Genomic DNA, 115,343 nt, shown 5'->3' on the forward strand with positions numbered 1-115,343 from the left:
AACCAATGCAACATGTCCCGGCGTATGCCCCGGACAATGCAATATTTCCAGCGTCAAATTACCCATCGTGATGGTGTCGTCTTCGGTTAACCACTGATCCGGGCTAAATGGCTTGGCGGGCGGAAAGCCAAACATCTGACTTTGTTGCATTAATGCGTCGAGCCAGAATTTGTCGCCAATATGAGGGCCAATGACCGGCACATTATAATGTGCCGCAACTTCAACTGTGGCACCAACATGATCGAGGTGACCATGGGTTAAAATAACTTTTTCGATATCTACGTTGTGTTGCCGGACCGCGGCGTGCAGTTTGTCGGCATCGCCACCGGGATCAACCAGTGCGCCTTTCATGGTGGCGGGATCCCAAATGAGCGAGCAGTTTTGGGCAAAGGGGGTCACCGGAATAACAATAATCTTCACAGGCATTCTCAGTTGCGGGTTTAGCCTTAGTTTAACAACAAATACCGGCCCAACCCAACTGTGCATAGCTTAGTCGCCGGACGCAGTGGGATCCGTTGCGGCGCCTGACAGCGCGTCCGGAAAGTGTTTACTCAGCAAGGCATTAACGACCTCAAGGTTTTGCCCGAGCTTGCGCAATGCCAGTAGCCGCGCACGATTGAATTTAGCGTCTTTGGGGACCAGACGCAAAATATACACCGAGCGGGTTTGTGACACTACAGGCTCCGACTTATGAAAAAAAGCATTGCAAAATAACAGCGCATCGCCGGCATCCAGTGACGGGGTAAATTTGCTGCTTTCTAAATAACGCTGTTCCTCCCAGCTTAGTTCAAACGGTGCATGGGCAGGAATCGACGAATCAACCACGCGCAGCAGGCTATGTAGTTGATGCGCCTCACGAATGAGCGATAATCGTACCGCGCCTTCCGCCATCACAACAGAAAGTTGCCCTGAGCCTTCTGTATTCACCGGTACCAGTGGTATCCATACGGTTAACATTTCTTCCGGACGTTCCATAAATCCAATGGAGTCGAAATCAGTGTGAAAGGGAAAGCCCTGATCGCTGGCGGCTTTCTCCAGATAAAGATCGGCCAGAATTTGGTACTCAGGCAACACTTTTGCAATGATATTGGTTATATCAAAGGCGTTGTCGCGATAAAGCATCGGGCCATAAATTGCTTTGCTGTAAATATCGGCGTACCAGGTATCACCGCCAGGCATAGCCGATAACTTTTTGGCCAGTTTTTCGCGTGTGTTGCTGTCGATGAGATTAGTCAGAACCTTGCCATGATGGGGAGATAGACTGTCTAAAAACGGTGGGCGGGACTGCATGTCTGTATCCCTTATTTTGTTGCTCAAAAAAAAGTGGCTACGACTATAAGTATAGCGCAGCTGCGCCAACTTGCCTGCCGGATTTCAGAATGGCAATCTCAATATGAAAAGCGAAGCGTTATCGGGCATGACCAGCCAACCAGATTATTCAAAGCAGTTTTTAAGGCTTTCCTGAGTCATTAAACATCCGCTTGGCTTAAGCTTAGCCGGTTCGGGCGTGATTGAGTTGTTCTGTTTTACGAGTCACAGGTTCGATGATGGGTTATTCACAGTAGGCTAATCTGCCAATTTATAACCAAATTGTTTCGCTAAGTTAGTCAAAATCACTAAATTATAAATCGATGCTCATCAAGCTGTTGATAAAAATAAAGTTTTTATTTGGCCTCATATTTGCAAATTTTTGGCAAAGGTATTTACACACTCACCGTGCAACCAGCTTACAGGAATTAGCCATGTACTCAGATGAAGATCTCAACACAGCGGTCCAGCGCAATATATTTACCGCCGAAGCCGTGCATCATTTTCGCCAGCACATTAATGAAGTACGTAAAAGTCAGTCAGTGGATGAAGAAAACTTTCGATTGATCAATGGCTTTAACGATATATTTGTGGTGATAGCCAGTACGCTACTGTTGGCATCACTGGCCTGGTTGGGCTATTCGTTAAGCGCGCCCATGGCGGGACTTGCAGTGGCCGCTGGCTCCTGGGGCCTGGCCGAATATTTTGTTAACCGTCGACGCATGGCGCTCCCGGCGATTGCCTTGTTGTTATCCTTTCTGGGCGGTTTATTCGCCACACCATTTTTGTTTATGCAACCGGATATTAACGCCAATGCATTCATCGCGGCAGGGTTGTTAACCACTTTGGGTGCTGTAGGCCATTGGGCTCGTTTTCGGGTACCGATCACAGTGGCTGCTGGCGCCGCAACCTTAAGTGCAGGTATTGCAGCCAGCATTGTTTACCTGTTTCCACCCCTGTTAACCTTTATTGATAACCTTGTATTGTTATTTGGCTTGCTTATTTTTGGTTTGGCAATGTACTGGGATAGTAAAGATACGGTCAGGCAAACCCGCGCGTCTGACGTTGCATTCTGGTTGCACCTGATTGCTGCGCCAATGATTGTACATCCGGTGTTTAATAACCTGGGCGTGCTCGATGGGAACGGCGGCGTATTGATCTCGCTGGTGGTGCTGGGACTGTATATTTTGTTAGCGCTTATTTCGCTTGCTGTAGACCGCCGTGCAATTATGGTGTCAGCGCTGGTGTATGTGATTTATACCTTTTCGTCACTGATGGAAAGTTATGGCATGGTGACCTATGGCTTTGCCCTTACCGGTCTGTGCATCGGCTCATCGCTGTTGCTGTTGTCAGCCTTTTGGCATGGCTGCCGTAAGCGCGTGCTGCAGTTAATTCCACAGCCTGTTCAAATGAAGCTGCCTGTGGTTAAAATTTAGCGTAAGTGCGCATCAAACTCGCAATAAAACAGACGAGCTCAGGCTCGTCTGTATGCGTTTTACAAGAGTTGTTAACGGATTAGGCGCGATGGAGCATTAAGTTAACTCGCTGTGGCCGCGCCAAACCTGTTGAGTAACCTGACCTCTATTCGGGGAGTTTTAACACAATCTGATTATCTCCACCTTGCTCAAGTGTAAAGGTGAGCGTGTGATCACTGCCTTCATGGGTGAAACTCACGCTGTATTGCCCGTAAAAGCCACGTTCGCTGAATTGCCCGTTGGCATCGGTCTGGCCGTCAAATTCACTGTGCCATTGATTAAATAGCAGGTCTTTCCAAACCAGGGCATTGGGTTTTTCACGCCAGTCTTCATCATACATCGCCGCTTCCGGGAACCAGTGTTGCTGTGCCCAGAAACCCCAAAGCTGGATCCCCACTGTGGCAGGGTGACTAAAGAAAAGCGTCATAAAATCGCGGGTGTAATCAGCCTGCAACTGTTCGTCGTTTGTTCTGATATCAAACTCAGTTGAACGGAATACCGCATCAGGGAACGTCTGATGAAAACGTTCTAAAATAGCGTACACCGAGGGGATGTCCGTTAAGATATCGCTAAAGTGACTTTGAAAACCAATGCCGTCCAGCGGCGCGCCCTGCTCAAGCAGATACGCAATGGTATCCTGGTAATGCTGTTGATGCGCCACATCCAGACCGGCAGACGACAGTATGCTGTAGTCATTAATATAGAGCTTATGGTCGGGCAGGTTCTCGCGGGCTTGCTCAAACCAATCAACCATAATTTCATCGCCAAAGGCATCCATGAGGTAATGATTATCAAAAGGCTCGTTAAGGACATCCCACTCAGACAGCAAATCAGCGGTTGCCAGGGTAATATCGTCAATGTGATTCTCAACCTCAACCAGTGCCTGGGGATCGGCTTCGTCGGTGTTGTCTGGTAAGTATTGCTGCATCATGTTGGGCAAATTACGTTTAGACGGCCATACCAGTACATGTCCCCGGGCATAAATGTCATGGTCCTTCAACCATTGTAAGCCGGCCAGGGTGGTTTGTTGCGAGAAAGCCTCTCCCCACTCACCAATCCAGGGCGCCCATTTTAAATCGTTTTCAGGACCGGCCTGATTAAACAGTTCTAGTACTTTTTGCTGGTACGTCAGGCTATCTTCATCGGTGCCAATCAGTCGGCTGGAAACAATAGCAGAACCAAAGTGATAAGCATGTTTGGTCAGGGTAACGTTAATGTCCGTGGCTGGGATGTTATTGCCATTGGCATCTTGCAGCGTTAGCGTAAAGTCGCCTTTGCGATGGGTTTCAATACGTTGCTGGGCTTCTGCTCGCCAGGCAGCATCAGGGGCCCGACCCGCATAGGTAGGGGAAGTGACCGGCAAATCTTCCAGCGACTTATTAGTTTGATAGTTATACAGCTCAATACCACCAATTTGATATGACTGTGGGCGGTCTCCCGCACCCAGGCCAAATTTAATGGCCAGTTCACCGACATCAAAGTCCTGGGTGATTTCAGCAGGAATAAAATACTCCACCCATTCACTGGCACTATCAACACGGCGGTTTACAAACTGGACGAAATCAGGAGAAGGGCCTTCCAGTACGGCAGTGGTAAAACCGGTGCCTGTTTCATACTGGCTGGAAAGTGAACGGAAGTAAAAGTGCAATAATACGACATCGCCATTTTGCACACCCGCGTTGGTGAAAACTTGCGCTTGTCCGTTCCAGCTGGTGCCGCTTGGGTTGGTAATATCAAGTTCTAACGCTTTACTGAACTGCTCATGGTCAACATCTACCACCGTCATGGTGCCAACAGGTTCACTGCCGCTGCCCGCCCAAAAAGCGGCTGAGCTTTCTGCATCATCCGGAATGATCAGTATGCCGCCTTCGGGGACTTGCATATTTTGTGGTGGCTCTGTCGGTGGTGGTGGAGTAGGCGTGATATCTATGACTGTAATATCTACGACATCTGTACCGGTATCGCCATCGTCATCGGTAACGGTTAGTTGAAACGTCAGCACTTCATCTGCTGACACATCCGGCGCATTAAAGCTGGCTGACTGCGTGTCGGCATCGTTCAGGGTGACTGTTGTACCTGCGGTTTGTGACCAGGCGTAACTGCTAATGCTGCCGTCACTGTCTGTACCTGAGCCTGATAGCGTCACCAGGGTGAGTTCATCAACGCTCTGATCTGCACCCGCATCGGCAACCGGAGCGGTATTTGCCGGTGGCGGGTTATTGGCTGGTGGCGGCGTTGGAGAACTTTCGCCTCCGCCTCCACCACCACAGGCGCTCAATAGCGCAATCAAAGAAACTATTGTCAGCCGTCTACCGGACCTATACATCGTTACCGCCTTGTTAACAAACTGTAAAAATATTAATCTGTCATTGCCAGGTGTTGGATGCAATACTCAAAAATGAAAATGGCGTTATGTTTATAACTATTTGATATGTGAATTGAACCAAAGCGTTGTCAGCGAATTTAGCCCGCTTTAAGTGTACTGATGTCGACACGTGATTTACCTGGGTGCATTAATCAGATTTTAACCGGTAAGCGTATTATCGGCGCTAGTACGCTAAATAAACCAGGTAAGTTCGTGAAGGTTTGCAAGCTGCACAGTGGGTAACACGCTGACCGGTTCGCGCTGTAAATTCATAGGGCGGTTTGCGGCATACCAGGCGCTTTGCAAACCCGCACGGTGGGCGCCGAGTATGTCTTTTTCGAGGTTATCACCCACATGAAGCACATTCTCAGGCGGCAGCTTTAGCATTGCCACTGCCTCATCAAACATATGACGGTGGGGTTTGCTTGGACGGCCGACGCTGGCATGCAAGCTAGCCGTAAAGTATTCGCTTAAACCGGTTTTAACCGTGTCCACATTGCCGTTGGTAATGGCGATTAAAGGCATTTTTTCGGCCAGCGTTGCCAGCACCTGCTTTATACCGTTGTCGACACTGAAATTACTGCGGGCATCGTAAAACGCATCAAATAATGATTGCGCAGCGGCTTTACGTTGCTCGTCGGCGAGCTTTTCGACCGCCAGTGCGGCATAAAGACTCTCGTAACGCAAACGCCCCATATCAGAGGCAAGTCCGGGATTAGCTTTTATCAGATCCCGTTTAATGGTCGTCCACTGTGTTGCCGGTAAGGCGGCGGTAGCCGGGTACAGTCTGGCGATGTCGTCATTCAAGCTCGCCGTTGCGCTGGCAATGACGGGGCCGTTATCGTAAAGGGTATCGTCGAGATCGAAGGTCATGGCTTTTACCGGCTGTACCGGGCGGTAACACTGCATTGCAAAGATTCCTGATGATTAACGTGGTCTACTTCTTACGGGCGCGGGGGTGAGCGGTATCATATACCTTAGCTAAATGTTGAAAATCCAGATGAGTGTAGACCTGAGTGGTCGATAAATTTGCATGCCCAAGTAGTTCCTGAACGGCGCGTAAATCGCTGCTTGATTCAAGTACATGGGTGGCAAAGGAGTGGCGCAGCTTGTGCGGATTTACCCGCTGACCCAGGCTTTGACGCAGTGCCATTGCGTCGAGGCGGTTGGCAACCTGGCGGTTAGAAATGCGCCTTTTACGTTTACTGATAAATAACGCCGGCTCAGTAGTGGCTCCCCAATTGCTACGCACGGTCAGCCAGCGCTGCAGTGCCGCGTGTGCCTTGCGACCAATGGGCAGCATGCGCTGTTTATTGCCTTTACCGGTTACCCGTATTTGGCGATCGTTGGTAATGTTAAAAACGTCGAGGCTGGTTAACTCATTTAACCGCAAACCACAGCCGTACATGAGTTCAAACATGGCCTGATCACGTATCACAATTTCTTCGTCGTCGGTCTCATCAAGCAGGGCTGACATGGCTTCCACTGACATTTGTTTGGGCAGGGGTTTATCGGCCTTAGGGGCCTGAACGCCTTCAACCGGATCGCTACTGAGCACATTGTTGGTGATTAAATACTGGCAGAACGTGCGCAGTGCTGACAGTCGCAATGCAATGCTGCGTGCCTTCATGTGCTGTTTACGGGCGATTGCCATAGCGCGCTTAACGCTGGATTGGGTAAGCTCGTCCCAGCGATTCAGTTCAAGGTTGAGTGCAATCTGCGTGAGTTGGCGCTGATAATTCTTAATGGTATGGTCTGACAGGCCCCGTTCATAACGAAGGTGATCAGAAAACTTATTCAGCCAGCGCTCGCACTGCGGTGCCAGTGGTGGCAATTCAGCTGCGGCGGTGGCGCTCATCAGTAGCGCAGTTTCTCTGGCAGCACCACATTTAACACTTCGCGCAGCTGATTGAGCAGCAAGGTGTCCATGTCGGGTGTAAAGTGATCGGCGCTGTGGCTACCTACCGCAAGTATACCTAAATCGTTATTGTCGCCAAGCAATATAAGGGCGGTTGATTCAGCCGTTTGATCGCCAAACATCAGCTGTTTTTCGTGTTGACTTAAGCGGCCAAAAAAGTAGGGCGTTTGTTTAAAGCGCTTTTCCATGAACAAGCGTTTTTGTAGCTCGGGCAACGCATTGGCGCCTTTAAACATTTTTAATTCCACCGAGGCCAGGCTGAGCTCTTCCTGCAGGGTTTCCTGCAGTAGTAACAGTATGTCACTGATATCCTTACATTTGAGCAGGCGGAGATTGAGTTCGGCATAGGCGCGGTAGATTTTTTCGTTTTGCTTGGCAATGCTGATAAGCTGGCTGAGTTTGTAGTTTAGCAGGCGTACTTTTTTACGCATTTGTTCACTTTGTAGCTCAACCAGTGACACGCTGCCTTTTTGCGCGTGAGGAATTTGCAGGCTTTGCAGTATACTCGGGTGTTGAATGAAAAAATCAGGGTTTTCTACTAAAAACTGACCAACTTGCTCAGCGGTGACATCACCCACCTCGGGAAAGTCGGTACTAAACTGCAGTGAGGTGTTGCCGTGACCTGATACATCATTCATATATTTATGGTTCCATCGTATACATGCTCTGCCGATCCGGTCATTTTTAGAGGGCTACCCTGCCCCTGCCAGCGGATCCGTAATCGACCGCCGGGCAAATCTACCCGAACGTCCTTACCTAATTTACCTTGTATTTGGCCTATTGCAACCGCTGCGCACGCGCCGCTGCCACACGCCAGTGTTTCACCTGCGCCACGTTCAAAGACCCGCAGGCGAATATGGTCGCTGGCGAGGATTTGCATAAAACCGACATTCACCCCTTCAGGAAAGCGTTCATGGCTCTCCAGCAGCGGGCCTGTGGTGGCAACGTCGGCAGTGTCCACGTCGTCGACTTCCAGTACGCAGTGAGGATTACCCATCGACACCGCGCCACAAAAAAACGTGTTGTCATCGGCGCGTATTAAATAGGTTTTTTCTTCTTTATTGGCACGCAGGGGGATCTCTGCCGGCGTAAAGTTGGGTACGCCCATGTTGACCGTCACCAGGCCATCTTTTTCAAGATACAGAATCATTTTACCGGCTTTGGTGCTGACTAAAATTTTATGGCGGTTAATTAACCCTTTTAGCTTGACGAAACGGGCAAAACACCGGGCACCATTGCCACACTGAGCCACTTCTGAGCCGTCGGCATTAAAAATGCGATAATGAAAATCCTGATCAGGATCGTAAGGCGGTTCGACCATTAACAGCTGATCGAACCCGATACCAAAGTTACGGTCGGCAAGCTTTTGTATTTTCTCTGGCGAGAAAAAGACATTCTGGGTCACGTTATCAACAACCATAAAGTCATTGCCAAGACCCTGCATTTTAGAAAAGTTTACCTGCATTGATGCGCAACAATATTTATTAGAATGCCCCTAGTTTACGTAAGTTTATGCTCTCCTTTCCAGAGATCTTTTAGAATTTCTCGTTCTCGCACTACGTGCACGGTATTTTTGTCGACCATAATTTCTGCCGGGCGGCAGCGGGTGTTGTAGTTAGATGCCATCACAAAGCCATAAGCACCGGCGCTTCGCACTGCCAGGAGGTCGCCGCTGGCGATCGCTAATTCGCGGTCTTTACCAATAAAATCACCGGTTTCGCAAATTGGTCCTACCACGTCATAAGTGTGGGTTTCGCGGTCAGGGTGCTCGGTTACCGGAATAATGGCCTGCCAGGCTGAGTACAAAGAGGGGCGGATCAAGTCGTTCATGGCGGCATCGACAATGGCAAAGTTCTTTTCTTCGCCGGATTTTACAAACTCAACTTTGGTTAACATGATACCGGCGTTGGCCGCGATTGCCCGGCCCGGCTCCATTATTAACGTCAGATGCTCGCGACCTTTCATTTTGGCGGCGATAGCCTGGGCATATTCACGGGGGTGAGGTGGCGTTTCGTCTTTATAGGTAACGCCAAGACCGCCGCCCACGTCAAGATGACTAATTTCAATGCCTTTACCGGCCAGCTCATCTACCAGGGCTAACAGGCGATCAAGCGCATCAACAAATGGCCCGGTGTCGGTAAGTTGTGAGCCAATATGACAATCCATGCCAATGACGTTCAGATTGGGCAGGCTATGCGCCAGGGTATACACCTCAATAGCACGCTCACGGGCAATACCAAATTTGTTGGCTTTTAAGCCGGTGGAAATATACGGATGGGTTTTGGCATCAACATCCGGGTTAATGCGCAGCGAGATGGGCGCAACTTTACCTAACCTGCCAGCAACGTCGTTAATACGTTCCAGTTCGGGCTCAGACTCAACATTAAAGCAATGAATATTCTGATTTAGCGCAAACTCGATTTCTTCAGGCGTTTTACCCACGCCGGAGAAAACCACTTTACTCATATCGCCGCCGGCTTCGATAACTCTGGCCAGTTCACCGCCAGAGACAATATCGAAACCAGAGCCTAATTTAGCCAGAACGCTTAACACGCCGATATTCGAATTGGCTTTTACGGCGTAACAAATAAGGTGTGGGTGGTCAGCTAAGGCATCGTTAAAGGCGTGCCAATGGCGCTCTAATGTAGCGCGTGAATACACGTAAAGTGGCGTACCATATTGGTTGGCAAGGTCGTTTACATTTACATCTTCAGCATGCAGCGTATGGTGTTTGTAACTGAAGTAATCCACTAGCGAGAATCTCCGGATGGTTCGGAAGACGGGTTTTCGTCTGGCTTGCTATCGCTTGCTGGTGGTGTCTCCGGCAGGTATAACGCTCCCCGGTAGCCACAGGCTGACACACTTGATAATAACAACAGCACTATTGCAATACGCTTAGCCACACACCCTCTCCCAATACAAAAAGTGCCGATATCATCGCAGAGCGAAATTAAAATGCAAGTGACATCAATCGTTCGCGGGTTTTTGGGCCAAATTTAACCTGTTTCCATAATGCATCGCACAGTGGTTGGGTGTCAGACCAATTGCCGGCGATTATCCAGTCAAGCATTGGCGTAGGGTCGTCGGGAAATTCCAGCCCCTCACTGGCAGGCTCACTCAGCCAGTCTTCTACGGTATCGGTGTCGAGTTGATAGAGCGGCAGGCATAACCCCAGCGTCATCAGGGTTTTTAAGTTCGATATTTGTTCAAATTGGCCGCGTAGCGGTTTAACCAGTAGCTTTTTCTTTAACTGTAAGGATTCGCTGGCCAGCTCAAAGCCGCCGTTGCTGATTACGCCAGAGCAGTGCTGAAGTGCACTGCGAAAGCCGGGCTTTGACGGTCGAAACCAACTGATATGGCCCTGTTTATGCTCGGTGGTCACCCTGGGGTGAAAACAGACAAATTTTTGTTCGGTTAACGGCTCGAGCATCTCCCTGACTTCGTCGATGTCTTCAAAGGGTAAATAGACCAAAACATGGCTGTTGGTTGGCTCGCTGGCTGGTTTGTCGTTAATAAAAGGCGGCACAATAGGCTGATCAAAGTGAAACCAGTGCACGCCGAGCTGCACATCGGTGGGGGCAAAGCAGCGCATAATCAATTTGTCGCTGAGCTGTTCGTCATGGCGTGGCACATCATAGGTAAAGGCGGCCTGATGACTCACCGAAATAGATGGCAGCCCACGGCGGCGCGCAGCCCAGGCGGTGACCGGTTCAAAGTCATTGAGCAACAGGTCGTACCCTGAGACATCGAGCTGATGGATATCGCGCAAAAGTTGCAGCGGTTTGGCTTGTTTTACGGTCTGCCACTGGCTAACCTGCCCTTTATGGGTTTGGAAGGTCAGGCCGTTGAAGGTGCGGTAGTCTCCGAAGCATTCCATATCGAAGTAAGCATCGGGGGCGCGCCCGGAAAATACAAAGTCCACCTCGATGTCATTACGCTTGGCCATGGCGGTGGCCATAATACGGGCTCTGGCAATGTGTCCGTTGCCAGTGCCCTGCACGCCATACAGTATTTTCATATTAAACCAGCAGAGTCAGACTTAACTGCGCGATGGTGATGCCAAGCAATACGCCGGCTATCACGTCAGTCGGGTAGTGCACGCCCAGTAATATCCGTGACAGGCCAATGAGTGTGGCCCAGGTATATGCAACGAATGCAAACGAGGGATAATAAAATGCGATGATGGTCGCCATTAACCATGCGGCTGCAGTGTGTCCTGAGGGCAGGCTGAATTTATCAGAGGGCGTGACATGAGCCTGGAAGTTATTAAAAAAGTCACACGGTCGGGTGCGTTTAAAGGCTTTTTTGAGCACCACATAAATAGGGAGTTCCAGCCCGTAGGCCATGAGCGCAGTATACAAGAATATTTCACCGTGCTCCGGCTCGAATGCCATAAGCAGTAAACCAATGAAAAAATACAGGTAGCCATCGCCGGTTTTCGACAGCCAGACAATGGCGCGACAATCACGGTGTCTGGTTAAATCATACAGCCAGTGAAAAATCACAGTATCGTATTTTGTTACGCTTTTGAGGCTCATCGGACGCGACTCCTTTTAATCGACACTGACAGATTAAAAAGCGCGCATGAAATCAAGGTTACAGTTTTACGAAAGGTTTGTGACAATTTCAGCTTTCGTTTTTGCTAATACCAGTGATACGTCGATTAATCAGCGATTATCACAACTGATGCTAGGTGTTATTAGGTGTAGAGTGCTATGCTTATGCGCGATAAGCTTGTTGACCAGTAAGGTACTACCATCATGGACTATAACACTTCTGAGTTATGTGATTTATTTGCCGATAACGTGGATGTGGTCGAACCCATTTTCACCAGTTATGGGGGCCGTTATTCTTTTGGTGGTGAAGTCACCACTGTGAAGTGTTTTGAGGATCGGGAATTAATCGACCGTATACTCACTGAACCCGGTGAGGGCAAGGTGTTGTTGATCGATGGTGGCGGTTCATTGCGCCGCGCACTATTTGACGTGGAATCAGCGCAACTGGCAGTAGAGAATAACTGGGAAGGCATAGTGTGTTATGGCTGCGTGCGCGAAGTCGACAGTCTGTCAGATTTCGATCTTGGTATTTTAGCTGTTAACGCCATACCGGTAAACGCCGACAGTAAAGGGATTGGTGATATCGATGTACCGGTTAACTTTGGCGGTGTGACCTTTTTACCCGAGGATCACCTGTATGCTGACAGCACCGGCGTTATTTTGTCTGCCGAGCCTTTAGATCTCGATTAATCCGGTCGACAGCGCTCCATCTTCTGAAAAGCCAGATTGTGATTAATCTGGCTTTTTTTGTTACCCCCCACAGCAAGGCGCACCGCGCAGAGCGTGAAAGCGTCAAACGATGGCAGCACATCAAGGTAACTGGTAAAATCCGCGGTACTATCTATCTGCTACACTATAGTGTTTAGCGCAGTGGTCTGTATCTTCTGCGAACAGTGTAAACGTGATTTTCACAATGCTGGGTTGACCCTGAGCACAGGCCACAACGGGTTGGTATAAAAAGAAATACTCAACGCTACGTGCAATTATGGTACAACATACGCTGGACACATGTGCGTCAAATTCGTTGAGCGCACTTTAGAAGCCGCAAACAGAAGACAAAGGTACACAGTGAGTAAGATTGAACTTCCCGACAATAACTATACCGTACAAGTCAAACAACTCATTGAAGATGTCTACCCTAAAAATAACCAGATAGCGTCTGTTTACGGCGATGCTAAAACTTACTTTTCAACGGCGGGAACTCAGCGTGCTCAAATTGCCCAATTGCAGGAGCAACTAAAGAACGCGGCAAAGCCCAAAAAGAAAAAGGCATCCGGTGGAGAAGATGCGTTAAAAAGGCAGATAAAGCTCGCCAAAGCCGAATATGACAACGAGCGCCAGGCGCGCATCGACCGCCTGGTTACGGTGGCGCAAAAAATTATCAGTTTATGTGAAGCTGACAGTTTCGATGAGACACAGTTACTCAGTTCTAAATTTCTCGGCACCTTAATGCTCATCACGCGTGGGCCAGAGCGAAATTTCGCTAAACTCCATCAGCGTTTAAAGCCCCTTTATAAAGCTGTGCTTGTGCTGCGGCTAACCGACAAAATCCTGGCTAATGATTTGTCTGATCATGCTTATTTACGCGATGTAAAAGACGCGCTGTTGCGCTTTAAAGGCAATAAAGAATGGCAGGAAAAGTGGCAGGTGGAAGTGGCGATTCCGATGATCTGTTGTGCTTTACTGCAGGATATTGGCCTTCAATCCCCCGAGGCCGAATCGATTTTAGTTGGTCCGGATAATGACTTAAATGAGTTTCGGGTCCTGGATGATGCGACCCGTACGCAACTGATAAAAATTAACTTTACCGGCACCATGGATTACCTTAAAAATGGCTTAGGCGTGCCGGGCTATGTTGGTAATGATAAGGCGGAGAGAACGCAATTCATTCATCGGCATACTGCCATCAACGAATTTATGCTCGCGCTAATGAAAGATGCATACCTGTCGAAGAAGGGCGTGGGAGAAATCCTCAAAATCCCGCAGGTTTACACGTCGATTATCTTGTCAACCAAGCCTGATTTTACCAAAAAGAACCTGCCCAAAGGCTATATCCTGATTGAGCAACTGGCGAAGAAAGGAGCGATTAATGTCGAGTTAGCCAAGGCATTTGTGCAAATTGTCGGTTATTTTCCACTTGGTTTTGGTGTGACATACATTCCTCGCGATGAGCGGGGCATCGACAGGGATCGTTATGAGTGTGCAATTGTTACACGGTTGAACCCTTCTCATCCGGCAGAGCCTGTTTGCCGACCCGTGACCAGAAACCTCACGTATATTAGCTCGGGCTCTGATGAGGTGGTTAAAAAATCCAGTAATTTGTTTTTTCCGGCTAACCGCAAAAAGCTTATGCGCATCGGTCGTGAGCGCCTGATGGAAATTATGAGTTTGTTGTCTGGCAACTTTTCCCCGGATGCTGTCGATGACTTGATCCCCAGTCACTGGGAGCCTGCTGATTATTTTTCATTTAAGAAAAACCAGAACCTGTGGAATAAATCGCGTTAATTACGCCAATCCTCGTTGTTCCATCTCTCACTAAGCCTCCCGTCTGCCGGCATTATACAAGTTTAACGCCCGCGCTGAACCATAGGGAAAGCGCAGCCTGACGGACCTGTTGTGTTGATTATGTCAAGACACAGACATCATTTGTATTGATCTGAATCATGTTTCGATCTAAACTTTCAGAAATTACTGAAACTTTAGAATTTTGCACAATGAAAATGTCACCGCTTGTTACCTCCGCCGTTATTCACTTTGGTGAAATGGGCAGTCGCTGGGGCTTTAATCGCACGGTTGGCCAAATGCTTGCATTAATCGTATTGCATGAAGAGCCGTTATCGGCACAAGAAATTGCCGATGCGCTGAGTATTTCCAGAGGCAATACCAGTATGGGGTTAAAAGAGTTGCAAGCCTGGCAGTTAGTTAAGCAGCATCATATACCCGGCGAACGCAAAGAGTTTTTTGTACCAGCGGGATCAATTTGGGTACTCGCAAACCGGGTATTTGAAGAGCGCCGTAAGCGTGAAATTGACCCCACCATGTCGCTGCTGCGGGATTTAATGATGGACTCACCAACCGGTGATCAGGACGTAAATGTACAGGCGCGTCTGAACGAAATTCATGATCTGTTGGAGTCCGTCACGGCCTGGTCTCAGGAGTTGCAGAACCTGGGCCCGGAAAAACTTGATACGTTAATGAAACTCGGCTCCGGTGTGGGGCGTATTCTAGAGTTCAAAGACAAACTTCTTCCTGCAAAATCAAAGTAATCAGGAGCTTATAGTGGATGTATTCATATTATCCAGACTTCAGTTTGCGCTGAATATTAGTTTTCACATCTTATTTCCGACAATAACCATGGCCCTGGGCTGGTTCTTGTTCTATTTTAAATTTCGCTCCAACGTAAGCGGGAATCCGATATGGATGCGTATCTATCGGTTTTGGGTACGGGTTTTCGCCCTGACCTTTGCTTTAGGTGTGGTGTCTGGTGTCACTATGTCGTTCCAGTTCGGTACCAACTGGCCGGGCTTTATGGAAAAAGCCGGTAATGTGGCCGGGCCGCTGCTCGGCTATGAAGTGCTGACCGCGTTTTTTCTGGAGGCCACCTTCTTAGGCATTATGTTGTTTGGCATGCGGCGCGTACCAAACTGGCTGCATACGCTGGCTACACTAGTGGTTGCGGTGGGCACAACTTTGTCAGCGTTTTGGATTTTATCGCTCAATAGCTGGATGCATACGCCACAGGGCCACGAAGTCATCGATGGCGTTGTGTATGCCAAAGACTGGTCAGCGATTATTTTTAATCCGTCGTTTCCCTATCGTTTTACCCACATGATGTTAGCGTCGGGGTTAACCGCCAGTTTTCTGATTGCCGGATTATCGGCCTATCGTTTAGCCATTGGCGACGATAAAGTTGCGCCTAAACTGGCCCTTAAAACCGCTACTTATACGGCTGCGGTATTAATTCCCCTGCAGATTTTCGCCGGTGACTTACACGGTTTGAACACGCTTGAACATCAGCCACAAAAAGTAGCGGCAATGGAAGGCGTATGGGAGACCGAGCGGGGCGCCCCCTTGCTGTTGTTCGCCATTCCGGATGAGTCGAGCAGAAGCAATCACTTTGAAATTGGCATTCCTAACCTGGCGAGCGTTATTCTCACTCATGATCCGAATGGCGAAATTAAAGGCCTAAATGAGTTTAAGGGCGAGCACCCGCCTGTGGCTCCGGTATTTTATTCATTCCGGGTGATGGTAGGAATGGGCATGTTGATGCTTTTAACTGCCTGGCTTGGTGCGTTTTATCTGTATCGACAAGGTGCGCTGCCTGACTGGCTGAGCAAAGTCTTTATCGCAATGACCTTTAGCGGCTGGGTGGCAACCCTGGCTGGCTGGTACGTGACCGAAGTGGGTCGTCAGCCTTATCTGGTCAGTGGTGTACTGGCTACCAAAGACGCCGTAACTTCCTTACCGTCAACCAATGTAGCGCTGTCTTTCAGTTTGTACGTGGTGATTTATGCAGTGCTGCTGGTGGCCTACATTCGCACTCTTACGTTGATGTGCCGTAAGTCAGTTGGCGTAGAGGAAATGACCGAGGCAGACCCGGCCAGTCGCTCACGTAACAAACTTGATGTAGCCCAAAGTCACAGGGTCTGTTGACATTTGGTGTACAAATTTTGGTCTAAATGAAAGCATTTTAATCGCGAAACAGTCCTGCCGACCTAGTGGTTCTAAGTCAAAGGGCTGTGACAAAGAGTAAAATGCTTTCATAACGACCCCTTCGGGCAGCGCCCGGTAACCGGCTAGTGTGTGCCATTTATACTGCGTTGACTGTTTTTGATTTAGACCCACTAGACCTGCAAACAGCCGCCTGGTCTAAATGGCACACACTTGCCAGCTATGGACCGCTGCAAAAATGCACAACAAACGTCAACAGACCCTAGGAGAAAAACATGCCTTTCGAATCACTATCTGCTGAAACTTTGGGTAATATTTACATAGGTTTATTAGGGCTCGCTGTACTGTTGTATGCCGTGCTTGACGGTTATGATCTGGGGGTGGGGGTGTTATTCCCGCCCCACAACGAACAGTTTAAAGATGACATGATCGCTTCAATCGGCCCCTACTGGGACGCCAATGAAACCTGGCTGGTACTGGCAGTTGGCATTCTGCTGATTGCCTTTCCACAAGCCCACAGTGATATACTGCAAACCTTGTATATTCCGGCAACGTTTATGTTGCTGGGGCTTATTTTGCGCGGCGTGTCTTTCGACTTTCGGGCCAAAGTGGCGCAAACCAATAAACCTAAGTGGGACACTTGCTTTAAATACGGCTCACTGCTTACCACGCTATCGCAGGGCTACATGCTGGGTATTTGGGTCACGGGATTACGTACCGATATTTACGCTCAGGGCTTTGCCTTACTTGCGGCGCTGGGAGTCACAGCAGCCTATGCGTTTATTGGTGCCTGCTGGTTAATCCTTAAAACTGAAGGCGATCTGCAAACCAAGGCATTCACCTGGGCCAGGCGTTGCCTGTTGGTCCTTGCCGGAGGCATAGGGGCTGTGAGTGTGCTTAATTTGTTGCTTCATAATGAGGTGCGTGCACTGTGGCTTGATAGCCCCCTTGGTCTGGTATTAATGACGATTCCGGTGACCTGTTTTGGCTTGTTGATACTGTGTGCACTGGTGCTCAAAAAGCTGCCTAAAGCAGAAGGCAAAGGCGAGTGGCTGCCCTTTGCGATTGCCTTGCTGGTGTTTGTGTTATGTTTTGGTGCCTTTGGTGTGAGTTATTATCCTTATGTGGTGCCGGGTAAACTCACCATTATGGATGCCCTCAGTGATGCCAACTCTTTACGCTTTTTATTAGTAGGCACAGTGGTTGTGGTGCCTTGCATTCTGGCCTATACCGTACTGGTATATCGAATTTTTGCCGGGAAGTCACAAAAACTGTCTTATTACTAAGGAATGTATTGGGCCAGCAGCGTCTCTTTTGAAGGCGGCGCGAGGCGGCTAACAATAGATGTGTAACATCCCATGTAGTGCCCGGCTCTCTTCAGATCCGGGCACTCTGTCGTTACGTTCTTCGCCTGGTGTCCGGTGCTTGCAAAGGCCAGGTGTTAACCGGCGCGACCCTGTGGCCGGAAAACTAAGGTACTTTACTCACAAATACTCTTTTACAGTGTTTTTTAACTGCTCACGTCTTTTTGTGGTTTAAATAATTCAGGTATGGCAGTATTTATCAGGAATAACAGTGCAAAGAATGCGCTGAATTTGTAGTGATATTTGATTAAGGACTTTCAAAATGCAAGTGTCAAAATGGTCTCCCATGCTAACAGTCGCGTTAGCAGTTTCTTTTTTAACGGCCTGCGGTGGCGGAGGTGGCGGGGGTTCTACAACGCCTCGAGTTAATAATCCACCACCAGCAAACGTCGCACCTGTTGCCAATGCGGGTTCAGATCAGAGCGTTGATGAACTCACCCTCGTTACCCTATCAGGTTCAGGGACAGACAGTGACGGAAGCATTAGCAGTTACGCCTGGTCACAACTGGCTGGTACGGCAGTCACCTTAAGTGATGTTAACACTCAATCAGTCAGCTTTGATGCCCCAGATGTGTCAGCAGATGAAGTCCTGACTTTTCAATTGACCGTTACCGATAACGATGGCGATAGTGGCACCGATGTCGTGGCTATAACAGTCAGAGATATCACTCCTCCTTCAGGGCCTGTTGAACCAACCTGGGTAGCCGGCGTTTACGAACCTCAGGCCGACTATATTGCCAGGTGTGAAGTACCCCGCACCGGTATTGACCCGTTTTCAGGTCAGCCTTACCCCGATGAGGAAGGCACAGCAATGGACGAAAAGCTGTGGCTGCGGTCCTGGACCAATGATACCTATCTTTGGTACGACGAAGTAGACGACAACGACCCGGCTAATTATTCGGTGCTGGGTTATTTTGATCAACTCAAAACCAACGCGTTAACCCCGACGGGCACGCCCAAAGACAATTTTCATTTTTCTCAGGCCACCGACGAATACAACGAACTCACGCAAACCGGGGTATCATCAGGATACGGTATTAAATGGGAATTTGTACGCTCTGCGCCTCCTCGTGAACTCATTGTTCGTTATACCGAGCCTGACTCACCAGCCAGTCTCGCTGGGATCCCCCGTGGCGCCAGTGTTAAACGGGTAAACGGTGTAGACTTTGTGGATGGCGGTACTCAGGCGCAGGTTGACATACTCAATGACGGTTTGTTTCCGGCTGAAAATGGCACCACAGCAAGTTTTGTTTTTGAGCGGGTGGATGGCACGGAACTCGCCGTCGATCTCACCTCTGCGGATGTGGCCGTTGTGCCGGTACAAAATGTGCGGGTGTTTGACACGGCGGCAGGAAAAACCGGCTATTTTCAGTTTAATACCTTTATCAGAACCGCGCAGGATGGCCTAATTAACACCGTTGAGCAGTTTGTCGATGAAAACGTGACTGAGCTGGTGATTGACCTGCGTTACAACGGCGGCGGATTGCTGGCTCTCGCCTCACAGCTGTCTTATATGGTGGCGGGACCGAGTCAGACCAACAACGCTATTTTTGAAACCCTGCAGTTCAACGATAAAAATCCCGACTACGATCCGGTAACGGGTCGCGCTATCCGGCCTACGCCTTTTTACGGTAATGTCATTGACTACAACGCTGGTGTTCTTACCAGTGAGGTTTTACCCAGTTTGTCGTTAACCCGCATTTACGTGCTAACTACCGATAATACCTGCTCTGCAAGTGAGGCGGTTATGAACTCGTTGCGCGGTATTGATGTAGAAGTGGTGCAGATTGGTGGTTCAACGTGTGGTAAGCCCTATGGCTTTTATCCCACCGATAACTGCGGCACGACGTATTTCACTATTCAGTTTCAGGGGGTAAACAATAAAGGTTTTGGCGATTACGCTGATGGTTTTATACCGACATCCAGCCCCAATTTCGATTTTGAATTACCCGGGTGCGATGTTGCGGATGACTTTAGTGCCCCGCTGGGTGATCCCAACGAAGGGATGTTGTCAGCGGCACTGGCGTACGCCGAAACGGGAGCCTGTCCGGTTACTGCCTCATCGTCAACAACCTCAACGAACGCGGTGGCGGCAAGTCAGTATGCTGAATCGAATCTCTCCATAAAAAGGCCGGAAGCGCTTCGCAATGCATTGATTCTGCATAACAAAATCAATGAGCCTATTATTCGGGAAACGCAGCAATGAGAGTGCGTAATTGGCTTATTTCACTTTTTGCCATGCCGTTTGCCTTAGCAAGCGGTTGTGCAGCAACCTCGGTGGAGTCGCCTCAGGAGGCGCGCTTGGCATCGTTAACGGCGGCGCAAAAAGCACAGCTGGAAGCCCATATCAGTCAATGGTTTGGTGGCATTGCCATTAAGTTGGCAGACAATGCGTTTACGCAGTCATCAACGCTGACAATTGAGCGGCGCGCCCACACTGACAGCAGAGGCTTACCCATTGAGGGGCGACACGACAATCCCGCGTTTGCGTTTACTCTGTTAAAACAAGGCGAAGCGTGTTTACTCAACAACGACAACTCTGGTGAGCAGGTTGAACTGACTGACGTTGAGTGCATTGTTGTTGACAAATAGGGGGGGCTGACAAATAGGGCGGCTATGTGGTGTCGCCTGGGCGTATCAGGCTATTAACCTACAACTGCTTATCCTCGATAACGAACACCACAGTATAGTCGGCTAACGCCGGCTATACTGCTTTTACAGGCCCTGGTTATGCAAATGCTTTGGCAGGGTGTTTAGCCATCGGGGATAGTCTTTTGTTAATAAGGCGGCTGGCCAGCGGCCATACCAGTCGTAACCAGTGCGCCGCTCACGGGATATGTCAGCGAGCGTTGCCACCCGTTTACCTTCGCGATTGGCAAGTAATGGCTGATTGGTATCAATGTCGTAAAACCGGGCCCAGATGGGCTCAGCCGCGGGAGCGTCAACGATAATTCGATCCCAGTCTGAACTGTGGTACTTATACCGCACAGGCTCAGCATCGACTCTGATCATATCGATACCGGTTAACTTTGCTTGCTCAAACCATTGCACCGCTGCTTTGATAGCGGCGATTTTTTCGGCTGTGGGGTTGTCATCCTGCATGAGATACCTGACCACATCAACACTTTCACGGCTTACCACGCTGGCCAGTTCAAAGGCTCTGCCCTGGGTAGGTTGCAGTGTTTCAGCATCGTACTGACCGGCCCAGATAGTCGGGGTGTGACCGATACGAACCTGAAGCTTAAGCAATAGCTCATCCCCTTTTCGGTGGGCAATGCGAATGCGTTGACGTAGCGCATCGGGAATAAAATCAAACCGGGCACTGCCTTGTTTAATCTCCAGCAGTAAGCCTAATACGCCAGCCATAACATCATCCATAATGGTAATGTGTCCGCGGTAGCCATTGTTAAGCGGGGGCGAGTGGGTGAAGCCACCGTTGTCTAACTGTGCAGTTAAGATAAAGTTGAGGCCAGCAATTGCTGCCTGTTTATACTTTACGATGCCTGTTTGTTGATACACGTCTGCCAGATAGCGAATTTGTGGGTAGACATTGCGATTATCAAAGCTGGTATCGGTGGCGTTTTTGAGCGTTGCCTGCTGCACCAGCTCGGCCTGGGTCAAGATACGCAGCGGATTTTTATTTTCGGGCCAGCCACCGTTAGCGCGCTGATAAACTAAAATGTTATCGGCGATTTGGGTAATCTGGTGTGGCTGATAGCGTCCTTGCTGGTCGTCATGGTGCTGATCGTTCCAGTGTTTAATGACATCGTTAAATGCCGATATTTCAATTGTACTGTATGACGGGGATTGGGGTGACTGACAGCCAACGGCAGCCAAACCTGATAACAGCAGGGCGACGTGTCTGAACACAGTGGAAGCTTTTATCCTCATCACAACACCCCTCCGTCTTACCTCATAAAAGCTTATTTTTTGGCGTTTGCATTATCAGTAAAAACCTCATTTAAGTACAAGGCTATACGGATCCCCGCCATTTGTAAGCGGCGTTTTACCGTAGGCATATGGTCGTAAAGGTAGTCATAGGCCATTCGGTTAGCATCTTTTGGGTAAATGGTATCGCGTATCTCAGTGCTTTCGGTAATCCACACCGCAGGATCGGTTGCGTGCCAGTCGGCAATGTTCTGCGCGGTAATTTTTTTATTCAGCCAGTTGCTCCATTCTGAGTAAGACAGCTCTTTTTGTTCGAGCATTTGGGTATCCCACACGCGGTGCAGGTTGGAGTCCTGCCAGAAAAACCGCACTTTGACGTCGTTACCACCACGGTCGGTGCCATTACCGGCGTGCAGCGGTTGATGCAAATCGCCGATCAGATGTACTAAAAACCGCAGCGCCAGTTGTTTGTCCGCCAGCGATGCAGCGGGATTTTTTAAGGTGGTGGTGAACTGCTCAATAGCCGTGTAAGCATCGCCTTCATCAGGCGCATCCACGTCATGGTAGTGTTTGCCTTCTGGTACGGTGACATAGTGCCAGGGCGACGCTGTACGCTGCCAGAATTCAGAAGGGTTTGAGCGCATATCGTCGGCATAGGTGGCTGCTTCGGCCAGGGATTCAAGTGGTAACAGCACCTCAATCTGACCTTGTGCGGCCGGACTTAAATATTGTTCAGCGATAGCGCCGGTAATACGGTGGCCATTCTGGCCCCAGCCCAAGGCCGGTAAACTGACCAGTGATGAAGCGATTATCAGCAGTGCAACAGGTGCGGTTATAACACGTTTTAGCATTTATGATTCCTTGGCGGTAATGATGAGACTGTTTGCGACCAGGCAACGCCCTCAATTATTTATTTTGGTATCCCCAGCGGGCCATCAATGTTTGGTCGACACCCAGGTGGTCCAGCACGCGAGCCACCACAAAGTCGACCAGGTCCTCGATAGTTTTGGGCTGATGATAAAACCCCGGGGAGGCGGGCATAATGGTAGCGCCGGTTTGTGACAGTTTTAGCATATTTTCCAAATGGATGCTCGACAGTGGCATCTCCCGTGTCACCAGTATAAGCTGCCCGCGCTCTTTTAGCACTACATCGGCAGCGCGCTCAATCAGATTATCACAGGCCCCCACCGCGATGGATGACAAGGTGCCGGTGGAGCAAGGACAAACCACCATTTGCCGGGGTGCCGCGGAGCCTGATGCCACCGGCGAAAACCATTCTTCTTTGCCACATACGCGAATCTGACCGGGGCTGGCGTTAAACCGCTCGGTAAAAAATGCACTGGCGGCCTCGGGTTGAGCCGGTATTTTAAGATCTTCTTCGGTGGCAAAAACCACGCGTGCCGCTGAGGAGATCAGCACAAACACCTGGTATTCAGCTGCCACTAACTGCTGTAACAAGCGCAGTGCATAAGGCGCGCCTGATGCGCCGGTAATGCCTAAGGTAATAGATTTGTTCATTGACGTTCTCATGATGCTTTACCGGCTAATACATCAAGTAGCTTATTATGGATCCCGCCAAAGCCACCATTACTCATGATTAGCACGTGGTCGCCAGGCTGCAGCAAGGTAGATAGCTGGTGGATAATGGCATCAACACTGCGAAATACCTGAGTGGGGGTGTTGCTGTGTTTAGCCAGCTTTGCCATAGACCACCCCAGATTATCCGGTTCAAACAGTAGCACTTCGTCGGCTTCCTGCCAGGAATCGACCAGTACATCTTTGTGAATGCCCATTTTCATGGTGTTGGAGCGCGGCTCCAGTACACCAATAATGCGCGCATCGCCGACCTTTTTACGCAGGCCATCCAAGGTGGTTTTGATTGCGGTCGGGTGATGGGCAAAGTCATCGTACACCGTAATGTCTTTAATGCAGCCGCGCACTTCCATGCGCCTTTTTACATTTTCAAACTCACTGAGCGCCGCCAGTGCATCGGGTAATGTGACCCCTGCATGGTGCGCCGCAGCAATGGCCATCAGGGCGTTATCAACATTGTGCTGACCAAGTAAGTGCCAGTGCACCTGACCCACTAATTCATTTTGATACAGGACATTAAAGGCCGAACCGTCGGTATTAATAAGCTCAGCGTGCCAGTGACGGCCAAGAAATTGCTGTTCGCTCCAACAGCCTTTATCTAACACGGCTTCAAGGTTGACATCGGTATCGGGCGACAGGACTAACCCGGTAGCGGGCACGGTGCGTACTAAATGATGGAATTGCGTTTGGATAGCGGCTAAATCGGCGAAGATGTCGGCATGATCAAACTCTAAATTGTTCATTACCAGTGTTCGTGGGCGATAATGGACAAACTTAGAGCGCTTGTCGAAAAAGGCACTGTCATATTCGTCGGCCTCAATCACAAAAAACGGGCTGTCACCGATCCGGGCTGAAATCCCGAAGTTTTGCGGGATACCGCCAATTAAAAACCCCGGTGTAAGCCCAGCATATTCTAAGATCCATGCCACCATTGACGATGTTGTGGTTTTGCCATGCGTACCAGCAACGCCAATCACCCAGCGGTCTGTGAGCAGATTGTCCAGCAACCACTGGGGACCGCTGGTGTAAGGAAGATTACGATCCAGAACATACTCAACAGCCGGATTACCGCGTGACATGGCGTTACCAATAATCACCATATCCGGAGTGGGTTTAAACTGGGACGGATCATAACCTTCGGTTAAGGTTATGCCCAGCGCTTCAAGTTGGGTGCTCATCGGTGGATAAACGTTGCGATCGGAGCCGGTAACCGTGTGCCCCAGGGATTTCGCAATTGCCGCAATGCCGCCCATAAAACTGCCACAAATTCCTAAAATGTGAACGTGCATTAACTTTCCTGCATTAATTTCATATCCGGATACTTTACCAGATGCATACAGTGATGCCTAAACTGAAAATGTGGGCCGGTGAACGGGGTATCCTCTACCCGATTAATCCAAAGCAGGTGCCATTGCCGACAGGATGGACAAAAAACTGACCACCGCCGTGCTCGACGTAGCAATTAAAAAGATGAACGCACCACCGGTGCGATCTGTCGAAATGGTCATGGTTCAGATTTCCGTGTTCCGCGCGTTATGATACAACAGTTTATATTGATGATAATTGTGGAAGCACATTAGCCTCGGTAGTCGGGGCAGTGTTATTAAGGAACCATTAAAATGAATCGATTGATAATTGGATTGGCTGCTCTGGCTTTAGCAGGGTGTGAGGCTAATGATGTTAACGCCAGCGACGCCGCCGCGACCGAAAACGCCTGTGCTGCCCTGGCCGGGCTTGATATAACGAACACCAACATTATCAGCGCGGCAGAAAAACCGGCCGGTCCATTTAACGTTGGTGCAGGCCCTGCCAGCACATCGGTAGCGTTGCCCGCGCATTGCTATGTTGAGGGCATTAGCAATCAACGCACCGGTGCAGATGGTAAAACTTACGGCCTGGGCTTTGCGCTGGCCATGCCCGCAGACTGGAACGGTCGCTTCCTGTTTCAGGGTGGTGGTGGCCTCAATGGTACTGTACATCCACCATTGGGAGGCAATGCTGCGGGTGATACGCCGGCTTTGGCACGCGGTTTTGCGGTGATCTCCACCGATGGTGGACATAAAGGGCAGGGTGGGTTCGATGCTTCCTTTATGGCCGATCAGCAAGCAGCGCTCGACTTTACCGGGCAGTCTGTGGCCAAAGTGACCGAACTGGGCAAGGAGATTGTAAAGACCTACTACGGGCAGGCGGCGCATCACACTTATATTTCCGGCTGTTCCACCGGTGGGCGTGAGAGTATGCTGGCTGCACAGCGCTACCCCATGCTGTTTGACGGTGCCGTGGTTGGCGCGCCAGCAATGCGAACGGGGAACTCAAATTTCGCTCTGCGCAAGGCCGTAGTTGCCTTTAACCAGGTTGCGCCACTCGATGATGAGGGCAATCCGCAGGTGAGCCGCGCTTTCTCACCGGCAGAACGTCGCGCGGTGCATGATGGGCTATTGGCGCAGTGCGACGCACTTGATGGTCTGGCAGACGGAGTGGTTGCCAATGTACGTGGCTGCGATTTCGATCCCAACTTGCTGGTCTGCGACGACAATGACACTGATTCCTGTCTCTCGCAGGCCCAGGCAAACGCCATCGATGAGGCGTTTGCACCGCTCGTAAACAGTGCCGGCTTCGAGATCTATCCGGCCTTTCCCGTTGATACCGGCATGATTGAAGGTGGGATGACTTATATTCCGGGTGACAACTTCTTCTCGCCTGGGGCGAGCGCCAAACAGATTGAAATCGACATTGATGCCGAAGACGCACAGCTGCGCAATGATCCCATGCAGGCACGCACTGACAGTTACCGCTGGACCAACTTTTCTACCTTCCTTAATCGTGGTGGTAAGATCGTGTTTTACCATGGGGTCAGCGACGCCTGGTTTTCGGCCTACGATACGCTCGGGTTTTATCAGCGTGCCAGCGACGCCAATGAAGGCTGGAGCGATGCCAGTCGTTACTATCATGTACCCGGAATGGGTCATTGCGCGGGTGGAGCCAATACCTATGATTCCTTTGACTTGCTGAGCGCAGTGGTCGACTGGGTGGAAAATGGCCAGGCGCCCCGTGATGTTATAGCCTCGCGGACCAAGCCAGAGCCTGCCAGCCGCAAGCTGTGCGCCTATCCTGAGCATCCGCACTATACCGGCGGTGACGCCACTTCTGCCGATAGCTATGAGTGTCGATAACATCGCGTCATGCCCGGTCACTGCATGTTGCCTGTAAAATGGGTTGGTAAAGGTTCGTAGTTGCAAGGTGCTGAGAGTGTGGCCTTTAAACCAACGGGCGAGCGGCTGGTCATTCTTCATGCCATAGAGCATGAATAATCGACTTGTCGCGCGCCGTGACTACGTCCCTGCTCATTGGCACTACATCAACAAGCGCAGCGACGTGCTTGTTGAATAGTCGGCCTGCTCCGGAGAATAGCTGAAGCATAGCGCTGCGCAGACCTGGCCCATGCCCGGTATATTCTGAATACCAAAACATCTGATTTCCTTTCCACCCATTGTCAGTTTACAATCTGAACAGGCTCGATTGCTGCTATGCGGCAAAGGAAGCAGCCTGTTACTACCCTACAAATAAAAAAGGCTTACATAAACCATGAAAAGACTTAATTCACAATTGCAACAAGATGGCGCGCCACTTGAGCTCATTTTGCTTATCCGTACACTTTTGGCTGGTTGTAAGGAAATTTCTTTCCGCGTCAGTCAGGGCGCACTTGCGGGGGTGTTGGGATCAACCCTGAGTGAGAATGTTCAGGGCGAAACTCAGAAAAAGCTGGACGTGATCTCCAATCAGATTTTAAAGGATATATTAAAAGAATCCGGTTATGTAAAAGCCATTTCTTCGGAAGAGGAAGATGACGTGGTGCCCTGCCATCCGGAGGGTAACTACCTGGTGAGTTTCGATCCGCTGGATGGTTCCTCAAACACTGAAATCAACAGTCTTATCGGCACGATATTCTCCATCGCCCACGCGCCGCAATGGATGGCACCTAACGATCCGGCGGCGTTTTTACAGCCCGGCTCGCAGATGGTCGCGGCGGGTTATGTGCTGTACGGCCCGTCCACGATGCTGGCCATGACCACGGGTAAAGGCACCCATATTTACACGCTGGATAAAACCCATGGTGGTTTCCTGCTGACGCATCCGAATGTGCAGGTGCCTGAACAAACCGCCGAGTTTTCGATTAATGCGTCCAACCAACGTCACTGGGAAGCGCCCATGCAACAGTATGTAAATGACTTGCTGGCCGGCGAAGAAGGGCCTATGGGTAAAAACTATAATATGCGCTGGGTCGCGGCAATGGTGGGCGACGTGCACCGTTTGTTGTGTCGCGGCGGTATCTTTATGTACCCCTATGACAAGCGCGACCCCACTAAAGCCGGTAAGTTGCGTTTATTGTACGAAGCCAACCCTATGGCCTTTTTAATTGAGCAGGCGGGCGGTTCGGCGTCGACTGGCGCAGGGCGCATTATGGAAGTGATGCCCGAAGAAATACATCAGCGCGTACCGGTTATTCTTGGCTCCAAAGACGAAGTTGAGGCCTGTCTGAGCTATTACGACTAATTGGTTAAGCAAAATAGCCTCTTTGTAGCTTGTTAGCGCGGGCTACAGGTTTTTATTTTGCGTCGATAGCCTTATACTAAAGGCCACATGATCTAATTAATAATTAACTTAAAGGACAACCCCGTATGAGCTTAAACGCCGTACCTGCAGGCAAAAATCTGCCTGACGAAGTGAATGTAATTATCGAGATCCCGGCCCATGCTGATCCGGTAAAATACGAAGTAGACAAAGATACCGGCGCGCTATTTGTTGATCGCTTTATGGCGACTTGCATGCACTATCCAACCAACTACGGTTATGTGAATAACACACTGTCAGAAGACGGCGATCCGGTTGACGTGTTAGTGATTTCTCCTTTCCCTCTGCTGGCGGGCTCTGTGATCAAGTGTCGTCCTATTGGTGTACTGAACATGACCGATGAGTCGGGCAAAGATGCCAAGGTTCTGGCTGTGCCAATCGACAAGTTGTCGGTACTGTACCGCGAAGTGTTTGAAACGTCAGATGTACAGCCGCTGCTGCTTAAGCAAATTGAACACTTCTTTGAGCATTACAAAGACTTAGAAAAAGGCAAGTGGGTTAAAATTGACGGTTGGGCAGACGCTGCCGCCGCCAAAGCTGAAATCGTATCCAGCGTAGAGCGTTACGAAGCCAGCAAATAAGTGCAGTTTAATTGCTTAGAAGGCTCGACTTGTCGGGCCTTTTTTAATTGGACGGGCGTTTTTATTATCATGGCGCGGGAGGTACTACAGTGCTCAAAATAAACTGGCTGAGTTGCTTAGCAGCCGCTTTACTATTAATGACAGCCGCATTGGTCAATGCACAGGAAGCTCAGGAGATTTACTGGGAAGATCTTGTGCCGCCTGACTTTAACGAACTTGCACCGCAATCTACCAATCACGATAACAAAATGGCTCAGTTACAGCCGAATGCCCCCGTGGTGGAGATTTACAACGGTAAACGGGTAAAGGTGCCAGGCTTTATTGTACCGCTTGAAGGTACCGCTGAATTAACCACTGAATTTCTGTTAGTGCCATTTTTTGGCGCATGTATTCATGTGCCACCGCCGCCGTCTAACCAGATTGTCTACGTTAAAATGAACGAGGGCGTGCCGGTGGAAAATCTGTACGACGCGGTGTGGGTCGAAGGGCTGTTTTCAACCACTCAGTTCAGCAGTGATATTGCATCTGCCGGTTACACGATGCAGGGAGAGGCGGTCACGGCCTACTAGTCTCCTGGTGTGTCAGGGCTGTAGCAGGCGCTTCTGCCAGCTCGTTCCGTCCCAGCTAAAATGTTCTCGCTGGTGTACACGGTTGGACATAAATGTCAGAAATTCAACGGCCTGGGGTTTGATGGTATAGCCACCCCAGAACGCCGGTCGCTGCACCGGACATTCTGCGTTGGCGAGTGCTTGCTCGAAATGCGTTAGGGGCGCTGAGTCTGCCGTCCATTCCCGGCTTTGCGCAAAGGTGGTAGTACTCATTTGCGCTTCGAAAGACCGCGTATTCCAGTACTCATCGGCGAGCTCGTTGGTAATGCGTGCAGCAGTGCCCACTACCCTGACCTGATAGCCGATATGATCCCACCAGGCAACCAAAGACACTTTAGGGTTCATTTCAATCTGCCGACCTTTTGCTGAGTTATAGGCGGTACAAAAAGTAAATCCAACGGTGCTGACAGCCTTAAGATCAACAAAGCGTGATTCAGGATAGCCTGATTGATTAATTGTCGAGATGCACACCGCGCTTTGTTGCTTTAGCGGTGAGGATTCTTTGGCCTGCTGCCATATACGTTGAAACTTATTAGTGATTAATGCATTCATGGGGTAACTCACTGGGTTGGTCAGATCGCGGTATTGTGGTGACTGCTATCTTTATTTACGTGCTACAGGGTTAATCAAACAGACCGGTATTAACCAGGGATTATTCCATAAGTGCATCAGACCGTGCAGGATAGGGCCGTGACATTTCCTGACCTGTCCGGTTTTCTCTCATGACTATTTGTTGCCATTTTGTATAAAAAATGCACTAATATTCGGCAGGGAATCCTGACATGGAGTGAACTGTAATGAATAATCCCATTAGTTGGTTTGAAATATACGTTAACGACATCGCACGGGCAAAAACGTTTTATGAAACGGTTTTAGCCATTGAACTGAGTGATTTAACCGACCCAACCAACGATACTGTGCAAATGAAAGCCTTTCCGGCCAATATGGAAAAGTATGGTGCGTCGGGGGCGCTGGTGAAAATGAGTGGTGTTGAAGCCGGCAATAACAGTGTGCTGGTGTATTTTGCCTGTGATGATACAGCTGTTGAAGAGGCCCGAATTGAAGCCGCCGGTGGTAAAATTCAACGGGCTAAATTTTCTATTGGCGATTATGGCTTCATTACCCTGGCGGTAGATACAGAAGGCGATATGTTTGGCCTGCACTCGCTGGCCTGAGCAAGGCTTGCCGATGGCCTGCGCACATATTGGTTATTAGCCGCAAAAAAAGAAAGGAGCTATGCTCCTTTCCTCATGATCGTCACTACAAGTTTTGCGCAATGGCAGAAATTACCCGGCAGAAACACGAACCACTGTCGTCTCTGCGTTGTTGTTTGTCATCGCAAGATCGTTAATCGTGACAGTCGATTTAACTCTGTTTGCAGGGCTGCTACGCGTATTTAAGTATCTAAAGGTATCTTCAGCCTGATACTTGAACGCAAACTGTGCCAATGGCAGGCCATTGCAAGTTAAGGTGTTGATGTTCCTTCTCAGGGCATCACCTAATCCCATTCGAAACAGCTGCCCCTTCATGCTCTCAACGTTGTTATTGCCTATACTGACACAAAACTGTGTTTCGAGTGATTTATCGATAGCTGTAAATTGAAAATCTTGTGCACTGATTTGACTGGTGAAAGATAAGGCGAGTGCCGCACCAGCTAATTTTAAATATTTCATATTGAACCTCCAACGAAACAATAATCCTTTAACGATAGTGGCCATCGCATTAAGTTTATTTTTGTACATCAGCAGGCGTGTCTAATGCGTATGGCCCTTACTAAAGCAAGTCCATTTAGCTTACAAACACTATAGCGGTGAAAGTGATGTATGTCAGGTTTGTTAATATGAAGTAAACAAAATATGCGATGAACGTCACATATTGTTTACAATTTGAGCGGCTGGAGTCATATATTACTGGCTTACATGGGGTACGCGTTAGCGCAGGGCCTCTATTGCCAATTAAGCATGCATAGAAAAATTCGCTTCGAAATAATAAAGTAAAATGCTCGGCGAATACCATGTCACCGCTACGTCGTGAGGTATGTCTATTACGCAGGGTGGATGGGTTAACCTGGATCTGGCGTTTGAATATTACCCAAAGCAGACTAACCGGCTTTGAAAAAAGCCTGTATCCGGATGCTTGCCGGCATATCAATTATCGGATAGCCGGGAGGTACGAATGGCGGTGACAAATTTAACCAATGGGCAGGAAATGCAGTATTCCGACTTCAGTCGTTGCCCTTACAATACGACGGTAAGCGGCCGCAATGAAGACCTGGGCCTCACTTACCGTTATTAATGCTCAGACTAGTGCTTTAATCGTCGCGGGTTAGCACTTCGAGCAGTTCAATTTCGAAGGTTAAATTACTGTTTGGCGGTATCATGGCGCCAATCTGGCGTTCACCATAGGCAAGTGCTGCAGGCACCCACAGTTTGCGCTTCCCGCCAACTTTCATGCCTTGTAATCCGAGAAACCAGCCCTGAATCACCTTATTTTTAGATAGCACCGTCTGAAAAGGGCGACCTTTTGCATAGGATGAGTCAAATTCAGTACCGTCTGCGAGCCAGCCGCGGTAGTGTGCTGTAATTAGCGCGCCTTTTTCCGCGGCTTTACCATCACCTTCAAACAAGTCTTCAACTTTCAGTTCGTCAGTCATAACAGTACTGTTAGTGCTTATCGGCGCGGCTTTGGAACTTGCGCTCTTCGGTGTTGATTTTAATCCTCTCACCGGTACTAATATATTCCGGCACCTGAACGACCAGGCCGGTAGATAAGGTCGCAGGCTTGGTGCGAGACGTAGCAGAAGCGCCCTTGATAGACGGGTCTGTTTCAACTATTTCCAGTTCCACGCTCATGGGTAAATCGAGCGCAACGGGCGTGTCACTAACGATTACTACCGAAATGCCGTCGGTGTCTTCGTTAATAAACAGTACTTCATCGGCAATGCTGTCTTTATTGAGGTGATACGGCGTGTAATCTTCTTTGTCGAGAAACACATACTCGTCACCGTCTACATAGGAAAACATCGACGGGCGACGGACCAAATCAGCCATTTCCAACATGTCTGAGTCTTTAAACGTTTCATCAAACTTTGCACCACTCACCACATCGTACATCCGCATACGATAAATACTGCCACCGGCCCTGCCTTGTGGTACTGAGCGTTCTATATCCCTGACAATACAGGTTTTACCGTTAAAAACGATGGTGTTGTTCTTTTTTATTTCGCTTGCCTTTGGCATGATAATTCCCATTTTTCACTGGCCACAACCCACGCGTGTTTGCTGGATTGCAAAACCGTATTTTCCGTGAATTTCACCACGGTGAAAAGTCTTAATCCGCGATTATTCTTATTCAGGCTGCAAATCAGTTCGACGCTCATCACAGGCGATAACAAGCGCATGGGCACGTCGCATATTAAGCATAGCTTTTTCTTCGTCGTTGTTAATGAATGATAAGGGGAGTGAAAATGGATACCAAAGCTCTCAGAGACAAAGCCTTTTTCTGCATTGGCTCAATACTTACCGCCGATGTTAAAGGCCATAAAGACCCCAAACAGGGTAGCCAGAATAAACAGCGTGGTGTGAATATGATGGGTGTACCCCAGGCCCCAAAATATAAAGTAGCCGGTAGACATAGCCAGTAATCGGGCAAACGCGATATTTATTTTTGAAGAATTAGCCAATTTTTGCCTTGTGACAGAATCTTAAGCAAAGATATCTACCTAAAACTACCAGGCTTTTAAGACATAAATTTGATAGGACCGGTATTGGTGGCTGGGGAAAGGCATTTCAACACTCACTAGCAGCGTGACGATAGAGAAGCTCTGCGAGCTGGAGCCACCAGACGTATGTCTGAAGTAAAACAAACGCATCAGTAAAGGGAGATGCTAAAGGCAGCATTGGGCAGCTTTATTATTGCTGCCCACCAACGATCTTAATTATTTTTCTGTTCGCTTTGGCTGCTATTGGCTTCCCCTTCAGCGGGTAACAAGTGGGCCGCTAACGCTTCTTTAATAGCATCTGGGATCGGGCCGGTTTTTTGTGCTTTGTAATCAAAGTACACCATGGTAGTGGTACCAGACGCGCAGCACTTACCACTTTGCCAGGCTTCCTGATAGGTTTCAAAAGAGCTGTTACCAATCCGCTTTACCCAGGTTTTTATGGTGACGCCGGGGCCATAAAAGATCTGCGCGCGAAAGTCCACCCGGTAACTGGCCAGAATGAGTGGCCAGTTTTCAATGTCCATGGTCGGGGCAAATACTTTAAACAGTGGGCCGCGGGCTTCTTCAAACCAAACCACCATAACCGTATTGCCAACATGACCGGCCCCATCGGTTTCGCTAAAGCGAACAGATAACTCCATTTCAAACATAGCAATCCTACTTCAACATGGATTTAAGGAAGTGCCCGGTATGCGACACCGTGCTTTGCGCGATCTCTTCCGGCGTACCTTCAGCAATAATCTGGCCGCCGCCCGAGCCGCCCTCAGGACCCAGATCCACCAGGTAATCAGCGGTTTTAATCACATCAAGGTTGTGCTCAATGACGACCACCGTGTTGCCATGATCCCGCAGTCTGTGCAGTACCGCCAGCAGCTGTTTAATGTCGTGGAAGTGCAAACCGGTGGTCGGCTCATCCAGTATATACAGGGTTTGGCCGGTATCGCGTTTAGACAGCTCCTTGGCCAGTTTAACGCGCTGCGCTTCACCGCCGGACAGTGTGGTTGCAGATTGACCTAAGCGTACGTAGGACAAACCAACGTCCATAAGCGTTTGCAGTTTGCGGGCTATGGCCGGGATAGGATCAAAGAAGGTACGGGCGTCCTCGATGGTCATTTCCAGCACTTCGTGAATGTTCTTATCTTTGTACTTAATTTCCAGGGTTTCACGGTTGTAACGCTTGCCCTTACAAACGTCGCAAGGCACGTAAACGTCGGGTAAAAAGTGCATTTCGACTTTAATGACGCCGTCACCCTGACACGCCTCACAGCGCCCGCCTTTGACGTTAAAACTGAAGCGACCTGGTTTGTAACCGCGTGAACGCGCTTCTTGCGTGCCGGAAAATATTTCCCGTATCGGCGTAAAGATACCGGCATAGGTGGCCGGGTTAGAGCGCGGTGTACGGCCAATGGGGCTCTGATCGATATCGACCACTTTATCGAGTAGTTCAAGCCCTTTCATAGACTTATACGGCGCCGGTTCGCTGGTGGTGGCGCCATTGAGTTCACGGTGAGCAATACGGTAAAAGGTATCGTTAATCAGGGTTGATTTACCCGAGCCTGATACGCCCGTTATGCAGGTCATTACGCCTACCGGCACCCGCAACGTGACATCCTGCAGGTTATTACCGGTAGCACCGCTAAGCTCCAGCCACTGACCATCCCTGGCCGGGTTCCTTACCGCAGGAATATCGATTTTCTCTACACCTGACAGGTATTTCCCTGTAAGTGAGTGTTCGCTATCTATGATGTCCTGTAACGATCCCTGGGCGATAATTTCACCGCCGTGTACGCCGGCGCCGGGGCCAATATCAATTACATAGTCGGCTTCGCGAATGGCATCTTCATCGTGTTCGACCACCAGTACCGTGTTACCTAAATCACGCAGGTGAGTCAGGGTTTTAAGCAGCCGCTCGTTGTCGCGCTGATGCAAACCAATAGAGGGTTCATCGAGCACATACATAACGCCGACCAACCCCGCGCCAATCTGACTGGCCAGACGAATACGCTGGGCCTCGCCACCGGAGAGCGTATCGGCACTGCGCGACAGCGACAGGTAGTTAAGCCCCACATTCACCAAAAAGCGCAGACGATCGAGGATCTCTTTTAAGATCTTGTCGGCAATCTGGGCACGTTGCCCGGCCAGCTGTAAATTTTCGAAAAAATCGAACGCGCCGGCAATCGACATATCCGCCACGGTTGGCAGGTTAGTCTGGCCGATGAATACATGGCGTGCTTCGGTACGCAAACGTGTGCCACCGCAGCTGTTACACGGCTGCTGGCTTAAAAATTTAGACAGTTCATCGCGCACGGTGTTGGATTCAGTCTCGCGATAGCGCCGCTCCATATTGGGAATAATGCCCTCAAAGGGGTGCTTGCGCTCCATGATGTCGCCGCGATCGTTAATATAACGGAAGTTAATTGACTTGCCTTTTGAGCCAAACAGCACGATGTCGCGGTGTTTATCACTGAGCTCGCCAAATGGCGCTGTTAAACTGAACTCGTAGTGATCGGCCACAGCCTGCAGCATCTGAAAGTAATAATAGCTGCGCTTGTCCCAGCCACGAATAGCGCCACCAGATAAGCTCAACTCGTCATTCACCACTACTTTGAAAGGGTCAAAGAACTGTTTTGTTCCCAGGCCGTCACAGGTGCCACAGGCACCGGCCGGATTATTAAACGAAAACATCCGCGGTTCCAGTTCGCTAATGCTGTAACCGCAGTGGGGGCAGGCAAAATTGGCGGAAAAAACGATTTCTGCTTCGTCCGGGGCGTCCATGTAAGCGACTTTGGCATTGCCTGATGACAGCTGTAATGCTGTTTCGAAAGATTCAGCTAAGCGTAACTGTAAGTCATCGCGAACCTTGAAGCGGTCAATCACCACTTCGATAGTGTGCTTTTTATGCAGATCCAGATCTGGTGGATCCGACAGGTCGCATACCTCGCCGTCAATCCGGGCGCGGATATAGCCCTGGGCTGCCAGGCCCTGGAGGGTTTTAACGTGTTCACCTTTGCGGTCTTGCACAATGGGAGCAAGCAGCATTAATTTGGTGCCTTCCGGCATTGCCAGTACCCGGTCAACCATTTGCGAGATGGTTTGTGCATCAAGGGGTACGTCATGATCAGGGCAACGTGGTGTACCCACACGGGCAAACATTAAACGCAGGTAATCGTAGATTTCGGTAATCGTACCCACCGTCGAACGCGGGTTGTGAGAGGTGGATTTTTGTTCAATGGAAATAGCCGGTGATAAGCCTTCGATGTGATCCACATCGGGCTTTTCCATCATCGATAAAAACTGGCGTGCGTAGGCCGACAGCGACTCGACATAGCGGCGCTGACCTTCGGCGTAGAGCGTATCGAATGCCAGAGACGATTTCCCCGAACCCGACAAACCGGTGATCACCACCAGTTTGTCGCGGGGAATGGTGATATCAATATTTTTCAGGTTGTGCGTACGCGCACCACGAACTTCTATATTTTCCATTCGATCCAGTTCAGAAGACAAAAGAAACAGTATGCCATAGACGGCGGTCTGTTGAATATGGTGAGTGACTAATAATAGATCAGTCACGGGTGACAGGTGTTAGCCAAAGTGCACAGAAGATAGCAGGGTTTGTGAGTGGTTGCGGGGTCTCGACGGGCCGCTTTGACGGCAACCGGAGGTTAATTAAACCGTGCGCCGGGTTGCTGACTTAACGCCTTTAGGCCGGCAGTTAACAGGCTTGTCTGCAAGACATACAGAGGGTTGCAAAAATGCACTGCATTGATAAACAGAGCCTAGGTACAAAAATCAAAATATGCTACACTTCGCGCCCATTTTAACCCCATAACAGAGAAGATAGCACCTTGAATGCCACAGAAGTCCGTGCCGCGTTAACGTTAGCCATTGTATACGTTTTAAGAATGCTGGGGTTATTTATGGTCATGCCGGTACTGGCTGTGGCAGCGACCGGCTTTGACGACTATTCTGTGCTGCTGGTAGGCGTGGCCATTGGTGGCTATGGTTTAACTCAGGCGGCGCTGCAAATTCCTATGGGGATGCTGTCGGATAAATGGGGCCGAAAACCGGTTATCCTGCTGGGCTTGTCGGTGTTTGCCCTGGGCAGCATTGTGGCGGCGCTGGCCGACTCCATGTGGTGGTTGGTAGCAGGGCGAATTCTGCAGGGCGCTGGCGCCATTGCCGGTGCCATTATGGCGCTTGCCACCGACGTTAGCCGCGAACAACAGCGGGCCAAAGTCATGGCTATTATTGGCATTGCCATTGGCTTTTCATTTTACATTGCGGTGGTACTTGGCCCGCTCATAGCCAATGCCTGGGGGTTAGCCGGCATTTTTTGGGTGACCGGTATTCTGGCTGTTACCTGCCTGCCACTGGTGAAGTGGGCAGTTCCTGATAGCCCGCAGCGCGTAAATGCCGATACGCTGCCACGTTTGGAGCAGGTCTGGCAGCTGTTTACGTCAGCTGATTTATGGCGTTTAAACGTAAGCGTAATGCTATTGCACATGATGATCACGCTGCTATTTGTGCAACTGCCGGTTACACTGGTTGCACTTGATATACCGCTGAGCAGCCATTGGACGCTCTATCTCCCGGTGTTACTCATTTCGGTGGCCTTGTTGGCGCTTATGATGCGCAGCAGCCGTGGCCGGACACCCCGGGCTATGCTACTGGCTGCGGTGGTAATGCTGGGCACGGCGTTTGCTGTGTTTCCTGTTGCCACCAACAATTGGTGGCTACTGGCCGCTGGTGTACTTATCTTTTTTACCGGTTTTAATTATCTGGAAGCAAATTTTCCGGCGCTATTGTCGAGTATTGCCCCGGCCGGTCAAAAAGGCACGGCAATGGGCATTTATGCCAGTTTTCAGTTCTTTGGCGCCTTTCTTGGTGGCGTGCTTTCGGGGGCAGTGACAAAGCAAATGGGGCCAGCCGCCGCCTACTACAGTGGGGTTGTGATTGCGCTGTTGTGGTGTCTCATTGTGGCCGGCATTCGCTGTGACATTAAGTTAAAGCGGGTGGTGCTCAATGTGGCCGAAATTGATGAGCCCGATAGCGGGCAATTAGACCAGGTGGCTCAACAAAAAGGCGTGGTGGAACTTGCATACGATGCACAGCAAGGTCAGCTCTACCTGAAAGTAAACAGTGAGTTTGACGAGCTGCAAACCCGCGCCCTGATAAAGCACTGGTAGGGCTTAAAAGCGGCATTAAAAAGCCCGCACAACAGCGCATTGTGCGAGCGATATCACTTAGCTTACCGACACAGGCTCGACATGAAAGGTGCCCACCTCGGCATTAACCACTTCAACCTCGGCACCCGCTTCGATGCGTTGATTGCTGAGGACATTCCAGGTGATCCCCGAATGTTTATATTTACCCGGCGCCGCCGGTCCAACGCTTTCAGCCAGGCGAAAGCGCAGTCCGGTGAAGTCACCGGCTACTGACTTTTTTTCTACCTGTTGTTGCATGGTTTTGAGTGGTTTATATAACACCAACGCCGCGAGAGCGGTAAACAGCGCACAGCTATAAAACGCATTCAGATAGGTAGGTTCCAACAGGTTGAGGTAAAACACCAACGCCGTAACCAATGCCGCAATACCAACAAAAAACAGAACAAAAGTGGCAAAGCCAAGCACCGCAACTTCAATGATTAATAACAGCAACCCGGTCACGACTAAAGCGGTGGTGATATTGTCGTTAATCCATTCCATATGCGTTACTCTTTGTTCATTTTATTGATGATTGCCATGGCTTGTGTCACCAGGCTGGCCGCGTCGGTGGCGTTATCGGGTAACAACACAATAGACGACTCTTTGGCAATGGCTTGCTTGGCTTCGATAGCTTTAGTAGCCAAATCCAGCTGAATGGCTTTTTGACCTTTTTCGGTATCGGCTGCTTCACCAATTTTGCGCAGCGCTTCAGCCTGCGCTTCGGCGACAGCCAGAATAGCCTTTGCCTCACCCTCGGCGCGCAGCACCTGCTCTTCTTTATCGGCCTGAGCAGCCAGTACCACTGACTGCTTGGCACCCTCGGCACGGTTAATAGCCGCCTGACGGTCGCCTTCGGATTCGAGGATTTGCGCCCGCTTAACCCGCTCCGCCTTCATCTGTGCTTCCATGGCCTCCATGACCGAGTTAGGCGGCACGATGTCTTTTATTTCGTAGCGCAATACCTGAATACCCCAGGGGCCACTGGCATCATTAATCGAAGTAACAATATTGGTATTTAACTGATCGCGTTCTTCAAAGGTTTTATCCAGCTCCATTTTACCCAGTTCTGAACGCATGGTCGTCTGGGCCAGCTGGGTGACAGCGAATACGTAGTTGTCTACACCGTATGTGGCCTTATAAGGATCAAGTACCCGAAAATACAAGACACCGTCGACATGCAATGAAATATTATCTTTGGTAATCGCGCTTTGTTCAGGCACATCCACGGCTTGCTCTTTTAAGGAGCGATCGGCGGCAACCCGATCAATAAAGGGCACAATAAAATTTAGGCCGGCTTCTTTCGTTGACTGAAACTTTCCAAACCGCTCTATGAGGTAAGCGCGGTTCTGCGGTACAAATTTGATTGAAGATTTGATTATTATCACCACCAAAATCAGAATAAATAACTCTGGGGTGAGGATATAGTCGAACAGTATTTCCATGGCTAAGGCCCTCTTATTGTTGTGGCGGCGTCACAACGAAATCAATCACCGCTTCAAAAGTATACCCCTGATTTTTAATAAAGGAACAGATTTCAGCATACTGGCAACCGCCGCGGTACATCGCGTTATTTAAAGTGTAAACAGGTGGGGGTAGCCACAGTGTCGCATGGCTCATTGCGAGTAGATTCGATATACTCAACGATAATCGATTGTGGATGCAGATATGCAGCAGCGTTATCAGCACATCACCGGCTTGTTTACCCAAGGCGATAACGTGTGATTTGCTGCCAGCCGGACCAGGCAATATACCGGTAACGGATGAGTCGCCGGGCACCTGAGTCCCGCCGGGGCTGGCCATTTTGTTGCACTTCATTTGCAATAAGGTCAAAATTTAACGGGTCAGTAAAAAAAGTAATTGCGTCGTCATATTCTTTAACGAATACTCCTTTAGCATTTAGACTTTGCATTCGTGGTGTTACCGACAAGCGCTCCTGATGAGAATATGAAGCTTTTAAGTGGATGCATAGTGTCGCGTTTACCCCGGCAAAAAAGGGGAACATGTCCCAATGCATCACTGACGGTGACAGTTATCGACGGTTGTAACCAGTATTTATGACCCAATAACTCATAAAAGTGGCGGTTTATTGCCGCCAAATGAAAGGGTTGTTAAATATTGGTTTACAAAATTGGTTTTTTTTAACTTTCCGGTTGTGTTTCACTGCCGCTTCGCCGTATCATTTATATTATAATAGTAACAAAGGGTCTTAACACTCATGTCAGCAACAACAAAAGTCTCAGCCAACGCCATCCGCATGTTAGCGGTAGAAGCTGTACAAAAAGCCAAATCAGGCCACCCAGGTGCGCCAATGGGTATGGCTGATATTGCTACAGTACTGTGGCAACAATTCCTGCAACATAATCCGGCCAACCCTGACTGGGCAAACCGCGACCGCTTCGTGCTGTCTAACGGACACGGATCCATGCTGCAGTATGCACTCTTGCACCTAAGTGGTTACGACCTGCCAATTGAAGAACTAAAGCAGTTCCGTCAGTTGCACTCTAAAACTCCGGGTCACCCGGAATACGGTTATACACCGGGCGTTGAAACCACGACCGGCCCTCTGGGCGCTGGTATCGCGAATGCAGTGGGTATGGCAATTGCCGAGAAAACGCTGGCCGCCCAGTTTAACCGCGACAACTTTGATATTGTTGATCACTTTACTTACTGCTTCCTGGGTGATGGCTGTCTGATGGAAGGCATCTCGCATGAAGCCTGTTCATTAGCCGGTACACTGAAACTGGGCAAACTGATCGCGTTCTGGGATGACAATGGCATTTCTATCGATGGCGAAGTAGAAGGCTGGTTTACCGATAACACGCCAGCGCGCTTTGAGGCGTATAACTGGCACGTGATCAAAGACGTTGACGGTCACGACGAAGCCGCTCTGCAAGCCGCTATCAAAGAAGCGCAGTCAGTCACTGACAAGCCTACCCTGATTTGCTGTAAAACCATTATTGGGTTTGGTTCGCCAAATAAATCGGGCAGCCACGACTGCCACGGTGCGCCGCTTGGTGATGATGAAATCGCTGAAGTACGTAAAGAACTGGGTTGGTCTCATGCAGCCTTTGAAATTCCTGATGAGGTTTATGCACAATGGGATGCCAAAGAAAAAGGCACTGCGGCGCAAACCCAGTGGGAAGCTAAGTTCGCTGAATATGCGGCGGCGTACCCTGAGTTGGCAAAAGAGTTTGAACGTCGGGTCATTAAGCAGGAACTGCCTGCTGATCTGAACGAAAAGGCCGATACCTTTATTCGCCAGTGTCAGGCGGATATGGCTGACATCGCGACGCGTAAAGCATCACAAAATGCCATTGGCTTCTTTGCCGGGCAGTTACCTGAAATTATTGGTGGCTCGGCAGATCTCGCCGGTTCAAACCTGACTTTATGGCCAGATGCCAAAGGTATTCAGGAAGATGCTGCCGGTAACTACGTATTCTACGGCGTGCGTGAGTTTGGTATGAGCGCCATTATGAACGGTATTGCGCTGCATGGCGGTTTTGTACCCTTTGGTGCCACCTTCCTGATGTTTATGGAATACGCCCGTAACGCGGTACGCATGTCGGCGCTGATGAAAGCCAAATCAATCTTTGTCTATACCCATGACTCGATTGGTCAGGGTGAAGACGGCCCGACTCACCAACCTATTGAGCAACTTGCTAACCTGCGTTTAACGCCTAATCTGACTACATGGCGCCCTTGCGACGCGGTAGAGGCAGCCGAGGCATGGCGTCAGGCATTAATTAAGCAAGAAGGCCCAACGGCGCTGGTATTTACCCGTCAGGGCACTAAAGCCCAGGCGCGTAGCGAAAGCCAGGTGGCCGACGTGGCAAAAGGCGGCTATGTATTAAAAGATTGTGCTGGTACACCAAGCATCATCCTTATTGCTACCGGTTCTGAAGTTGGCCTGGCCATGGATGCAGCAGCCAAGATGGCGGATGCCGGAACTGCGGTTCGTGTTGTTTCTATGCCAAGTACTGAGCAGTTTGACGCCCAAGAGGTATCTTACAAGCAATCAGTATTGCCTGCCGGTGTGCCAAAACTGGCTATCGAAGCGGCGCACACTGACTTCTGGTACAAGTATGTAGGTCTTGAAGGTGATGTTGTAGGTATGCAAACCTTTGGTGAATCTGCACCAGGTGGCGTATTGCTTGATCACTTCGGCTTTAATGTTGATAACGTGGTTGCTAAGGCATCAGCGTTACTGGCATAAATTAATGCAAGGGCAGGTTTAACCTGCTTATTGTTTATAAAAAACGGTGCTCTTCAGCACCGTTTTTTGTTTTCCGGATTAACATTTGTCAATCGTGCCGTGACGATCCGGCAACATTCACTCACCGGCCATTCCGGCCACACTGCCTCATCCTGATAGGGATAAACAACCAATCGGGTTTTGTAAAAGCTTCATGGCGTTTGCAAATGTCACCTGTACACTGCTTTCCTACGCTGGCATTGAATTCAAATAAAGCATATAAAAACAATACTTTACGCATTTTTTGATGATGGTTTGGTAATTGCAGTATCTCCCGGGTACGAGATGCAAGTGTGCGTGAGTAAATGCTTGTCACGCATTCAGAAAAGGAGATGTCACTATGACTAACACGCAAAACCTTAACAACAAAAGAATCGCTATTCTGGCCACTAACGGCTTTGAGCAAAGTGAATTAGTCCAACCAAAAAAAATGCTCACCGCACAGGGCGCTGAGGTTGATATTTTGTCTATCGACGATCAAGGTGAAATCACTGGTTGGGACACCGATAACTGGGGTGACAAAGTCAAAGTTGATGCGCAGGTGTCAACGGCTGAGCCGGGCGATTACGATGCTTTAGTGTTGCCGGGCGGGCAAATTAATCCGGATATTCTGCGCGCTAATAAAGAGGCGGTAAGCTTTATTCAGCAGGCGCATGCTGCGCCGCGAATCAAAGCAATCGGGGCCATTTGCCACGGCCCCTGGTTGTTCGTTGAGTCGGGGCTGGCCAATGACAGCCGTGTTACCTCTTACCCCAGCATTAAAACTGATCTGACAAACGCAGGTGCCCACTGGCAGGATAAAGAAGTGGTGCAGGATGGCAAGCTTGTGACCAGCCGCAATCCGGATGATATTCCTGCCTTTGTTGCGAAAATCAGCGAACTCGTGGCGTAGTATTAACCACACAGAATCAGGAGTACCAATGAGCAAACAACAAACCAACGACGCAAAAGTCATTGTGATCACCGGCGCATCCAGTGGTATTGGTAAAGCAACGGCTGAGCGCTTAGTAAAAGAGGGTTACAAGGTAGCCCTGCTGGCCCGCAGTGAGGACAAACTGACCGAGCTGGTTGGACAGCTTGGTGATGACAGAGCTTACGCCGTTACAACCGATGTGAGCGACTATGACGGGCTTAGCGACGCGTTTAAGAAAATCGCTGACCATTACGGTCGCGTTGATGGCGTATTTGCTAATGCGGGGACAGGCGCTAAAAAGGCTGGCATCGAAAATGGTGACGTCGACGACTGGCAGAACATGCTTGGTGCGAACGTGAATGGCCTGCTGTACACGGCGAAAGCGAGTCTGCCGCTACTCAAAGAGCGTCAGGGTCACTTTCTGCTGACCAGTTCGGTAGCTGGCCGGATAGCGCTGAAAGGTTCGGTATACGGTGCCAGTAAGTGGTTTGCCTATGGATTTGGCCAGAACCTCGCGGAAGAAATGCGTGAGTGGGGCGGCAAATGCACGACCATTTGCCCGGGCATGGTCAATACGCCTTTTTTTGACGAACCCAAAGAGGACAAACTTGCCCCTGAAGACATTGCTGACGCCGTACTTTATGCGCTGTCGAGTAGCAAGACCGCCTGCGTCAGGGAAGTCTATGTGATGCCAAATGATTGAATGCATGGGAATAGAATCGACGAGCCAGATCACTGCTATTCAGCGCCAAAGGGTTACTGGTAAAAGTAAGCAGTAATAGTAAGGTGCTTTTTTATTTGCAGTGACTTTTTGTATAACGCTGAAGTCAGACTTATTGTGCAGTGGAGATGATATGACAAGAAAGAGTGACGGGCATCTACAGGTACGTGGTGCCCGCGTGCACAATCTCAAAGATTTAAGTGTTGATATCCCCAGAAATAAAATAGTGGCGTTTACCGGAGTGTCTGGCTCCGGCAAATCATCGTTGGCATTTGCCACCCTTTACGCTGAAGCCCAGCATCGCTACTTAGATTCCGTTTCACCTTATGCCCGCCGGTTAATCGATCAAATCGAAAAGCCTGACGTAGACAGCATTGAAGGCTTGCCGCCAGCAGTTGGACTCCATCAGCATCGGGGCGCTCCTTCCATTCGGTCGACAGTGGGGAGCATTACCACCATTTTTAACAGTTTACGTATGCTTTATTCCCGAGCTGGCGATTACCCCCCAGGGCAAAGCATTATTTACGCAGATGGCTTTTCAACCAACACGGTAGAAGGGGCCTGTGAGCAATGCCATGGTATTGGTTCTGTATTCGATGTTACCGAAGACAAACTAGTGCCCGATACCCGACTGACTATCAGAGAGGGAGCCGTTTCTGCATGGCCGGGAGCCTGGCAAGGTAAAAATTTAGTCAGAGTATTATTGTCACTAGACATCGACGTAGACATACCCTGGCAGGATTTGACTCAATCCACTCGCGAATGGATTTTGTTCACAGATGACACACCACAAGTACCGGTTTACAGAAATTACAATCTGGCTCAAACGCGAAAAGCCAAAGAGGAAGAAGAGCCCGGAAGTTATAAAGGCAAATTTGTAAGTGCGAGGCGCCATGTGCTGGAGACGTTCAAAACGTCTCAAAAAGAAAAGGCAAAACAACGGGTAGCTCAGTATCTTAATGTTACAGTGTGCCCAGAGTGTGAGGGTAAAAAGCTCAAAAAGAATGCACTTTCCGTTAAGCTCTGCGGACTAGATATCAGCGCTTTTTCCCGCCTGTCATTAACAGATGTTGTTGCGCGACTTAACGTATTACTTGATTCGGTCGCGCAGCAAACTGACGAACGTGCGGTTGTTATTCGCAACATTGCCAATGATATCGTTACCCGTATTGCACCTATCATTGCGCTCGGACTCGGCTATCTTTCACTGGAGCGAAGCACTACTACACTTTCGGCTGGTGAATTACAGCGGTTGCGACTGGCTACCCAGCTAAAATCAAAATTATTTGGTGTCGTGTATATTATGGACGAGCCGTCGGCCGGCCTTCACCCTCATGATATTAATGCGCTGCTCACCGCCTTTGATAATCTTGTTGAAGCGGGTAATACCGTTTTTGTTGTAGAGCATAATTTGCGCGTTATACGGCATGCTGACTGGGTTGTAGATATAGGTCCGGATGCTGGAACAAAGGGTGGCGAATTAGTTTTTAGCGGGCCTGCAGAGCAGTTGCAAGAAGCTTCGGGGTCCATCACCTCCCGCTATCTTTTCGAGCAAACCCCGCCACTTAAGCAGCACAATCGCGCTCCTCAGGGATGGCTTTCTCTCAAAGCGATACATAAAAACAATCTAGATGGTCTCGACTGCGATTTTCCAATGGGCACGATTACTACCGTTACCGGCATATCCGGGTCCGGCAAGTCCAGTTTAGTAAGTCATGCACTGGTGGAATTAGTCAAAGATGCGATTGGTACAAGCAAAGAAGATAAAACCGATATCACCGAAGCGACGTTATTAGAAAGTAACGAAGAAAAGCCCGTAGGTGGCTATATTGCCAGTGGTATGGAAAGGATAAAGCGTTTGGTCGTGGTCAATCAGGCGCCGATTGGTCGAACACCGCGCTCAAATTTAGCGACCTACACGGGGCTGTTTGACCATGTTCGAAAACTATTTGCCTCCACATCACGAGCCCGGCAGCGAGGTTACGATGCGGGGCGCTTTTCGTTTAATGTCGCAAAAGGAAGATGCGCTAACTGCGAAGGAATGGGATTTGTATCGGTAGAGCTGTTGTTTATGCCCAGTGTTTATTCCCCTTGCTCTGTATGCCAGACGAAGCGATACAACGAAGAGACGCTGGCGGTAAAATGGCAGGGGCTTTCCATTGCTGATGTTTTAGCACTGAGCGTTGACCAAGCCCGTGAAGTTTTTGCCAACGAAGCGGCTGTGTGTCGGGCGCTGGATGTGCTGATAAAAGTGGGGTTGGGCTATTTACGGCTAGGGCAACCGGCGACCGAGTTGTCTGGTGGAGAAGCGCAACGAATAAAGCTGGCTACCGAACTAAAGCGCGCCGAAAAAAAGAACACGCTTTATGTACTGGATGAACCCACCACCGGCCTGCATCCTGCAGATATCAGTTTACTGATGGAGCACCTTAATACGCTGGTGGAAGAGGGATCCAGTGTGGTTATGGTAGAACATAATATGCAGGTTGCAGCGGCCAGCGATTATATTATTGATATAGGCCCCGATGCTGGTGAAGCAGGCGGAAAAATAGTTGCTCAAGGCACGCCAGCTCAGGTGGCACGTTGCGTGAACAGTAAAACTGCTCCCTTCATTGCTTGAGGCGACTAAGACTAGCGGCTCTCTGTGTTAACAAACCCTGCACGCCACAAAGTTGCTTAAGGCATGACCACTCTTGCGGTACGTTTTACAAATCTGTATTGAACAACCTGCTATAAAATGTGAGCGCTTTACAGCGCTGGTGGGCGCACCAACGCTGAATTATACACAGGCTAACCGCCAGCTAAATTGGGCTGGCCGTTTGAGGCGCTTAAGCCACCGTCAACCGGAATAATCGCACCATTGACAAAGCGTGCGTCGTCGCTGGCTAAAAAGGCAATGACCGATGCCACCTCGCTCGGCCTGGCAGCACGGCCCATCGGCAGACGCTGCTTAAACGCCGCCATTACGTCGGGGTTGTTGATGACGTCGGCGGCCATGTCGGTATCGGTGAGGCTGGGCGCGACAGCGTTAATACGCACGCCTTGTGGCCCTAAGTCCAGCGCCATCGCGCGGGTGAAATTAGATACGGCACCCTTGGAAGCGTTGTAACAAAAGCCATTCCAGTCACCGCCAATGCCGGAAACAGAAGAAATATTGACGATGCTACCTTTGGATTCGCGCAAATAAGGCAGCGCGGCTTTGGTCATTAAAAACACGCTGCGAACATTAATGTTCATTTGTTGATCCCAATCTTCAACGCTAAAGCCGTCGATGGGCTCAAATGCTGCAATGGCCGCATTGTTAACTAATAAATCAAGTTGCCCGAACTGTGTTATGGTATGTTCTATCAGTGCGGCAACGTCATTTTCTTTTGACACATCGCCGGTCTTAACTGACGCCGTGCCACTGGCCATTTGGCTGGCAGTGTGTTCGAGTTTATTTTCGGTTCTGCCATTGAGTACCACCCGATATCCACGCTGACTGAGTAATAGTGCGGTGGCCGCACCAATCCCAGAGCCTGCGCCGGTAACGATGGCAACTTTTTGCTGTTCAGACATAGTGACTCCTGTAAGTTCGTTGTACCGGTTACTAAACCCGGTATAGATTGATTCCTGCCCGGATAGTTACGTCTCGTTATGATACCCGGTTCATGTAAAGTGTTGAAAGTACGACAGGTTGCAATGCGCTACGTGCGCTGGTCATTGTTGTCTTGCACGTTGATGAAAGTAAAAGGCATCCGGGTTATGTATGATTTACCTGTTCGGCGGGTAGCTGTCAGGACAGGCAACGCCAGGCATAATTCATGCGCGTTGTGCCACCATAACTAACCTGCGTTCATAACGAAAGGTGCCTGTATTATAAACCGGCCCTGGCGTAATACCTATTGAGGTTTTATTGCTTAACTGCTGTATTCAGGACGCAAACCACAGCCTTCTGGCGCGCGATTGCGACCCCTACACTGATGCACATCAATATAATGTATGTGTAAACAGGGTAGAGTTGTCGCATAAACTGAGCTTAATTGCGGATAGTTTGTGGTCAAATTCAACACAGTACACCCTCAGGGCCAGGCTGAATCGATATTGTCTGAGTCTACTTCAATTGCGCGTTCACGGAGGAAAGATCATGTCCATTTCTGTTGAAACACTTGCTAAGTACGGTATTACTGATGTTACCGACATTGTTTATAACCCCAGTTACCAACAGCTGTTTTTAGAGGAGACACGCGGCGACCTGCGTGGCTTTGAACGCGGTGTGGTTACCGAATCGGGGGCCGTGGCGGTGAGTACCGGCGTGTTTACCGGCCGTTCCCCTAAAGACAAGTACATCGTGTTCGATGACGTAAGTAAAGAGCACCTGTGGTGGGATAGTAGCGCCGCCCATAACGACAATAAGCCTGTGTCGCCAGAGGTATGGCAGGATCTAAAAGCCTTGGTGAGCAAGCAGTTATCGGCTAAACGTTTGTTCGTGGTCGATACGTTTTGCGGCGCCAATGAAAATACCAGAATGAAAGTGCGCTTTGTTGTTGAAGTTGCCTGGCAGGCGCATTTCGTAAAGAACATGTTTATCCGGCCTACTGAGCAAGAGCTGGCTGAATATGGCGAGCCCGATTTTGTTGTGCTTAATGGCTCCAAAACCAGCAACCCCAGGTGGCAGGAACAGGGCTTAAACTCAGAAGTGTTTACCGTATTTAACATGACCGAAAAAATGCAGATCATTGGTGGTACCTGGTATGGCGGCGAAATGAAAAAAGGCATGTTCGCCATGATGAACTACTATTTGCCCCTTAAACATATGGCGGCCATGCATTGCTCGGCCAATATGGGGGACGATGGCGACGTTGCCATTTTCTTTGGCTTGTCAGGCACCGGTAAAACCACCTTGTCGACCGATTCTAAACGGCGCCTTATCGGTGATGATGAACATGGCTGGGACGAACAGGGTATCTTCAACTTTGAAGGGGGATGCTATGCGAAAACCATTGATCTTGATCCCGACAGTGAACCGGATATATACAAGGCTATCCGTCGCGATGCATTGCTTGAGAACGTGACAGTGGATGACAACGGCGTGGTGGATTACTCTGATCACTCCGTGACAGAAAACACCCGCGTATCGTACCCGATTTATCATATCGATAATATTGTTAAGCCGGTATCGCGCGGTGGTCATGCCAGCAAAGTGATATTTTTAACCGCTGATGCCTTTGGGGTGTTACCGCCCGTCGCCAAACTCGACCCGGCACAAACCCAGTATCATTTTTTATCCGGATTTACCGCTAAACTGGCCGGTACAGAGCGCGGCATTACCGAGCCAACGCCAACGTTTTCTGCTTGCTTTGGCAAAGCCTTTTTAACCCTGCACCCGGTTAAATATGGTGAAGAGTTAGTCGCTAAAATGGCCGCCGCCGGAGCCACTGCGTATCTGGTGAATACTGGCTGGAATGGCACCGGTAAGCGCATTTCCATTAAAGACACCCGTGCCATCATCGACCGTATTCTGGATGGCTCAATAGAACAGGCTAAGTGCCATACCCTGCCAATTTTTAACCTGAGTGTGCCCACAGCCTTACCCGGTGTTGACAGTGGCATTCTCGATCCACGGGACACCTACAGTGACCGCGCAGAATGGACACAAAAAGCCACTAAGCTGGCGGGCCTGTTCATTGAAAATTTTGCTAAATTCACCGGTACGGAACAAGGCAAGGCGCTGGTTAAAGCCGGGCCCCGGCTTTAACTGCCCAAAGCGCAGTGGGGGGAGCTACTGACTCAATGTAGGTGTTGTTCAATCTCGTAAAGACAATACATAAAATGGTAAACATTTTCTCGCGGCTATCAATGTTAACCTTATGTGAATTTTCGTTTGTCGGGAAATACTTTTGCGCAGCGTAATGAGTCCAACTGCCCCCATCTTATTTGTCCTGTTGATGAGTTGTTTTTGTGGTGCTTCGATAGCCGCCATTACACCCGGTAACCCATTTGCCGCCGGGGTTGATCACAGTGAGCCAGTTACCTTTAATAATCCTGTGCTACCCGGTTTTTATTCGGATCCCAGTGTGGTTAAAGTCGGCGACTTTTTTTACATGGTATCGAGTACGTTTGAGTACTTTCCTGCTATCCCGGTATTTCGCAGTCGTGACCTTGTCAATTGGCAGCAGATAGGCCACGTGGTTACCCGCCCGGAGCAGTTACCCAGTGGGGTAAACATCTTTGCCGTGACGCTTCGTTTTCACGACGGTCTGTTTTATATCATCACCACTAATGTTGGGTATGGTGGCAATTTTATTATGACCGCCACCGATCCGGCTGGTCAGTGGTCGAAACCTGTCTGGCTTGACATTCCAGGTATCGATCCGGACCTGTTTTTTGATGATGATGGTAAGGTGTATGTGGCTAATTCTGAGTTTCATTTATATGAGATAAACCCCCACACCGGCGAAGTCATCAATGATGCCGGGGCTATATGGGCGACAACCGGTGGGCGCTATGCAGAAGCGCCGCATATTTACAAAAAGGATGGCTGGTATTACCTAATGGCCGCCGAGGGGGGAACGGAAGAAGCGCATTCGGTTACCATTGCCCGCAGTCACGATATTGCGGGGCCTTATTACAGTAACCCTGCCAACCCGATACTGACCCATGTTAATCGCGCTGGTCAGCAAAACCCGATTCAGGGGCTCGGTCACGGCGATATGGTGCAGGCAGATGACGGTTCATGGTGGATGTTGTTTCATGGCTATCGCTCGCTGGTGCCCGGAGGCGTGCACCATACGCTTGGTCGAGAGACTAGCCTTGCGCCGGTGGACTGGCCTAAGTATGGCTGGCCGCAGGTCAATGGTAATGGCACCATTACCCCACAAATGCGTGTCCCTACGCTGCCTTTAAGTCCGCTCCCCGCAGCTTCTGCTGACGTCACCTTTTCACAACCTTTGGGTTTTGAATGGAACACTGTGCAGGCTCCCCGTGCCGATGCCGTCCATCATGATCCAGCGACGGGCACCTTAACCCTCACCGGTAGTGCATATGAGTTGGGAAATGCGCATCAGCAAGGCGTGAGCTTTATTGGCCGGCGGGTTCAACACCCCGCATTTTATGCCAGTACGGTGATGGATTTTATGCCTCAAGGTGATAACGAAAAAGCCGGTTTAACGCTGATGAACAACGGTACGCATTTCGATCTTAACGTTGTTAATAAGCAGGGGCATCGTTACGTCCAGGCTGAATTTATGTTTGGTGGCATTACCTATACCTCTGAGGCGTTCCGATTAGCTCCTGGTAAAGTGACTCTGATAGTAGAGAGCAAGGGGGAATCTTTTACCTTCAGTTTTCAGCAGGGAGAAGTTAAACAAGCTGTCGAAACGGTGAGCGCCCGCTACCTAAGTTCAGAAACCGTGGGCGGTTTCAGCGGTACATATGTGGGGATGTATGCCACAGGCAGCGGAAAAGCGTCGTTATCGAAGGCAACGTACCATTCATTTAAATATAAGCAAATGTAACTACCACAGTCACACTATGCCCTTTTCATTGGAGTAGAAAATGCGCCGTATCTATGCGTTAAATGGATTGCTGATTATGATGTTGTTGGTGACAGGCTGTGTCGGAAAGGGCGACATTGCGTCCACTGCAACGGCTAATACCGACAGTGCCACACTGTACCCTGATTACAATACCCAACCTGTTGCGCCTGATCCTGCCGGCATGCCAAGCACAGCCATGCAACTTGCTGCCAGCATGAGGTTGGGCTGGAATGTGGGCAATACCATGGAAGCCTCCGGCGGCGAGACCGCCTGGGGTAACCCTGAGGTGTCACGCGAGTTAATTCAGTTAGTCAAAGAAAGTGGATTTAAAGCGATTCGCTTACCGGTGGCGTGGGATCAGTATGCCAGTCAGCGCACCGCTGAAATCAACAGTGCATGGTTAGCGCGCGTGAAAGAAGTGGTGCAAACAATTGTTGATGCTGACTTGTACGTCATAGTGAACATTCACTGGGATGGTGGATGGCTGGAAAACAATATTACGCCAGAGAAACACGATAAAGTTAACGCCAGACAAAAAGCCTACTGGCAGCAAATCGCCACAGCGCTGCGCGACTTTGATGAGCATGTGATATTTGCCAGTGCCAATGAGCCGCATGTTGAGAATGCGGCGCAGCAAGCCGTCCTGCTGTCTTATCATCAGACCTTTGTTGACACCGTCCGCGCCACTGGCGGCAAAAATGCCTACCGTGTATTGGCTGTGCAAGGACCAAAAACAGACATAGAGCTCACCCATCAGTTGTGGCAAAACATGCCGCATGACAGTGTTGATGACCGCCTGATGATGGAGGTTCATTATTATACGCCTTATCAGTTTGCCCTGATGGAAAAGGATGAGGACTGGGGCAAGCAATTTTTTTACTGGGGCAAAGACTATCACTCTTCTACTAACCCTGAGCGCAATGCGACCTGGGGAGAAGAAGCCACCGTTGATCAATTTTTTGGTTTAATGAAACGACAGTTTGTTGATAACAACATACCGGTTATTCTGGGTGAATTTTGTGCCACGCGAAGAACGGGTCAACTGGACGGTAAACAACTAGAGCGCCATCTGGCCTCCCGCGCTTACTTTCATCGCTATGTTACCCAACAGGCTCTTGCCAACGGAATGGTGCCTTTTTATTGGGATAATGGCGGTACTGGTCAATTTGCTTGTGGATTGTTCGACAGAGATGCGCTGGCAGTGGTGGATAAGACAACCATCGATGCCTTGATGGCTGGGGCAGACTTGTAAAGAGCAAAAGCGATTTTGACAAATTTTGCGTAGTAGAGGGCACTGTCAGATTATCTGGTTTTCATTATAAAGCAGCTTTGAACGCTGCCTTTCTTAAAGCGGCTTGCAGATTGAGCAAGCCGCTGGTTATGTTTACAGCAGTGGTTGTACATTACTGCTGAGCAGCAAGTCTGTTACCGCCTGTTTATTCTCTGGCGGCGTTTGCGCCACTAGCAAATCAACAAAATCAAATGATGTCACGCTGTGGGTACCTGGCTTATTGCGCTGTAGCAGGTCGCGTAATACCGCAGTGATTTTCTCATCGCCCACCAGCTCTCTTAATTGCGCAAACACCAGTGTCGCGCGGGAATACACATCAGCATTGCTGGTGGCATCTATAATAGCCGCTGTTGCAGTGAGATTGCCGCGCAGATAATGCTGATAGCGGTGGCGCTCGTAGTCGACCAAAGCCTGCATAGTAGCCTTACCAAAACGCTGCTCCACCATCACCAGCTCTGCGTACTTAGCGAGCGATTCAATTAAGAACGAACCATCGGCGTTAACCCCGTAGCCAAGGGTATGGCCAAACCACTGGTGAGCGGTTTCGTGCACCATGCGCCGGTAGCGCTGGTCAAAGCCTGCCTCGGCAGAGGGCTTGGCACGCACGGCCAGACGGTGGCTGAGCAATATCAGTTGTGGCAACGCATAGCCACTGGGGCCGAACTCAGGCGTAAATACCACGGATAATTGTGCATAGGGATAAGGCGTGAGATGTTGGGCAAACCATTCAAGCGTGTCGCTTACTGCCTGGGTATGCACCTGCTCAACTTGCACTAACGCATTACTGGCAGAATTATCGGTGAGGTTAACAAAGTTCAGCTTAACGCTTTGATCTGCTATTGCCAGGGTGTCTGGTTTGCTCGTTGCGGTTGTTGCCATCCAAACCGGAATGTTGCGGATAGGCCGCTGCGTATCATATTCACGATAAGAGCGGCCCTGCTGTTGCCATGTTTTAATCAGCCGGCCTTGTGCCAGCCCGAGTTGATCCGTTGGTGTGGAAACGATGCTCCTTACTGTAACCGGATGGGAGCCGGCCTCGGTGGCTGGCCTCGCCGTTGCGAAGGCGGTGGGTGTGGGCAATGCCAAAGGCGGCAGACCATGTTCGATGCGCTGCGCCTTATCGCGCAGGGTAAACTGCTGCACAAAACCGACATAAGGCAGCAACGGGATACCCCGTAAATAGCTAAACTCGTTGAGGAGTATCTGATGGGCCGATGGCAGCCACATTTTTTGTCCGTCCACACGCATGCTTGCCTCCAGTTGCAGTGAGGCACCGGGTAGCAAAGGGTTATTGAGTGCAAACACCTGTTGATGGAGGTGGTTATCCTGACTGACAAGCCTTGCCTGTTGCAGCGTAATGCGCTGGGGTACAAATTGATAGTGACTGCCGATGAGCACTTCGGTAATTGGCACCTGACTGGTGTTAGTCAGCTGCAGGGTGAAGGCCAGAGTCGCGGAGCGCCGTTCAGGGAAAAAGTCGACAGCGGCATCAATATGGGTGATTATCGGCTGGGCACGCTGTGCCCATTGACCAAATTGCTTTTCGTAGCTGGCTCTGAAAGCCTGCCGCGCATCAGGCGTCATGTGCGGCTTTTCTTGCTTTAAGGCCAGATGAAAACCGCATAGCGCGACGACGGCCGCGCCCAGGCACAACCAACCGGGCACAGGCAGATATCGCCAACGGTGTAGCAATAAACCAGTCCCGCGGTGACTGATTATGCTGGCGATAATCAACAGCCAAAGAATGACACCCGCCCAGAGACTAATGTAAGGCATAAACGTGTGCATGCTTCTGCTAAAGCCAATCAGGTGATCGGCCGGTTGCAGTGGTGTGCCGGCGATATCCAGCAGCGGGTGCATGATGCCAGCGAGTGCCGGCAATGGCGTAAACTTAACCAGCAGGAATAACAAGCATAAGCCGCCTGCCTTGATGGGGCTGTTCAGCAGATGATGGGCCGCTGTGCACAGGTAGCCAAAGAGTAAAACCGGCAGGCCACTCAGCAACAGTATGGTGAAGTACGCAGAAGGTTGTATCAGGCTGTCGGCCAACCCCTGCGCTACCATAACCGCAACACCGGTAGTCACGACCAGGATGAACCATACCACGCTGAGTGCAAGTAGGTGTGCGCCAATTAATTGGGCGTTTCTCACCGGCGTTGCGGCAATAATTTCAGCGGCGTCATGGCGCTGATTTTGCCAGCCAAGCTGCCAGCTCCAGAGCGCCATCAACACGCACCCGGTAAAGGGCAGCATATCCCACACCACACGATTAAGCGCATCTGAGCTGGTGGGTTCAAGCTGCGCCATCGGTTCTGCATACTCAAGCCCGGAGATCACTTCGGTGAACACAATTGACGCAAAAATTGCCAGAATGAGCGCAAAAGCCCGGCCATACATGATGGTTTGCACAGCAGCCACAATAAGGGTCACAAAAGAAGAGTAAGTCACCTCGTGTGGTGCAGAGGATGTTGAATTGTTTTTACTGCCCCTGGTAATGCGTTTCATCACCTGCAATAAGCCGGGGTGTAACGGGGTGCGTGTTGAACTTTCGCTGTTTTCAACGGCGCGGGCAGTCAGGAAAAGCCTTAGTAGTACGGCACTGACAACCAGCCAGATTATGCCATTTATCAGCACGACCAAGCTGGGTTGCCAGTTGGCCTGACCGGTATCGAATTGTTCAAAAATGGCGGTAAAACCCAGTGGGTCGAGGTACAGCATTGCATTAAAAAGTGCCGGGTTGACCACTTTACTACCGGCCAGTATGGGAGAGCCATTGATGGAACTCAACAAAGCATAACCCGTCCAGCACAGTGCAAAAAACACATACACCGGCAGCGCACTGCGCACATGCAGCACCAGATACATGGCAACTGTACTAAATAACACACAGGCCGGGATGACAATGACCAACAGGTTGAGTGCCGCGGTGGTAACAACCGAAGCATTAAACAGCGGGTGTTGTGTGAGTAGCACTAATTGTGCGACAGCCCCCGCCATACAAATAAAAGTAATCAGGGTTAAAAAAGCAATAAACCGGCTGAGACGGCGGTGAAATAGAGTGGTCGGGGTGACGTCAATAAGTTCATGCATGGCACTTAACCGGTCGCGTTGCAGTAAGGGCGGCGTTAATGCTGCGATCACTATCGGCATGGCGAGCATAACGAGGGTGGCATTAAGCATGGTGAGTCGCTTTACAAGGAGGATGTTGTCTACGCTGACGCCCTGCACCAGCAATGCAGCAAAAACAGTAAATGCCAGTATGCATAACCACACCATAGGCTGGCGCGCAAACAGTCGCCATTCGTTTAGGATAAGCATGGTGGCTTCTCTCGCTGGGCCAGTTCAAAGAAGTAACGGTCTTGTAAGGTGGCCTGAACGGGCCGGGCGTGTTTGTCGGGCGCGCAGGCATGATAAACCCGCCATTCAGGGCTGCCAAAGTGGTAGCACTCGCCGAGTAACAGGCCGGTTGATGGACGCCGCGATGTTTGCCAGGTTTTATCTGCCATGGGCGCGATAAGATGTGCCATTGGACCGCTGTCGACAATGCTGCCTTGCATTAGTATGGCGGCGTGTGGGCAGAGGTTTTCTATGTCTTCGACAATATGGGTTGATAACAGTACCAGCTTATTTTTGCTGAGGGTGATCAACATACTGTGTAGCCGCTGGCGCTCCATCGGATCAAGCCCCGCGGTAGGCTCGTCCATAATAATCAGGGTCGGATCGCCAAGCAGTGCCTGGGCAATGCCAAAGCGCTGGCGCATGCCACCAGAAAAGGTACTCACCCGTTTGCCCGCTGCGCGGGTGAGGTTGGTGAGTGTCAGCAACTCTTCAATCTGTATTGCCGCTTGTGGGCGGGGAATGTTTTTCAATGCTGCGATATGATGGAGTAGCGCCACACAACTCATGTGCGGATACACGCCAAACGCCTGTGGCAGATATCCCAGTTGCTGACGCAATGACTGGGCAGATGCCAGCACATTGATGCCATTAAACGTAATTTGACCTTTATCAGGCGTCTGTAAACAGGCCAGGGTGCGCATTAACGTGGATTTACCTGCGCCGTTTGGGCCGAGTAACCCGACCATGCCGGCGGGTAACGACAAGCTAATATCGTTTAACGCCAGAGTGCCGTCGGAGTAGGTTTTACTGATGTTGTTAAGGGTGAGCATAGGAACCTTGACTGCTGGGTATGTGAATACTGCAACCTAACCAAGGCGAGGGGAGTGGCAAAGTTGTCAATGACCAACAGTCAGGGTTTGATGATAAACGGCACAACGGCGCCCGTAAGTAGTGATGAAGGCGAGCTTATGTCGTGATTTGTATGAACAGGCCCAGAGCGAAAATCGCATTTAAAGGGCATTGACCATGGCGTGTATTTAGCATTTAATGAATATTCATGCATGGAGTGCAAAATATAGCCAGGGAGAATTCATGGCCAGCTCAATTGATTATTCTGATTATTCCTTAGAGGAATTACTCAGTGCCCGCCAAAGCATTAACGAAGACGCTTACCCCGATAACGTCGCCGAACTCGACCGGTTGATTACCGCTAAGTCGGCAGCAGGTGAACCTGAACAAGGACGTCCCTGCAAAGTAATATTTTCGGGCAATACCCGTGAGTTCTTTTCAATTTGGATTGTGAACTTATTGCTCAGCATTGCGACACTGGGGATCTATTCTGCGTGGGCGAAAGTGCGTACCAACCGTTACTTCTACGGCCATACATCCGTCGACGGCCACCGCTTTACATATTTAGCTGCTCCCCTGCAAATTCTGAAAGGCAGGGTGATTGCTGTTGTATTGTTCGCCTTATACTTACTGGCATCCACATTGAGTCCGTTTGCCAGCCTGCTGATGGCAACTGCTTTAATGTTTTTATCGCCGTGGCTGGTGTGTAAGAGTCTTAATTTCACACTTAAAATGACCGGCTACCGAAATGTGAGGTTTGCGTTTACCGGCACATACCTGAAGGCGCTGCTGGTATTTCTGATTTTTCCGGTGTTGACACTGTTTACCTTATATCTTGCGTTGCCCTGGGCGCTTAAAAAGATGGATGAGTTCATTGTCAATAACACCAGCTTTGGCAACCAAAAATTCAGCACATCATTACGTAACACCCCTTATTTTGCTTCCGGTTATGCTGCTGCTTTTACCGCAGTGGTCATCGGTTATGTTGGCGTTCTGGCGCTGATCTCTAACATGGTTGGCAATGGCGAAGGCGCAGTACCATTCGCTAATGGGATAACAATCGTCATGATGTTCCTGCTATATGTGGCGGTGTTTGCTGTCAGTAGCAGTATTTATCATGCGGTGGTGAGAAATCATATTTACGCAGTGAGTAAGCTTGATGGAGCAGCCACTTTTGGCTCTGATGTTCCGGTAGAGGGATTACTGGCATTGCGGGTGGTTAATCTGCTTGCAATAGTGTGCTCTCTGGGGCTGGCGATTCCGTGGGCGAAAATCAGAGCTGCGCACTTTTATGCCGCGCATACACAGGTAAATATACTGCCCGGAATCGATACGGTCATTGCCACACCAGAGCAAACTGCCAGTTCGACTGCTGATGAAGTGGCGACTGCTTTCGATATCGATGTGGCGTTAGGATAGTTATTATGCCGACATACAGCAAGGGGACATTGTATTTTGCCGGTAGCGCGGGCTATCAGCCGGTTCAGGTGACGCTTTCAGGAAATGGTTTATTGGTATTGTCAGATGATGGCGTTACGCAATATGCCCGCGCCAAACGTGACGAAATTTCGGTTGCCAGCAAAGTCGCAAACCTGCCACGCGAAGTTGTGTTACCGAGTAAAGACTTGCTAAATATCGAAGCTGACGAAAACCTTAATCATTGGTTGGATACCCCCGCTGGCAGTAAACAGTCGATAGAAAATGTGGCGCTCAAACTTGAGACCAGTCGGGTCTGGCTGGTGGCGAGCATAGTGCTATCCCCGTTATTGTTGTTTGGTATTTTTAAATATATGGTGCCAGCACTGGCTATTACCTTTGCTGACTTTGTTCCGGACTCATTAACGGAGGTGACATCGAGGCATACACTGGCAGTACTGGATCGTACTGTTTTATCGGCGTCGACATTACCCGATGAAACCGTCAATAAAATAAGGGCCTCTTTTTCGCCACTGTTGGCAGCATACAGTCGGGACGGTCGGCGTTATCAGGTTTTATTCCGGCAAACTGACACCATGGGGGCTAATGCATTTGCATTGCCGGATGGCACCATTGTGTTTACCGACGACATCATCGAATTGATGGGCACCGAGTCGAGTGATTTACACGCTATTTTATTACATGAAATAGGCCATGTTGAACACAATCACTCAATGCGACTGGTGGCCGAATCGCTTGCGACAACACTCATTATTACCTATTTCTTTGGCGACGTTAGTGGCCTGATAGAACTCTTTATGGGGGTGTCAGGAACAGTAGTACAAAATCAGTATTCACAGCGTTTAGAATGGGAGGCCGACGGCTTTGCGCTGGAACAAGGGGCTAAATTTGATATTGAGCCCAAAGCCTTTGCCAGTGCTATGAGTAAGATTGCTGCGGCACTGCCGCCTGATAGTCAAAGTGATCACTTTTTTAGTTCTCACCCGTTGTTGCAAGAGCGTATTAAGCGCGCGCGTGAGGCACAGCAACGTCATTACTAAAGAAAGCAAAAATGGGAGGCTGCAGCCTCCCATTGTAGAACTAATGCGTTATGCGATGTTTGCCCTCTGCTGGGTTAGTAAGCCCAGGTCAGTGACAACAAATAGTTGCGCGGCGCACCGTAATAGCCTTGTTCCCAATACAGTGACTTCAGGTATTTCTCGTCGGTGGCGTTATTCACATTAGCCGTAATGGTAATGCTGTCGTTTACCGCATAGCTTGCCATCAGATTCACCAGCGCATAGGCGTCCTGCTCGATAACAATGTCCTCTCCGGCATTGGCGTACGCGGCGGGTACCGGGCCAACATTACGCGAGGTGGCTTCCTGCCAGCGTATAGAAGTACCTACCTTAAATTTCGGCATTGACTGGAACTGGTAGGTGGCATTGATATTGACCAGCTTCTCCGGGGTGTAATCTGACACCAGTTGATCGCCGGTGATATCAAACACGGTCAGGCCCAGATTGGTTTGCAGGCCGGGTAATAGTTCGCCGGCTAAATCAAGCTCCCAACCTTTTGAGTTAAGACCGTCAGCACCGCGATAAACCTGTTCTTCAACACCGGATACCGGGTTTTGAGCAAAGCCATTGGCGACCGCTACATTGACCTGATCAATATCGAAATAGGCCACTGTCAGTAGTGCTTTATCGTCCATTAACGATGCTTTAATGCCGATCTCTTTTGATTCGCCGGTAATCGGGTCAATGCGCTCAAAGTCAGCGTTACGTTCGGTTTGCGGCGTAAAGACTTCGGTGTAGCTTACGTAGCTGTTAATGCTGTCGGTAATGGCATAAACCAGTCCGGCGTAGGGCACAAAGGCATTTTCATCGAGGGTTTCATCGATATCATAAGAAATCCCGTTAACCTCGACATTGTTAAAGCGACCACCGGCCAGCAGCGACAGCTTATTGGTAAGCGCGAAGTTACCACCAAAATACGCGGCAGTTTGTTTTTCTTCAACATCACTGCCGGTTTCACCGTCAGTGAATTCCGGGAAGGGGGTGTCACCGGTCCAGTTTTCCATTGCCGGTAGCAGCGGGAAGCCATTACCAGTATGAAAATCGTAAAGCGAGGTATCGGTGTAAGCCACTTTGGCGTAGCTGGCGCCAAACATCAGATCGTGCGACTGACCAAAGGCATCAAATGAACCGTTAACGTAAATATCGGCATAATCGTGCTGGTCGTCCAAATCGTATTCACTGCCATAACCAATTAAGCCAAGGCCTGTAGTAGGGTCGAGCAGTGTGGTGCCGGTGTCCGGGTCACGGCTCACGTAGGTGTAGAACAGCTCTGAGTCTTCGTCGGTTTCAATGCGGGTATAGTCGGCTTTTAACGACCAACCGGCACCCAGTTCCTGCTCCAGAAAGGCAAAGTAACGGGTATCGGTGACATCCCAGTTAGACCAGTCGGCAGCGGTATTGGTGCTGGTATCAAAATTAGTCGGCGTGCCGTCGGCATAATAGAGGGTGAGTGCGCCCCACATGTTCCCTTTGGCGTCGCTGGTTTGCTGACTTGCGCCCACGGTGAGCACCGTGGTGTCGGTGAGCGCGGCGCTTATTACGCCGTAAGCCACCGTTTTATCGAGCTCGTAGCGATCCAGATAGGAGTCTTTGGTTTCTTTGGCGACCACGACGCGGGCACCAACTTTATCAGACAATGGCACTGAGGCGTCTACATCCAGGCGTTTGGCGCTCCAGCTGCCCAACTGTGCACGAGCCGAAATTTGAGTATTTTCAGTGGGTTTCTTGCGTACATAGTTGATGGTTGCCGAGGGGCTACCGGTTCCGGTCATCATGCCATTGGCACCGCGCAGCACCTCTACCTTTTGGTATATGGCCGTATCAACGTCACCATGTACGTTACCGCTGAGTACCGGTAAGCCAAGGCCGTCTACCTGAAAATTGGTAATGTCAAAGCCGCGCGCAGTGTAATAAGTGCGGTCAGTTTCCACTTCTTCTACGTTCAGGCCGGTTACCGTATCAAGCACGGTGTTAACATTATTGAGGGCAAAGTCGTCGATCATCTCTTCGCCAATCACGCTGATTGACTGGGGTAAATCTTTAATATCGAGATCTAAACGGGATACATCATCGGCTTTTTTGTATAGATAGCCGCTCATGCGATCGCCACTCACCGTTAGCTTTTCGATGTCCTTGTCGTCCGGAGTGGATTGTGCGATGGCCAGAGAAGGCGTGAGAATGAGTGCTGAGGCTAAACCAAAGTAGATCGCGTGGTACTTCATGCTGTTCCTGTAAGGTAAATGATAATAGTTCGCATTATTATATTCATTGTCTCTTTGAATGCAACTACTGTGTGTACCGACTGGCGTTGAACTGCGGTGTAAAGCGACAAACAATACAGGCAAATTTACTTTCATCATTAATTTAAGTACGTTCATCATTATGCAGGTGCAGCGTTTCAGACCATTAGGCAGGCTGACCGCCGTGATCCTATACCATGAGGAATTTTGATAATGCCAGCGAGTTGGCGCAGGGTGTTGTTTGTGTTACTGCCGATAATCGCAGCCATGCTGCTTGAGTCTGCAATACGTTTTTTGTCTTACCGTCAGCCCGAGTTTACGGTGTATTTGAGTGTGCACGGGCAGTTATTTGCTGAAATGCTGCCGTTTTTTGTTGCCCATTACCTGGCGTGGCGAATACAGGGGCGCCTTAAGCTGCTTATCTGGCTCATCGGTTTTGTTGGCTATCCGCTGCTGGCAACGATGCTGGCGCATCATAGCAGCGGTTTCGCGCAATGGCATTTGCTGGGCATGCAGGGGTATTGCCTTGCGGCAGCAGCGAGTGTGCTGTGGTTTATTCATCGCCTGTCCGGACGTGTCATTCAGAGCCGCGAGAGCTGGTTGTCACGGCTGTTATCTCTCGACGCCATGGTGGGCCTGTGCTTGCTGATATGGTCATTCACCTGGGCGGGGATATTTTTGCATACCGATAATCCCATGGTGAATCAGCCGCTCGAACTGATCATCGATTTTGCCCAAATTGTCGCTGAGCTGCCGTTGTTCTGGCACTATTTCTGGCAGTTTGCGAGCCTTGCGGTAGCCTTGTTTGGCGTATATTGGTTTAACCGCTATGTGCTGATCCGGCGGCTGTTAGCCATGCATGGCGTGGTACCGTTTCTGGCCGGAGCACTGGTTTTTATATTACTGGTAAGCGCTCCTGTCTGCGCGGCTCTGTTGAACCTGCCACTCAACAGGGTAACCGATTTTACGCTCATCCCCTCTGGCAATGGCAATCCGTTTGACGCGTTTAACTATCAAATGACCTTCTGGCTTTTGGCATTTAGCTCGCCGATTATTCTCGCCTTTGAACGTAAATCGCAGGATGCCCGGCTGGCCGACATTGCGCGCCAGAAAACCCGTACCGAATTACAACTACTGCAACAACAGGTTAATCCACATTTTTTGTTTAATACCCTGAATAACTTGTATGCTTTGTGCTTGGAAAAGTCATCACAGGCACCGGACATGGTGGAAAAACTGGCCAGCTTGCTGCGCTACACGGTGTATCAGGGCCAGTCAGAGTTGGTTACACTCAGCGATGAAATCAGCTATCTGCAGGATTACCTGGCGCTACAAAAGTTGCGTCATACTGACAACTGCCGGTTTAACTGTGCGTGGCCCAGCGACAACCTGCAACGTAAAATTCCGCCGCTGTTACTCATTACTGTACTGGAAAATGCCTTTAAACATGGCATAGAGAAAGCGGCGCAACCGTGTGAACTCAATATGTCGATAACACTAAACGGCAATCGTTTATGCTTTGCCTGTGATAATCCGGTCGCCAAGGCGCGGGCCAATACGTTATTGCACACAACTGAACAGGTGACCGGCGATTCCGGTGGAATGGGACTGGATAATTTGCGCCGCCGTCTGGCGTTACAGTTTGGTGGCCGACATAGTTTACGCAGTGAGCAAGTGGGTGATCGCTGGGTTACCCGGCTGGAGATGGAGCTGGCGGCATGCTAAACACATTGATCATCGATGATGAACCGCTGGCGCATAAAGTAATTATGCATCATCTGGTGAGCCATACCGATATCAACGTAGTTAAACACTGCTATAACGCCACCGAAGCGCTTGCCTGGCTGGCGTCTGACAGCGCGGATTTATTGTTTTTGGATATTAATATGCCGGCGTTAAGCGGTATGGATATGCTAAAGGTGCTGGCTAACCGGCCGCAGGTGATTATCGTCAGTGCGTATCAGGAGTTTGCCCTGCAAAGCTATGAGCTGGATGTGACTGATTATTTGTTAAAGCCGGTGAGTGCTGAACGTTTATCCTTAGCGTTAGATAAAGTGCGCAGCCGGGTTGTGAGTGCCCCCGTACCCGCGTTGCCGCAGGATATTGTTATAAAAGTCGACCGTGAGCAGCGACGTGTGGCGCCTGGCGACATTACGTATCTGGAGGCCTATGGCAACTACGTTAAGGTATGGTGTGGCGACACCATGTTGCTGGCGAACAGCACACTTAAACAGCTGGTAGCGCAGCTGCCCGGCCAGATGTTCACGCAAATTCACAAATCCTATGTGGTGCGCAACGCGGCGGTGATTGCCAGGGACAGTGAGTCTGTGATGTTGCAAAACAAACAACGCCTGAAGGTCGGTAAATCGTTTAAAGCGGTGCTTGCCAGCTTGCTGTGAAGGTGAGAAGTTCATTGTCAACATTGCGCTTTTTTGCAAGTATAAACTGGTAACGCTGGTCATCTTACTGGTGTTGCAACAAGGACGTCGTAAACCATGCAACCAGATTATTCACAGTACAGTGCCGCCGAATTGGTTGAAGCGCTGGGCACCATCGACCAACAGGCATTTCCTGACAGAACTGCTCGCTTGCGTGAGGAAATTGCGACGCGGGATAGCCTTACCCCCGACACCGTCACGCCCGCCCCCGTTCCTGCCGATACAGCATATTCAACAGACACGCACGAGATATCCGGCAATTGGATATTGCGCTATTGGCGGGGACAAATATCGTTGCCTGTCAGTTACTGGCTGGTTGGATTAGGCGTGACGTTACTCTTCAAAATCCTGGGCTACCTGCTGGAAGTGAACGTAGAGAGAGCAAATTCCCGCAGTGAGCTGGGACTCTACCTGCTTAGCATTTATCCGTTGCTGCTGATTGTTCTGACCTGGCAATCCGTTGGGCTGTTTCGGTCTGCGTTGAATCATCCGGCCCGTGGCGGCACTGTTGGGTGGTCTGTTGCGGCTATTTTTATGCTTTGTGTAGGCCTCGTTGTGTTCAGTGTGGATGCTGTTCGTAACGGTATCCCGATCATCAAAGAAGGCGTCGAGTTGGTCTTTGATGACAATACTGCACCTGCAACATCGCTAAGGGTGCTTAATCAGGGCACTGAAATTGAGTTATATGGCGGCATTGAAGTTGGCTCTGAGGTGATGCTGGAAGCGGCGCTAAAGGCTCATCCTGAGGTAAACCTGATTCATTTACACAGCGTCGGCGGGCGCTTGTTAGGGGCTCTCAGACTGGCCGATGTCATTCGTCGGTATGGTTTGACGACCTATGTAAAAGAGACCTGTTACTCATCTTGCACTGTGGTGTATTTAGCCGGTAAAACAAAATTGCTTGGGTCAGATGCCAACTTGTATTTTCATTCTGCTTCTATCGGCGGAGCGTCGATGCACAACAATGCCGACTTAGGACAAGCCCTGTTCGACGCTTATGCCGATGCCGGTGTGGCTGACTGGTTTATCTATAAAGTACAAAAAGTCCCTAATCAGGAATTTCTCAACCCTTCTCACAGCGAGTTAATGAAGGCGGGAGTGGTTGACCGCATTGTCGATCCCGATCAGTTCGGATTTAGCGTGATGGACAGCGCTGACTCCATTACCACCGAGAGTGTTGAAGCAGGCTTGCTAACTCAGGATTTCATGGTGGCCATGAAAGCGCAGGACTCCATGACCTTTGCAGATATGCTTGCCGTCAATCTGGATGGCATGCGTGAAGGCTTGCCGCTGCAAAAGCTGAAGCGCGAAACGGCCCGGCTGCTGGACAATCGGCTGCCGTTCTATTTTGCTCATGCAAGTAATGAAGCCTTGGTAAGCTACTGGCAGGTAGTGATCGATAAGATGGACGCACTCAGTAACCATTCACCACTGGGTTGCGCTGCCATTGCGTTTCCCGAGGCAGTACCTGAAACGCATCATAGCCCTGAGGTTTCTTACAACCTCAGAGCGCGTGAGTTGGCCGCGTTAGCCAGGGTGATAAACAGTCTTAAACAGGACAGAGCAGGTTACACCGCTGCCCAACAGCAGGCGTTAATTTCAGCGTTGCTTGACAAGATACAGCAACAGCAGCCGGTGTTCTTAGATGTCTATACCGAACCTGAGGCATATTTGGGCCAGGCAGACCTGTTGTGTCAGGCCTCAATCGCCATGCAAAGGGGCTTCCTGGACTTTGATACTGCGGTGGCAGGGCAGTTGCTAAGAAGCATTTATACACAATAGTGCCAGCTATGGTGTCGAAAGATATTTTACACAGCAGATATCGAGGGCCCGACGCGTTAGCTGGCGACGCAAGTCCGGATACGGCGGTCTTGAGCCGGGGCGATTAGCGCAGCGGACCAGTCAGGCTTTCATGGCGAGTCTGGTCAATTTATCCTTGGTGTTATGAAACAGAACACGAAAACAATGGAACCTATCTAAGAACACCCGGTCTTATTTATGCTCACCCATTCACATGACGTGTTGAGTACTACCTTCCATTCTAACAAGGATTCGTTATGCAATTATTTCGGCTTTCGCCGCTTCTCGCGTTTTTTTCAGTGCCGGTATTTTCCGCGCAAAATGAAATTTCTGTCGGTATCTCCGACCTCGATGATTATGGCAATCAGTTCGTGGGCGTTGAGTACCGGCGCTACTTGTCGGATATTCAGCCAGGTGCGGCGCCCTACTCATTATCTCCTTATTTAAATAAGCTCAGCAGTGTCTACGGGCGCTATTTCAGTGTGGATAATTTTGATTTGTATGAGCTTGGCAGTGAGTGGTTTGTGGATGACAAATGGGTGGTGCGTGGCAATATTCGCTACGCGGATTACCCGCAGCGCGACTATCTCTACACCGCCCGTAATAATTATCTGTCAGCGCGAGTGGACAGCGGCTATTTTATTACGCCAAACTGGCAGGTTGGCGCAGGGTTGACCTACGAAACACTGGATATATCTTATCGGGAGCAAAGCCGAACGCTTAACGAGTCGATCGTCAGCCTGTTTGGGCGGTACACCAATATTAATGACGGAACGGGTTGGGATGTTTTGATGACGGCGTACTACAATGATTCTGCCCGTGTCGAAGTGGATGCGGATTACTACTTTAGCCCGCGTTTTAGCCTGGGCCTTGCCTATAATACCGAAGTGTTTGTTGATGATGCACCGTATTCGGAAGGTGACATGGTCGAGGTGAAAATGGATTACTGGCTTACCAAAGGCTGGTCGCTGGAAGCTGGGATAGGGGTTCACCCCGGTGCATCAGAGTTTGGTTTGGCGACTGTCACTCTGGCCACCCGACTGCGCTTTTAGCTCGGGTATATCAGGCAGCGGGGCAGGGCTGCCTGCCCGCAACCAGCACACAGACAGTCAGCGTAAGCTTTGCAACTGATTCACCTGCAGCGGAAAGCTTTTGGTTGCCGTCATTAACGCTAAGCCAAAACCCGGGCCTTCGTTTTCCAGTGAGGAGGATGGCAGGTAATAGCGACTGTTGATGTCTGTGGTATATAACGCAGCATCAATGAGTTGCCACTTGCCCTGGTACCAGACTTCTGTCCAGGCATGGCCGAAGGCGCCTACCTGTTCGTTTTCATCCATGATTACGGTGCCCAGAATCAGTCGCGCGTCGAGCCCTAAAGCCCGGGCCAGCGCTGTTGTCAGGACTGCATATTCGGTGCAATCGCCGGCACGCTGGCTGGCAACAACTGACGCAAAATTGAAACCATGAATGTAGGTAGGTTCGTTAATATATTCATTCACGTAAGCTGGGATCGCCTGTAGTCCGGCATCCCGTTGCGGCTTAAAACCATTGATAAATGCCTGGGTTGCGCTTTCGTCAATGTCGATAACAAAACTGCTTAGGCGGTACTGTGGCTGCCGACTTCCGCTGAATTGTGGCTGTTTGCCCATGGCGATAGCCAGCCTTGTCGGGCTGAGCTGGGTAGCACTGATACCAGCATAGTCCTGCAGTTTTGCCATCGCTACTGCGGCATTCTGCACGGTTAGCTCAAAATGGATAATGTCTCCCAGCGGCTGATAATCAGGCGCATTGAGCGTGACCGGAATTTGTGCCAGCGTCGGCACCGACTGGGCGCGGGTGCTGCACGACAGCACCAGTAAAAGAATGGCTAAAACGACTTTCATGGCAGGACTGGCTCGCCCTTCGAATAGATCCGCTTCATTAGCAGTTTCATGCCCGCTTGTTCCAGGGTGCCAACATCAAACATGCCGTTGTCTTCAGCTTTCAGCGTCATGGTCAGCGGCCCCATGTCAAGCCTGAGGTTCGCCGCGGGGTTATCCTCAATTTTACTGACCATCACTTCCAGCGCCGCGGTAGGATCGGCATCAGGCACCCACATTCGAAACGCGGCAGACTGTTCTTCACTGGCCAGCAAGCCGGCGGTTTCGGTGTAACTGCCATACCCCGAAATCAACGGGCCATTATAATTGAGTGGTGCTTCTATGGCTTTGCCTTGCATCTCGCCACTTACCATCCAGCTTTCTTCGCCGGGCTGAATCGCGAAGTTACTCGATAACGTGCCATTATCCACCGAATATTCGGTGCCGTTAATCAGAGTCCCGTCGGCGCGGCTCCACTCGGTGCCGACGCTGTCAGTGCGGGATACTGATACTTCATCTACTGGCACCAGCATTGCCGAATGAACGTTAACTTCGATATCGCCATCCTGATCAACGGTAAATCGCTCGCGGCTAAAACCCAGCGGCATGTCATTGAGGCTAAGCTGATACACAGCGTCGAAAAACTGTGGATTGGTATTATGTTGCGCAAAGGCCTCCACAAAACTTTCAAATACGGCAAGGAAGGTTGCCTGATAACCGGTTTCGTTATGAATACATATCTGCAGGCTTTGTTCCGTTTGGGCCGATAAGCCTTTAATAACGCCAGAGACCGTATCGCTGCCTTCGCCAAGATTATAAAGAGTATCAAGCTGCAGATAAGGCGTGGCGCCTGTCACGCCGGCATCAACCGCTAAATTAAACTGGCTGGTAAGTGCTTTTTGGTTGAGCGCCGCAGCGCCTTGCAGACTGTGCTGCACGATGGCATGCAGTGAGTTAGCCGGGCCGTCAAATTCGGTAAAGGCATAGCATTCAACGAGCGATGCCAGGCCAATATCAATAGTGTAATACCAGGTGCCTTCAGTACTTTCCTGTTGTGTGGCGTTGCCTTTAATCCGGGCGTCAACATTGAGGGCTTCGATGGTGAGCTGGCTGGTCGATTCAATCTCAGTCTCGCGTTCCATGGCCTGTTGAAACCATTCAGGAAATTCGTTTAAATTCACTAACAAATGAGCGGTCGATGGAGCGCTGAATACCAGCGGCAACGCGCAAAAAAGTACACTATATCTGAGCTTCATGATGGGCCTCTCCCTGATTTCTTACCGCGGGTTCCCGTGCAGTTAGCGGCAAGTTATTTATGTTGCATTGAGCGCTAAGATAACGGATGCGTGTGGTCTTATCCAGTCAATTTATGGCCACATTGACGTTATTTAATCTCAGGCTGCATTAAAACCACTGCGGGTAAAATCGTCTGTTAACCCCTTTATGGGCTGTTGGTCGTACAATCACTTGTGCCCGATATCAAGCTTGGGTAATTTGGGCAAACACTATGTCGTGCAGCACAGGTAACCAAAATGGTGATAAATTTTATAAAATTGAAGCGAGCGCTCGCGGTTTTGCTGGCGGTGGGGATGAGTACTCAGGCAACCGGCGCAGACGGTGACGGTGAGGTTATACAAGCGCCTCAACAATTTGTGTCAGAACACAAAGGTCAGTTTAATGGCCAGAAGATTAATTATGACGCCATTGCCGGCGAAACTTACCTGCGTGATATCGACGGTAATCCTACTGCCAGTATTTTCTCCTTTGCGTATGTTAAGCAGCGCGCCGATGCGACGCAGCGACCGGTGACCTTTGTTTGGAATGGCGGCCCGGGTTCGGCTTCCGTGTGGCTACATATGAGCGGCCTGGGCCCTTCGTTTGTAGAGGTTCCCTCCGATGCGACGCATCCGGGGTTACCACCCTACACACCTAAAACATCGGCCAGCTCTATCATGGATGTGACTGACTTAGTCTTTATCGATCCTGTGGGTACCGGTTTTTCACGAGCGGTAGGAGAACATGAAGGGAAAGAGTTTTGGGGACTCAAAGAAGATGCTGAGTCGATGGCGTCGTTTATTCGCACCTGGATGACCGAGAATAATCGCTGGGGATCGCCGATTTTTATTCTGGGTGAAAGTTACGGTACCACCCGGGCTGCCTATGTGGCCAACCTGCTGCAAAAAGACATGAAGATTAATCTTAACGGCCTGGTATTTGTGTCTCAGGCGCTGGATTATCAGGGCTCATCGCCGTATATCGCCGACAATCTTATTTCCTATGTAACCTATGTGCCGACGATGGCGGCCACCGCGTTGTATCATGGCAAAGTGCAGCCGCAGCCAGCCAGTCAGGCGGCGTTTTTGCAACAAGCCCGTGAGTTCGCTAACAACGAATTGCTGCCTGGTTTGTTCGCGGGAAATCAGTTAGCGCCAGCAACGCGCACTAAGTTGGTTAAGCGCCTGGCGTATTTCACCGGGCTCAGTGAAGCTTATGTTGAGCAGGCTGATTTACGTATTAGCGCGCGTCGTTTTGCCAAACAATTGTTGCGTGATAGCGGTGAAACCGTGGGCCTGTTGGATGCACGATATGTTGGCGACGAGCGTGATGACACCGCCGAGGCAACCAAGCGCGATGCAGCGTCTGCGGCAATATCCGCGGCGTTTAATAGTGCGCTGCAAGTGTATATGCGTAATCAGTTAAACATCGATTGGACGCGCCCTTACTTATCGCCAGCAGATCCCAACCTTCGTCGTTACTGGCGCTATCGCACTAAAAAAGACGGCAGTGCCTGGGAGCCAGCCTATGTAAACACAGCCGGAGAGTTATCTGAAGCACTGCGGATTAATCCTGCGCTAAAGGTGCTGGTGGCTTCGGGTTATTATGATTTGGTAACGCCATTTTTTGACGCTGAATATACCCTCAACCGGCATGGGATTCGCAGCGAACAACTTGCCTATACCTACTATCAGGGAGGGCACATGATGTATGTTAACAGTGAGGCCAAAACGCAACTGTTTAGCGATATTCGTCAATTTATTACCCGGCAATCGCTAGCGGGCCAGTAATGTTTATTCGGCGCAGACACAAAAAACCGGCTAGCGCACAACGCTAGCCGGTTTTTTATTACAGACAATGATTGCCCGGTATTACTTACTTCGCTAAGTCAGTCAGCATGGTTTCCAGGGTGACCTGATCGGCCGCAAACTGGCGAATCCCCTGTGATAATTTCTCGGTGGCCATTTGGTCTTCGTTCATATCCCAACGGAACTGCGCTTCAGTCAGTGCCTGCGGTGCTGCTTGTGGCGCATCGTTAGGCGTTAACTTGCGCGGCAAAGGCGCCTCGGTATTGGCCAGTTCGTCAAGCAATCCGGGGCTGATGGTCAGGCGATCGCAACCTGCCAGTTCCTGAATCTCACTTATGTTACGGAAACTCGCGCCCATAACGATGGTGTCGTAGCCATGTAATTTAAAGTAATCATAAATGCGGGTGACTGATACAACACCCGGATCGTTCGCACCACTAAAGTCGGTATCTGGCTGAGCAGCTTTATACCAGTCTAGAATCCGGCCTACGAAAGGCGAAATTAAGAACGCGCCTGATTCAGCGCTGGCGCGCGCCTGGGCAAAGGAAAATACCAGCGTAACATTGGTTTTAATGCCCTGAGCTTCAAGAATTTTAGCGGCCTGAATACCTTCCCATGTGGCAGCAATCTTGATAAGTACGCGGCTGGTATCAATACCCTGGTCGCGATATAACGACAGCAGGTGGTTGGCTTTTTCGACCGTGGCTGCCGTATCAAACGACAGTCGTGCATCGACTTCGGTCGACACATAACCCGGTACTTGTTCCATCAGTTTTGCGCCAATCAGCACCGCCAGTTTGTCGGCAGCGACCGCTGCGATGTCATCAGTAGCACCTTGATCTTTGGCCCAATTTACGGCTTCAATTGCCAGCGGACGGTACTTTTCTATCTGTACAGCTTTTAACAAAAGCGACGGATTTGTGGTGGCATCCTGTGGTTGATATAATTTAATTGCTTCAAAATCACCGGTGTCAGCGACAACGGTAGTCATCGATTTAAGTTGCTCTAATTGGGTCGTCATATCTTTTCCATTTTCAATTTTTTCAATAGGTTAAGAAACTTTTAACGCCTTTGCTTGTCACGTGGTTGTGGGGTGGGTAAAGCGCCGCCAACAACCCCGCAGAAGCAAAATTTTATAAGGGTAATACTGTTAATATTAATTTTATATTACCTTTACATTTGCCTATTATTGATATTATCATACAATTAAAATTTATTGGCTAATTTTGTTAGCAGTTAGTGGAATTAAATTATTATGTCTCGTTATACATTAGGGCTCGATTATGGCTCTGATTCAGTCAGAGCATTGTTAGTAGACGTAGCGACCGGCGCAGAGCTGGCCAGTCATATGGTCAACTACCCGCGTTGGGCAGAAGGTCGCTATTGCGAACCAGCGCGCGATCAGTACCGTCAACACCCTCTGGACTACGTAGATAGCCTGGTTGAAGTGGTTAATGCACTGTGGAGTAAAGTCCCCGCAGGTACGGCTGAGAAAGTGGTCGGCCTGAGTTTTGATACTACCGGTTCAACACCTGTAGCGATTAATGCCGACGGTGTGCCACTGGCACTTACTGATGAGTTCAGTGAAAACCCCAACGCGATGTTCGTGTTGTGGAAAGATCACACTGCGCTTAAAGAAGCCAGTGAAATTACCCAGGCAGCCAACAACAACGATGTGAACTATCTGTCGTACATGGGCGGAATTTACTCATCAGAATGGTATTGGGCTAAAGTCCTGCATATCTACCGTCAGGACGCCGCCGTTAAAGCAGCAGCGCATAGCTGGGTGGAACATTGCGACTGGATGACAGCGTTGATGTGTGGCACGACGCATCCTTCTCAATTGCAGATGGGTCGTTGTGCAACAGGCCACAAGTTGATGTGGAACGAAGCCTGGGGCGGATTCCCGCCGAATGACTTTTTCAACTCGGTTGACCCGTTATTGGATGGCCTGGTTGATACGCTTAACCCAGCCACCCAAACCAGTGATCAGGTAGCCGGTAAACTTACCGCTGAGTGGTCGCAAAAACTGGGTCTGCCAGAAGGCATTGTGGTGGGTTACGGTGCTTTCGATTGCCACATGGGCGCGGTTGCAGCCAATGTGCGTGAGGGCGTTCTGACTAAAGTTATGGGTACGTCTACCTGTGATATTACTGTGACTACGCCAGAAACACTGGGTGAAACTTGTGTTAAAGGGATATGTGGCCAGGTTGATGGCTCGGTAATTCCTGGCCTGATTGGCTTAGAAGCGGGTCAGTCTGCCTTTGGTGATTTGTATGCCTGGTTCAAAAACCTGGTACTGTGGCCAACCAATAACTTATTGCATGAGTTAATGGAATCCGGTGCTGATGAGTTGGCGTCTAAAATTGAAGCGGTAACTTTGCAGCGCTTATCAGCCGATGCGGCGCAATTGCCTGTGAGCGCAACTGATATTAGTGCGCTAGACTGGGTAAATGGCCGTCGTACGCCTGATGCCGACCAAACTGTGTCGATGGCGATTACCGGTATTAAGATGGGCGCCGACGCACCGCAACTGTTTAAAGCGCTGGTAGAAGCAACGGCCTTTGGTGCTCGTGCGATCACGGAGCGTTTCCGTGAAGAAGGCGTGCCGATAAATTCCGTTGTTGTGATTGGCGGTATTTCCAAGAAGTCTGATTACGTCATGCAAACGTGTGCCGACGTCTGGAACTGTCCGATCGATGTGTTAGAAAGCGAACAGAGTTGTGCCCTGGGTGCCGCCATTATGGCTGCTGTGGCCGCTGGCGAATACCCAACCGTCGCCGCTGCTCAGGAAGTAATGGCGTCGCCTGTTTGTAAACAATATCTGCCTGATGCTTCGCGCGTTGGCATCTACGACGAGCTGTACCAACAATACAAAACCCTTGGCGCCTATGTCAGCGGAGGTAAAGCATGAGTTATAAAGAATTAAAACGTGAAGTATACGAAGCCAATATGGAGCTGGAGCGCCGTAACCTGGTTATCTATACTTTTGGTAACGTGTCACAGGTTGATCGAAATAAGGGCGTGGTGGCTATAAAACCCAGCGGCGTATCTTATGATCAGATGAAACCCGAAGACATTGTGATTGTTGATTTAGAAAACAACATCGTTGAAGGTTCTATGCGTCCTTCTTCAGACACCAAGACGCACACGCACTTATATCGTGCGTTTGATTCGATTGGCGGTGTAACCCACACGCACAGCACCTACGCCACTGCGTGGGCGCAGGCACGCCAGAGTATTCCGTGTCTGGGCACAACACATGCTGATTACGTGCATGGTGAAATCACCTGCACGCGAGACTTAACCGACGAACAGGTTAACGGTGACTACGAAGAAGAAACCGGTATTCAAATTACGGATGCATACGTGGATCGCGACCCGGCAGCAGCACCGATGGTTATAGTGGCCGGACATGCGCCCTTTACCTGGGGTAAAGATGCCGCACAATCGGTTTACCACGCTGCGCTGCTGGAAGAGATTGCCAAAATGGCCTATCTGACGCGCACCCTAGATCCTAATGCTGCGAAATTAAATCAGGCAGTATTAGATAAACATTATTTACGCAAGCACGGTAAAGACGCCTACTACGGCCAAAGTTAACTACCTGCAAGCCCTTTATTGATAGAGGACAGATTATGACTACAGTACAAAAAGAAGTTTGGTTCATCACCGGCTCACAGCACCTATATGGTCCGCGCGTGCTGGAAGAAGTTGCAGGTAACAGCCAGGCACTGGCTGCTGGCCTGAATGAAAATAATTTACCGGTTAAGATTGTTTATAAAGATACCGTTAAATCAGCAGCAGAAATCCATCAGGTGTGTCAGGCGGCAAACGCGGCTACCAACTGTGTGGGTGTGATCCTGTGGATGCACACGTTCTCGCCAGCTAAAATGTGGATTGCGGGTCTGAATGAACTGCAGAAACCATGGTTGCACCTGCATACTCAGTTTAATGCCGGTCTGCCTTGGAGCAGCATCGACATGAACTACATGAACACGCACCAGAGCGCCCACGGAGACCGCGAATTTGGTTTCATCGGCAGCCGTATGCGCAAAGAGCGTAAAGTTGTGGTTGGCCACTGGCAGAACCCTAAAACTGTTGCGCAAATCGACGGTTGGTGCCGTGCTGCATTAGGTTTTGCTGAGTGTAAATCACTGAAAGTGGTTCGTTTTGGTGACAACATGCGTAACGTAGCGGTCACCGAAGGCGACAAGGTTGCGGCGCAAATTACTTTTGGTTACGAAGTACACGCTCATGGCTTGCAAGAGCTGGCAGACGTTGTTGACGGTATCAGTGACGGTGATGTTGCTGCGCAGCTTGACGCCTACCACCAGGATTACGACGTAAGCAAAGAACTAATGACCGATGATTACCAGCGTGAGCGTTTGATGAAAGAAGCGCGTCTTGAGCTGGGCATGGAAAAGTTCTTTAAAGACGGCGGTTTTGGTGCCTTCACCAACTGCTTTGAAAACCTTGCTGGTCTGAGCGGCCTGCCAGGTCTTGCTACTCAGCGCCTTATGTCGAAAGGCTATGGTTACGGTGGCGAAGGTGACTGGAAGACAGCCGCAATGGTTCGCACCATGAAAGTCATGGCACAGGGACTGGAAGGCGGATGTTCTTTCATGGAAGACTACACCTATAACTTTACCGGCGGTATCGATCAGGTATTAGGTGCTCATATGCTGGAAATTTGTCCGTCGATTGCGGGTAAAAAGCCACGTCTTGAAGTGCATCGTCATACCATTGGTGTGAAATGTGATGTGCCACGTCTGTTGTTTGCCGCTAAAGCGGGTCCGTCTATCAACGTATCGCCTATCGATATGGGTAATCGTTTCCGCATTCTGGTTAACGAAGTCAACACCGTTGACCAACCAGAAAGCACACCGCACCTGCCAGTAGCCTCAGCGCTGTGGGAGCCTAAGCCAAATCTGGAAGTTGCAGCCGCAGCCTGGATCCATGCTGGTGGTGCTCACCATGCGGCATACAGCCAGGCGCTTAGCTCAGAGGTGATCGAAGACTTCGCAGATATGGCGGGTGTTGAGACGGTGATTATCGACGGTAACACCGACCTGCGTTCGTTTAAGTCTGAACTGCGTTATAACGCGGCTTATTATCAGCTTAAGCAAGGCATCTAATCGACCTGTTAGCTCACTGATACGGTGAGCTAACAACATCGAAATACGAGACATAGTAATATAACGGCAGACATAACGTGTTAAGTTTGCCGTTATTTTTTGGATCGTACAGTTGAGGATGAGCTATGGTTGATTTAAGCGTATACGAAGGGATTGTTTTTGACATGGATGGCACGCTGGTGGACTCTATGCCAGCCCATATGGAAGCATGGCGACACGCATGCGAACACTATGGCTATCCGTTTGACCTTGAGTATATGAATTCTCTGGGGGGCGTGCCCACGCGCCAAACGGTGGTCATACTCAACGAAAAATTTGGCGTTAACCATGACCCCTCAGCGGTTGCTCAGTACAAGCGTGAAGCATGGGAAGCGATGAAGTTAGAGCCGGTACTTATTGAATCTACCATGGCCGTATTCGAACATTACAGACCCAGCATGGCAATTGGCATTGGCACGGGTGCAGAACGTTCCCACGCAGAGCACTTATTGTCGGCCCATGGTCTACTTGCACGTATTGACTCGCTCGTAACCGCCACCGATGTCAGCAACGGCAAACCCCACCCAGAAACATTTTTAACCGTCGCCAGGCAGATGGGCATTGAACCTGATAAGTGCGTAGTGTTTGAAGACACAGACATTGGCTATCAGGCTGCCAGAGACGCAGGCATGGACTGTATAATGGTTAAGGATGGCAAAATACAAGCGTAATAAGCTTGCATTTCTCCCCTTAATTGTAATATAAAAGTATAAAAATTATTATGGGAATGTAAAACATGTCGCTATCTTCACCAGCGTTGCAACTCTCAACACTATTTTCTCGCCCTGCTAAGCAAACCAAGTGGTTTGTTGCTGGCGTGCTAACACTTACATTCGGCTATGCAAATCAGGTAATGGCCGACGAAGGACAAACTATGACAGCTAAGCCCAGCGCAACAGTTAGCGCTTATGGCGCGCTCAGTGATGCGACGCCGGTTCAAAAAGTGACACTCAAAAACAGTAATAATATTGAAATCGATGTGATCAGCTATGGCGGCATTATCACCCGTATGATGGTACCCGATGCCAAGGGTGTCCCTGGTAATATCGTCTACGGTATGGAAAGTATCGAAGAGTACGAACAGGGTAATCCCTATTTTGGCGCTTTGATTGGTCGTTACGGCAACCGTATTAAAGACGGTAAATTTACCCTTTTTGGTACTGAGTATCAGTTAGCCAGAAATGACGGTGACAATCATTTGCACGGTGGTGTACAGGGCTTTGATAAGAAAGTCTGGAAAATGACCCCGTTTGCTAATGAGCAAAGCGCGGGTGTTGTACTGACACTGGTAAGCCCGGATGGCGATCAGGGCTACCCTGGCGAACTCACCACAGAAGTGACGTATACGCTAACCAACAACAATACGTTAGATATGCAGTATATTGCGACAACTGATAAACCCACCGTGGTGAATCTGACTCAGCATTCATACTTTAACCTCGCTGGTGAGGGCACCATTTTAGATCATGAGCTGCAAATCAACGGCGAGTATATTACGCCTGTAGATAGCGGCCTGATCCCCACCGGTGAGCTTATGCCAGTGGCCGGTACACCGTTTGATTTTACCACGGCAAAAACCATTGGTGCGGACATCAACGCTGATAATGAACAGCTGGCCCGTGGTAAAGGCTATGACCATAACTATGTGATCAAAGACACTGTGGACAGTGAGCTTATCGAAGCGGCAAATGTGTATGACCCATCCAGCGGTCGTGTATTGCGCGTGTTAACCGAGGAGCCAGCGGTGCAGTTTTATTCAGGCAACTTCCTTGAAGGTGCAACATCCGGTTTTGGTCAGGAACATATTTTCCGCGGTGCGTTCTGTTTAGAGCCGCAGCATTATCCTGATTCACCCAATCAGCCGGCATTTCCGAGTACAACATTGTTGCCTGGTGAAGTGTATTCAACCCGTATCGTTTACGAGTTTGATACCAAGTAAATTCTCAGAGCAGTATATTCTTAGTCATAAGAGTGTTAAACAATGTTCAAAAACCGTCTCATTCTGACATTGCAAATTGTTGTTGTGGGTCTGTTCATGCAGGCCAACGCAACCACACAAGCGCTGTTTAGCCTGAAGAGTCCTGACAGCGCTTTGACGATGGACCTGACCATCAGCGAAGCGGGTGCGTTGCAATATCAACTCAGTCGTCATGGTGAGACGGTCATTAAGCCCTCACGGCTTGGTATCGAGCTAAATAATACGCAGTTTCTTGACGCTCTTAGCGTAGCTGAGCCTGGCGAACAAAGCATGGTGCATCATCGCTATGAGCTTATACATGGCAAGCAAAGCCTTATTGAATACGCTGCTACAGAACGTGCCGTAACGGTAACGAACAACGAAGACAATCAGTTAACGTTGCGTTTTCGCTTAAGCAACGACGGACTGGCGTACCGCTATGAGCTGGGTGGTGAATCTGCGGACGACAGGGTGGTAACGCAGGAGCATTCCGCTGTCAGCTTTTATGCCTCAACGGAAGCCTGGTTACAGCCTAAAGCAGCTGCCCAGTCCGGCTGGATGAACACTAATCCCTCCTATGAAGAGGAGTACCTGAGCGGCAAGGTCACCGACCTCACACCAGCGTTTGACCATGGTTGGGTGTATCCGGCGCTGTTCAAATATAACGACCATTTTGTGTTGCTGTCTGAAGCGGGTATACCAGCAGGCTATGCGGCTTCACATTTAATCTCAGACAACCAGGGCAATGTCACACTAAGCTTTCCGCATCCGGCTGAAACGGTCACGAATGGTGCGTTACTGCCGCAAGCATCATTGCCGTTTCATTCCCCCTGGCGCTTAGTGTTGGTCGGTGATTTGGCAAGCATAGCCGAGTCGACACTGGGCACGGATCTCGCCGAGCCTTTAGCATTAGCTAAAACCGGATTTGTCAAACCGGGGGTGGCTGCATGGAGCTGGGGACTGCTGAAGGACGATTCGGTTGTTTATCCGGTGCAAAAGGAATTTATAGATTATGCAGCAGATATGCGCTGGCCCTACGTATTGGTTGATGTTAACTGGGATCAAAATATTGGCTATCAACGGATTGCCGAGTTGGCCGACTACGCCAGGCAAAAGCAGGTGCGGTTATGGCTCTGGTATAACTCATCCGGAGCCTGGAATCAAACCGTCTACAGCCCTAAAAGTGCGTTACTGACCCGCGCTGACAGACGCACTGAATTTGCCCGTTTACAACATATGGGCATCGCGGGTATTAAAGTCGACTTTTTCCCGGGCGACGGCGCTGCAGTATGGGATTATTTCAAAGGTATTTTACGCGATGCTGCAGACTTCGATCTGATGGTGAATTTTCATGGCGTGACATTGCCACGTGGGTTACAACGTACTTACCCTAATCTGATGACTGCCGAAGCAATTAAAGGCCAGGAAATGATCACGTTTTTCCAGGACTTTGCCGACCGTCAGGCGTATCACGCTACGCTGCAGCCATTTACCCGTAATGTGTTTGACCCGATGGATTTTACGCCGCTGGTTCTGGGCGATATTCCGAATATAGAACGCCGCACCAGTAATACTTTTGAGCTGGCCGAAACCATTTTATTTTATTCCGGCGTGCAGCATTTGGTTACGACGCCTGCACAAATGGCCAACGTGGAGCCGCATGTCAAAGCGTTCTTACAACACCTGCCCACCACCTGGGACGAAACCCGTTTTATTGCGGGTTATCCGGGCGAGTATGTGGTGATGGCAAGACGCAAGGGTTGCCAGTGGTATATTGCTGGGATCAATGCACAGTCAGCTCCCCAACAGGTGGTGATATCAAAGAATGATTTTCCGTTAGCCAAAGCTAAGCTTTTAACCCAGGGCAAAACACCGCGCGATACCGAGCAGCACATACACGCCAACGGTGACGTAACGCTATCAATAGCACCAAACGGTGGTTTTGTACTCACGACTCAAAGAGAGAAAAACTATGATTGCGAAGTCGATTAAACGACTCGGAGCAGGCGTATTGCTGTGCGCAACCCTTATCGGTTGCAACAGCACAGAACAAACGGCTGCCTCCAAAACAGAATCTGTTGCTAAATCGGCCGATGAAAATGCCACCCAGGCGTCCGGTATTTTTACCAATCCGCTCTTTCCCAATGGTGCCGATCCATGGTTGGAATACTGGGACGGCAATTACTACCTGACCACGACAACCTGGACCTCGCAATTGGTCATGCGTAAGGCGCCAACGCTGGCTGGTCTTGCTGATGCAACGCCGGTAAATGTATGGTCGTCAACCGACCCGGATCGCTGCTGTAATTTCTGGGCGTTTGAATTTCATCGCCTCAAAGGACCCAACGGCTATCGCTGGTACATGATGTATACCGCCGGTCGCGATGGCACGCTTGACTACCAACACCTCAATGTATTGGAAAGTGTTGGTGATGATCCGATGGGACCATACCAGTACAAAGGCGCGTTAATGCCGGGTATCTGGAATATCGATGGAAATTATTTAGAGCATAACGGTAAGCTTTATGTCATCTACTCGCAGTGGCGAGGTGATACTCAGCTTAACATTATTGCGGAAATGGAAAACCCCTGGACATTGAAAGAAGATCAGGAACACATGGTACTTACCACCCCTGAACTCGACTGGGAAATCAGTGGCCGAAAAGTCACCGAAGGCGCAGAAATACTGCAGCGTAACGGGCGTACTTTTATGACCTACTCAGCCAGCTTCTGTAACACGCCGGATTATAAACTGGGCTTACTCGAACTGGTCGGCGACGATCCAATGAATCGCGATCACTGGAAGAAGTTCCCTGAGCCGGTATTTACCCGCACCGAAACTGTGTTTGGCCCAGGTCACAATGGTTTCTTTACTTCGCCGGATGGCACTGAAGAGTGGCTGGTGTATCACGGTAATGACTCAGTAGAGCATGGTTGTAGCGCGACGCGTTCACTGCGCGCGCAGAAGTTTACCTGGAACGATGCGGGTGAGCCGGAATTTGGTGAGCCACTGACGCCGGGCGTCGAAGTTGCGCCGCCTTCTGGTGAAAATGGCCCGCTGGTTACCCGCGTGCAAGGACAGCGCTATCAGCTGATGAATTCTACCAGTGAGCTGTGTCTGGACATCGCCGCTGACCCTGAAGATGCCCGCGCAGTGCAGCGCCAGTGTGCCGGCACTAACGGTCAGTGGGTACTGGACTCAACCACAGATGGGTTTGTGCGTCTGGCCAATCGTGAAGACAGTAAGTTTTTGGAAGTGGCGAACTGTAGTACTGCTGATAACGCCCGCGTGCAATCTGCCGCATGGCGCAACAATTATTGCCAGCAGTGGAAGGTAGAGGCCGGTATTGATGGCAATGTAACGCTGACTAACCGTTACTCAGGTAAGCCTCTCGCGGTGGCGGGCTGCTCTGCGTCGGCTAATCAGGCCGTATTGCAACAAAACGCTGACAGTGCCTGCACCCAGTGGCAACTGCGCCCAATGGGCGAAGTAGCGCTGATGAACCAGCAAAGTGGTAAAACGCTGGCTATGAATGGCGACAACGTTGAGCAACAGGCGTTTGATTACAAAGACGAGCAAAGCTGGTTGTTTGTACCCACCGATACGGGCTATCTGTCACTTAAACAAGCCAGCGACAGTGAAGTGTGTGTAGGTGTCAGTGACAATCAGGTTGTGCCGGGCGCCAACGTCGCTATGGTTGATTGCGCTGAAAAGACTGCGCAATGGCGCCTGACGCCTAAAAAGGGCGGCGGCATGATGCTGTTTAATCGTTACACCGGTTTACCCCTTGGTTTAACTAACTGTGGTCTTGCCGAAGGCACTAACATTGCCCAACAACCCGATTTGAGCAATCGCTGCCAAATTTTCCACTTGCGTGAGCCTCAGTAAGGGCTGACAGGTTATAGGTTGTCCCAAGGGGGGAGCACCGGGTAGGGCGGTGCTTCCCCCTTATTTTTTGGGGCGCTTGCTACTATGGAATATTAGGATCTGTTGACCGGCATGATTTCGCCTATAATTACTGATAGGCTAAGGTTCGTTAAATGTGTTTTTAGATCAACCTAAGGAAAGGTATGCATCGTCAATTATGGTTGTTACTCATTGCGCTGTTGTCACTCGCCCTGGTAACAGGTTGTGTTATTCAGGTCACGCCGCAAAATCTTATCTATCAGTCCTCTGCGGTTGAAAAGCTCGACTTAACCGCGTTTCGCAACAAAGCCTACCAGGGTGAAATGTCGGTAGCGGTAAAGACTGTCAGCGTTACCAGTGAAGGAGGCTATAAAATACGCGGTATTCAGGCCTTGTATCATAATGCCCGGGTAAATATTCTGATATTCGGTGGCAATGGCATGAGCATTAATAAGTCTGCCAACATCGTACATCGGTTTGGCGCAATCCCTGCCAATGTGATGTGGTTTGATTATCCGGGGGTAGGAATAAGTGACAAGCCGGTAAAGCTTAACTCTGCAGCGATGATGGCTGATGCCCTGGCGGTGTATGATTTTGCCACAGAAACCTTACGTAATGACAAACCCTTTATTGTGCACGGCATTGAACTTGGCTCGACTGTCGCCGCGACTATCGCAACAGAACGCAACCTCGATGGTCTGGTGTTACAGGGGCCAATCGTTAATCTGTCTCAGCTTATTAAAGATAACTCACCGGGTATGTTTACGCGCTGGCGACTTTCCGATGAACTCAGATCGGTGGATAATGCGTATCAGATAGCCAGATATAAAGGGCCATTGTTGATTATGGTTGGCGAAAAAGACTTAACAACGCCGCCAAAGTACAGCGAAATTCTTTATCGGGTATCCAGCTCTGAGAATAAGAATCTGGTAGTGATAGAAGGCGCAGGGCACAACAAGCTCATGGACAGCCCGATAGCTCTCGATGCTTATCGAAGTTTTATTAAAAGCCTGTAACTGTGTCGCCTGACACCGGCTACGGAGCGTTAAATTTTCCGTTGTCGTTTTACGTTTTATTGTCTTTTTAACACTAAATTTACTTATTCAATGGAGCCTATTATTTTTAATGGTAGGCTGGCGTGAGAAGTATTTATAGTGGAGTGATATGTGCGAATTTTAGCCCTGTTTTTGTCTCTTGCAGTCAGTGTTGCCGCTGTTGCTGTACCCGATTTCAGTGGGGAAGATGGTTATAAACTATGGCAACGTTACGATGTATTTAACGCGGCGTTACCGGCTGGTAGTCTTAATGTCGTCGGCGACTCAGACACCACACATATTATCAGGGATGAATTTCGCCGGGCGTTTGGTAACCGGGTAAGCGAAAAACAGGGAACCCTGATAGTACAGCAGCTTAACAATGAATTGGCCGCCCGCTTTAAGCTGGGGGACAATGTCAGCGCACAACTTAGTGACGAAGGGTTTATTATTAAGTCACTGGGTGACGATATGCTCATCAGCGCGAAAACTGATATTGGCCTTCTCTACGGCAGTTATCATTTATTGCGCATGGTATTCACGCAACAGTCACTGGATACCGTTAACGTATTGCAGAACCCCAAAATTAAACGACGAGTGTTGAATCACTGGGACGACCTGGACCGTCACACCGAGCGCGGTTACGCCGGCGAATCTATCTTTGACTGGCACCGTCTGCCAGTCGATAAAGACCAACGCTATTATGATTATGCCCGGGCTAACGCCAGTATTGGTATCAATGGCATGGTCCCCCTCAACGTTAACGCAAATGCGCTGATCTTAACGCCAATGTATCTGCAAAAGGTCAAGGCGCTGGCCGATATTGTGCGTCCGTATGGCATAAAGATGTACCTTTCTATCAAATTCAGCTCGCCGCAACAGCTGGATGGACTGCCAACCTCTGACCCGCTCGATCCGGCTGTGCAGCAATGGTGGCAAGCAAAGGCTGCAGAAATTTATCAGCTCATTCCGGATTTTGGCGGCTTTTTAGTGAAAGCGAATTCAGAGGGGCAGCCGGGCCCTGGCGATTATGATCGCACTCACGCCGACGGCGCAAATATGCTGGCGAAAGCGCTGAAACCCTACAAAGGTGTGGTGTTCTGGCGAGCATTTGTGTACGCCAACGATGCTGAGAAAGAGCGCAGTTTGCAGGCGTTTGATGAGTTTGTACCCCTTGACGGTGAATTTATGGACAACGTCATTGTGCAGGTTAAAAACGGGCCTATTGATTTTCAGCCACGTGAGCCTTTTAGCCCCCTGTTTGGTGCTACCCCCAACACACCATTAGCCATGGAGCTACAAATTACCCAGGAGTATCTGGGTTTTTCTACTCACCTGGCCTATTTAGGTACGTTATTTGAAGAGGCCATGGATGCCGACACGCACGCTAAGGGTCCAGGCTCAACGGTGGCTAAAGTGGTGGATGGTTCGCTGTTTAACCATCAGCTAACCGGTATTGCTGGTGTTGCCAATACCGGTATGCAACGTAACTGGACCGGGCATATTTTTGCCCAGTCTAACTGGTATGCCTTTGGACGGTTGGCCTGGGATCACACGTTAAGCGCTGAGCACATTGCTAACGAGTGGATAAAGCAAACGTTAACCGTGGAGCCGGATGCCGTGGCGCAGATTGAAGCCATGATGATGCCATCCAGAGAATACATTGTGGAATATATGACTCCGCTGGGACTGCATCATCTGATGGACAGCGGCCACCACTATGGCCCGGGTCCATGGGTGGACAATCTGGGCAGGGCAGATTGGAACCCGGTATATTACCATCGCGCCGATAAGCAGGGCATTGGTATTGATCGAACCGCAGCGGGCACAAATGCAGTAAGCCAGTATGCGCCTTACTGGCAAGAGCGTTTTGCACAGCCGCAAAGCACCCCCAAAGAGCTCTTATTGTGGTTCCATCATTTACCGTGGGATTACACCATGCCAAATGGAGAAACCTTGTGGAATGAACTGGTACGTTACTATTATCGTGGTGTTGAGGGCGTTACTGACATGCAAAGTCGTTGGCAACAGGTTAAACCCTATATTGATGCCAATCAGTTTCGCCAGGTCGACATGGCGTTGCAAATTCAAATGCAAGAGGCGAAGTGGTGGCGCGACGCCAGTGTATTGTATTTCCAAACCTTTTCGGAACGGCCTATACCCGATGGCCTGCCTAAGCCAGAAGGGAGTTTAGACTATTACCAGTCGTTGACGTTTCCTTACGCGCCAGGGCAGGGCTAAGGGCTTTGTGCCCTGAATTTTTCCTGACGGTGAGTCGCCTCTCGCCGTACCCTGGTTAATCAAAGCGGTATGAAAAAAGCGATACGGACGATGCAAAAATATATCCATCGTCCTGTATCGCTTTTCGATAACGGCCAGTGATGTTCAGAGGCCAGGCCCGGTTGGGTAATTAATCGAGGGTTAAGCCAGTACGGCTTTCATGGCTTTTACACATGCATCAGTTTCTTCAGGTGTACCAACGCTGATACGTGACCATGTGTCGTAGCCTGGCCAGGTGCGGCCTACCACTTTAATGCCTAATGCACGCATCTTGTCAGAGAACTCCTGATGTGGCATGCCGGTATCCATATAAATAAAGTTACCCTGTGGGTTTTTGGCATACGCCTGACCCAGCTCTTGTGCGGCAGCGGTTAGCTTGGCGCGCTCTGTTTTAACGCGGTCACGCATGGTGTTGAGGTTAGCGTGATCATCCATACTTGCCATACCAGCCACCAGGCCCAGGTAGTTCACACCACCCATACGCAGTTTGCGGCCTAATTGCTGTGCCTGCTCAACCGGCATGATTGCATAACCTAAACGTTGGCCAGCCATGGCGTGAATTTTGGAAAAGGTGCGACAAATAACCACGTTGTAACCATCGGCTGCCAGTTGCGACTGTACGTTAGCCGGGTACGCATCTGACATTTCAATATAGGCTTCATCAATGAACACCTGGGCCTTTTGCGAAACGCGTTTTGCAAAAGCAGTCAGCTTCGCAGCATCGACGGCACGACCTGTAGGGTTATTTGGGTTACAAATATACACGGCGGTAGTGTCATCGGTAACCGCTGCTTCGATGGCATCTAAATCGAAGTCCATGTTGGCATCAAGCGGTACGTAGGTCACATCTGCACCCATAAACTCGGCACCACGAGGAATACCTTCGTAGGTGGCTTCTGAGGTAACCAGCTTATTGCCGTTTTGCGTAATCCATTCGGCATAGCCAAACAGGATGGGGGATGAGCCATTGGTTACCACCACCTGATCTTCAGACACGCCTTCTTGCTTAGCTATCTTTTTCTTTAACACGTCAGTGGTTGGATCGGCATAGCGACACAGGTTAAACAATTCGCCTTTCATGGCTTCTACTGCTTTTGCCGAGGGGCCAAAGGCATTTTCATTGGATGACAAACGCACCAATCCATCATTTAAGTTGGGGGTAGCCGATGGGAAATGCTCTGTTGGCATACCCGCTGCGCTAAGTTCTTTAACACCTGAATCTACACAAGCTGACAACGCAGCTGCTCCTGCACCTAAACCGACTGTTTTTAGCCATTTACGGCGCGAAGAATCCATTGGTTGGTTATTTTGCATCTCAGCTTTCATTTCAGTTTTATCCTTTGCTCTTTTTTTAATTATACCGTATACGGAATATCCAGATTAAATAGTAACTAGCCAAGATGCAATAGCCGGATAAAATTCAAACAGATGAAGTGCCAAAATTTATAGACCGATAACTAAAACACGGAGAACTCCACACTCAATCTCACAACATGGCGGTGATTTTTTCTCTTGTTGTTCACCTGTTTGGCGAAACCTGGCAGTACTTGAATAACGGTAAATCACTTTCGGCATTGCCAGTCATCGAAGCTTTTCGCTAACTGGGTTAAACTGGTAGCCTGTCTTTACGTGAGGTCTCACTTTGCACAACTCTGTATTAGCGCTGCGTCAGCGTGAGCTGGTTAAATCCACCCGGCCATTTTTAGCCCGTGGTGGCAAAGTGATCCGATGCGAGGCATGCCTGTTACCGGCCCAAAACTGTATTTGCGCACATGTGCCAGCGCCCCAGGCCGATTGTGCTTTTGTGCTGCTGATGTTTAAGGGCGAATGTTACAAGCCTACTAACACCGGGCGTCTTATTGCCGACGTGGCCAAACATAACTTTGCCTTTACCTGGCATCGCACCGAGCCGGACCCTGACTTTCTGGCTTTAATCGATGATCCCCAATACCAGCCGATTATCGTGTTTCCACATGATTACGCCGAGCCACACCGGTGCATCCATCAGGTGCCGGCAACAGGCAAAATACCGTTGTTTATTATGCTTGATGGAACCTGGCGTGAAGCACGCAAAATGTTTAAAAAAAGTGAGTACTTGCAAACTATTCCGGTTATGGGAATAAAGCCTCAAAGCCAATCGGACTATAAACTGCGTGAGGCGGCTCATGGCTATCAGCTGTGCACGGCCGAGGTGGGCGTTGAGGTATTAAAAGTGGCTGGTGAGCCACAGGCAGCAGCAACACTGGCTCATTATTTTAAGGTGTTTCGCCATCACTATGTAAAAGGAAAACCCCATTTGACTGATACCCACACGTCGGCAGATTTGGGGTTGTAATACCTATCATTTACGCTGCGCAGACGGGACGCTAACAGGCTGGCAAAAAAAAGCGCAGCCAGGGCTGCGCTTAATTCATAATGGTTGGTGCTACTTAAGCTCTGCAACCACGACCGATTTGGCCGGTAATACAAAATTATCTGCGTCAGCAGTAAATGCTGTTGGTTTGACCTGCCCTTTCGCATCAAAGGTATTCTTTGCGGTAATGGCATCGGCAGTGAGTATTTGTCCCGACAGTGACGCGAAGTCGGCACCGCTGAGGTTCAGATTAATCTCTGCATCGACAGCAGGGTCAAGGTTAACCAGGGCAATATACACTTTGCCGTCGGTGCCCCTGGCAATGGATGTGGTGACTGCCGGTAAGGTTTGCTCACCATTGCTGTACTCACCGCTTGCAATAGAGTACGGAATGGCTGTTGCGTCCTGGAACACTTTATACATGCCATACACGTGGTAGGTTGGTGTGAGTAACATATCTGCGCCATCGGTGAGGATCATGGCCTGTAACACGTTTACCATCTGGGCAATATTAGTCATGTGCACGCGATCGGCATAGTCGTGGAAAAGGTTAAAATTGACTGCGGTTAATACCGCATCACGCAGGGTGTTTTGCTGATACAAAAAGCCGGGTTCACGATCTGGCTCCGGATCATACCAGGTCCCCCACTCATCGACATACAAGCCAATGTCACCGTCGGGATCATTTTGCTCTAACTTAGCGATATTGTCCCTCAGGTACTTATCCATGCGGTAAGTACGTTCCATGGTTTTAAACCAGTCGCTTTGGTCAAACTCGGTGGCGTGGCCTTTATTTTGCCAGTCGCTATTGGGCAAGGTGTAAAAGTGATAGCTGATGCCGTCCATATTGCGTTCAATATTAGCACTCAGTACGTCGGTCCATTCAGTATCTTCGGTATGGCCACCACTGCCGACTAATTTAGGTTTTTTACCCGGCGGGGTTTTAATAAAGGTGGCAAACTGATTATAAAGATTAACGTAGTACTCAGGCGACATGTGCCCGCCACAACCCCAGCTTTCATTACCTATGCCAAAGTAGGCGATGTCCCAGGGCTCATCACGGCCGTTGGCACGTCGTTCATTGGCCAGCGTTGAGTTTTTGTCTGACGTCATGTACTCAACCCATTCGGCCATCTCGCGGACGGTTCCGCTGCCTAAGTTACCATTGACGTAAGCATCGGCGCCAAGCAGCTCAACAAAGTCGAAAAATTCATGGGTGCCCACTGCGTTGTCTTCTTCTACACCGCCCCAGTGAGTATTGACTTTTACCGGACGCTCAGACGGATCGCCGATGCCATCACGCCAGTGATATTCATCGGCAAAACAGCCACCCGGCCAGCGTACCAGCGGTACTTTAATGTCGCGCAAGGCGTTTAATACGTCATTACGAAAGCCCTTGGTATTGGGGATGTCCGAGTCTTTACCTACCCAGATCCCCTCATAAATACCACGGCCAAGGTGCTCAGCAAACTGCCCGTAAATGTCTTTGTTAATCGTTGGGCCCTGTTGGCTAACATCCGCCTCAATACTGACTTCATGTTGTTTGGAAACACAGCCAAACGATAATCCAACGCCAAATAATGCGGCGACGAGCAGTTTTACCTTCATTGTTTTCCCCTTATTACTTTTGGATACCTTCAGTGGTCATGATGACACGTTTAAGTGAACCATCATCGTTGTAGTGTAAACGATCGATTGCTACAGAGCGACGGAAACGGCCACCGCTGGGTTTACCATTTTTGGGAGGCAGTGCACCCGTATGGTAAATAAAGTAATCTTTGCCCTTATAGGAAATGACTGACTGGTGGTTAGTTTCGGAATTGCCGGCTATTTCGTTTAAAATGCCTTTATATTCCCAGGGGCCGTGAATACTTTTACTCATGGCATAACAAATCTTTTCCGGGAATTCACAGGCATAGCTCAAATAGTAGTTATCACCTTTTTTGTGTACCCAGGCAGCCTCGGTAAAGTTGGGTACATCAATGGTCTTGATGTCGCCATCTAACTCCAGCATGTTGTCTTTGAGTTTCACGTATTTTGGCATCAGGTTACCAAAAAACATGTAGGTATCGCCGTTTTCCTCAATGAAAATGGCCGGATCAATATCGTCCCAGTCATTGGGAGTGTGTTTGGTCATGTCGTCAGTGACTAAAGCTTTACCGATAGCATCCTTAAACGGACCAGTAGGAGAGTCTGAGGTGGCTACACCGATAGCAAACCCTGGCTTGTCATCTTTGTGACGCACTGTGGTGTAAAAATAGAAAGTGCCATCCTTTTCTACCATATGTGAGGCCCAGGCATCGCCTTTTGCCCAGGAAAAGTCAGTGGCTTTCATAATAGGACCATGGGCTTGCCAGTTCACCATGTCGGTTGAACTAAACACTAACCAGTCATGCATCTCAAAAAATACATCATTGTTCGGCGCTTCATCGTGTCCGGTATATAAATACACCGTATCATTGTGCACCATCGCGGCGGGGTCTGCGGTGAAGACGTCGGTGATTATTGGATTATCGGCCTGCACAACTGTCGATACAGCCAATAAGGTTGCCAGAGAAAGTGTTTTACGCAACATAAAAATTCCTTGCAGAAAAAAGAGGCGGACGCGTTGCGCCGCCTCCTGACCAGTACTTATGGGTTAGAAAATAGCTCGAATACTTCATCCGCATTGAGTGATTTATCGTAAACGCGTAGTTCGTCTACCTGACCCTCAAACAGCGCATCCTGCTCAAAATAGTTGATACCAAACAGGAAGTCACCCGGATTTCCGGTAAACAAATCAGGGAAGTCTGTACCGGTAAATTTAGCTTCACCATCTATGTACACCGTTACGTCACCGTCGTTTACACTAAAGACTAAGTGAGACCAGCTATTAAGTGGTATCTTCTCGCCAGTGGTGCCATCGAACCAGCTACCGTTGTTATTGCTCCACAGCATGGTGTTCTCATCCCAGCTCATTGGTACCAGGCTGATCCAGCTGTCATCGTCGATGCCGGCAAAAAACGTGGGGGTGAACTGATTATCAGCAGCGGGATTAACCCACAGAGAAACAGTATACTGATTACCTGTGATTAACTGCCCCGGGAAACGAATACCACTGGTACCATCCAGTATGGCAGCACTGCCGTTTACGCCATCAACGTAATCGATAGTTGCTCCTGAACCGGTGTAAACCGTACCTGTGCCAGTGGCGTCCTCGAAAACGTTATTGCTGTCGGCCAGTGAATTGTCGAAGGCATAATGCGCCAGTAAGCCAGACCCAGAGTCTGCGCGGACTGTAATGCTAAATGTCTCGGATGCGGTGACTTGATCCAGGCTGACTGAAACAGTCAGTGTCACCTCTACATCGCCTTCAGCCGCGCTTGGGCGTGTTACCGTGCCGTCAGCCGCGATATATTCAGGGTGCGAAGAGGTCCAGGTTAACGTAGCCCCTAACAGCCCCTCGGTAGGCAGTGTCACACTCGAGGTAATCACGTCGGCATAGTCAAGGCTATCGACAATGGCAGCCACCGCCTGGTCATAATCAACCACAGGCATTCTGGTGCCCCAAACTGCATTACCGTTTTCAGAAACCAGGGTAAATGCCGGCACCAACAATTCTTCCTGCTCATGCCATTGCCACAATGCTTTGCCCGAATAAGACGTAGACGAAGATTGAATGGTTAATGTGTTGTTTTCGAGCGTGTAGGTACCCTCAATAGCGCCGGATACGTTACCGTCGGTATCCAGGGTTACGTAATTCGCTTCTTTAACTGTGCGATTGATATCCTTACCATGGTTGATGACCTGGTAAATACCCAGAATATCTTCTTCGTCGACGATGTTTTCGCCTTCAACAGGTGAATAACGGTGCGGCGCAATCAGCGGCCAGCCATCTTCGCTAAAGAGTAATTCGTGGACGCGCACTTCATGAAACTCACCGGAATTCGGAAAGCGCGTATGGAAAAATGTCAGGTATTTGCCAAGTTCTTCGGCATAAATCGCAGAGCCGTGACCGGGTGCCATATAGCCATAGTCATTACCGGATAACCCCAGCTCTGAGGCAAATTCAAAACCGCCAATAACCTTGTTGCCGTAAGGCGCAATAGCCTCATAGCCGCCAATGGCGCTGATCATATCCTGACCCAATGAATCCACAAACGGGCCATCTGGGGTGCGAGACCGTGCTACGCGCATGTTGTAACCACCGTTCTGGTCGTAGCCGCCGTACGAGGTAAACAGGTAGTAGTAGTCGTGCTCAGCATTATAGAGCATGAACGGCCCTTCAATGGATGAATAATTACCACCGGTTAACTTGGTGCCATAACTGTTCGGATCCAGAGGCAGACCGGTCTCAGGGCTTAACTCCATCACAAAAATACCGCCGGAATAAGACCCGTATACCATCCATAAACGACCTTCTTTGTCGAAGAAGACATCAGGGTCAATGGCGTTGGGGTGAATATTACCGTTGTAGTTTTCACCGTTGATACCCGGACCCTCACCATCGCGATGGCCGCTTTTGAGGATAAGCTGAATATTCTCGTAAGGGCCTTCAACATTGGCTGATTTTGCTACGCCAAGGTAAGAGCGGGAAATACAGTTACCGTCTGGCGCCTGGGCGCAGTGGTTGTAGTAAAAGTAAAAATTACCGTCTTCAAGTTGAATGACGTCTGCTGCCCATGAGCCAATGTAGCCGTCGGTCCAGGCAATACCCTCGGCCGCTTCTTCGGCATAGGTATCAAATAAAGGGTTGGCGTCATTAACCAAATCAGCCACACGGGTCCAACGGGTTAAATCTGCCGTTCTGGCAGAAGACAGATGCGATCCAAACACATAATACTGATCATCAGCTTTGACGACGGACGGATCGTGAACACCAATATCGAAAAAGATAGGCGCTTCACTGACAGTTGGATTTGCTACGGGGCCTTCGCCGCCGCTACCACCGCCGGTTGTTGGCGGAGTGCCGCCGCCGTCACCACCATCTCCACCATCAGTGGGTGGAGGTGTGGGCACCTCAGTGCTTCCTGAATCTGACCCCCCGCCACAACCACCGAGGAATGCCACGAAGAGCAATACCAATGTTAGTTTTTGCATATAAGAATCCTCGCAATAATACTATTGTAATACTTTTTTAAAGAATCAGAGGATAGCATAGTTCAACGTCTTGTAAATACCATGTAAAATGATAAGTGGCAGGAATGTTTCAGGCTGTTATAAAAAATGCAGGATTGCCTGGAAAGGTGTAAATAAAGATATAGTATTATTTAAATGCTGTAATGCTTTACGTGCAGCGCTAATGGCCCATACTTAGTTGTGCACATTATTTGTGCGTATAATCCCAGTGCAGACAAGCATCTTGCAAATAAGTTGCAAATTGGGGTGTTGTAAATGTAAAAAATTTAACATTTGGACGTTGACAGCTCATATGTCATACAATAATATGATAGTGAATAACAAAAAGTTAACACAATACACAATAACGTAAAGAAAGCATTGGAACCTACGTGCACACCAGCACACGGTAATTCAGTAATCACATCCGAACATCATTATTCATATCGGATGATTTAAACTGGGAGATAACACATATGTTCAAGCGAACGCATATTGCCACAGCCATTGTGATGGCTATGTCATGGCAGGCCTCATACGCTCAGGACACAAACACACAAGAAGATACAGTAGAGATCATTGAGGTTTCTGGTGTACGAAGCAGTCTTAATAAAGCTATCGCGATCAAGCGTCAGGAAAAGCAAATCGTCGATTCGATTGTTGCCGTTGATATCGGTAAGTTCCCAGACAACAACGTGGTAGAGGCATTACAGCGTGTAACTGGTGTGCAGGTCACCGACCGCGGTGCGGGTGAAGTCAATACCGTGACGATTCGTGGTTTGTCAGACGTGACCACAACTGTTAATGGTCGTAACATCTTTACCTCTGCAGGCCGTGCTGTAGCGCTGGCCGATATTCCAGCCGCCTTACTTGAAAGTGTTAATGTTTATAAAACACGTTCTGCCTCGCAGATTGGTAGTGGTATTGCTGGTCAAATCGATGTAAACACCCAGCGCCCGTTCAATTTTGACGGTGCAGCTGTTGTGGTCGCCGGTCGTATGATCAACCAGGAGCAGGCAGATAAAACTGACCCACAATTTAGTGCCTTGGTATCAAATCGCTGGGAGCTTGATGGTGGTGGTGAGTTTGGCGCCTTAGTGAATGTGGCGTACACTCGCACAAATTTCCGCGATCAGTCAATTACTGCTGGTGCGATGGTTCCTTTTATGACCGAGCAGCCTGCGGCGGGCTTTACGCCACTGCAACGTATCTTTCCTGACCAGTGTTCACCTAACTGCTGGGAGCCGGGTTTAGAAGAGGGCCTGCCATTTTCTGAAGGTTCTACGCTGAACATAAACGGTGTTGAAACTCCTTATTACTTAGCCCGTGATGCGGTATTCGCGTTTGATGGCACTGGTAAGCGTGAACGTCCTGCGGTTAATGTTTCTTTACAATATGCGCCAAACAGCTCATCTGAATATACCTTTGAAGCATTTTACAATGGTTTCAGTACTGAAAACTTCACAGGTCTGAACTTCTTCTTCGTGGACTGGTGGGGTAACGTTAATCCAAACGATCCTATCGAAACGATTCCTGGCACCAATATTATTCAGTCGCGCTTCGTTAACGATGCGTTCAACTTCAACTCTGCCGACTATGTAGAATCTAGTACTGACAGCTACTTGTATGCGCTAGGTGGTAAATGGTTTATCAGTGACGAGTTTACCCTTAAATCTGAAATCTACTACCAGGATTCTGAGTTTGAAACTGACTTTATGGCCCTGCGTACTAACGCTGGTCAGCCGCGTATTTTTCACCACATCAACCCCAATGGTAATGGTGTTCCAGCGGTTGAAGTCATTAATGGTAGCGTAACCAATCCGGCACAATATTCTGTTGCTGAAATGTACGATAATGGTGGTGCTTCACAAGGTGACTCTCTGACGTTTACCCTGGATGGCGAATACCTGTTGTATGGCGACTTCTTTGAATCGGTGAGCTTTGGTGTGTTTTATGACAAGCGTACTGCAACCGAAGGCAGCCGCGAAATCAGCGGTGCTGCGGGTGGCGCGCCAATGACTGACTTTGACGAGTCTTACTACCGCACTAACAGCGACTTCTTTGATGGCCGAGCTGATTACCCGGAATCATGGGTATTAATGGACGCACAAAAAGCGTTTGGCGAGCGTGATATGTGGCGCGATCGTTATGGCTTTACAGGTGACCCGTTACTGGATACCTTCTACAACTTTGATATCCAGGAAACGACGCTGTCACTGTATGTAGAAACTGATTTCTCAACAGAGATTGGTGGTCGTCAATTAGACGGTCAGCTTGGTTTACGTTATGAAACCTCCGAAGCTGACATGCAGTTCTTCGATCGTTCGTTAGACCCAACGTCTGCTGACCGTGATGATGCGACACTGCTGCCAAGCGCTGTTGTTCGTTATCACCTTACCGACGATTTGATTGCGCGCTTTGCTTATACAGAAACGATTCGTCGTCCTGGTTTCGCGCAGCTTAACTCGTATATTACGTATTTCCCTGACGTAACGAATATCGGTTATGGCACAGCGTCAAGTGGTAACCCTAACCTGGATCCAGTTGAGTCAGTAAACCTCGACTTCTCACTGGAGTATTACTTTGGTGAAGGCAACACGGTTTATGCAACTTACTTCAACCGTGACATCGAAGGTTTGGTGTACGACTCAGTGCGTAACATTGTTGCCCAGGGTCCACAGGATGACGAGCCGTATCCGTATATCCTGAGCCAGCCAGACAATACCTCGAATGCGACCCTGAGTGGTGTTGAGATTGGCGCGGTGTACTTCCCTGAGTGGCTGCCGGATATGTTAGACGGATTTGGTGTGCAGGCGAGTTATACTGCCCTGGATTCAGAGCAGGATATTCCAATCTTTGACCGCACAACCGGTGAGTTAGAGCGCTATATTTCACAGCCTGTATTTGGTGTGTCTGATAGCTCTCATTCTACCGTGTTGGTATACGATAAAGATGATTTGAGCATGCGCTTATCTTACGTATGGCGTGAAAGCTTCCTGCGTAACTACGAGGCGCGTTCATTTGCTAACCCGCTGCCAATTTATTCGCAGCCTGAAAAGTCACTGGACTTCCAGTTAACCTATGACTTGACTGAACAAGTATCGGTAACTTTCGATGCAACCAATATTACTGAAGAGATTTTCTCGCAGTACTATCAGTTCCCTGAAACGCATAACTTCTCTAATGCGTTATACAGTCGTACGTTTGCTCTTGGCTTCCGTTACAACATGTAAAAAATGTAAATAAGTGTGCAAAGTAAAACCCCGGTTTAACCCGGGGTTTTTTTTTAAAAGGGCTTGAACTACCATGCAATACTGGGTTGGCGCGTGATCTAGAGTCGATTAAACATGACGCTAAAACAAGGTTGTTTTAAAAGTATGATAATAGTATATTATGCGTTAACATTTGATTTGCAAATGCAGCAAATAGGGGGCTAAATGAATGCCCTTATTTTTATTTTAATATGCCTGATTTGTTCAGGCTATCAGTCGGAAGCGTGGTATGGTTTCGCATAAGTTAACCCGGTTAGAAAAAATCGGTTTCGGGGCCGGAGACATGGCAGTCAATGTTGTGATCTCGTCGATGATGTTGATCATCACATTCTTTTATACAGATGTTTTTGGCCTCAAGCCATCAGATATGGCACTCATGTTCTTACTGGTGAGGGTTCTGGATGCGGTAAGTGACCCACTAATGGGTATGGTAACAGACCGTTACACCAGTCGTTGGGGTCGATATCGCCCTTATTTCTTGTTCTTATCTGTGCCGTTCGGTATTTCCGTATTCCTCACATTCAGCACGCCAGACGTAGATTATAACGCCAAACTGGTGTGGGCTTACTCTACTTATATCTTTGTTACCCTGATGTTTACGGCGGTGACAATACCCTATATTTCTTTGATCGGTGTAATGACTGCTGATCCAAAAGAAAAACTCTCAGCCAATGGCTATCGTTTGTTCTTCGCTAAGGTGGCGGCATTTTTAGTCACTATTATTGTACCCTGGATGGCTGGTGCGGATTACTGGGAAGGCAATATTGCTGCCGGTTATCAAACCGCGATGGGACTAATGGCTGGGCTTGCCGTGGTAATGTTCCTGTTTTGCTTTTTTACCACGACAGAGCGTTTAGAGCACGAAGTAGAAGAGAAGCCGCTTAAAGAGCAAATTTCTTTACTGTTTAAAAACGACCAATGGCTTATTTTGTGCAGTGTATGTGTACTCGGTACAATTGGTTACGTGGTGCGTGGCTCTGTTGCTTTGTATTATGCTAAATATTATCTCGGCGGCGATGCTGGCCTGCAGTCTATGTTCTTGTCGACGGGTGTGGGCGCAGCGATTTTAGCGATGGTAGCGTCAACATGGATCACCAAGCGTTACTGCAAGGTGAAGCTGTTCCGTTTTAGTCAAATGGCGGTTGGTTTGCTCAGTGCTGCGATGTACTTTCTGGTTGGTCCGCAAGATGTCATTCTGGCGTTCATCCTGTTTTTCTTAATTAGCTTTGTGGTTGACCTGCATGCTCCAATTTTTTGGTCGGCCATTGCCGAAGCGGTTGATTATGGTGAGAGCAAAACCGGTAAGCGTGTTGCTGGTCTGGCGTTTGGTGGAATTTCATTTTGTCAAAAAGCGGGAATGGGCATTGCCGGCGCGCTGGTTGGCTGGTTGCTAACCTATTTTGATTATGAGGCGTCAACACAACAAACCGAGTTTACGCTGCTGGGTATTGTGCTAATGCTGACAGTTATCCCCGGTTTCTTCCATTTTCTGGTGGGTTGGCTCATGGGCCGTTATAAAATTACTGATGATCAGTATCAGCAGCTGTCGGCGGTTGTTCAGGCCAAGCGTAACGCAGTTATTAATGAGCGTAAGGCGAAGGGCGAGAGCATCGACCCAACCGATATTCCAGCCGAATTAAAATAGCGTTTTAATGTTAGTAAACGCGTAATGAGTAATGTTATGGCGGTAATCCAAGGGTTACCGCCTTATTTTTTTGAAGGGCATGAACACAGTGTGCAGAGACAAACAAAAGGCTGGCGCAAGCGCCGGCGCATGTGGTACGCCCTCAGTCGAGACTCAGTAATGGGTAGCGACAAACGCCCTGGGCTGGGCAAGTTAACTCCCGCCAGGCTAACGTTCGCTGCTCCACATTCACCTACTTGCGATGGCTCTTTGGAATGAAAACTACGACAATTAAACACTGGTGTCTGGCAACATGTGTCAGTGCAATTCTCCTGGGTATAAATGGCTGTAGCCAACCAACTGAAGTTAATCAGCAAGCTAATCCTGCTGATAAGGTCGCAGTGACCGATTCTTCTGTTGTGCAGCGCGTTGCTGACGCCCGACTCTTTGATTTACAGCAGGTCCGAATTACCGATGGGCCCTTTGCTCACGCGATGCACACGAACGTCAATTATCTGCTGGCGATGGAGCCAGACAAGTTACTGGCGCCTTACTTACGCGAAGCTGGTATCGCAGCGAAATCTGAATCCTACGGAAACTGGGAGAATACCGGCCTTGATGGTCATATCGGCGGCCATTATTTAAGTGCCCTGAGCCTGGCTTATGCCGCCACTGGTGATACATCGCTGGTGGAACGCCTCGACTATATGCTCGATGAGCTAAAAGCCGCGCAAGAGGCAGGTGATGGCTATTTAGGCGGTATTCCCAACAGCGCAGCGATGTGGGCAGAAATAAAAGCCGGTAATATCAATGCCGATTTGTTCAGCCTGAACGAGCGCTGGGTACCCTTATACAATATTGATAAAATCTTTCATGGCTTGCGTGACGCTTACGAAATCGCTCACCGGGAACAAGCGAAAACTATGCTAATGGACTTAGGCGCATGGATGCTGGATATCACCGCTAACCTAAGTGATGAGCAAATTCAGCAAATGCTTTACTCTGAACATGGTGGTCTCAATGAGGTATTTGCCGACATGGCTAATATCAGCGGCGATGCGCGATACTTAGCGCTAGGCAGAAAATTTACCCATAACACAATACTGGACCCGCTTACCAAGCAGCAGGATAAGCTCACAGGGTTGCACGCGAACACGCAAATTCCCAAAATCATTGGTGCTTTGCGGGTGGCCGAACTGGATGACGATCAGGTTTGGATTGATGCTGCAAAATTCTTTTGGCAAACCGTAACTCAACGCCGAAGCGTGAGTATTGGTGGCAACAGCGTGCGTGAGCATTTTCATGATGAACAGGACTTCACCCCAATGGTTGAAGACATTGAAGGGCCTGAAACCTGCAACACCTATAACATGATGAAGCTGAGTAAAATGCTGTTTTTGCATACGGGAGAACAGCGCTATCTCGATTTTTATGAGCGGGCAACCTATAACCACATTCTCTCCAGTCAACACCCGGAACACGGCGGATTAGTGTACTTTACGTCTATGCGTCCAGGCCATTACCGTATGTATTCATCGGTACATGATTCAATGTGGTGTTGCGTGGGCTCTGGCATCGAAAACCACAGCAAGTATGGCGAATTGGTGTTTACCCATACTGACAATGCGGTATGGGTGAACCTGTTCATGTCTGCCACGGTAAACTGGCAATCCAAAGGTGTGGTTATTGAGCAACAAACCCGGTTCCCTGATCAGGATGAGGTATCGCTGGTTATTGGTACTAACGATACGCCTGCGACGTTTACCCTTAATATCCGCCAACCGGAGTGGGCCAGCAAGGCGTTAGAAGTCAAGGTGAATGGCCAGCCAGCTCAGGCAGTGGTTGCCGATGGATATGTACAGATTAACCGCCAGTGGCAACACAATGACAAAGTGACTTTTAACTTACATCCAGAGCTTACCGTTGAACAACTGCCCGATGGACAAGACTACTACTCGGTGCTTTACGGTCCGGTCGTGATGGCAACACCGGTTACTGCGTTCCAGGATGAAGCGCTCAACTTTGTTGCCGACGATAGCCGCATGGGGCACATTGCCGCGGGCCCGGTTTGCCCACCTGAAGCGTTACCTATTATGCTCGGCGAGCCACAGGTTTTTTTGAATAATCTGCAGCGCGAAGACGCTAACCAACTGGCTTTTATTGCCCAGAACAATGTTGCTATCGCAGAGCCAGTCAAGCCGCAGTCTGCAGCGCGTTTAGTGCCGTTTTTCCGGCTGCATGATTCGCGCTATCAGGTTTACTGGCCTCAATTAGACAAAAGCGGATTTGACCAGTTCGTCACTGATGCCAGCGCCCGGGCCGATAACGAGGCTGCGCTTGCCGCGATGACGGTAGATAAAATAACGCCGGGAGAGCAGCAGCCTGAGGTGGAACACGACTTTAAAGGTCAGGACACCCAGGCTGGTGTTAATAACGGGCGGCACTGGCGTGATGCCAGCGGGTATTTTCAGTACAGGTTGTCTAATCCTGAAAAACGCGCAACAGCGCTACGCCTGACCTATTTTAGTGGTGATGTTGACCGCCGGTTTGATGTGTTGATTAACGGTGAAGTATTAGCCTCCGTGACGCTGCCTGAAGGTCAGCCTGAGGCCGATTTTTATACCGTTGATTATCCACTCAGTCAGGCAATGACGACAGCCGAAGAATTAACCTTAAAGTTTGCGGCTAAACCCGGCTCGGTTGCCGGCGGCATTTACGGTATTCGGCTTATCGCAGAATAATCCTGTACGCACTTACTAAAACCGGCCCTTGCATGGCCGGTTTTTTGTTAAAAGCATTTATAATAAGCAGATTAGAATCATCGAGCAGGTAACAGAATATGGCTAAACGTAAACAGTCCAAAGGCTCGCGGGGCAGTAACAAAAACCTTAGCGAAGAAGTCATTGCCAAATTTCAGCAACGAGCGGATGTCACCGCAACGGCCAGTGGCTTGTTGTATCGTGTTATTGAGCAAGCTGATGGGGTGGTGCCAGGCATGCAGGATAACGTTAAAGTGCATCAGCGCATTAAACTCGGCGATGGCAGTGTTATCGATGACACCTACAAAAAAGGCCTGCCGGAAGAATATGCAGTCAGCGAGGCGATTGAAGGGTTGCAGGAAGGGTTTCAGCTGATGAACACCGGCGCCCGTTTTGAGTTTGTTATTCCGCCTGAACTAGCCTGGGGTAAGCGCGGCAACTCGGGTGCAATTGGACCAAACGCGGTAATGATTGTTGATGTACGCCTGGTTGCAGTTGAATAATGTAGCGCCTGTTTCGACACAGAGTGCCTATCTGCGTTACAGGCCGTTATTATAACAATACGTGCTTGCGGGCCACCTAATGCCCCTGCAGGTACTTAAAGCATGTCGAATCCACGCCCAAAATAGTCTATAATTCGCGCCCCAAAATTTGCAGGCCTGGTATTTGTTGCTGGCGTTATGCCGTTTAATGCAGCCAGTTCAGGTCTATGGTGTGTCTGTTTCATAGGCGTTTAGTAGTAGGGTAGTATTGGTTTGTTGTCAGCGTTAAAACAGCACGGTTTATTGTTTTTCATACTCAGCATGTTGACCGGCTTGATCGGTTCTTTTGTAAACCCTTTAATGAGTTTATTCATTGTTGAAGGGCTGCACAGCCCGCCTGCTTATATTGGTATGTATACCGTAGCGGTGACACTGGCTGGTTTAGTGTTTAGTCAGTGGCTTGGCACTCTGGCAGATAAGGGCATCAGTGCCCGAAAAATGTTTATGATCGCGGTAAGCGGCATGGCTGCAGCGCTACTGGTATTTGCTAATACCTCATCGTTTTGGGTAGTGCTGGTAGCTGGCGTGATATTGTTTTCAATGGGTAATGCTGCAATTCCTCAAGTACTTACTTTAGGCCGGCAATGGGCCGTCCAACAGCCTGACGTTAATTTAGCCCAGTTCAATGCCAGGTTACGCGCCGCAATTTCGTTTGCCTGGATTGGCGGGCCGCCACTCGGTTATGCCCTGGCCGCAGGGGTAGACTTTGACCGCTCCTTTTATATGGCGGCATTCTTTGCCTTAGTGGCGCTGTGCTTTGCAGCAGTGTTCATTCCTGAAGTGGCCACTAGTTCACCGCAGGCGTCAAACCACAGGACTCAAAAAACACCGGCATATTTTTGGTTGATGGTACTGGCGATTACGTTTGGGTCGGTGGGAAATATCATGTATTCCTCAGCGTTGCCGCTGTACGTCATTAATGAGCTGGGCTTTGCCACGCATACACCAGGTATATTTATGGGGTTGGTAGCCTGCCTGGAAATCCCTGTTATGCTCTATGCCGGCAAGCTGGCGCATAAGCGCAATAAAATCAAAATGTTTGGCGTTGCCTTTGGCTGTGCCATGGTGTTTTACATCGGCGTTTTCTTTGCCACCCAGGTGTGGCAGTTAATTGCGCTACAGTTCATAAATGCGCTGTTTTACGGTGTCTTTGCTGGTCTCGGCTTAACCATTTTGCAAGATCAATTGCCTGCTAGGATCGGCTTTACAGCGGCGGTGTACTCCAATGCCATTAAGGTTGGCATGATGCTGGGAACCACCGCTACAGGTGTGCTCGCGCAGTTCTTTAGTTTCCGCTTTGCGACCATAGGCGCATTTTGTGCCGCGGGTGCGGCACTAAGTTGCTTACTGCTTTTCAACTATCGAAAAAACCTCGCCCGCAATGCCGGGCCCAACCACATTTCAGGCAACGCTGGCAGCGGCCAATTAGCTGGCAGTCAGGTGCAGTGAAAGCGATATCTCCCTCATGGCCTGCTGCCTCTTAAGTAGCATTAATCGCGTAGGTTCATAGCGCTGTTACCCACCGAGCTGAGGGCCAGTCAGGATCGCCAATCAACGCGATTAAAACGGTTTTAATTGTCATACAAATGTGAAATCATTGTTAGTCGTTATTGCACGTATTGCTATTGAAAAAGGGAATATTATGATCCGCTGCGTACTGAGATGCCTGTTTGCCTGTTCGTTTATTGGTTTTTCAACACTAAGTGTTGGCGAAATTACCCAGAGTAAAGTACTTGATGAAGGTGGTAGTGGCCAGTATAAGGCGGTCGTTACCACAGATTCAGCGCTACCTGAGTTTGTTATCTATCAGCCGCTGGATATTCGTCAGGCGGCACTGGCGGAACAACGCCTGCCCGTGGTTATTTTTGCCAACGGTGGCTGTAATGACACGTCTTACCCCTTTGAACACATGCTTTCTGACATTGCCTCCCACGGCTACCTGGTCATTGCACTAGGCGCTATGCAGCAACGTTTGGATGACCGCCCTATTGTAAAGGCATCCAACGACATGATGGTCGATGCACTCGATTGGATTGCGCAGGCAACAAAAGACAAAAACAGCCGTTATTTTGATAGCGCCGACATGAAAAGGGTGGCCTATGCCGGCCAGTCCTGCGGCGGGGCTCAGTTACTGGCCATGGCCGAAGAACCTCGGGTACAAACGTTTCTAATGTTTAATTCAGGGATTGGTGACATGACAATGGCGCAGGCCAACAAATCATCTTTGCTGTCTCTTCATGGGCCCGTGTTGTATCTGGTGGGGGGAGAAACTGACGTGGCGACGGCGAATGCTTTGCTCGACTACGAGCGCATTGAGCATGTTCCCGTGGCGCTGGCTAATCATGCCAATGCTGGTCATTCCGGTACGTTTGAAGAGCCGTTTGGCGGTTCGTTTAGCCGTATGGCAATTAAGTGGTTAGACTGGCAATTAAAAGGCGTCAGCGCGAACTCTGCCACCTTCCTGGCTAACGATGTGAAAGGGTTTTCGGACTGGTCAGTAAAAGCCAAACAATTTACCAGGTAATATTCGCTTTTTGAGCTTTTTGACATACTTGAGTAGAAATACAAATTACAGGAAGAACGACAAAATGAAACGTCTAGCCACATTAAGCGCTGCAGCATGGCTTTGCTTAGTTGCCGTGACCGGGAATGTTTATGCCCGGGCGCTGGAGCATGTCACCGTTGAACAGGGCAAACTACAAGGTAAAGTTGAAAACAATATTGCGGTGTTTAAAGGCGTACCTTTCGCCCAACCGCCGGTTGGCGAGTTGCGTTGGCGACCGCCCCAGCCGGCAAAAGCATGGCAGGGTGTAAAAACAGCGTATGAATTTGCGCCCGCGCCCATGCAGGCGGGCGAGCCGCCAGTTGGAAAAAGTGAAGATAGCTTATACCTGAATATCTGGACCCCGGCACAATCTCAAGACGAACAGCTCCCCGTGTTTGTTTGGATATACGGTGGCGGTTTCAGCTTTGGTATGGCATCAGATCCTCTGTTTAATGGCACCCAGTTGGCAGAAAAAGACGTGATTGTTGTGACTATTGCTTATCGGGTTGGTCAGTTAGGCTTTTTAGCTCATCCTGAGCTGTCTGCTGAGAGTCCTGACAACGTTTCCGGTAACTACGGGCTGCTCGACCAAATCGCTGCATTGCAATGGATTCGCGATAATATTGCCGCATTTGGTGGCGATCCGAAGAACGTAACGATTGCCGGTGAATCCGCGGGTGGCATTTCGGTAAGTATGCTGGCGGCGTCGCCTCTCGCTAAGGACCTTTTTCATAAGGCTATATCCCAAAGTGGTGGCTCTTTTGGCCCTACCCGTAAGGTTAACTATCCCGGCGAAAACATGGTAACGCTGGAGCAGGCCGAAGCAGAAGGTTTAGAGTACGTGAAGCGGTTTGGCACGACTTCTATTGCTGAATTACGCGCTATGCCGGCAGAAACATTTATTCCCAGAGGCTGGTCACTGCCAGGCGGCTGGCCGATTGTTGACGGTCACGTTATTCCCGATGACCAGTTCACCCTGTATGAAAAAGGCAATTTTAACGATGTTCCCGCTCTGGTCGGTTATAACTCCGATGAAGGGGTGAGCTTTGTGCGGGGCAACGATGCCAAGCAATTTATAGACGGGATCCACACCCGCTTTGGCCCTTATGCACCGCAGCTCATTGACGCCTATTCTGTATCGGACACGGCAGTCACCCGCAGCGCCCGAAACCTCATTCGTGATGCGGCTTTTGGTTGGCATACATGGAGTTGGGCCCGACTACAAACACGTCATGGTGAGGCGCCGGCTTATCTTTATTATTTTGATCAACATCCGGACTACCCAAAAGACTCGCCACAATACAACCAGGGTTCCCCCCACGGTCAGGATATAGCATTCGTCTTTAAGCAACTCGATAAGGCAAATCCGCAGGTCAGCAAAACAGATCTGGCGCTGTCAGAATCAATAGCCACGTACTGGACTAACTTTGTTAAAAGTGGCAATCCGAATGGTCAGGATTTGGCCGAGTGGCCCGCCTTTAGTGCTGATGCTGCGTCTGTGATGTACTTTCAACAAACGCCTCACGTAGGGCCGGTGCCCGATAAGCCGGCGTTAGAAACCCTGGATGAATATTTTCACTGGCGACGTACCGCCGAAGGAAAAGCCTGGGCGAATCAATAAAGCGTTACTATCACCGGCAGTATGTGTGCTGCCGGTGCGCACTATCCAACATTTTTTCAGCATAACTCTGCGTTGACTAACGTTTCGCTTTTCTCATGGCGGTCAGGTTGAGACGATTGTTACTGCCACTCATTGCTGCGGCGGGATAAACGCTTTGAATAAACCGTTCCTGCCCCTAACAATTGTTATAAACGTTATTAACTTGTAAATAATATTGTTCTGCGCTATTTTTAATCAAATGCCACCGGTGGCAAATTATTTGTTGCGCCAGGATATTTGTAACATTAAACCTGCTTCGTCTCTGATACGGTGAAGGTAACGGCGATTCTATTACGGCTGGAATGAGGAATATGAAGAGACTGCTAACGTTAATGGCAACAGTAACCATCGCTTTTTTTACCTGCGTTTGCAATGCCAATCCTGAGCCTGCTTTTGAAGGAGCGTTAGGTTTTGGTCAATTCACCCAGGGGGGGACAGGTGGTAAGCGCTACGTTGTTAGCTCGTTAGCGGATGACCCGCAACACCCGCAACCGGGTACACTGCGCTATGCCGTAAAGCAAAAGGGACCGCGTGTGGTTGAATTCTCGGTCTCCGGTATTATCCATTTAAAAGCTGAGTTAGAAATAAAGCATGATTATATCACCATTAATGGCCAGAGTTCGCCGGGTGGAATTGTCGTAACCGGCGCCCAGACTGCCATTAAGGCAAGTCAGGTTATCATACGCTATATGCGTTTTCGCCCGGGGCACTGGCAACAGGAGGGCGATGCCCTGACTGCCAGGGGCCAGCAGCACATTATGATTGATCATTGCTCGCTGAGTTGGGCGAACGATGAAGTCGCCTCGTTCTACAACAATCGTTGGTTTACCCTGCAGCATTCTATTATCTCCGAGAGCCTGAAAGAGGCCGGCCACCACAAGGGCAGCCATGGCTACGGTGGCATATGGGGCGGTGCCAGTGCCAGCTTTATTCGCAATGTGATCGCCCACCATGACAGTCGTAATCCGCGTATTAACGGGTATCGCCTTAAGGCCCCCTATACCCAACCGGAAGAACTCACAGATATTCGCAATAATGTTATTTTTAATTGGGGAGATAACAGCGGTTACGGTGCTGAGGGGAGCCAGTTTAACCTGGTTAATAATTATTATATTCCGGGACCGGCTTCACAAGATCGTTATTTTTTCCAGTTTTGGTCAAAACCGGATGTGCCAGAGGCCAGAGCTTACGTAGCAGGCAATGTGATGATCACCGAACCTGATTTTGAACAAAACAACCGGCGTGGTTTAGTCGTTAAGAATCAAAAGAAACTGGATGATAATGCGGTGAATGCCCTGTTAAAGAGTACCCTGACAGAGCATCCGTTTGCCACTTTCGAGTCCGGTACACTAAGCGCTTATGGCGCTTATCAAATGCTCATCGAGAGGGCGGATGTTGGTGCTAATCGTAATGCTAAGGGCGCTTTTCAGGACTCGGTAGACACACGCATTATCAACGAAATATCTACGCGTAAACCGACTCATAATAACGGTCTGATTAATTCTGAATTAACGGTGTTAGGCCCCGAGGGCTGGGCAAATTACGCAAAGGAATTTACCCGTTAGTGCCCTTTTATAGCGTTGGCCACAGGTGTTTTTTACCGCGGACACCTTTAAGTAACGCCGTTAGCCAGCAATAGTAATTGTCACTCATGTGTTAAAAATATGTTGATTTAATGTTTTCTCAGGGATATATTGCCACCGGTGGCATAGAGTTTAAGTGTTACATTTGCGGTACGTGCCATATTAAAAATTATATCGTACTCATTTATACGAACCCGCCGTTCGTACTCGGAGAAAGGATTATGAGAGTATTTAAGTTAAACGCGGTTATGGCGAGTCTAGCGCTATCTATGCCGGTTTATGCTCAGCAAGCACAAGAACAAACACAGCAAGCTGATTCACCATCTGCACCCTCACAAACTACCAAAGAAACCAACAACAGCAACGACCAACAAGATCTGGAGATCATTGAGGTAAAAGGCGTTAAAACTGCCGATATGAAAGCCCGCGATCTGGAACGGATGAAAGACGGTTTTAGCTCGGTGATTTCCACTGACGAACTGGGTAACTTTGTCGATCAGAATGTGGCTGAATCGTTGCGGCGCTTGCCGGGCGTGACGCTCCAACGTAGCGAAGGCGAAGGAAAGTTCGTCGCGGTACGTGGTTTGGGCCCGAGCTTTGTCTCGGTGAATATGAACGGTTCAGAAATGGCGGGAGCGGGAGAAGACCGTGCCGTTAGTCTTGACTCGTTGCCTGCGGATCTACTCGGTACTATCGAAGTTCTGAAGTCATTAACCCCCGATCAAAACCTCAACTCCATTGGCGGTACGGTGAATGTAAAAGCCATTTCTGCCTTTGATCGCGGTAAAGAGACGCTTAACCTTAAAATGCAGGGCGCTTATAACGAATTGCGTGAGGCCTACTCACCGCGTTTTAGCCTGAATGGCACCGAATTGCTGCTCGATAATACAGTGGGCATTGGTTATGCGCTGTCCTATGAAGACCGCGAAACGCTGATCGACGAGACGCGCCATCACAGTTCCAACGAAATGAAGTTTTATCGCGCGGACTTTCCGCTTACCGATGATGATATCGCGGCGGGCAATCTGGGTCCGGAAATTCTCGGCCCCGCCCAGTTAGAGTACCGCCGGGAAATTGCTGACCGTACCCGCACTGCCGGCGCCCTCAATGTCGAGTATATGCCATCGGAAGACGCCTACTATTATGTGAAAGGGACCTACACTAAGTATGATGATGGTGACTTCGCCTTGCGCGAGTTTTATGATTTTCAGGATGCCGGCTCATTTGGCAATGACGAGATATTGTTCGTCGATGAGCAGACTAAAGAGTTTGTACTGTCAGACATCGATGTATTTCACCAGCACTTTATTCAGGAAAGTACCAACGAAACCACGACTTTCAGCCTTGGCGGGCGCAATACGTTTGCCAAAACCTGGATCCTCGATTATGAATACGCACGTTCAAAATCCGAAGAAGACTCTCGCGGCGATCGCCGTGTGCAGTTCCGTGAACGCGATCTGATCGTCTACGGTCGTGGCGGTAGGGATACAATAGACGCCCGTGTGATGAGCCCCGAAGAGGCAGCGTCCTTTGCCGGGCAACCCTATGTTGAAGGCATGTTTGGCAACGCCGCTGCAGGCGATGGCAGTGACTTAAATAACTTTATCTTCGACAACTTATTTTTAGAGGGCGGACTGCGCAGTGACGATCTCGAAAGCTGGCAGGTAAATCTGCGTAAAGATCTCTACAGCGATTACATTAACTACGTCAAAGTGGGCGGGTTATTTACCCAACGTTTCCATGAGCGCGATAAAAACCGCTGGAGTTTTGATCCGTCGGCCGACGATTGTAACAACGATCAGGCATGCATTGATGCGGTGAATTCCTCGCTGGCAGATTATCCCAGCGACATTCCGGCAAACAGTAATTTCCAGTATCCGTTTGAAAGTTCTGCGACGGTAGATGCCATTGTCGATGTTACGCGTCAGACACTTGAAAGTGCCACCAATGGTGAAGAGTCGATAGAAAGTACAAAAGGCGACTACACTATCGACGAAGACACCAAGGCTGCGTATGCAATGACGGAGTTTCCACTCGGACTGGATGCATCCGTTATCACCGGTGTGCGTTGGGTAGAAACCGAATTTGCCTCAACCGGCTTTATGTCGCTGGAAAACGACGACTTTGAATTTAACGGCGCTGGTAACGGGGAACTGGATATTGCCATTCCACTGCCGGAAGCATCCATTACATACAGCGAGTTTTTCCCCAGTGTTCACCTGCGTTACGAGCCTACCGAGAATATACTTATTCGTGGTGCGGTTTGGAGCAGTTTTACCCGTCCCTCGTTTAAGCAAGCAAGAGGCTTTGCCACATTCGATGCCGACATAGAGTTGTGCCCCCCAGCCAGTGATGATTGCGACGACGATCAGGGCAGCGCTAACCTGCAACAGCTACAGGACTACATTCTGGCGTCGAATAACACTCTGGATGTGGGTAACCCCAATCTTACCGCGATGACCTCGATTAACTACGATGCGTCACTGAGTTGGTATGCCAGTGAAAACCTGTTTATGGAAATAGGACTGTTCTATAAAGACATCGAAAACTTCATTATTGACGTTAACGGGGTAGGTATGTCGTTGAATGACTTGCCGGTGCGTTTGCCGGTGAATCAGGTGACCGAATTTGTTATTCCACAAGATCTGTTTTTGGAAGAGATCAACATAACCCTTAATGGCGACACTGCTACCGTCTATGGTGTGGAGCTGAGCTATAACCAGTATTTTGAAAACGGCTTTTTTATTCAGTCTAATGCCACGTTTCTAGACAGTGAGGCGCGTCTTGACGGCACCATTCGTCAGGGGGTCGTGCCTTTGCCCGATCAGGCTGATCAAACCTTTAACCTTACTGTCGGCTGGGAGAACGAAGTGTTCTCAGCACGCTTAATTGCCAATCATCGTTCTGAAATACTGGAGCAGATTGGTTCTTGTCCGGAGTCTGCCGAGCTGACTGACGTTAAAGGCTGTAAGGTTTGGGGCGATCAATATCAGGACGGTTATATGAGTTTAGATGCCAAGTTCAAATATGACCTGACTGAAAACGTGCAACTGTATTTTGATGCGCTCAACTTAACCTCTCAGGAAGATTTGCGCTACTTCCAGGGCAACGAGCAAAGCGGTGGCAACATCCTGTATCAAAAAGAAGTGTACGGGCAAACCTATCAGTTAGGCGCCACGATCAAATTCTATTAATCAAGGGATTGAGGCATCGCCTCAGAACAGTTAATTGAAACGGGAACGTGGCAACAAATAGCGCAGAGAGTGATCTGCACATACGCCACACTCCCGTTCTATCATCCCCGGGAGGGTGAACATGAAACATCTCAATCGTATTGCCGCAGTATTTAGCGGCGTCGTGTTGGTTACTGGCTGCGGATTCGAACAGACTACCAATGTAAAAGAGCCTCCGGCGCCGTCGTTGACCGGTCAGTTTGTTGATGCGCCGGTGGGAGGCTTAAGCTATAGCTCGGAGTCGTTTCCGGATGGCACCACCAATGCCAATGGTGAGTTTGACTATTTCAGGGGCGATCAGATCACCTTCTCCATTGGTGATTTAGTGTTTCCCAGTGCGCCGGCCTCCAGTTTACTCACGCCACTGGCACTGTTTAAAACCGATAACCCGTTTAATCCGTCGGTGGTTAATACCCTGCGGTTGTTACAGGCACTGGATACCGATGCGGATCCCAGTAATGGCATCAGTATCTCACCTGATGCCGCAGCGGCGGCAACGATGCCACTGGCTGATGGTGAAACAATTGAGTCGTTTTTTGCCCAGGACGCTGCTGATTTTGCCGCCGATGTTGAGCCGTGGCTGGCCTCGGTTGGTGGCAGTGCAACACTGGTCGACTACGACACCGCCGTTGCCCATTTTGTGAATTACCTGGAAACTGAATATGGCACGCTACTGACTAATGCCATTAACGTTGAGTTGATTACCGGCACGCTCTATAACACCTACATCGCCGGCAATAAAGCGATTAAACAAGCCGTTACCTTTACGCCCGATGATGCCGGAGGCCTGACCGGTACCTTTACCTTGCTGGCAGGGGAGACTACTACAACGGGCACTTACAACTTTGCCTTTGGGCGTCGTGCGTTAGTACTTACTACCGACACCAGTACTCACTACCTGGTATCACGCTCGTTTAACACGGTGGATGAGGTCTACAGCCTCTGTTGGTACGATAATCCTTCACAGGCGCTAACCAGTCTGGTTCGCAGCTGCGATGCCGATAGCGATCCGAAAGATAACCTGCTGGTACTAAGTGAAGAGCAGGCCGATCTTGAGCTCATCGCGCTGGAAGAACAAGCGTCAAGTGTTGAGCCAGCGCTGGCAGAGAGTTTTGACACCGATATTAATACGTTCTTCTCGTCAGGTTACAAACGCCTTACTGACGATCCTAATAGCGGTCCAATGTATTTTAAAACCGGCGGTAATCCCCTTATCGACCCGAGTTTAGGTCAGCTTACGCTGGCTGGTGCGCGTTTTACCATTGGTAACGCAGCTGCGAATCCGGGCGCTGAAACGGCCGAGAGCGATACGGTAGGCACCGGTATATTCAATATTAGTCAGGGCTTTACCCTAAGCTTTGACGTTATCGATCACAATGGTTCCGGCAGTATGAACCTGTACGTCGACAACAATACCACCAGTCAGGGTAAATCAGTTCATGGCGGCGCCAGTAAATTTGTGGGAATGAGTGTCAACGCGGAGAACTTACCTATTGGTCAGCGTTTCACTTATACCTATGAACCGGGCACTGATGTGAGCGGCTTGCCGGTGGACGATCCCGATGCGCGAATCCTGGACGCGACAGTCACGAATTCGTTTTTTCAACTGCGTACCGACAGTTCTGCCAGTGTTACCATCGACAACCTCACGATAGAAACAGTTGCCGACGCTGTGGATGTGCCGGAACCGCCACCGGAAGAGCCGGAGGAACCAGCTCCTGAACAACCGGACATTCCTCAGGTTGCCTTACCGCTTAGCTTTGACTATATCGGCGTGACTGAGGATATATTTTCAGACGCTTTTGCCAGTCTGCTCAACAGTAATGGTGAAACCCTGCCGCTTTATGCCCGTACCGGTGGTTCCGTTACCGTGGTTGCCGAAGGTCTGGAAATAGACTCTGGCCGCTTTACTATTGGTAATGCTACCCCTGAGGTAGAAACCACGGGGGACGATACCATTAACACCGGGGCATTGGATTTAAGTCGTCCTTACAAAGTGGTAATGGACATTGTGTCGGTGAATGATACTGAAGGTAATAATAAGTTTCAGATCTACGTAGATAACAATACCAGCAGCAGTAGCAAATCAATTCATGGCTCTGCATCGCGTTTTTACAGTGAACTTATTAATACGCTTGAGCCTGGCACCACGCTCGAAGTGGAAGGCTTTTTGGCGTCCGAGAACTCCTTTTTACAGCTGCGCACGGAAAGTGGCGGCACTGTGGTGATCAATAATTTGCGTATTGAATATATTGAAGATACCACTGTGTTTGCTTGCGCAGACCAGCCGTCACTGTATTTCTGTGACGACTTTAGCAGTGCCAGTACCGACAACTGGGTATTGCTGGCGCAACCGGATAATAGCGAAGGTGCAGTAGGCAGCTTTGATATTCTTAATGACAACGGTAATAAAATGTTGCGATATACCGCAGGCAGTGCTGGCGGCGAAATTTTACAGTTAACCGAAGCCGCGATGGCGAGTATTCCCGATTCGGCTGATTACTTCGTTGAGGCGCGTATTCGCCCTCGCCAAAACAGCACAACGGCAAATAAACAGCTGTATTTTACCGCTCGCTACGATAGCACCGGCAATTGGTACGGCGGCGGCTTAAACCTGCAAAACTCATCGAGTAACACGCGGGTTGAAATTGCCGTTAGTACCGACGGTTCAATAAGCCGGCCGCTGCAAGCGAAAACCCCCTTATTACTGGGCGAAAAAGATGCCACAGACGGTGTCTGGTATCGGGTCCGGTTTGAGCTGGTCGGCGAAACCCTAACGGCGTATCTGGATGGCGAGAATATGGGCTCGGTAACCGACGCAACCTTCACGGCGAAGGGGCTAATCGGTATGTTTACCAATAACCGATCATTCGAAATGGATGATTTCAAAGTGGGCGACCCGAGTGTGAAGCCAGTACAGCTAACTTTAGACTTTAAAGATCCGGCCTGGAACGCGACGACCACCACAGAGCCGCTATTGGTTTATGTCACCGCCATTCAGGATGACGGTATCACAGACGATAGCTATACGGTGACGACGTCAAATGAGAGTGTGGTCAGCGTCAGTGTCGATGGCCCTAATGTAACGTTAACACCGGTGGCAGCTGGCAGCGCGGTCATTACCTTTACCTCTGGTTCCGATCCCACTTTAGTGCGCGATATCGAAGTCCTGGTAACCGAAGGGTTTGTGATGCCGACCAGTGAATATGGCGATCTGACAGGGAAAGTGTCACCGGCACTGAACGCCAACAATGCCTATATTGATGCGCGTTTAACATTGACTTTCGACACACCGCCGACCTTAGGTGACGTGGGAGAAGTGCGTATTTATAATGCCGCTGATGATACCGTTGCCGATGTGATTACCCTGGGCGGTGATATCGATACACTGGGTTATCCTGACCAGGATCGCTTGCGTCGCGTCAACTACCGTCCGTTTAGTATAGAGGGTAGTACCCTGACTATCGTGCCGCACAGCAACGCCCTTGATTATGATAAAACCTATTATGTGGCGATTGGCGACGGTGTGGTCACTGACACTGCGCTTAACGGTGTGTCGTTTGCCGGTATGGGTAAAAGTGCTGGCTGGCAGTTCTCTACCAAAGAGATAGGCCCGTCGGGCACTGACATTACGGTAGATGACGATGGTGTGGCAGATTTCCGCACGGTTCAGGGCGCGCTAAGCTATGTGATGCAAAATGTGGCGAAAGATACGTCAGCCACCATTACGGTTAAGGCTGGTATGTACAATGAATTACTGTACCTGCGCAATAAAAACAACCTGACTATTCAGGGCGAGGATCGCGACAATACCGTTATCTACTACGACAACTATGAGTCGTTCAACGGCGGTACCGGCGGCAGCGAGCCATTGGGTGGCGGCACACCCAACGGCGGGCGTAGTGTCTTTTTGGTGGAAAGCGCCGATATGCTGGTACTCAATAACTTTACCCTCAAAAACAGCCATATTCTGAACAACACAGACTCAAACCAGGCTGAAACGATCTACTTTAACAGTAACCATCGTTTAGTCGCTAACAACATGAACTTCACCAGTGAGCAAGACACCTTGCTGCTCAAAGGATACAGCTGGTTCTACAATTCGCTGGTGGCCGGTAATGTTGACTTTATTTGGGGTTATCCGACGGCGGCGGTGTTCGAAGAAAGCGAAATTCGTACCATTGGAAACTCCAAATATGGAGCAAATGCTGCCGCGCCGGGGGGATATGTGTTGCAGGCAAGAGTACCCAATGCGGACGATCCGGGTTTTGTATTCTTAAACAGTGACTTTACGCATGGTCCGGGGCCGCTTGGCACTACGGTTGAGCCTGGCTCTACCTATATTGCCCGCAGCGGTGGTAACAGTAGCTACTTTGATAACATCACGCTTATCAATAATACCTTCGGCGAGCATATTGCAGCGTCGGGCTGGGCCTACAATGGTATTAATGGTCAGCCACAGCCCAACCCTGACCCGGCGACAGCTAATGCAGGGTGGCGTGAGTATGGCAGTATGAACGCTAATGGTGAGGCGCTAGACCTGTCAGTCCGTGCTGGCGGCTACATTCTCGCTGAGAGTGAAACAACCGGTTATACCAGCAGGGCGACTATTTTTGCCGGCTACAATGGTGGCGAAGGTTGGGAGCCGCAACCAGTGGGCGTGCCGGTTATCGTTGAAGAGGTCGCAGACACCGGGTTTGCCGGCGACAACTTTGATATTACCGGGGGTGCTGGTGGTATGACAGTGACGGTAGATACCGGTGCTAAGCTCACTGCAGCGCTGGCAGATGCCAAGGCGGCTAATTCACCGGTGACCATCTATGTTGATGGTGTTATCACTGACGCTAACAATGACGGTAGTGGCCGCTCTATTGACATAAAAGATATGGATAACGTGTCGATTATCGGTGTTGCTGACAGAGGTGAATTTGATGGCATTGGTATTGCTATTCGTCGTGCCAATAATATTATTATCCAGAACCTGAAAATCCATCACGTACTGACCGGCGGTAAAGATGCGATTTCTATTGAAGGCGACAATGATGGTTCGACGACCAGCAACATCTGGATTGATCATAATGAGTTGTACAGCACGCTGGATGTCGATAAGGACTATTATGATGGCCTCATCGATTCTAAGTCCGGGGCGCGAAACATTACGATTTCGTACAACTACCTGCATGATCACTGGAAGGGGTCGTTGCATGGCCATACGGATAACGATACCAACAGCGATAACACCGATCGGTTAATTACTTTCCATCACAACCGGTTCGAAAATATCGAGTCGCGGCTGCCGTTGTTCCGTTTTGGTTATGGTCATTTGTACAATAACTACTACAACAACATCAGTTCAACGGCCATCAACTCGCGGATGGGCGCCGAATTGCAAATAGAAAACAATGTGTTCGAAAATACCCAGAACCCCATTGTCTCTTTCTACTCTGCTGAAATCGGCTACTGGAATACGTCTGGTAACCTGTTTGGTACTGGCGTAACCTGGACAACGCCTTCTGGTAATGACGTGGTTGCAGGCCCTGATGCAGAGCCAACCAGCAGCTATGTAGTGCCCTATGAGTACACTATGGATGAAACCAGCGTGGTGAAGAGCAAGGTAATTAACAACGCTGGTGTTGGTA

Annotated in this window: 85 protein-coding genes and 1 pseudogene (2 of these 86 running past the window's edge); 50 read left to right on the top strand and 36 right to left on the bottom strand. The window is 49.6% G+C overall.

All coding sequences use genetic code 11. The features are described from left to right. Nucleotides 1-420, bottom strand: the 5' portion of a protein-coding gene (locus tag OIK42_RS02415) for an MBL fold metallo-hydrolase (RefSeq protein ID WP_273641376.1). Its footprint begins 225 nt before the window's first position; only the first 420 of its 645 coding nucleotides appear in the window; its start codon is at nt 418-420; its stop codon lies off the left edge, out of view. A gap of 69 nt (nt 421-489) precedes the next feature. Further along, complete coding sequence (locus tag OIK42_RS02420) at nt 490-1,290, bottom strand: phytanoyl-CoA dioxygenase family protein (protein WP_273638067.1); 801 nt, start codon at nt 1,288-1,290, stop codon at nt 490-492. A 452-nt stretch (nt 1,291-1,742) separates the two neighbouring features. Between OIK42_RS02420 and OIK42_RS02425 the strand changes: the two genes are divergently transcribed. Next, nucleotides 1,743-2,744: a hypothetical protein gene (locus tag OIK42_RS02425; protein WP_273638069.1), complete on the top strand. Its 1,002-nt coding sequence runs from the start codon at nt 1,743-1,745 to the stop codon at nt 2,742-2,744. A gap of 145 nt (nt 2,745-2,889) precedes the next feature. On the opposite strand, the gene OIK42_RS02430 is transcribed toward OIK42_RS02425, so the two are convergent. The 9 genes from OIK42_RS02430 to OIK42_RS02470 all read right to left on the bottom strand — a co-directional run bounded on the left by OIK42_RS02430 (nt 2,890) and on the right by OIK42_RS02470 (nt 11,604). After that, nucleotides 2,890-5,109 (bottom strand): endo-1,4-beta-xylanase, encoded by a 2,220-nt coding sequence (locus tag OIK42_RS02430; RefSeq protein WP_273638071.1) that lies wholly within the window; start codon nt 5,107-5,109, stop codon nt 2,890-2,892. A gap of 231 nt (nt 5,110-5,340) precedes the next feature. After that, nucleotides 5,341-6,057, bottom strand: coding sequence for an HAD-IA family hydrolase (locus OIK42_RS02435; RefSeq protein WP_273638072.1), 717 nt, complete (start codon nt 6,055-6,057; stop codon nt 5,341-5,343). Between the two features lie 28 nt (nt 6,058-6,085). Then, entirely contained in the window at nt 6,086-7,006 is a 921-nt protein-coding gene (locus tag OIK42_RS02440; protein WP_273638074.1) for a tyrosine recombinase XerC, read from the bottom strand. After that, nucleotides 7,006-7,704 (bottom strand): DUF484 family protein, encoded by a 699-nt coding sequence (locus OIK42_RS02445; RefSeq protein WP_273638076.1) that lies wholly within the window; start codon nt 7,702-7,704, stop codon nt 7,006-7,008. Before OIK42_RS02445 ends, OIK42_RS02440 begins: the two co-directional genes overlap by 1 nt. After that, nucleotides 7,701-8,531: a diaminopimelate epimerase gene (dapF, locus tag OIK42_RS02450; RefSeq protein WP_273638077.1), complete on the bottom strand. Its 831-nt coding sequence runs from the start codon at nt 8,529-8,531 to the stop codon at nt 7,701-7,703. Before dapF ends, OIK42_RS02445 begins: the two co-directional genes overlap by 4 nt. A 35-nt stretch (nt 8,532-8,566) precedes the next feature. Beyond that, on the bottom strand, nt 8,567-9,817 hold the full coding sequence (gene lysA, locus OIK42_RS02455; RefSeq protein ID WP_273638079.1) for a diaminopimelate decarboxylase: 1,251 nt from the start codon (nt 9,815-9,817) through the stop codon (nt 8,567-8,569). Continuing rightward, nucleotides 9,817-9,969, bottom strand: a complete 153-nt coding sequence (gene lptM / locus OIK42_RS02460) for an LPS translocon maturation chaperone LptM (RefSeq protein WP_273638081.1) — start codon at nt 9,967-9,969, stop codon at nt 9,817-9,819. The genes lysA and lptM overlap by 1 nt, the downstream gene beginning before the upstream one ends. A gap of 47 nt (nt 9,970-10,016) precedes the next feature. After that, on the bottom strand, nt 10,017-11,084 hold the full coding sequence (locus tag OIK42_RS02465) for an MJ1255/VC2487 family glycosyltransferase (RefSeq protein ID WP_273638084.1): 1,068 nt from the start codon (nt 11,082-11,084) through the stop codon (nt 10,017-10,019). Between the two features lies 1 nt (nt 11,085). Next, nucleotides 11,086-11,604 (bottom strand): phosphatase PAP2 family protein, encoded by a 519-nt coding sequence (locus tag OIK42_RS02470; protein WP_273638086.1) that lies wholly within the window; start codon nt 11,602-11,604, stop codon nt 11,086-11,088. 222 nt (nt 11,605-11,826) lie between these two features. Here OIK42_RS02470 and rraA point away from each other — a divergent pair, with 222 nt between their 5' ends. From rraA to OIK42_RS02505, 7 genes are all read left to right on the top strand, one after another. Continuing rightward, nucleotides 11,827-12,312 carry a ribonuclease E activity regulator RraA gene (rraA, locus tag OIK42_RS02475; RefSeq protein ID WP_273638088.1) on the top strand — a complete coding sequence of 162 codons (486 nt, stop codon included), beginning with the start codon at nt 11,827-11,829 and terminating at the stop codon, nt 12,310-12,312. A gap of 378 nt (nt 12,313-12,690) precedes the next feature. Next, nucleotides 12,691-14,127, top strand: coding sequence for a hypothetical protein (locus OIK42_RS02480; protein WP_273638089.1), 1,437 nt, complete (start codon nt 12,691-12,693; stop codon nt 14,125-14,127). A 209-nt stretch (nt 14,128-14,336) separates the two neighbouring features. After that, nucleotides 14,337-14,888, top strand: coding sequence for a GbsR/MarR family transcriptional regulator (locus OIK42_RS02485; protein ID WP_273638091.1), 552 nt, complete (start codon nt 14,337-14,339; stop codon nt 14,886-14,888). 13 nt (nt 14,889-14,901) lie between these two features. Further along, nucleotides 14,902-16,275, top strand: a complete 1,374-nt coding sequence (locus OIK42_RS02490) for a cytochrome ubiquinol oxidase subunit I (RefSeq protein WP_273638093.1) — start codon at nt 14,902-14,904, stop codon at nt 16,273-16,275. A gap of 293 nt (nt 16,276-16,568) precedes the next feature. Then, nucleotides 16,569-17,579, top strand: a complete 1,011-nt coding sequence (locus tag OIK42_RS02495; protein WP_273638095.1) for a cytochrome d ubiquinol oxidase subunit II — start codon at nt 16,569-16,571, stop codon at nt 17,577-17,579. 340 nt (nt 17,580-17,919) lie between these two features. Next, nucleotides 17,920-19,863 carry a PKD domain-containing protein gene (locus tag OIK42_RS02500; RefSeq protein WP_273638097.1) on the top strand — a complete coding sequence of 648 codons (1,944 nt, stop codon included), beginning with the start codon at nt 17,920-17,922 and terminating at the stop codon, nt 19,861-19,863. Then, on the top strand, nt 19,860-20,249 hold the full coding sequence (locus OIK42_RS02505; RefSeq protein ID WP_273638099.1) for a hypothetical protein: 390 nt from the start codon (nt 19,860-19,862) through the stop codon (nt 20,247-20,249). The genes OIK42_RS02500 and OIK42_RS02505 overlap by 4 nt, the downstream gene beginning before the upstream one ends. A gap of 123 nt (nt 20,250-20,372) precedes the next feature. Here the strand turns inward: OIK42_RS02505 and pelA are convergent, their stop codons facing one another. Genes pelA through mpl form a run of 4 tightly spaced genes read right to left on the bottom strand, consistent with a single transcriptional unit; the run spans nt 20,373 to nt 24,427 of the window. Beyond that, nucleotides 20,373-21,548 carry a pectate lyase gene (gene pelA / locus OIK42_RS02510; RefSeq protein ID WP_273641378.1) on the bottom strand — a complete coding sequence of 392 codons (1,176 nt, stop codon included), beginning with the start codon at nt 21,546-21,548 and terminating at the stop codon, nt 20,373-20,375. Nucleotides 21,549-21,580: 32 nt separating this feature from the next. Continuing rightward, nucleotides 21,581-22,396: a S1/P1 nuclease gene (locus OIK42_RS02515; protein WP_273638101.1), complete on the bottom strand. Its 816-nt coding sequence runs from the start codon at nt 22,394-22,396 to the stop codon at nt 21,581-21,583. 55 nt (nt 22,397-22,451) lie between these two features. Then, nucleotides 22,452-23,063 carry a flavin prenyltransferase UbiX gene (locus OIK42_RS02520; RefSeq protein ID WP_273638103.1) on the bottom strand — a complete coding sequence of 204 codons (612 nt, stop codon included), beginning with the start codon at nt 23,061-23,063 and terminating at the stop codon, nt 22,452-22,454. A gap of 8 nt (nt 23,064-23,071) precedes the next feature. After that, nucleotides 23,072-24,427: a UDP-N-acetylmuramate:L-alanyl-gamma-D-glutamyl-meso-diaminopimelate ligase gene (gene mpl, locus OIK42_RS02525; protein WP_273638105.1), complete on the bottom strand. Its 1,356-nt coding sequence runs from the start codon at nt 24,425-24,427 to the stop codon at nt 23,072-23,074. Nucleotides 24,428-24,757: 330 nt separating this feature from the next. Between mpl and OIK42_RS02530 the strand changes: the two are divergent. After that, nucleotides 24,758-25,780: pseudogene (locus OIK42_RS02530) on the top strand (DUF6351 family protein); the annotation flags it as partial. Nucleotides 25,781-25,906: 126 nt separating this feature from the next. Beyond that, a complete protein-coding gene (locus OIK42_RS20450) occupies nt 25,907-26,311 on the top strand; it encodes a tannase/feruloyl esterase family alpha/beta hydrolase (protein WP_510166949.1) in 405 nt (134 codons plus the stop codon). A gap of 109 nt (nt 26,312-26,420) precedes the next feature. Here the strand turns inward: OIK42_RS20450 and OIK42_RS02535 are convergent, their stop codons facing one another. Next, a complete protein-coding gene (locus tag OIK42_RS02535; protein WP_273638109.1) occupies nt 26,421-26,609 on the bottom strand; it encodes a hypothetical protein in 189 nt (62 codons plus the stop codon). A gap of 114 nt (nt 26,610-26,723) precedes the next feature. On the opposite strand from OIK42_RS02535, the gene OIK42_RS02540 reads away from it, so the two are divergent. From OIK42_RS02540 to OIK42_RS02550, 3 genes are all read left to right on the top strand, one after another. Continuing rightward, nucleotides 26,724-27,692 (top strand): class 1 fructose-bisphosphatase, encoded by a 969-nt coding sequence (locus tag OIK42_RS02540; RefSeq protein WP_273638111.1) that lies wholly within the window; start codon nt 26,724-26,726, stop codon nt 27,690-27,692. Nucleotides 27,693-27,817: 125 nt separating this feature from the next. Then, on the top strand, nt 27,818-28,351 hold the full coding sequence (gene ppa, locus OIK42_RS02545; RefSeq protein WP_273638113.1) for an inorganic diphosphatase: 534 nt from the start codon (nt 27,818-27,820) through the stop codon (nt 28,349-28,351). A 137-nt stretch (nt 28,352-28,488) separates the two neighbouring features. Continuing rightward, nucleotides 28,489-28,920, top strand: coding sequence for a DUF3299 domain-containing protein (locus OIK42_RS02550; protein ID WP_273638115.1), 432 nt, complete (start codon nt 28,489-28,491; stop codon nt 28,918-28,920). A 12-nt stretch (nt 28,921-28,932) separates the two neighbouring features. On the opposite strand, the gene OIK42_RS02555 is transcribed toward OIK42_RS02550, so the two are convergent. After that, nucleotides 28,933-29,511, bottom strand: a complete 579-nt coding sequence (locus OIK42_RS02555) for a pyridoxine/pyridoxamine 5'-phosphate oxidase (protein WP_273638117.1) — start codon at nt 29,509-29,511, stop codon at nt 28,933-28,935. A 245-nt stretch (nt 29,512-29,756) separates the two neighbouring features. On the opposite strand from OIK42_RS02555, the gene OIK42_RS02560 reads away from it, so the two are divergent. Then, on the top strand, nt 29,757-30,134 hold the full coding sequence (locus tag OIK42_RS02560) for a VOC family protein (protein ID WP_273638119.1): 378 nt from the start codon (nt 29,757-29,759) through the stop codon (nt 30,132-30,134). 111 nt (nt 30,135-30,245) lie between these two features. Here OIK42_RS02560 and OIK42_RS02565 read toward each other — a convergent pair whose 3' ends face one another. The 3 genes from OIK42_RS02565 to efpL all read right to left on the bottom strand — a co-directional run bounded on the left by OIK42_RS02565 (nt 30,246) and on the right by efpL (nt 32,198). Beyond that, nucleotides 30,246-30,632, bottom strand: coding sequence for a DUF3718 domain-containing protein (locus OIK42_RS02565; protein ID WP_273638120.1), 387 nt, complete (start codon nt 30,630-30,632; stop codon nt 30,246-30,248). A 638-nt stretch (nt 30,633-31,270) separates the two neighbouring features. Further along, a complete protein-coding gene (locus OIK42_RS02570) occupies nt 31,271-31,612 on the bottom strand; it encodes an FKBP-type peptidyl-prolyl cis-trans isomerase (RefSeq protein WP_273638122.1) in 342 nt (113 codons plus the stop codon). A 10-nt stretch (nt 31,613-31,622) separates the two neighbouring features. Continuing rightward, entirely contained in the window at nt 31,623-32,198 is a 576-nt protein-coding gene (gene efpL, locus OIK42_RS02575; protein WP_273638124.1) for an elongation factor P-like protein EfpL, read from the bottom strand. A gap of 227 nt (nt 32,199-32,425) precedes the next feature. Here efpL and OIK42_RS02580 point away from each other — a divergent pair, with 227 nt between their 5' ends. Next, a complete protein-coding gene (locus OIK42_RS02580; protein WP_273638125.1) occupies nt 32,426-32,602 on the top strand; it encodes a hypothetical protein in 177 nt (58 codons plus the stop codon). Between the two features lie 290 nt (nt 32,603-32,892). Here OIK42_RS02580 and OIK42_RS02585 read toward each other — a convergent pair whose 3' ends face one another. Both OIK42_RS02585 and uvrA read right to left on the bottom strand, forming a co-directional pair. Continuing rightward, nucleotides 32,893-33,330 (bottom strand): acyl-CoA thioesterase, encoded by a 438-nt coding sequence (locus tag OIK42_RS02585; protein ID WP_273638127.1) that lies wholly within the window; start codon nt 33,328-33,330, stop codon nt 32,893-32,895. A 7-nt stretch (nt 33,331-33,337) separates the two neighbouring features. After that, nucleotides 33,338-36,163 (bottom strand): excinuclease ABC subunit UvrA, encoded by a 2,826-nt coding sequence (gene uvrA / locus OIK42_RS02590; RefSeq protein ID WP_273641380.1) that lies wholly within the window; start codon nt 36,161-36,163, stop codon nt 33,338-33,340. Nucleotides 36,164-36,525: 362 nt separating this feature from the next. On the opposite strand from uvrA, the gene OIK42_RS02595 reads away from it, so the two are divergent. Then, nucleotides 36,526-37,866, top strand: a complete 1,341-nt coding sequence (locus OIK42_RS02595) for an MFS transporter (protein ID WP_273638129.1) — start codon at nt 36,526-36,528, stop codon at nt 37,864-37,866. A 57-nt stretch (nt 37,867-37,923) separates the two neighbouring features. On the opposite strand, the gene OIK42_RS02600 is transcribed toward OIK42_RS02595, so the two are convergent. From OIK42_RS02600 to OIK42_RS02610, 3 genes are read right to left on the bottom strand one after another with little or no spacing between them, the layout of a single operon-like run. Then, on the bottom strand, nt 37,924-38,385 hold the full coding sequence (locus tag OIK42_RS02600) for an NfeD family protein (protein WP_273638131.1): 462 nt from the start codon (nt 38,383-38,385) through the stop codon (nt 37,924-37,926). A gap of 5 nt (nt 38,386-38,390) precedes the next feature. Then, nucleotides 38,391-39,326, bottom strand: a complete 936-nt coding sequence (locus tag OIK42_RS02605) for an SPFH domain-containing protein (RefSeq protein ID WP_273638133.1) — start codon at nt 39,324-39,326, stop codon at nt 38,391-38,393. A gap of 13 nt (nt 39,327-39,339) precedes the next feature. Beyond that, nucleotides 39,340-39,684 carry a hypothetical protein gene (locus tag OIK42_RS02610; RefSeq protein WP_273638134.1) on the bottom strand — a complete coding sequence of 115 codons (345 nt, stop codon included), beginning with the start codon at nt 39,682-39,684 and terminating at the stop codon, nt 39,340-39,342. A 415-nt stretch (nt 39,685-40,099) separates the two neighbouring features. Between OIK42_RS02610 and tkt the strand changes: the two genes are divergently transcribed. The 4 genes from tkt (at nt 40,100) to OIK42_RS02630 (ending at nt 46,390) form a co-directional block, all read left to right on the top strand. After that, on the top strand, nt 40,100-42,097 hold the full coding sequence (gene tkt, locus OIK42_RS02615) for a transketolase (protein ID WP_273638135.1): 1,998 nt from the start codon (nt 40,100-40,102) through the stop codon (nt 42,095-42,097). A gap of 379 nt (nt 42,098-42,476) precedes the next feature. Beyond that, entirely contained in the window at nt 42,477-43,028 is a 552-nt protein-coding gene (locus OIK42_RS02620; protein ID WP_273638137.1) for a type 1 glutamine amidotransferase domain-containing protein, read from the top strand. 28 nt (nt 43,029-43,056) lie between these two features. Continuing rightward, nucleotides 43,057-43,752: an SDR family oxidoreductase gene (locus tag OIK42_RS02625; protein ID WP_273638139.1), complete on the top strand. Its 696-nt coding sequence runs from the start codon at nt 43,057-43,059 to the stop codon at nt 43,750-43,752. Between the two features lie 151 nt (nt 43,753-43,903). Further along, nucleotides 43,904-46,390: an excinuclease ABC subunit UvrA gene (locus tag OIK42_RS02630; RefSeq protein WP_273638141.1), complete on the top strand. Its 2,487-nt coding sequence runs from the start codon at nt 43,904-43,906 to the stop codon at nt 46,388-46,390. A gap of 170 nt (nt 46,391-46,560) precedes the next feature. On the opposite strand, the gene budC is transcribed toward OIK42_RS02630, so the two are convergent. Continuing rightward, a complete protein-coding gene (gene budC / locus OIK42_RS02635; protein ID WP_273638142.1) occupies nt 46,561-47,328 on the bottom strand; it encodes a meso-2,3-butanediol dehydrogenase in 768 nt (255 codons plus the stop codon). Between the two features lie 568 nt (nt 47,329-47,896). Here budC and pckA point away from each other — a divergent pair. The 3 genes from pckA to OIK42_RS02650 all read left to right on the top strand — a co-directional run bounded on the left by pckA (nt 47,897) and on the right by OIK42_RS02650 (nt 52,539). After that, complete coding sequence (gene pckA / locus OIK42_RS02640; RefSeq protein WP_273638144.1) at nt 47,897-49,507, top strand: phosphoenolpyruvate carboxykinase (ATP); 1,611 nt, start codon at nt 47,897-47,899, stop codon at nt 49,505-49,507. 154 nt (nt 49,508-49,661) lie between these two features. Continuing rightward, the gene (locus OIK42_RS02645; RefSeq protein WP_273638145.1) at nt 49,662-51,266 is read left to right on the top strand and encodes a glycoside hydrolase family 43 protein; all 1,605 of its coding nucleotides are present in this window, start codon (nt 49,662-49,664) and stop codon (nt 51,264-51,266) included. Nucleotides 51,267-51,306: 40 nt separating this feature from the next. Beyond that, nucleotides 51,307-52,539, top strand: coding sequence for a glycoside hydrolase family 5 protein (locus OIK42_RS02650; protein WP_273638147.1), 1,233 nt, complete (start codon nt 51,307-51,309; stop codon nt 52,537-52,539). Nucleotides 52,540-52,671: 132 nt separating this feature from the next. Here OIK42_RS02650 and OIK42_RS02655 read toward each other — a convergent pair whose 3' ends face one another. Together OIK42_RS02655 and OIK42_RS02660 are read right to left on the bottom strand one after the other, a co-directional pair. Further along, complete coding sequence (locus OIK42_RS02655; protein ID WP_273638149.1) at nt 52,672-55,896, bottom strand: M1 family aminopeptidase; 3,225 nt, start codon at nt 55,894-55,896, stop codon at nt 52,672-52,674. Continuing rightward, complete coding sequence (locus tag OIK42_RS02660) at nt 55,884-56,747, bottom strand: ABC transporter ATP-binding protein (protein WP_273638151.1); 864 nt, start codon at nt 56,745-56,747, stop codon at nt 55,884-55,886. The genes OIK42_RS02655 and OIK42_RS02660 overlap by 13 nt, the downstream gene beginning before the upstream one ends. A 262-nt stretch (nt 56,748-57,009) precedes the next feature. On the opposite strand from OIK42_RS02660, the gene OIK42_RS02665 reads away from it, so the two are divergent. Beyond that, nucleotides 57,010-58,185 (top strand): YjgN family protein, encoded by a 1,176-nt coding sequence (locus tag OIK42_RS02665; RefSeq protein WP_273638152.1) that lies wholly within the window; start codon nt 57,010-57,012, stop codon nt 58,183-58,185. A gap of 5 nt (nt 58,186-58,190) precedes the next feature. After that, nucleotides 58,191-59,243 carry a M48 family metallopeptidase gene (locus OIK42_RS02670; RefSeq protein ID WP_273638153.1) on the top strand — a complete coding sequence of 351 codons (1,053 nt, stop codon included), beginning with the start codon at nt 58,191-58,193 and terminating at the stop codon, nt 59,241-59,243. Nucleotides 59,244-59,317: 74 nt separating this feature from the next. Here OIK42_RS02670 and OIK42_RS02675 read toward each other — a convergent pair whose 3' ends face one another. Beyond that, a complete protein-coding gene (locus tag OIK42_RS02675) occupies nt 59,318-61,483 on the bottom strand; it encodes a TonB-dependent siderophore receptor (protein WP_273638155.1) in 2,166 nt (721 codons plus the stop codon). A 231-nt stretch (nt 61,484-61,714) separates the two neighbouring features. On the opposite strand from OIK42_RS02675, the gene OIK42_RS02680 reads away from it, so the two are divergent. The 4 genes from OIK42_RS02680 to OIK42_RS02695 all read left to right on the top strand — a co-directional run bounded on the left by OIK42_RS02680 (nt 61,715) and on the right by OIK42_RS02695 (nt 66,791). After that, nucleotides 61,715-63,226: a histidine kinase gene (locus OIK42_RS02680; RefSeq protein ID WP_273638156.1), complete on the top strand. Its 1,512-nt coding sequence runs from the start codon at nt 61,715-61,717 to the stop codon at nt 63,224-63,226. Continuing rightward, on the top strand, nt 63,220-63,900 hold the full coding sequence (locus tag OIK42_RS02685; RefSeq protein ID WP_273638158.1) for a LytR/AlgR family response regulator transcription factor: 681 nt from the start codon (nt 63,220-63,222) through the stop codon (nt 63,898-63,900). Before OIK42_RS02680 ends, OIK42_RS02685 begins: the two co-directional genes overlap by 7 nt. 96 nt (nt 63,901-63,996) lie before the next feature. Continuing rightward, the gene (locus tag OIK42_RS02690; RefSeq protein WP_273638160.1) at nt 63,997-65,721 is read left to right on the top strand and encodes a hypothetical protein; all 1,725 of its coding nucleotides are present in this window, start codon (nt 63,997-63,999) and stop codon (nt 65,719-65,721) included. 275 nt (nt 65,722-65,996) lie between these two features. Then, nucleotides 65,997-66,791 (top strand): putative porin, encoded by a 795-nt coding sequence (locus OIK42_RS02695; RefSeq protein ID WP_273638161.1) that lies wholly within the window; start codon nt 65,997-65,999, stop codon nt 66,789-66,791. A 57-nt stretch (nt 66,792-66,848) separates the two neighbouring features. On the opposite strand, the gene OIK42_RS02700 is transcribed toward OIK42_RS02695, so the two are convergent. Both OIK42_RS02700 and OIK42_RS02705 read right to left on the bottom strand, forming a co-directional pair. Continuing rightward, nucleotides 66,849-67,622: a transglutaminase-like domain-containing protein gene (locus tag OIK42_RS02700; protein ID WP_273638162.1), complete on the bottom strand. Its 774-nt coding sequence runs from the start codon at nt 67,620-67,622 to the stop codon at nt 66,849-66,851. Continuing rightward, nucleotides 67,619-68,854, bottom strand: coding sequence for a hypothetical protein (locus tag OIK42_RS02705; protein ID WP_273638164.1), 1,236 nt, complete (start codon nt 68,852-68,854; stop codon nt 67,619-67,621). The genes OIK42_RS02700 and OIK42_RS02705 overlap by 4 nt, the downstream gene beginning before the upstream one ends. 276 nt (nt 68,855-69,130) lie before the next feature. Here OIK42_RS02705 and OIK42_RS02710 point away from each other — a divergent pair, with 276 nt between their 5' ends. Further along, on the top strand, nt 69,131-70,663 hold the full coding sequence (locus OIK42_RS02710; protein ID WP_273638166.1) for a S10 family peptidase: 1,533 nt from the start codon (nt 69,131-69,133) through the stop codon (nt 70,661-70,663). 85 nt (nt 70,664-70,748) lie between these two features. Here OIK42_RS02710 and tal read toward each other — a convergent pair whose 3' ends face one another. Further along, nucleotides 70,749-71,702: a transaldolase gene (tal, locus tag OIK42_RS02715; protein ID WP_273638168.1), complete on the bottom strand. Its 954-nt coding sequence runs from the start codon at nt 71,700-71,702 to the stop codon at nt 70,749-70,751. A 234-nt stretch (nt 71,703-71,936) separates the two neighbouring features. Here tal and OIK42_RS02720 point away from each other — a divergent pair, with 234 nt between their 5' ends. The 9 genes from OIK42_RS02720 (at nt 71,937) to OIK42_RS02760 (ending at nt 84,997) form a co-directional block, all read left to right on the top strand. Continuing rightward, nucleotides 71,937-73,595, top strand: coding sequence for a ribulokinase (locus OIK42_RS02720; RefSeq protein WP_273638170.1), 1,659 nt, complete (start codon nt 71,937-71,939; stop codon nt 73,593-73,595). Then, on the top strand, nt 73,592-74,284 hold the full coding sequence (locus tag OIK42_RS02725) for an L-ribulose-5-phosphate 4-epimerase (RefSeq protein WP_273638172.1): 693 nt from the start codon (nt 73,592-73,594) through the stop codon (nt 74,282-74,284). Before OIK42_RS02720 ends, OIK42_RS02725 begins: the two co-directional genes overlap by 4 nt. 35 nt (nt 74,285-74,319) lie before the next feature. Beyond that, nucleotides 74,320-75,819 carry an L-arabinose isomerase gene (gene araA / locus OIK42_RS02730; RefSeq protein ID WP_273638174.1) on the top strand — a complete coding sequence of 500 codons (1,500 nt, stop codon included), beginning with the start codon at nt 74,320-74,322 and terminating at the stop codon, nt 75,817-75,819. Nucleotides 75,820-75,944: 125 nt separating this feature from the next. Further along, nucleotides 75,945-76,529: an HAD family hydrolase gene (locus tag OIK42_RS02735; RefSeq protein WP_273638175.1), complete on the top strand. Its 585-nt coding sequence runs from the start codon at nt 75,945-75,947 to the stop codon at nt 76,527-76,529. A gap of 65 nt (nt 76,530-76,594) precedes the next feature. Continuing rightward, a complete protein-coding gene (locus OIK42_RS02740) occupies nt 76,595-77,797 on the top strand; it encodes an aldose epimerase family protein (RefSeq protein ID WP_273638177.1) in 1,203 nt (400 codons plus the stop codon). Nucleotides 77,798-77,839: 42 nt separating this feature from the next. Then, nucleotides 77,840-79,807, top strand: coding sequence for a glycoside hydrolase family 97 protein (locus OIK42_RS02745; RefSeq protein WP_273638180.1), 1,968 nt, complete (start codon nt 77,840-77,842; stop codon nt 79,805-79,807). Next, nucleotides 79,788-81,704: a family 43 glycosylhydrolase gene (locus OIK42_RS02750; protein WP_273638182.1), complete on the top strand. Its 1,917-nt coding sequence runs from the start codon at nt 79,788-79,790 to the stop codon at nt 81,702-81,704. The genes OIK42_RS02745 and OIK42_RS02750 overlap by 20 nt, the downstream gene beginning before the upstream one ends. Before the next feature lie 182 nt (nt 81,705-81,886). Next, nucleotides 81,887-82,738 carry an alpha/beta hydrolase gene (locus OIK42_RS02755; RefSeq protein ID WP_273638183.1) on the top strand — a complete coding sequence of 284 codons (852 nt, stop codon included), beginning with the start codon at nt 81,887-81,889 and terminating at the stop codon, nt 82,736-82,738. A gap of 150 nt (nt 82,739-82,888) precedes the next feature. Further along, on the top strand, nt 82,889-84,997 hold the full coding sequence (locus tag OIK42_RS02760; RefSeq protein WP_273638184.1) for an alpha-glucuronidase: 2,109 nt from the start codon (nt 82,889-82,891) through the stop codon (nt 84,995-84,997). Between the two features lie 180 nt (nt 84,998-85,177). On the opposite strand, the gene OIK42_RS02765 is transcribed toward OIK42_RS02760, so the two are convergent. Beyond that, entirely contained in the window at nt 85,178-86,362 is a 1,185-nt protein-coding gene (locus tag OIK42_RS02765; protein WP_273638185.1) for a pyridoxal phosphate-dependent aminotransferase, read from the bottom strand. Between the two features lie 316 nt (nt 86,363-86,678). On the opposite strand from OIK42_RS02765, the gene OIK42_RS02770 reads away from it, so the two are divergent. After that, nucleotides 86,679-87,371, top strand: a complete 693-nt coding sequence (locus OIK42_RS02770; protein WP_273638186.1) for a tRNA-uridine aminocarboxypropyltransferase — start codon at nt 86,679-86,681, stop codon at nt 87,369-87,371. 90 nt (nt 87,372-87,461) lie between these two features. On the opposite strand, the gene OIK42_RS02775 is transcribed toward OIK42_RS02770, so the two are convergent. Genes OIK42_RS02775 through OIK42_RS02785 form a run of 3 tightly spaced genes read right to left on the bottom strand, consistent with a single transcriptional unit; the run spans nt 87,462 to nt 92,468 of the window. Further along, nucleotides 87,462-88,997, bottom strand: coding sequence for an alpha-N-arabinofuranosidase (locus OIK42_RS02775; RefSeq protein ID WP_273638188.1), 1,536 nt, complete (start codon nt 88,995-88,997; stop codon nt 87,462-87,464). 13 nt (nt 88,998-89,010) lie between these two features. Further along, entirely contained in the window at nt 89,011-89,964 is a 954-nt protein-coding gene (locus OIK42_RS02780) for a glycoside hydrolase family 43 protein (RefSeq protein WP_273638189.1), read from the bottom strand. Nucleotides 89,965-90,020: 56 nt separating this feature from the next. Beyond that, the gene (locus OIK42_RS02785) at nt 90,021-92,468 is read right to left on the bottom strand and encodes a LamG-like jellyroll fold domain-containing protein (protein ID WP_273638191.1); all 2,448 of its coding nucleotides are present in this window, start codon (nt 92,466-92,468) and stop codon (nt 90,021-90,023) included. Between the two features lie 494 nt (nt 92,469-92,962). Between OIK42_RS02785 and OIK42_RS02790 the strand changes: the two genes are divergently transcribed. From OIK42_RS02790 to OIK42_RS02835, 10 genes are all read left to right on the top strand, one after another. Further along, nucleotides 92,963-95,719, top strand: coding sequence for a TonB-dependent receptor (locus OIK42_RS02790; protein WP_273638193.1), 2,757 nt, complete (start codon nt 92,963-92,965; stop codon nt 95,717-95,719). A 268-nt stretch (nt 95,720-95,987) separates the two neighbouring features. Beyond that, nucleotides 95,988-97,403 carry an MFS transporter gene (locus OIK42_RS02795; protein ID WP_273638194.1) on the top strand — a complete coding sequence of 472 codons (1,416 nt, stop codon included), beginning with the start codon at nt 95,988-95,990 and terminating at the stop codon, nt 97,401-97,403. Nucleotides 97,404-97,657: 254 nt separating this feature from the next. Beyond that, on the top strand, nt 97,658-100,123 hold the full coding sequence (locus tag OIK42_RS02800) for a glycoside hydrolase family 127 protein (RefSeq protein WP_273638196.1): 2,466 nt from the start codon (nt 97,658-97,660) through the stop codon (nt 100,121-100,123). 98 nt (nt 100,124-100,221) lie between these two features. Next, nucleotides 100,222-100,644, top strand: coding sequence for an FKBP-type peptidyl-prolyl cis-trans isomerase (locus OIK42_RS02805; RefSeq protein ID WP_273638198.1), 423 nt, complete (start codon nt 100,222-100,224; stop codon nt 100,642-100,644). A 339-nt stretch (nt 100,645-100,983) separates the two neighbouring features. Beyond that, nucleotides 100,984-102,132 carry a sugar efflux transporter gene (locus OIK42_RS02810; protein ID WP_374211836.1) on the top strand — a complete coding sequence of 383 codons (1,149 nt, stop codon included), beginning with the start codon at nt 100,984-100,986 and terminating at the stop codon, nt 102,130-102,132. Between the two features lie 148 nt (nt 102,133-102,280). Beyond that, on the top strand, nt 102,281-103,207 hold the full coding sequence (locus tag OIK42_RS02815) for an alpha/beta hydrolase family protein (RefSeq protein ID WP_273638199.1): 927 nt from the start codon (nt 102,281-102,283) through the stop codon (nt 103,205-103,207). 64 nt (nt 103,208-103,271) lie between these two features. Then, nucleotides 103,272-104,849 carry a carboxylesterase/lipase family protein gene (locus tag OIK42_RS02820; RefSeq protein ID WP_273638200.1) on the top strand — a complete coding sequence of 526 codons (1,578 nt, stop codon included), beginning with the start codon at nt 103,272-103,274 and terminating at the stop codon, nt 104,847-104,849. A gap of 350 nt (nt 104,850-105,199) precedes the next feature. Then, on the top strand, nt 105,200-106,453 hold the full coding sequence (locus tag OIK42_RS02825) for a pectate lyase family protein (protein ID WP_273638201.1): 1,254 nt from the start codon (nt 105,200-105,202) through the stop codon (nt 106,451-106,453). A gap of 239 nt (nt 106,454-106,692) precedes the next feature. After that, nucleotides 106,693-109,665, top strand: coding sequence for a TonB-dependent receptor (locus OIK42_RS02830; RefSeq protein ID WP_273638202.1), 2,973 nt, complete (start codon nt 106,693-106,695; stop codon nt 109,663-109,665). Between the two features lie 121 nt (nt 109,666-109,786). After that, nucleotides 109,787-115,343 carry the 5' portion of a pectinesterase family protein gene (locus OIK42_RS02835; protein WP_273638204.1) on the top strand. Its footprint extends 605 nt past the window's final position, so 5,557 of the gene's 6,162 nt are visible here — the first part of the coding sequence; its start codon is at nt 109,787-109,789; its stop codon lies beyond the right edge, outside the window.

The sequence above is a fragment of the Alteromonas gilva genome (assembly GCF_028595265.1).
Taxonomy (GTDB): domain Bacteria; phylum Pseudomonadota; class Gammaproteobacteria; order Enterobacterales; family Alteromonadaceae; genus Alteromonas; species Alteromonas gilva.

What these genes read in the sequence shown, in the direction of transcription:
- OIK42_RS02600 (WP_273638131.1), bottom strand. Translation starts at nt 38,385, where the DNA reads ATGGAATGGATTAACGACAATATCACCACCGCTTTAGTCGTGACCGGG.
- OIK42_RS02685 (WP_273638158.1), top strand. Translation starts at nt 63,220, where the DNA reads ATGCTAAACACATTGATCATCGATGATGAACCGCTGGCGCATAAAGTA.
- OIK42_RS02695 (WP_273638161.1), top strand. Translation starts at nt 65,997, where the DNA reads ATGCAATTATTTCGGCTTTCGCCGCTTCTCGCGTTTTTTTCAGTGCCG.
- OIK42_RS02775 (WP_273638188.1), bottom strand. Translation starts at nt 88,997, where the DNA reads ATGAAGGTAAAACTGCTCGTCGCCGCATTATTTGGCGTTGGATTATCG.
- OIK42_RS02725 (WP_273638172.1), top strand. Translation starts at nt 73,592, where the DNA reads ATGAGTTATAAAGAATTAAAACGTGAAGTATACGAAGCCAATATGGAG.
- OIK42_RS02705 (WP_273638164.1), bottom strand. Translation starts at nt 68,854, where the DNA reads ATGAAGCTCAGATATAGTGTACTTTTTTGCGCGTTGCCGCTGGTATTC.
- OIK42_RS02440 (WP_273638074.1), bottom strand. Translation starts at nt 7,006, where the DNA reads ATGAGCGCCACCGCCGCAGCTGAATTGCCACCACTGGCACCGCAGTGC.
- rraA (WP_273638088.1), top strand. Translation starts at nt 11,827, where the DNA reads ATGGACTATAACACTTCTGAGTTATGTGATTTATTTGCCGATAACGTG.
- OIK42_RS02420 (WP_273638067.1), bottom strand. Translation starts at nt 1,290, where the DNA reads ATGCAGTCCCGCCCACCGTTTTTAGACAGTCTATCTCCCCATCATGGC.
- OIK42_RS02515 (WP_273638101.1), bottom strand. Translation starts at nt 22,396, where the DNA reads ATGCTAAAACGTGTTATAACCGCACCTGTTGCACTGCTGATAATCGCT.
- OIK42_RS02495 (WP_273638095.1), top strand. Translation starts at nt 16,569, where the DNA reads ATGCCTTTCGAATCACTATCTGCTGAAACTTTGGGTAATATTTACATA.
- OIK42_RS02425 (WP_273638069.1), top strand. Translation starts at nt 1,743, where the DNA reads ATGTACTCAGATGAAGATCTCAACACAGCGGTCCAGCGCAATATATTT.
- OIK42_RS02435 (WP_273638072.1), bottom strand. Translation starts at nt 6,057, where the DNA reads ATGCAGTGTTACCGCCCGGTACAGCCGGTAAAAGCCATGACCTTCGAT.
- OIK42_RS02765 (WP_273638185.1), bottom strand. Translation starts at nt 86,362, where the DNA reads ATGAAAGCTGAGATGCAAAATAACCAACCAATGGATTCTTCGCGCCGT.
- araA (WP_273638174.1), top strand. Translation starts at nt 74,320, where the DNA reads ATGACTACAGTACAAAAAGAAGTTTGGTTCATCACCGGCTCACAGCAC.
- OIK42_RS02535 (WP_273638109.1), bottom strand. Translation starts at nt 26,609, where the DNA reads ATGTTTTGGTATTCAGAATATACCGGGCATGGGCCAGGTCTGCGCAGC.
- OIK42_RS02610 (WP_273638134.1), bottom strand. Translation starts at nt 39,684, where the DNA reads ATGGCCAGCCCCGGCGGGACTCAGGTGCCCGGCGACTCATCCGTTACC.
- OIK42_RS02565 (WP_273638120.1), bottom strand. Translation starts at nt 30,632, where the DNA reads ATGAAATATTTAAAATTAGCTGGTGCGGCACTCGCCTTATCTTTCACC.
- OIK42_RS02680 (WP_273638156.1), top strand. Translation starts at nt 61,715, where the DNA reads ATGCCAGCGAGTTGGCGCAGGGTGTTGTTTGTGTTACTGCCGATAATC.
- OIK42_RS02485 (WP_273638091.1), top strand. Translation starts at nt 14,337, where the DNA reads ATGAAAATGTCACCGCTTGTTACCTCCGCCGTTATTCACTTTGGTGAA.
- OIK42_RS02745 (WP_273638180.1), top strand. Translation starts at nt 77,840, where the DNA reads ATGTTCAAAAACCGTCTCATTCTGACATTGCAAATTGTTGTTGTGGGT.
- OIK42_RS02470 (WP_273638086.1), bottom strand. Translation starts at nt 11,604, where the DNA reads ATGAGCCTCAAAAGCGTAACAAAATACGATACTGTGATTTTTCACTGG.
- OIK42_RS02735 (WP_273638175.1), top strand. Translation starts at nt 75,945, where the DNA reads ATGGTTGATTTAAGCGTATACGAAGGGATTGTTTTTGACATGGATGGC.
- OIK42_RS02650 (WP_273638147.1), top strand. Translation starts at nt 51,307, where the DNA reads ATGCGCCGTATCTATGCGTTAAATGGATTGCTGATTATGATGTTGTTG.
- OIK42_RS02580 (WP_273638125.1), top strand. Translation starts at nt 32,426, where the DNA reads ATGGATACCAAAGCTCTCAGAGACAAAGCCTTTTTCTGCATTGGCTCA.
- OIK42_RS02785 (WP_273638191.1), bottom strand. Translation starts at nt 92,468, where the DNA reads ATGCAAAAACTAACATTGGTATTGCTCTTCGTGGCATTCCTCGGTGGT.
- OIK42_RS02625 (WP_273638139.1), top strand. Translation starts at nt 43,057, where the DNA reads ATGAGCAAACAACAAACCAACGACGCAAAAGTCATTGTGATCACCGGC.
- OIK42_RS02605 (WP_273638133.1), bottom strand. Translation starts at nt 39,326, where the DNA reads ATGGAAATACTGTTCGACTATATCCTCACCCCAGAGTTATTTATTCTG.
- dapF (WP_273638077.1), bottom strand. Translation starts at nt 8,531, where the DNA reads ATGCAGGTAAACTTTTCTAAAATGCAGGGTCTTGGCAATGACTTTATG.
- OIK42_RS02550 (WP_273638115.1), top strand. Translation starts at nt 28,489, where the DNA reads ATGACAGCCGCATTGGTCAATGCACAGGAAGCTCAGGAGATTTACTGG.
- tkt (WP_273638135.1), top strand. Translation starts at nt 40,100, where the DNA reads ATGTCAGCAACAACAAAAGTCTCAGCCAACGCCATCCGCATGTTAGCG.
- tal (WP_273638168.1), bottom strand. Translation starts at nt 71,702, where the DNA reads ATGACGACCCAATTAGAGCAACTTAAATCGATGACTACCGTTGTCGCT.
- OIK42_RS20450 (WP_510166949.1), top strand. Translation starts at nt 25,907, where the DNA reads ATGCAGGCACGCACTGACAGTTACCGCTGGACCAACTTTTCTACCTTC.
- OIK42_RS02620 (WP_273638137.1), top strand. Translation starts at nt 42,477, where the DNA reads ATGACTAACACGCAAAACCTTAACAACAAAAGAATCGCTATTCTGGCC.
- OIK42_RS02655 (WP_273638149.1), bottom strand. Translation starts at nt 55,896, where the DNA reads ATGCTTATCCTAAACGAATGGCGACTGTTTGCGCGCCAGCCTATGGTG.
- OIK42_RS02820 (WP_273638200.1), top strand. Translation starts at nt 103,272, where the DNA reads ATGAAACGTCTAGCCACATTAAGCGCTGCAGCATGGCTTTGCTTAGTT.
- OIK42_RS02430 (WP_273638071.1), bottom strand. Translation starts at nt 5,109, where the DNA reads ATGTATAGGTCCGGTAGACGGCTGACAATAGTTTCTTTGATTGCGCTA.
- pelA (WP_273641378.1), bottom strand. Translation starts at nt 21,548, where the DNA reads ATGAGGATAAAAGCTTCCACTGTGTTCAGACACGTCGCCCTGCTGTTA.
- OIK42_RS02740 (WP_273638177.1), top strand. Translation starts at nt 76,595, where the DNA reads ATGTCGCTATCTTCACCAGCGTTGCAACTCTCAACACTATTTTCTCGC.
- OIK42_RS02520 (WP_273638103.1), bottom strand. Translation starts at nt 23,063, where the DNA reads ATGAACAAATCTATTACCTTAGGCATTACCGGCGCATCAGGCGCGCCT.
- OIK42_RS02660 (WP_273638151.1), bottom strand. Translation starts at nt 56,747, where the DNA reads ATGCTCACCCTTAACAACATCAGTAAAACCTACTCCGACGGCACTCTG.
- OIK42_RS02710 (WP_273638166.1), top strand. Translation starts at nt 69,131, where the DNA reads ATGGTGATAAATTTTATAAAATTGAAGCGAGCGCTCGCGGTTTTGCTG.
- OIK42_RS02780 (WP_273638189.1), bottom strand. Translation starts at nt 89,964, where the DNA reads ATGTTGCGTAAAACACTTTCTCTGGCAACCTTATTGGCTGTATCGACA.
- OIK42_RS02830 (WP_273638202.1), top strand. Translation starts at nt 106,693, where the DNA reads ATGAGAGTATTTAAGTTAAACGCGGTTATGGCGAGTCTAGCGCTATCT.
- OIK42_RS02505 (WP_273638099.1), top strand. Translation starts at nt 19,860, where the DNA reads ATGAGAGTGCGTAATTGGCTTATTTCACTTTTTGCCATGCCGTTTGCC.
- OIK42_RS02540 (WP_273638111.1), top strand. Translation starts at nt 26,724, where the DNA reads ATGAAAAGACTTAATTCACAATTGCAACAAGATGGCGCGCCACTTGAG.
- efpL (WP_273638124.1), bottom strand. Translation starts at nt 32,198, where the DNA reads ATGCCAAAGGCAAGCGAAATAAAAAAGAACAACACCATCGTTTTTAAC.
- OIK42_RS02465 (WP_273638084.1), bottom strand. Translation starts at nt 11,084, where the DNA reads ATGAAAATACTGTATGGCGTGCAGGGCACTGGCAACGGACACATTGCC.
- uvrA (WP_273641380.1), bottom strand. Translation starts at nt 36,163, where the DNA reads ATGGAAAATATAGAAGTTCGTGGTGCGCGTACGCACAACCTGAAAAAT.
- mpl (WP_273638105.1), bottom strand. Translation starts at nt 24,427, where the DNA reads ATGCACGTTCACATTTTAGGAATTTGTGGCAGTTTTATGGGCGGCATT.
- OIK42_RS02795 (WP_273638194.1), top strand. Translation starts at nt 95,988, where the DNA reads ATGGTTTCGCATAAGTTAACCCGGTTAGAAAAAATCGGTTTCGGGGCC.
- OIK42_RS02585 (WP_273638127.1), bottom strand. Translation starts at nt 33,330, where the DNA reads ATGTTTGAAATGGAGTTATCTGTTCGCTTTAGCGAAACCGATGGGGCC.
- OIK42_RS02445 (WP_273638076.1), bottom strand. Translation starts at nt 7,704, where the DNA reads ATGAATGATGTATCAGGTCACGGCAACACCTCACTGCAGTTTAGTACC.
- budC (WP_273638142.1), bottom strand. Translation starts at nt 47,328, where the DNA reads ATGTCTGAACAGCAAAAAGTTGCCATCGTTACCGGCGCAGGCTCTGGG.
- OIK42_RS02825 (WP_273638201.1), top strand. Translation starts at nt 105,200, where the DNA reads ATGAAGAGACTGCTAACGTTAATGGCAACAGTAACCATCGCTTTTTTT.
- OIK42_RS02700 (WP_273638162.1), bottom strand. Translation starts at nt 67,622, where the DNA reads ATGAAAGTCGTTTTAGCCATTCTTTTACTGGTGCTGTCGTGCAGCACC.
- ppa (WP_273638113.1), top strand. Translation starts at nt 27,818, where the DNA reads ATGAGCTTAAACGCCGTACCTGCAGGCAAAAATCTGCCTGACGAAGTG.
- OIK42_RS02755 (WP_273638183.1), top strand. Translation starts at nt 81,887, where the DNA reads ATGCATCGTCAATTATGGTTGTTACTCATTGCGCTGTTGTCACTCGCC.
- OIK42_RS02670 (WP_273638153.1), top strand. Translation starts at nt 58,191, where the DNA reads ATGCCGACATACAGCAAGGGGACATTGTATTTTGCCGGTAGCGCGGGC.
- OIK42_RS02675 (WP_273638155.1), bottom strand. Translation starts at nt 61,483, where the DNA reads ATGAAGTACCACGCGATCTACTTTGGTTTAGCCTCAGCACTCATTCTC.
- OIK42_RS02500 (WP_273638097.1), top strand. Translation starts at nt 17,920, where the DNA reads ATGCAAGTGTCAAAATGGTCTCCCATGCTAACAGTCGCGTTAGCAGTT.
- OIK42_RS02805 (WP_273638198.1), top strand. Translation starts at nt 100,222, where the DNA reads ATGGCTAAACGTAAACAGTCCAAAGGCTCGCGGGGCAGTAACAAAAAC.
- OIK42_RS02790 (WP_273638193.1), top strand. Translation starts at nt 92,963, where the DNA reads ATGTTCAAGCGAACGCATATTGCCACAGCCATTGTGATGGCTATGTCA.
- OIK42_RS02665 (WP_273638152.1), top strand. Translation starts at nt 57,010, where the DNA reads ATGGCCAGCTCAATTGATTATTCTGATTATTCCTTAGAGGAATTACTC.
- OIK42_RS02720 (WP_273638170.1), top strand. Translation starts at nt 71,937, where the DNA reads ATGTCTCGTTATACATTAGGGCTCGATTATGGCTCTGATTCAGTCAGA.
- OIK42_RS02630 (WP_273638141.1), top strand. Translation starts at nt 43,904, where the DNA reads ATGACAAGAAAGAGTGACGGGCATCTACAGGTACGTGGTGCCCGCGTG.
- OIK42_RS02555 (WP_273638117.1), bottom strand. Translation starts at nt 29,511, where the DNA reads ATGAATGCATTAATCACTAATAAGTTTCAACGTATATGGCAGCAGGCC.
- OIK42_RS02645 (WP_273638145.1), top strand. Translation starts at nt 49,662, where the DNA reads ATGAGTCCAACTGCCCCCATCTTATTTGTCCTGTTGATGAGTTGTTTT.
- OIK42_RS02810 (WP_374211836.1), top strand. Translation starts at nt 100,984, where the DNA reads ATGAGTTTATTCATTGTTGAAGGGCTGCACAGCCCGCCTGCTTATATT.
- pckA (WP_273638144.1), top strand. Translation starts at nt 47,897, where the DNA reads ATGTCCATTTCTGTTGAAACACTTGCTAAGTACGGTATTACTGATGTT.
- OIK42_RS02560 (WP_273638119.1), top strand. Translation starts at nt 29,757, where the DNA reads ATGAATAATCCCATTAGTTGGTTTGAAATATACGTTAACGACATCGCA.
- OIK42_RS02800 (WP_273638196.1), top strand. Translation starts at nt 97,658, where the DNA reads ATGAAAACTACGACAATTAAACACTGGTGTCTGGCAACATGTGTCAGT.
- OIK42_RS02750 (WP_273638182.1), top strand. Translation starts at nt 79,788, where the DNA reads ATGATTGCGAAGTCGATTAAACGACTCGGAGCAGGCGTATTGCTGTGC.
- OIK42_RS02690 (WP_273638160.1), top strand. Translation starts at nt 63,997, where the DNA reads ATGCAACCAGATTATTCACAGTACAGTGCCGCCGAATTGGTTGAAGCG.
- OIK42_RS02570 (WP_273638122.1), bottom strand. Translation starts at nt 31,612, where the DNA reads ATGACTGACGAACTGAAAGTTGAAGACTTGTTTGAAGGTGATGGTAAA.